The sequence below is a fragment of the Methyloprofundus sedimenti genome, from assembly GCF_002072955.1.
Classification (GTDB): domain Bacteria; phylum Pseudomonadota; class Gammaproteobacteria; order Methylococcales; family Methylomonadaceae; genus Methyloprofundus; species Methyloprofundus sedimenti.
In genome coordinates this window covers 345256-460598 of record NZ_LPUF01000003.1, presented here as the reverse complement: position 1 = coordinate 460598, position 115343 = coordinate 345256, and the positions used below count along the sequence as shown (strand labels likewise).

General features: G+C 40.8%; 96 protein-coding genes, 3 tRNA genes, 1 other RNA gene and 6 pseudogenes (1 of these 106 running past the window's edge). 63 read left to right on the top strand and 43 right to left on the bottom strand.

What is annotated here, in order from left to right; all coding sequences use genetic code 11:
- Positions 1-96, bottom strand: the start of a protein-coding gene (locus AU255_RS16970; RefSeq protein ID WP_080524075.1) for a Gfo/Idh/MocA family protein. The gene continues 921 nt to the left of window position 1, outside the view; only the first 96 of its 1017 coding nucleotides appear in the window; the start codon lies at positions 94-96; its stop codon lies off the left edge, out of view.
- A gap of 257 nt (positions 97-353) precedes the next feature.
- Positions 354-617 carry a 30S ribosomal protein S20 gene (rpsT, locus tag AU255_RS16965; RefSeq protein ID WP_080524074.1) on the bottom strand — a complete coding sequence of 88 codons (264 nt, stop codon included), beginning with the start codon at positions 615-617 and terminating at the stop codon, positions 354-356.
- A gap of 92 nt (positions 618-709) precedes the next feature.
- Between rpsT and murJ the strand changes: the two genes are divergently transcribed.
- The 5 genes from murJ to AU255_RS16940 all read left to right on the top strand — a co-directional run bounded on the left by murJ (position 710) and on the right by AU255_RS16940 (position 7372).
- Positions 710-2233, top strand: coding sequence for a murein biosynthesis integral membrane protein MurJ (gene murJ / locus AU255_RS16960; RefSeq protein WP_198942675.1), 1524 nt, complete (start codon positions 710-712; stop codon positions 2231-2233).
- 358 nt (positions 2234-2591) lie between these two features.
- Positions 2592-2990 carry a peptide-methionine (R)-S-oxide reductase MsrB gene (msrB, locus tag AU255_RS16955; RefSeq protein ID WP_080524073.1) on the top strand — a complete coding sequence of 133 codons (399 nt, stop codon included), beginning with the start codon at positions 2592-2594 and terminating at the stop codon, positions 2988-2990.
- Positions 2987-4288: a M18 family aminopeptidase gene (locus AU255_RS16950; RefSeq protein ID WP_080524072.1), complete on the top strand. Its 1302-nt coding sequence runs from the start codon at positions 2987-2989 to the stop codon at positions 4286-4288. The genes msrB and AU255_RS16950 overlap by 4 nt, the downstream gene beginning before the upstream one ends.
- A gap of 101 nt (positions 4289-4389) precedes the next feature.
- Positions 4390-4956 carry a c-type cytochrome gene (locus AU255_RS16945; RefSeq protein ID WP_080524071.1) on the top strand — a complete coding sequence of 189 codons (567 nt, stop codon included), beginning with the start codon at positions 4390-4392 and terminating at the stop codon, positions 4954-4956.
- A gap of 178 nt (positions 4957-5134) precedes the next feature.
- Complete coding sequence (locus tag AU255_RS16940) at positions 5135-7372, top strand: spermidine synthase (RefSeq protein ID WP_080524070.1); 2238 nt, start codon at positions 5135-5137, stop codon at positions 7370-7372.
- 148 nt (positions 7373-7520) lie between these two features.
- On the opposite strand, the gene AU255_RS16935 is transcribed toward AU255_RS16940, so the two are convergent.
- The 11 genes from AU255_RS16935 to AU255_RS16885 form a co-directional block, all read right to left on the bottom strand.
- A complete protein-coding gene (locus AU255_RS16935; RefSeq protein ID WP_080524069.1) occupies positions 7521-8288 on the bottom strand; it encodes a DUF4422 domain-containing protein in 768 nt (255 codons plus the stop codon).
- Entirely contained in the window at positions 8281-9228 is a 948-nt protein-coding gene (locus AU255_RS16930; protein WP_158083161.1) for a glycosyltransferase, read from the bottom strand. The genes AU255_RS16935 and AU255_RS16930 overlap by 8 nt, the downstream gene beginning before the upstream one ends.
- A 124-nt stretch (positions 9229-9352) precedes the next feature.
- On the bottom strand, positions 9353-11209 hold the full coding sequence (locus tag AU255_RS16925) for a glycosyltransferase (protein WP_080524067.1): 1857 nt from the start codon (positions 11207-11209) through the stop codon (positions 9353-9355).
- A gap of 123 nt (positions 11210-11332) precedes the next feature.
- The gene (locus AU255_RS16920) at positions 11333-12700 is read right to left on the bottom strand and encodes a capsular polysaccharide export protein, LipB/KpsS family (RefSeq protein ID WP_080524066.1); all 1368 of its coding nucleotides are present in this window, start codon (positions 12698-12700) and stop codon (positions 11333-11335) included.
- 694 nt (positions 12701-13394) lie between these two features.
- A complete protein-coding gene (locus AU255_RS16915; protein WP_080524065.1) occupies positions 13395-14597 on the bottom strand; it encodes an ABC transporter ATP-binding protein in 1203 nt (400 codons plus the stop codon).
- Between the two features lie 3 nt (positions 14598-14600).
- Complete coding sequence (locus AU255_RS16910) at positions 14601-15449, bottom strand: ABC transporter permease (protein ID WP_080524064.1); 849 nt, start codon at positions 15447-15449, stop codon at positions 14601-14603.
- A gap of 442 nt (positions 15450-15891) precedes the next feature.
- On the bottom strand, positions 15892-16863 hold the full coding sequence (locus tag AU255_RS16905; RefSeq protein ID WP_080524063.1) for an IS1595 family transposase: 972 nt from the start codon (positions 16861-16863) through the stop codon (positions 15892-15894).
- A 174-nt stretch (positions 16864-17037) separates the two neighbouring features.
- Positions 17038-17535: a hypothetical protein gene (locus AU255_RS16900; protein ID WP_080524062.1), complete on the bottom strand. Its 498-nt coding sequence runs from the start codon at positions 17533-17535 to the stop codon at positions 17038-17040.
- Positions 17532-17831 carry a nucleotidyltransferase domain-containing protein gene (locus tag AU255_RS16895; RefSeq protein ID WP_080524061.1) on the bottom strand — a complete coding sequence of 100 codons (300 nt, stop codon included), beginning with the start codon at positions 17829-17831 and terminating at the stop codon, positions 17532-17534. Before AU255_RS16895 ends, AU255_RS16900 begins: the two co-directional genes overlap by 4 nt.
- Before the next feature lie 94 nt (positions 17832-17925).
- A complete protein-coding gene (locus tag AU255_RS16890) occupies positions 17926-18759 on the bottom strand; it encodes an ABC transporter permease (RefSeq protein ID WP_080524060.1) in 834 nt (277 codons plus the stop codon).
- 420 nt (positions 18760-19179) lie between these two features.
- Entirely contained in the window at positions 19180-20586 is a 1407-nt protein-coding gene (locus tag AU255_RS16885) for an undecaprenyl-phosphate glucose phosphotransferase (protein WP_080524059.1), read from the bottom strand.
- A 146-nt stretch (positions 20587-20732) separates the two neighbouring features.
- Here AU255_RS16885 and AU255_RS16880 point away from each other — a divergent pair, with 146 nt between their 5' ends.
- The 8 genes and pseudogenes from AU255_RS16880 (at position 20733) to AU255_RS16850 (ending at position 29894) form a co-directional block, all read left to right on the top strand.
- The gene (locus tag AU255_RS16880) at positions 20733-21332 is read left to right on the top strand and encodes a TetR/AcrR family transcriptional regulator (RefSeq protein ID WP_080524058.1); all 600 of its coding nucleotides are present in this window, start codon (positions 20733-20735) and stop codon (positions 21330-21332) included.
- Between the two features lie 117 nt (positions 21333-21449).
- Positions 21450-21539, top strand: a pseudogene (locus AU255_RS21495) (DUF4242 domain-containing protein); the annotation flags it as partial.
- Positions 21540-21634: 95 nt separating this feature from the next.
- Positions 21635-21721 (top strand): hypothetical protein, encoded by an 87-nt coding sequence (locus AU255_RS21490; RefSeq protein WP_408606497.1) that lies wholly within the window; start codon positions 21635-21637, stop codon positions 21719-21721.
- Positions 21722-21778: 57 nt separating this feature from the next.
- Positions 21779-23161 (top strand): methanethiol oxidase, encoded by a 1383-nt coding sequence (mtoX, locus tag AU255_RS16870; RefSeq protein WP_080524057.1) that lies wholly within the window; start codon positions 21779-21781, stop codon positions 23159-23161.
- Between the two features lie 244 nt (positions 23162-23405).
- Entirely contained in the window at positions 23406-25286 is a 1881-nt protein-coding gene (locus tag AU255_RS16865) for a cytochrome c peroxidase (protein ID WP_233144720.1), read from the top strand.
- A 261-nt stretch (positions 25287-25547) separates the two neighbouring features.
- Entirely contained in the window at positions 25548-27062 is a 1515-nt protein-coding gene (locus AU255_RS16860; protein ID WP_080524055.1) for a hypothetical protein, read from the top strand.
- Positions 27063-27659: 597 nt separating this feature from the next.
- Positions 27660-27803 carry a hypothetical protein gene (locus AU255_RS20185; protein ID WP_158083160.1) on the top strand — a complete coding sequence of 48 codons (144 nt, stop codon included), beginning with the start codon at positions 27660-27662 and terminating at the stop codon, positions 27801-27803.
- Positions 27804-29381: 1578 nt separating this feature from the next.
- Positions 29382-29894 carry a GreA/GreB family elongation factor gene (locus AU255_RS16850; protein WP_080524053.1) on the top strand — a complete coding sequence of 171 codons (513 nt, stop codon included), beginning with the start codon at positions 29382-29384 and terminating at the stop codon, positions 29892-29894.
- A gap of 251 nt (positions 29895-30145) precedes the next feature.
- Here the strand turns inward: AU255_RS16850 and trxB are convergent, their stop codons facing one another.
- From trxB to AU255_RS16825, 5 genes are all read right to left on the bottom strand, one after another.
- The gene (gene trxB, locus AU255_RS16845; RefSeq protein ID WP_080524052.1) at positions 30146-31105 is read right to left on the bottom strand and encodes a thioredoxin-disulfide reductase; all 960 of its coding nucleotides are present in this window, start codon (positions 31103-31105) and stop codon (positions 30146-30148) included.
- 345 nt (positions 31106-31450) lie between these two features.
- Positions 31451-34573 carry an efflux RND transporter permease subunit gene (locus AU255_RS16840; RefSeq protein ID WP_080524051.1) on the bottom strand — a complete coding sequence of 1041 codons (3123 nt, stop codon included), beginning with the start codon at positions 34571-34573 and terminating at the stop codon, positions 31451-31453.
- A 5-nt stretch (positions 34574-34578) separates the two neighbouring features.
- Positions 34579-35766: an efflux RND transporter periplasmic adaptor subunit gene (locus AU255_RS16835; protein ID WP_080524050.1), complete on the bottom strand. Its 1188-nt coding sequence runs from the start codon at positions 35764-35766 to the stop codon at positions 34579-34581.
- Positions 35759-37153, bottom strand: a complete 1395-nt coding sequence (locus AU255_RS16830) for an efflux transporter outer membrane subunit (protein WP_080524049.1) — start codon at positions 37151-37153, stop codon at positions 35759-35761. Before AU255_RS16830 ends, AU255_RS16835 begins: the two co-directional genes overlap by 8 nt.
- 644 nt (positions 37154-37797) lie before the next feature.
- On the bottom strand, positions 37798-39354 hold the full coding sequence (locus AU255_RS16825; protein WP_080524048.1) for a lytic transglycosylase: 1557 nt from the start codon (positions 39352-39354) through the stop codon (positions 37798-37800).
- Positions 39355-39587: 233 nt separating this feature from the next.
- Between AU255_RS16825 and AU255_RS16820 the strand changes: the two genes are divergently transcribed.
- From AU255_RS16820 to AU255_RS20915, 13 genes are all read left to right on the top strand, one after another.
- Entirely contained in the window at positions 39588-40187 is a 600-nt protein-coding gene (locus AU255_RS16820) for an SRPBCC family protein (protein ID WP_080524047.1), read from the top strand.
- A 150-nt stretch (positions 40188-40337) separates the two neighbouring features.
- On the top strand, positions 40338-41297 hold the full coding sequence (locus AU255_RS16815; protein WP_233144719.1) for a YncE family protein: 960 nt from the start codon (positions 40338-40340) through the stop codon (positions 41295-41297).
- A gap of 221 nt (positions 41298-41518) precedes the next feature.
- Complete coding sequence (gene ssb, locus AU255_RS16810; protein WP_080524045.1) at positions 41519-41992, top strand: single-stranded DNA-binding protein; 474 nt, start codon at positions 41519-41521, stop codon at positions 41990-41992.
- Positions 41993-42560: 568 nt separating this feature from the next.
- Positions 42561-42932 carry a helix-turn-helix domain-containing protein gene (locus AU255_RS16805; protein WP_158083035.1) on the top strand — a complete coding sequence of 124 codons (372 nt, stop codon included), beginning with the start codon at positions 42561-42563 and terminating at the stop codon, positions 42930-42932.
- Positions 42895-43512, top strand: a complete 618-nt coding sequence (locus tag AU255_RS16800) for an IS630 family transposase (protein ID WP_332889048.1) — start codon at positions 42895-42897, stop codon at positions 43510-43512. Before AU255_RS16805 ends, AU255_RS16800 begins: the two co-directional genes overlap by 38 nt.
- A 101-nt stretch (positions 43513-43613) precedes the next feature.
- On the top strand, positions 43614-46046 hold the full coding sequence (gene hsdR / locus AU255_RS16795; RefSeq protein ID WP_080524044.1) for an EcoAI/FtnUII family type I restriction enzme subunit R: 2433 nt from the start codon (positions 43614-43616) through the stop codon (positions 46044-46046).
- A gap of 134 nt (positions 46047-46180) precedes the next feature.
- Entirely contained in the window at positions 46181-46561 is a 381-nt protein-coding gene (locus tag AU255_RS16790; RefSeq protein ID WP_080524043.1) for a GxxExxY protein, read from the top strand.
- A 63-nt stretch (positions 46562-46624) separates the two neighbouring features.
- Positions 46625-47098 (top strand): hypothetical protein, encoded by a 474-nt coding sequence (locus AU255_RS16785; RefSeq protein WP_080524042.1) that lies wholly within the window; start codon positions 46625-46627, stop codon positions 47096-47098.
- 46 nt (positions 47099-47144) lie between these two features.
- Positions 47145-48605, top strand: coding sequence for an N-6 DNA methylase (locus AU255_RS16780; protein WP_080524041.1), 1461 nt, complete (start codon positions 47145-47147; stop codon positions 48603-48605).
- Positions 48606-48616: 11 nt separating this feature from the next.
- On the top strand, positions 48617-49609 hold the full coding sequence (gene rhuM, locus AU255_RS16775; RefSeq protein WP_080524040.1) for a RhuM family protein: 993 nt from the start codon (positions 48617-48619) through the stop codon (positions 49607-49609).
- A 109-nt stretch (positions 49610-49718) separates the two neighbouring features.
- A complete protein-coding gene (locus tag AU255_RS20920; protein WP_233144718.1) occupies positions 49719-49883 on the top strand; it encodes a hypothetical protein in 165 nt (54 codons plus the stop codon).
- The gene (locus tag AU255_RS16770) at positions 49883-51592 is read left to right on the top strand and encodes a restriction endonuclease subunit S (protein ID WP_080524039.1); all 1710 of its coding nucleotides are present in this window, start codon (positions 49883-49885) and stop codon (positions 51590-51592) included. The genes AU255_RS20920 and AU255_RS16770 overlap by 1 nt, the downstream gene beginning before the upstream one ends.
- A gap of 24 nt (positions 51593-51616) precedes the next feature.
- Positions 51617-51916, top strand: a complete 300-nt coding sequence (locus AU255_RS20915) for a hypothetical protein (RefSeq protein WP_233144717.1) — start codon at positions 51617-51619, stop codon at positions 51914-51916.
- A 152-nt stretch (positions 51917-52068) separates the two neighbouring features.
- On the opposite strand, the pseudogene AU255_RS21485 reads toward AU255_RS20915, so the two are convergent.
- Positions 52069-52170 (bottom strand): annotated as a pseudogene (locus AU255_RS21485) (DUF1653 domain-containing protein); the annotation flags it as partial.
- 338 nt (positions 52171-52508) lie between these two features.
- Between AU255_RS21485 and AU255_RS16755 the strand changes: the two are divergent.
- Genes AU255_RS16755 through AU255_RS20510 form a run of 3 tightly spaced genes read left to right on the top strand, consistent with a single transcriptional unit; the run spans position 52509 to position 53760 of the window.
- Positions 52509-52871 carry a DUF1214 domain-containing protein gene (locus AU255_RS16755; protein WP_080524037.1) on the top strand — a complete coding sequence of 121 codons (363 nt, stop codon included), beginning with the start codon at positions 52509-52511 and terminating at the stop codon, positions 52869-52871.
- A 41-nt stretch (positions 52872-52912) separates the two neighbouring features.
- The gene (locus AU255_RS16750) at positions 52913-53458 is read left to right on the top strand and encodes a DUF4136 domain-containing protein (protein WP_080524036.1); all 546 of its coding nucleotides are present in this window, start codon (positions 52913-52915) and stop codon (positions 53456-53458) included.
- Positions 53455-53760: a hypothetical protein gene (locus tag AU255_RS20510; protein ID WP_198942674.1), complete on the top strand. Its 306-nt coding sequence runs from the start codon at positions 53455-53457 to the stop codon at positions 53758-53760. Before AU255_RS16750 ends, AU255_RS20510 begins: the two co-directional genes overlap by 4 nt.
- Before the next feature lie 860 nt (positions 53761-54620).
- Here AU255_RS20510 and AU255_RS21155 read toward each other — a convergent pair.
- The 7 genes and pseudogenes from AU255_RS21155 to AU255_RS16715 all read right to left on the bottom strand — a co-directional run bounded on the left by AU255_RS21155 (position 54621) and on the right by AU255_RS16715 (position 65521).
- Entirely contained in the window at positions 54621-55514 is an 894-nt protein-coding gene (locus tag AU255_RS21155; RefSeq protein WP_269844831.1) for a sulfatase-like hydrolase/transferase, read from the bottom strand.
- Positions 55515-55717: 203 nt separating this feature from the next.
- Positions 55718-56179: pseudogene (locus AU255_RS21150) on the bottom strand (sulfatase-like hydrolase/transferase); the annotation flags it as partial.
- 105 nt (positions 56180-56284) lie between these two features.
- Positions 56285-57307, bottom strand: coding sequence for an HAD family hydrolase (locus AU255_RS16735; RefSeq protein WP_080524035.1), 1023 nt, complete (start codon positions 57305-57307; stop codon positions 56285-56287).
- Positions 57308-57453: 146 nt separating this feature from the next.
- Positions 57454-59160, bottom strand: coding sequence for an arylsulfatase (locus AU255_RS16730; RefSeq protein ID WP_080524034.1), 1707 nt, complete (start codon positions 59158-59160; stop codon positions 57454-57456).
- A 544-nt stretch (positions 59161-59704) separates the two neighbouring features.
- Positions 59705-62986, bottom strand: coding sequence for an efflux RND transporter permease subunit (locus AU255_RS16725; RefSeq protein WP_080524033.1), 3282 nt, complete (start codon positions 62984-62986; stop codon positions 59705-59707).
- 12 nt (positions 62987-62998) lie between these two features.
- Entirely contained in the window at positions 62999-64048 is a 1050-nt protein-coding gene (locus tag AU255_RS16720; RefSeq protein WP_080524032.1) for an efflux RND transporter periplasmic adaptor subunit, read from the bottom strand.
- 54 nt (positions 64049-64102) lie between these two features.
- A complete protein-coding gene (locus AU255_RS16715) occupies positions 64103-65521 on the bottom strand; it encodes a TolC family protein (RefSeq protein ID WP_080524031.1) in 1419 nt (472 codons plus the stop codon).
- Positions 65522-65845: 324 nt separating this feature from the next.
- On the opposite strand from AU255_RS16715, the gene AU255_RS16710 reads away from it, so the two are divergent.
- The 7 genes from AU255_RS16710 to AU255_RS16680 all read left to right on the top strand — a co-directional run bounded on the left by AU255_RS16710 (position 65846) and on the right by AU255_RS16680 (position 70593).
- Positions 65846-67120 (top strand): NAD(P)/FAD-dependent oxidoreductase, encoded by a 1275-nt coding sequence (locus tag AU255_RS16710; protein WP_080524030.1) that lies wholly within the window; start codon positions 65846-65848, stop codon positions 67118-67120.
- Positions 67121-67128: 8 nt separating this feature from the next.
- Positions 67129-67329, top strand: a complete 201-nt coding sequence (locus AU255_RS16705) for a YgaP family membrane protein (protein WP_080524029.1) — start codon at positions 67129-67131, stop codon at positions 67327-67329.
- A gap of 223 nt (positions 67330-67552) precedes the next feature.
- Positions 67553-67649, top strand: an RNA gene (ffs, locus tag AU255_RS16700) — signal recognition particle sRNA small type.
- A 34-nt stretch (positions 67650-67683) separates the two neighbouring features.
- Positions 67684-69297 (top strand): DNA polymerase III subunit gamma/tau, encoded by a 1614-nt coding sequence (dnaX, locus tag AU255_RS16695; protein WP_080524028.1) that lies wholly within the window; start codon positions 67684-67686, stop codon positions 69295-69297.
- A 22-nt stretch (positions 69298-69319) separates the two neighbouring features.
- A complete protein-coding gene (locus tag AU255_RS16690; RefSeq protein ID WP_080524027.1) occupies positions 69320-69643 on the top strand; it encodes a YbaB/EbfC family nucleoid-associated protein in 324 nt (107 codons plus the stop codon).
- Positions 69644-69645: 2 nt separating this feature from the next.
- Positions 69646-70245 carry a recombination mediator RecR gene (gene recR / locus AU255_RS16685; RefSeq protein WP_080524026.1) on the top strand — a complete coding sequence of 200 codons (600 nt, stop codon included), beginning with the start codon at positions 69646-69648 and terminating at the stop codon, positions 70243-70245.
- A gap of 9 nt (positions 70246-70254) precedes the next feature.
- Positions 70255-70593, top strand: a complete 339-nt coding sequence (locus AU255_RS16680; RefSeq protein WP_080524025.1) for a histidine triad nucleotide-binding protein — start codon at positions 70255-70257, stop codon at positions 70591-70593.
- Between the two features lie 94 nt (positions 70594-70687).
- On the opposite strand, the gene rsgA is transcribed toward AU255_RS16680, so the two are convergent.
- Together rsgA and AU255_RS16670 are read right to left on the bottom strand one after the other, a co-directional pair.
- Positions 70688-71569 carry a ribosome small subunit-dependent GTPase A gene (gene rsgA / locus AU255_RS16675; RefSeq protein ID WP_080524024.1) on the bottom strand — a complete coding sequence of 294 codons (882 nt, stop codon included), beginning with the start codon at positions 71567-71569 and terminating at the stop codon, positions 70688-70690.
- A gap of 279 nt (positions 71570-71848) precedes the next feature.
- On the bottom strand, positions 71849-73090 hold the full coding sequence (locus tag AU255_RS16670; protein WP_080524023.1) for a M48 family metallopeptidase: 1242 nt from the start codon (positions 73088-73090) through the stop codon (positions 71849-71851).
- A gap of 222 nt (positions 73091-73312) precedes the next feature.
- On the opposite strand from AU255_RS16670, the gene orn reads away from it, so the two are divergent.
- The 4 genes and pseudogenes from orn (at position 73313) to serS (ending at position 76205) form a co-directional block, all read left to right on the top strand.
- A complete protein-coding gene (gene orn / locus AU255_RS16665; RefSeq protein WP_080524022.1) occupies positions 73313-73858 on the top strand; it encodes an oligoribonuclease in 546 nt (181 codons plus the stop codon).
- A 12-nt stretch (positions 73859-73870) separates the two neighbouring features.
- The gene (crcB, locus tag AU255_RS16660) at positions 73871-74578 is read left to right on the top strand and encodes a fluoride efflux transporter CrcB (protein ID WP_080524021.1); all 708 of its coding nucleotides are present in this window, start codon (positions 73871-73873) and stop codon (positions 74576-74578) included.
- Entirely contained in the window at positions 74575-74877 is a 303-nt protein-coding gene (locus AU255_RS16655) for a DUF190 domain-containing protein (RefSeq protein WP_080524020.1), read from the top strand. Before crcB ends, AU255_RS16655 begins: the two co-directional genes overlap by 4 nt.
- Positions 74878-74925: 48 nt before the next feature.
- Positions 74926-76205 (top strand): annotated as a pseudogene (serS, locus tag AU255_RS16650) (serine--tRNA ligase).
- Positions 76206-76698: 493 nt separating this feature from the next.
- On the opposite strand, the gene AU255_RS16645 reads toward serS, so the two are convergent.
- Positions 76699-77874 (bottom strand): OmpA family protein, encoded by a 1176-nt coding sequence (locus AU255_RS16645; RefSeq protein WP_080524019.1) that lies wholly within the window; start codon positions 77872-77874, stop codon positions 76699-76701.
- A 116-nt stretch (positions 77875-77990) separates the two neighbouring features.
- Here AU255_RS16645 and AU255_RS16640 point away from each other — a divergent pair, with 116 nt between their 5' ends.
- The 5 genes from AU255_RS16640 (at position 77991) to AU255_RS16620 (ending at position 80252) form a co-directional block, all read left to right on the top strand.
- On the top strand, positions 77991-78449 hold the full coding sequence (locus tag AU255_RS16640; protein ID WP_233144715.1) for a tetratricopeptide repeat protein: 459 nt from the start codon (positions 77991-77993) through the stop codon (positions 78447-78449).
- A gap of 4 nt (positions 78450-78453) precedes the next feature.
- Complete coding sequence (gltX, locus tag AU255_RS16635; RefSeq protein WP_080524018.1) at positions 78454-79863, top strand: glutamate--tRNA ligase; 1410 nt, start codon at positions 78454-78456, stop codon at positions 79861-79863.
- 41 nt (positions 79864-79904) lie between these two features.
- Positions 79905-79980, top strand: a tRNA-Ala gene (locus tag AU255_RS16630).
- A gap of 24 nt (positions 79981-80004) precedes the next feature.
- Positions 80005-80080, top strand: a tRNA-Glu gene (locus tag AU255_RS16625).
- Positions 80081-80176: 96 nt separating this feature from the next.
- Positions 80177-80252 (top strand) — tRNA-Glu (locus AU255_RS16620).
- A gap of 124 nt (positions 80253-80376) precedes the next feature.
- Here the strand turns inward: AU255_RS16620 and AU255_RS16615 are convergent.
- The 5 genes from AU255_RS16615 to AU255_RS16595 are packed head-to-tail and all read right to left on the bottom strand — an operon-like array spanning position 80377 to position 85724.
- A complete protein-coding gene (locus AU255_RS16615) occupies positions 80377-80676 on the bottom strand; it encodes a DUF2288 domain-containing protein (protein ID WP_080524017.1) in 300 nt (99 codons plus the stop codon).
- A 33-nt stretch (positions 80677-80709) separates the two neighbouring features.
- Positions 80710-81525 (bottom strand): bifunctional DNA-formamidopyrimidine glycosylase/DNA-(apurinic or apyrimidinic site) lyase, encoded by an 816-nt coding sequence (gene mutM, locus AU255_RS16610; RefSeq protein WP_080524016.1) that lies wholly within the window; start codon positions 81523-81525, stop codon positions 80710-80712.
- A 17-nt stretch (positions 81526-81542) separates the two neighbouring features.
- Entirely contained in the window at positions 81543-82058 is a 516-nt protein-coding gene (locus tag AU255_RS16605; protein WP_080524015.1) for an adenine phosphoribosyltransferase, read from the bottom strand.
- Positions 82058-83434 carry an FAD-dependent monooxygenase gene (locus AU255_RS16600; RefSeq protein ID WP_080524014.1) on the bottom strand — a complete coding sequence of 459 codons (1377 nt, stop codon included), beginning with the start codon at positions 83432-83434 and terminating at the stop codon, positions 82058-82060. Before AU255_RS16600 ends, AU255_RS16605 begins: the two co-directional genes overlap by 1 nt.
- Before the next feature lie 55 nt (positions 83435-83489).
- Entirely contained in the window at positions 83490-85724 is a 2235-nt protein-coding gene (locus tag AU255_RS16595; protein WP_080524013.1) for a terpene cyclase/mutase family protein, read from the bottom strand.
- Between the two features lie 316 nt (positions 85725-86040).
- Between AU255_RS16595 and AU255_RS16590 the strand changes: the two genes are divergently transcribed.
- Both AU255_RS16590 and AU255_RS16585 read left to right on the top strand, forming a co-directional pair.
- On the top strand, positions 86041-86598 hold the full coding sequence (locus AU255_RS16590; protein ID WP_158083159.1) for a tetratricopeptide repeat protein: 558 nt from the start codon (positions 86041-86043) through the stop codon (positions 86596-86598).
- Positions 86599-86744: 146 nt separating this feature from the next.
- Positions 86745-87878, top strand: a complete 1134-nt coding sequence (locus AU255_RS16585; RefSeq protein WP_080524011.1) for a sulfotransferase — start codon at positions 86745-86747, stop codon at positions 87876-87878.
- Positions 87879-88086: 208 nt separating this feature from the next.
- On the opposite strand, the gene AU255_RS16580 is transcribed toward AU255_RS16585, so the two are convergent.
- On the bottom strand, positions 88087-89088 hold the full coding sequence (locus AU255_RS16580; RefSeq protein ID WP_080524010.1) for an IS110 family RNA-guided transposase: 1002 nt from the start codon (positions 89086-89088) through the stop codon (positions 88087-88089).
- Between the two features lie 633 nt (positions 89089-89721).
- On the opposite strand from AU255_RS16580, the gene AU255_RS16575 reads away from it, so the two are divergent.
- From AU255_RS16575 to AU255_RS16550, 6 genes are all read left to right on the top strand, one after another.
- Positions 89722-92346 (top strand): MMPL family transporter, encoded by a 2625-nt coding sequence (locus AU255_RS16575; protein ID WP_080524009.1) that lies wholly within the window; start codon positions 89722-89724, stop codon positions 92344-92346.
- A 110-nt stretch (positions 92347-92456) separates the two neighbouring features.
- Entirely contained in the window at positions 92457-93581 is a 1125-nt protein-coding gene (locus AU255_RS16570; RefSeq protein ID WP_158083158.1) for a glycosyltransferase, read from the top strand.
- Between the two features lie 298 nt (positions 93582-93879).
- The gene (locus tag AU255_RS16565) at positions 93880-95607 is read left to right on the top strand and encodes a response regulator (protein WP_080524007.1); all 1728 of its coding nucleotides are present in this window, start codon (positions 93880-93882) and stop codon (positions 95605-95607) included.
- A 417-nt stretch (positions 95608-96024) separates the two neighbouring features.
- On the top strand, positions 96025-96396 hold the full coding sequence (locus tag AU255_RS16560; protein ID WP_158083035.1) for a helix-turn-helix domain-containing protein: 372 nt from the start codon (positions 96025-96027) through the stop codon (positions 96394-96396).
- Positions 96359-96976 (top strand): IS630 family transposase, encoded by a 618-nt coding sequence (locus AU255_RS16555; RefSeq protein WP_332889073.1) that lies wholly within the window; start codon positions 96359-96361, stop codon positions 96974-96976. Before AU255_RS16560 ends, AU255_RS16555 begins: the two co-directional genes overlap by 38 nt.
- Positions 96977-97014: 38 nt before the next feature.
- The gene (locus AU255_RS16550) at positions 97015-97659 is read left to right on the top strand and encodes a c-type cytochrome (protein WP_080524006.1); all 645 of its coding nucleotides are present in this window, start codon (positions 97015-97017) and stop codon (positions 97657-97659) included.
- 931 nt (positions 97660-98590) lie between these two features.
- Here AU255_RS16550 and AU255_RS16545 read toward each other — a convergent pair.
- From AU255_RS16545 to AU255_RS16540, 3 genes and pseudogenes are all read right to left on the bottom strand, one after another.
- Positions 98591-99088: pseudogene (locus tag AU255_RS16545) on the bottom strand (IS1595 family transposase); the annotation flags it as partial.
- A 15-nt stretch (positions 99089-99103) separates the two neighbouring features.
- Positions 99104-99445, bottom strand: a complete 342-nt coding sequence (locus AU255_RS20495) for an IS66 family transposase (RefSeq protein ID WP_269844824.1) — start codon at positions 99443-99445, stop codon at positions 99104-99106.
- Positions 99446-99529: 84 nt separating this feature from the next.
- Positions 99530-100684: a transposase gene (locus AU255_RS16540; RefSeq protein WP_198942657.1), complete on the bottom strand. Its 1155-nt coding sequence runs from the start codon at positions 100682-100684 to the stop codon at positions 99530-99532.
- A gap of 65 nt (positions 100685-100749) precedes the next feature.
- Here AU255_RS16540 and AU255_RS16535 point away from each other — a divergent pair, with 65 nt between their 5' ends.
- From AU255_RS16535 to AU255_RS16525, 3 genes are all read left to right on the top strand, one after another.
- Positions 100750-101616, top strand: coding sequence for an ISL3 family transposase (locus AU255_RS16535; RefSeq protein WP_143736003.1), 867 nt, complete (start codon positions 100750-100752; stop codon positions 101614-101616).
- Positions 101617-101798: 182 nt separating this feature from the next.
- Positions 101799-102449, top strand: coding sequence for a potassium channel family protein (locus tag AU255_RS16530; protein ID WP_080524004.1), 651 nt, complete (start codon positions 101799-101801; stop codon positions 102447-102449).
- Positions 102450-102612: 163 nt separating this feature from the next.
- Positions 102613-103128, top strand: coding sequence for a potassium transporter TrkG (locus tag AU255_RS16525; protein ID WP_080524003.1), 516 nt, complete (start codon positions 102613-102615; stop codon positions 103126-103128).
- Here AU255_RS16525 and AU255_RS16520 read toward each other — a convergent pair.
- Positions 103093-104234, bottom strand: a protein-coding gene (locus AU255_RS16520) for an IS3 family transposase (RefSeq protein ID WP_143735875.1) whose coding sequence is annotated in 2 segments (ribosomal slippage) — positions 103093-103979 and positions 103979-104234 — 1143 coding nt in all. Because the reading frame shifts where the segments join, the coding sequence is not laid out codon by codon here. The two genes, AU255_RS16525 and AU255_RS16520, sit on opposite strands and share 36 nt — an antisense overlap.
- 362 nt (positions 104235-104596) lie before the next feature.
- On the opposite strand from AU255_RS16520, the pseudogene AU255_RS16515 reads away from it, so the two are divergent.
- Together AU255_RS16515 and AU255_RS16510 are read left to right on the top strand one after the other, a co-directional pair.
- A pseudogene (locus tag AU255_RS16515) lies at positions 104597-105069 on the top strand (potassium transporter TrkG).
- A 698-nt stretch (positions 105070-105767) separates the two neighbouring features.
- Positions 105768-106220 carry a beta/gamma crystallin domain-containing protein gene (locus AU255_RS16510; RefSeq protein WP_080524001.1) on the top strand — a complete coding sequence of 151 codons (453 nt, stop codon included), beginning with the start codon at positions 105768-105770 and terminating at the stop codon, positions 106218-106220.
- Positions 106221-106646: 426 nt separating this feature from the next.
- Here AU255_RS16510 and AU255_RS16505 read toward each other — a convergent pair whose 3' ends face one another.
- The 4 genes from AU255_RS16505 to AU255_RS16490 form a co-directional block, all read right to left on the bottom strand.
- Positions 106647-110351, bottom strand: a complete 3705-nt coding sequence (locus AU255_RS16505; RefSeq protein WP_080524000.1) for a pyridine nucleotide-disulfide oxidoreductase — start codon at positions 110349-110351, stop codon at positions 106647-106649.
- 69 nt (positions 110352-110420) lie between these two features.
- Positions 110421-110651 (bottom strand): DUF2789 domain-containing protein, encoded by a 231-nt coding sequence (locus AU255_RS16500; protein WP_080523999.1) that lies wholly within the window; start codon positions 110649-110651, stop codon positions 110421-110423.
- Between the two features lie 401 nt (positions 110652-111052).
- Entirely contained in the window at positions 111053-111418 is a 366-nt protein-coding gene (locus tag AU255_RS16495; RefSeq protein WP_080523998.1) for a hypothetical protein, read from the bottom strand.
- Positions 111419-111723: 305 nt separating this feature from the next.
- Positions 111724-112719, bottom strand: a complete 996-nt coding sequence (locus AU255_RS16490) for an IS30 family transposase (protein WP_143736002.1) — start codon at positions 112717-112719, stop codon at positions 111724-111726.
- Between the two features lie 178 nt (positions 112720-112897).
- Between AU255_RS16490 and AU255_RS16485 the strand changes: the two genes are divergently transcribed.
- From AU255_RS16485 to AU255_RS16470, 5 genes are all read left to right on the top strand, one after another.
- Positions 112898-113269: a thiol-disulfide oxidoreductase DCC family protein gene (locus AU255_RS16485; RefSeq protein ID WP_080523997.1), complete on the top strand. Its 372-nt coding sequence runs from the start codon at positions 112898-112900 to the stop codon at positions 113267-113269.
- Positions 113270-113434: 165 nt separating this feature from the next.
- The gene (locus tag AU255_RS16480; RefSeq protein ID WP_080523996.1) at positions 113435-113878 is read left to right on the top strand and encodes a ferritin-like domain-containing protein; all 444 of its coding nucleotides are present in this window, start codon (positions 113435-113437) and stop codon (positions 113876-113878) included.
- A gap of 225 nt (positions 113879-114103) precedes the next feature.
- Positions 114104-114310, top strand: a complete 207-nt coding sequence (locus AU255_RS16475; RefSeq protein WP_080523995.1) for a DUF6494 family protein — start codon at positions 114104-114106, stop codon at positions 114308-114310.
- Positions 114311-114412: 102 nt separating this feature from the next.
- Complete coding sequence (locus AU255_RS21480; RefSeq protein WP_143736013.1) at positions 114413-114538, top strand: hypothetical protein; 126 nt, start codon at positions 114413-114415, stop codon at positions 114536-114538.
- A 190-nt stretch (positions 114539-114728) separates the two neighbouring features.
- Positions 114729-115157, top strand: coding sequence for a hypothetical protein (locus tag AU255_RS16470; protein ID WP_080523994.1), 429 nt, complete (start codon positions 114729-114731; stop codon positions 115155-115157).
- Positions 115158-115343: the final 186 nt, after the last annotated feature.

The window sequence follows — 115343 nt, the reverse complement described above, 5'->3', positions numbered from 1 at the left end:
TTCACTATTTTCAGCCCCAACAATCGCAGGCATGAGTTGTTGATTGATACGTGCTGCACCGAGTATTCCCCAGCGTATTTTGTGTAGTGTTGGCATGGTTTATATCTACTTATTGTTGGACGGATAAGCAGAGTATATCAAAAAACAGGGGGAGGGCGTGGCATCAGCCCGCTTTTAATATACTTTTTGATATGGGTGGTGGGTTGAAGTCACGCCTTTCAGGGAGCGAGTTTTATCTATTTCGTGAATGAGGTGTGTGTGACGCTGTCGGAACTGGATAGTTTTCAGGCAAAAAAATACCAGACTCAGTTGGATGCTGGTCTGGTATTTTTGGATAATCCGTTGCGGGATTACTAAGCCATTGAGCGGACTCTTGCATTAAGTCTGCTTTTATTTCTTGCGGCTTTGTTTTTGTGAAGAATTCCTTTATTCACTGCTGAGTCGATAACTGGAACGACTGTTGCATAAGCTGTTTTTGCTTGTTCTACGTCACCAGATTCAACTGCAGCAATAACTTTTTTGATGAACGTACGTAGTTTGCTACGTTGTCCAGAATTGCGAACGCGATTGTTTTCTGATTGACGCGCACGTTTTCTTGCTTGAGCTGTATTAGCCATGATGCCTCGGTTATTGCGTTGTGTATTTTAAAACCCTGTATTTTCCTTTTAAATGATATGATTGTCAATCTTTTAATACCAGGAAACCAGTCTTGAGCCGTAAACTTTTTAAATCGACTGTAATAGTCAGTAGCATGACCATGATTTCACGTATGCTGGGCTTTGTCCGGGATATGATGTTTGCGCGTATTTTCGGTGCAGACTCGGGTACCGATGCCTTTTTTGTTGCTTTTAAAATTCCTAATTTCTTACGTCGCCTATTTGCCGAAGGTGCTTTTGCACAGGCATTTGTGCCAGTGTTATCAGATTACAAAGAACAGGGCGGTAAGGCAGCGTTGCAACATTTTATAGATCGCACCGCTGGAACGCTAGCATTGGTTTTAATGATAACTACGATTGCAGGTATGCTAGCTGCACCCTATTTGATTATGGCATTTGCGCCTGGTTTCGCCTGGGAGGGGGGACAGTATGATTTAGCTGTGCAAATGTTACGTATCACTTTTCCGTATTTATTCTTTATTTCATCAGTTGCTTTTGCCGGAGGCATTTTAAATACCTATGGTAAATTTGCAGTGCCTGCCTTTACACCGGTATTCCTTAATATAAGTCTGATAGCTGCGGCAATCTGGTTAGCCCCCTTAATGCCGCAACCCATTGTTGCTCTGGCCTGGGGGGTATTTGTTGCGGGTGCAGTACAGTTAGCGTTTCAGCTCCCAGCATTATGGCGCTTAGGTCTTGTTCCGCGGTTACGTTTTGGCTTTAATGATCCCGGGGTAAAGCATATTATGAAATTAATGATACCCGCATTATTTGGGGTGTCGGTGACTCAAATTAATTTATTACTGGATACCTTACTGGCTTCATTTCTGGCAGTAGGAAGTATTTCCTGGCTTTACTATTCCGATCGCCTAGTGGAATTTCCTCTGGGTATATTTGGTATAGCCCTGGCTACGGTCATTCTGCCTAGTCTTTCAAAAAATCATGCTGCTGAAGATACGGAGTCTTTTTCGAAATCATTAGACTGGGGACTAAAGCTCGTTGTTTTGGTTGGCGCGCCTGCCTCTTTAGGTCTGATAATGCTCGCAGAACCGATGGTATCAACCTTATTTCAATATAACCAATTCAGTGCCCATGATGTCGCCATGACCGGGCGCAGTCTTATGGCATATTCCCTTGGTTTATTAGGGTTTATTCTGGTTAAAGTGCTGGTGCCTGGCTTTACCTCGCGTAAGGATATGAAAACACCAGTACGGTTCGGTATTTATGCCATGGTAGCGAATATGCTGTTAAATATCGCCCTGGTCTTTCCGCTGGCGCATGCCGGCCTGGCATTGGCAACATCCCTGGGTGCATTTTTTAATGCCAGTTTATTGTTGTCTACGCTGTTAAAAACAAAAGTATATCTGCCTTCAGCAGGATGGCGGATATTTATATTGCGTATAATTCTAGGATGTTCAGCAATGGCGGCTTTGATCTATCATTGTGTCGATATTAGTCTTTGGCATAATTGGAGAATGCTTGATCGTGCATGGAATCTGGCAATGTGGATCGCGATAGCCGCATCATTATATGCTGCAGTGTTGCTGTTATCAGGTTTAAGACTCAGGCATTTGTAAGCTTTCCTGATTACTCATGACTCTCAGCTATATTCGTCATTCCTGCACGCTTTTAGCAGGAATCTCGTGGGGTAAGCAAAGATTCCCGATAAAGCTTGTGCCCACGCTTGACTGGGTAGACTTCGGGAATGACGAGACTATTAACATACTAATATTTAAAATTTTTTTAATATGGCTGTGAGTTGCACGTAATCCAGGTAAGCTTTTAAGAAGTAGGGCGGTGCTTTGCTTTAGCCTACAGATTATATAACTACCTGCGGGCTAAAGCACCGCCCTACAATATGTTAAAGGTGGGCAGTTGTTAAGTTTGGCACTAGACGCGTTATAATTATCCAGAAAATATAAAGGAAAAATTAAAATGACCCAAAAAAAGATCAGGCTCAGCGATGAACAATGGCGTGAAAAACTAAGCCCTGAGCAGTTTAGTATTTGCCGTAACAGCGCAACTGAGCCAGCCTTTACCGGTAAATATGTCGATTGTAAAACAGAAGGGATTTACCATTGTAGTTGCTGTGGTCAGGCTTTATTTGATTCTGCAAGCAAATATGATTCTGGCTCAGGCTGGCCTAGTTTCTGGGATACTCTATCTGCGCAGGCAGTTAAAGAAATAGTCGATACTTCGCATGGTATGCGCCGGGTTGAAGTGACATGTAGTGTCTGTGATGCGCATTTAGGTCATGTGTTTGAAGATGGACCTGAGCCAACAGGTTTGCGTTATTGCATAAATTCAGCTTCTTTAGAATTAAAAGCAAAATGAACGATACACAACGAGTTCAACACTTATTAGATTTTATTGATACCAGTCCCAGTCCCTGGCATGCTGTAGCTGCGATGGAGCAGGTTTTACAGACGGCATCGTTTACGCGTTTGTCTGAACAACAGCAGTGGCAATTAGAGCCAGGTGGTCGGTACTATGTTATCCGTGATGATTCCTCTATTATTGCTTTTGTAGTCGGGCATAAAGCACTGGCTGAAAACGGTTATAAAATAATAGGTGCACATACTGATTCGCCAGGATTAAGGATTAAACCCCATGCCTTACATAAATCTGACGAAATGCTGCGCATGGGCGTTGATGTTTATGGTGGTCCAATTCTGACGACTTTCACTGATCGGGATTTAAGTTTTGCTGGACGGCTAAGTTATCGTAGCGGGCAGGGCGACATTAAAACGCAGTTAATACGTTTTGAGCAACCCTTATTACGCCTGCCTAATCTTGCTATTCATATGAATAGAACGGTTAATGAAGAAGGTTTGAAGCTGCATAAGCAAACGGAATTACCACTGCTATTTGCCATGAGTACGAAAGAGCAAATCCCGGATCAGGTGTTTAACGATCTGCTGGTTGATCATTGCAACATACCAGCGGAGCAAATTCTATCCTGGGAGTTGAATGTTTACGACACCCAGAAAGGTGCATTCTGGGGAGCTGAGCAAGCGTTTTATACGGATAGCCAGCTGGATAATCTGGCTTCCTGTCATGCTGGTTTGACCGCTTTACTTGATGATACAGTCTTAAATGCGGGTAATACCCTTGTGTGTGCCTTTTTTGATCATGAAGAAGTAGGTAGTGAAAGCGCCAAGGGGGCGGACGGAAGTTTTCTACCTGATATTTTAGAGCGTATTGCGATTACACGATCAGTAAGCACAGAAAATTATAAACGCGCGCTGGCCGGCAGTTTTATGCTGAGTGTTGATATGGCACATGCTTATCAGCCTAATTTTCCGGCGGCTTATGAAACTGAACACAAGGTCTATGTGAATAAAGGTCCGGTCATAAAACTGAATGCCAATCAACGTTACAGTTCCGAAAGTGTTTCTGAAGCGATGTTTATCAGCTGGTGCCAGTCTGCAAACATACCGTATCAAAAATATGCACATAGAACGGATATCCCTTGTGGCAGTACCATCGGCCCTATGACCTCGGCTAAATTAGGTGTTCGTAGCGTTGACGTGGGAAATGCCATGTGGGCGATGCACAGTATTCGGGAAAGTGCCGGTGTGCAGGATCACAGTTATATGATCGATGTGATGCGCTGTTTTTTTAAAGATTAATGGCTGCTTTGATCTTATTTTCTGTAGCGCAAAAAGTTTGAACAATTATTGTCTTCAGCGTAAGATAAATCGCGTGTTGACTAACCATAGGAGAGGCTAATATGAGATTAAAAAAACGAGTTCAAGCACTTTTTCTAGGCTTGTGTTTTTCTGGTGTAGTAAGTGCCGCACCTGACATTGCTGTAGGTAAAGAAAAGGCAGGGATGTGTTTTAGTTGCCATGGCGTTGACGGAAATAGCAAAAATTCTAACTTCCCGATTTTAGCAGGGCAGAAGCCAGCCTACCTGGTAAACCAGTTGCGTGCCTTTCGAGATGGCACACGTGAAAATGCCATGATGCAAAATATGGCTGCTAATTTAACAGATCAGGAAATTAATAACCTGGCTGCTTTTTTTGCATCTGTAAAAAGTAAAAGTGCCGGTGGCGATAGTGAGTTAGCGGAAAAAGGTAAATCCAAAGCACCGATGTGTTTTGGTTGTCATGGGGATAAAGCAATAGGCATGGGTTTAACACCTAAACTTGCAGGGCAATATCCTGCCTATTTGCAACGCCAGTTGCAGGCATTTAAAGAGGGCACACGTAAAAACGGCCCAATGAGCGGTATTGCTAAAATGCTATCTGATGAAGACATGAAAGCTGTTGCTGAATATATGGGGAGCTTAAAATAAGATCTTAACTGATTCCCGCGCTCTGCGCGGGAATTCATACTGGAACGTTCAGCGTTCCGTGACGCGGAGCGTCAACCACTGCATTCCCACGCAGAGCATGGGAACGAGAAAAATGTAGGGCGCGGCTTTAGCCCGCCATCAGTTACTGACACATTAAATGTCAACGTCAAAATCCATTATGTCCAATACTCCCTCAAGCTCTGATCGCAGTCTATCTTTGATTATATTATTTGCCGGTACGCTGTTTGTCAGTGCGACGCTGATGTTTATTTTACAGCCCCTGTACGGCAAGCTAATGTTACCTTTACTGGGTGGCTCTCCGGCGGTCTGGAATACCTGTATGGTGTTTTATCAGATGTTGCTGTTTTTTGGCTATTTATATGCCCATCTTTTATCCACTCGCTTTGCGCATACACGTCAAATTCAGATACATGCTGCGATTATCTTGATCAGTTTAATCGCGCTTCCCGTTGCTCTACCAGACAGTATGTCACCACCTACTGATAGCAATCCTACCTTATGGCTAGTCTGGACACTGTTTATTTCTATAGGGTTACCTTTTTTTGTACTTTCAACTACGTCGACTTTACTTCAAAAGTGGTTCTCGCATGTTGGCCATCATACCAGTCATGATCCCTATTATCTTTATGTAGCAAGTAATAGCGGGAGTTTATTAGCTTTATTAAGTTATCCTTTTATTATTGAGCCCAATATCGGATTAAACGCGCAGAAATCAATCTGGAGTATCGGCTATATTGCGCTAATAGTATTAATTGCCGCCTGTGGCTGGTATTTTGTACGTAATTATCTGCAAGACAAGGTGTCTGACGAGCCCGAAAAAGTAGTGGAAGCACCTTCAACATTGGCCAAATTACATTGGTTGGCACTAGCATTTGTGCCCTCTAGTTTGTTATTGGGTCTCACTAATTTTGTGAGTACCGATATTGCTGCCGTGCCTTTACTGTGGATTATTCCGCTAACACTTTATTTATTATCATTTACGTTAGTATTTTCACGTTGGGCAAAGCCGATTCAGAGAGTTTCGGTATTTTTACAGCCTATCGTATTGCTACCCTTTATAGCCTATTCATTTATCAATCCGGCGATATTACCGTACTGGCTGGATTTAACTCTGCATTTAAGTGCATTTTTTCTTGCTGTCATGGTGTGTCATGGTGAACTAGCCAAGCATCGCCCGCATACCGCTTATCTGACCTTGTTTTATTTAATTATGTCCTTTGCGGGCATGTTGGGAGGCATGTTTAATACCTTTATTGCGCCGTTCATCTTTAATGGTATTTATGAATACCCACTGATGATTGTTGCAGCATTATTATTGCGTCCGGCAGCTCAACGGCAGAGTAATGAGCAATGGAAGATATGGGGCATGCAGGCTATTTTTCCTGCCCTGATATTGCTTCTCGGCGGGCTGATTTATTATGGTGTCTCTGATTTAGGTGCGTATATGGATAATATCGGCACCGCATTGATATTATTCGCCGGCTTAAGCTACGCATTTCGTAAGCAGGTAGTAAGCCTAGCTTTATTAACCGGTGTGATAATTTTCTTTATCGTTGGCTTACGTGTCACGATGTCAAATACCATTTATAAAGAGCGTACTTTTTTTGGCGTATTATCAGTACGCGATAGTGTTTTATTAAATGAACAAGGCAAACCTGAGAAATACAAAGAGCTATTCCATGGTACGACCAAACATGGAGCACAACGCCTGGCAAGCCATGTACAAGAACCATTGACCTATTACAGTCGCCCTGGTCCTATGGGACAATTATTTAAAGCTTATGATGCCGTTGATGAAAAATGGCAAGTAGGCGTAGTTGGCTTGGGGGCAGGGGCCCTGGCCTGTTATGCCAAGCCACAGCAAGCCTGGACATTTTTTGAAATTGACCCTGTTGTGGTCGAGATCGCCAAAAATCCAGAATATTTTAGCTACCTGCAGCGCTGCACTCCTAAAGCAGCCATGGTGATAGGTGATGCACGATTATCCCTGGAATCAGAGCCTGCAGAAAAATTTGATTTATTAGTGATCGATGCCTTTAGTTCAGATTCAGTCCCTACACATTTGTTAACTCAGGAAGCATTGCAGCTTTATTTCAGTAAAATATCAAGCAATGGCCTATTGGCTTTCCATATAACTAATCGACATCTGGAGCTGAAAAAAGTACTTTCTGATCATGCAAAACAATTGCACTATGCAGCATTAATTCAGGAATTTAAGCCTAAACAGGAAATTCCGTTAGTGGTGGCAACAGACTGGTTTGTCCTGGCGAAAAACGAGGAGGATCTAAAACCTCTATACAAAAATGGATTAGGTCGCTGGCAAAAGCCCGGTTTATATTTTGATATGAAGCCCTGGACGGATGACTTTACCAATATCGTCGGGATCTGGAAGTAGGAGCGTAATATTTAAGCGTACTATTTGAAGACTAGAAAACTGGAGACGATGATGTATTGTCTGTAGATTATAAAATTCAGCATAAAACTATGTAAAATTGGGTCTGAAGAAGGTGATTCTCTTATTGATTACCAGGCTACCATGAAAATTATAATTTCTTCCCGGCAATTTTTCTTTTAATCAGTCCCCATGCTTTTAACAGGAGATTCTCACCCTCAAGGTTTTGAATAGCTAACTCTTTAACACGTAAATTGTTTTTTAAAATCCATACATTGAAAAGCCGTTCTGAAATATAACCGAAAACCCTTATTTGGTGATTATCATAACCTTGAATATCTATGTTATCTTCAACAGTAAATAAAAGCGGGAACAACCAATCCATATAAGCATTAAAATGCTTTGGCGACATCACAAACATATTAAAAAGATAGAGACTCCGCTTAGACATTAACGCATCAAAAGTGTTTAAATAATCACTCTCTTGCAGTGCAATAATCCTTCGAGTCATTAACATATCTTTTTGATAGTGAGCATGCGCATAATGACTTGCTACAGTCTCTATATAATAATGCCTTTTTTTGGGCATTAGAACATCATACTCTTCAAGATACTTTAAAATATCACCTTCTGATAATATCTGCTTTCCATTCAGAGTCTCACCCGAGCCTTTAAAATAACGCCGGTAATGTACTAAACCACAAAATTCACACCCTTTAAAAAAGCCATTTTTCCATGCCCAATACAAAGCCGTTAACTCACAAAAAGTATTATTTTTTGAGGAAATATTGGTACCCGTATCATCCCCAGTAGCATCGAAATATTCTGAACTGTTTAGCTTTCCTACCTGTATAGGGGTATAGATAGCACTTTTTGGAAATGTATAGTTTTTATGTGTAGAGATTAGAATGTTATTCATACTTATCTACGATAGAGAGTATTTCCGGATGAGTTTTTGAAAAATCATGCACTAAGGCATCTTTAATGGCCAGGGTCAGTAGTTTTAAGAAAAGTCTTTTGTTTTCGTAGTATTTGATTTTCATTATCCATGGGACTATTTGTAAGAACGTGACAGGTAAATAAAGCCATCTTGAACTCACTCTGTACATCTCAATTCTATTGCGGTAAGTGTAATACACTTTCCACATAGGGTGATATACATCCATATTATTGATTAAAGTATGACAATCATGAAAAAACTTCACAGACGGAACAAATAGGAGTTTATAACCCAATGATGTTAAATTGAGGGTATAAATAAGATCATCGGCACAAATAAATAATTCCTTTCTGGGTAAACCTATCTTTTGAATAAGCTCTGTCCTGATAAAGAACCCCACAAATGTCGAAGCATCTATAATCGTATTATCAGACCCCTTATAAAATTCATTACTAATATATAGTGACTCTTTTTTTGTTAGTACCCTAAGTAATGTTTTTAGGCTTTTGAACGGGTTATTTCTAACGCGATTCATAACACTAATACTATTGTCTGGGAGAAACACAGCGGCAGCAACCGCACATGTTTCATTATCTAATTCCAGTTGCTTAAACTTTTTAATCGCGCCTGACTGTGGATATGCATCATCATCAAAACAAACTATCCAATCAGATTGAGTATTTTTTAAAGCGACTTCAAAACCAATATTAAAACCACCCGCACCACCAATATTATTATTTAAATGTTTAACGATAAGATTATTATTATCGAATGTATTTAAATACTCTTGCGAGCCATCGTTAGAGTTATTATTTATAATAATAATACAATTAAATTCTTCAGATAATGACTTTTCAATCGTTAATTTTAGTTTATCTAGTCGATTGAAAGTAACTATGATTGCGGTAATATTACACATCATTCTTCTTTGAAAATAAGGGGCGATAAAAACAATATCCTTCTCAACTGCTGTGCCTTTATATTCGTACCTGTTTTATCAGCAACACTTAACTAGGTCATTCGATAGGCATAGGCTCTCCTTATCATAATAACTCTTGATCAAAATATATTTTTCGCCAAAAACCTTCATTAGTCATATCTGGTATAGCTTGCTTGTATTCACTCCGTAATGCTTTGAAGCGTAATGTAAAAGTATACATTTGATTCATCAAAGAAAATAATTCTCTAAAAAATTCTTTCTTATCATGAATAGCTATGTAACCTAACCCAGTTGGAACATACTCATATAGAACTTTTTCGTATAAGAAAATATCCTTATAAAATGCTCTGTAGGTCTTATGCTGAAAAACCATTTTCTTTTTAAGCAGGAAAGATGGTAGTAAAAAACCATTAAGTGTCAAAATTCTAATTGCCTTCCGGAAAAACTGTTCTTCTTTTCCTGGGTATCCATCTAGTGGATGTTCAATTTCAATATATTTCTGGTTATTGGCTCTATCAGGCCTTTTCTTTAGTGTTGGGTAATCTAGTAGTAAATCTGATAAGTTAATAGGTAATAACTTTTCGGATGTTGAGAATTCGGATATTTGTATTCGGGGAGCACTCATATCCATATTATCTAACCAAAATTTTGGACCAATCATAAAATGATCTAGGGCAAGCCTCACGCCTTTAGCTGATGAATAATTGTAAGATAAGGCGGAGGACATAAAAAAACTAAATATATTTTTTAATACATCCAAAACACTTAAATCTTCATATGCTATCATCAGCACTAAACTTGCCCTTACAACAAAATATTTTGTTAAAGGAGATTCTTTATACCAAAAATCTTCAGCCCAACATCCAATGCCATTAATTGTTTTGATTTTAAAGTTGTTTTGCAAAGAAAATTGAACGTCATCACCTCGTATAAAAAAGGGAAAAGCAAAATTCTTAACATCAGAGATTTTAAATGCGAAAAACCACCAAGCGCCAAAATTTATTTTTACATCAGCTCTATCTGCGTACAGTAAATCGTCAATATCTGTTAAATTTAATTCGGACTTAAAAGGAGAACAATATCCCTTACGAAATTCTACACCTTTCTCATGAAGAATGGAGGGCTTTACATCTCTCATTAAACAACCAGAAACTGCAAATCCCTGTTCTGAACTAAATTCAAGCAAGTGATAGGATCTTCTGATCGACTCTACTTCACAAGAAGCATCATCATCCATAAACAAACAATGAGTGAACGAACCTTGATCTTTTAGATGCAGTAATCCACGAGTAAATCCACCAGAACCACCAAAATTTTTATTAGGAATTAACGTTGTTCCTTCTGCCTCTTCAGGAAGAATACTTTTTGAATTATCAACTACAACCAAATTAATCTTATCTTTGTAATTTGGATCATTTAATAAATCATCTCTGATACGTTTAATAGCTGGCAGAACATACTGCTTACGGTTGAAGTGGGTAATGACTATACCAAGTTTTACTTGATTCCTAGGAGGAGTATAGGTTACAAAACATCCCTCAGTTAATTCACTCTCTCCTAATGACTCAAGATAAAAATAAAGCATACCCTCTTCAAGTGATTGCCAGAAAGATATATCAATAATTTTTTCGAGACCATCCTTTAATTCAATAACACTCTCATCAAGCCACTTTTGTGCATGGCCGATACGGTGTACCCCGAAACGCAAAATAAACCGACCCTCCCCTTTTAATCTCAGTTGCAAATCGTTAAATGTACAGTTTTTCTTCCAGGTAGCAATAGTTAATCCATTGAAGAAAGTATCAAAAGTAGCAGTGCTACCCTTATCAAACAACAGCTTTTTATTATGAAAAAAAACACGGACATTAGAAGTTCGCACATACATTTCTTGTGGAGCACCAAAGGCGCTATTTGGCATTACAAGATGCTGGATAATACGGTGTTTTTTAGTAGCTTTCATATTAAGTAGTTTTTCTAAATCTAATGCTTGATGTCGACTTACGTTCTCATTCTTAGTTTCTAGTGATAACTATAATGCAGATATTTAAACTACAAATTATCATACTATTACAACAAATAATAATTATGGATAAGTAGAAAAAAATCTTCTCTGTAATTGTCTATCTAACAACGCGGTAACCAAGATTTGTGCATGACGCTTAATGCAATAATTTGAAAAATAGATGTTAAAAAAAGTATCTACTACTTTTTTATTCGACAAAGATACCCCTGAATATAAAATAGCATCCAGACATGAGTCAATAACACTAAGATGAGGAATATTCCAAGTGCAACCCAACTGGTCATAGAAAGCTTGGTTTAAAAGGACAACTTCTTTACCAAGTGCTAAAGCCTCAAGGCCCGCCTGAGAGTTAATCGTTATAACCACATCTGCCCCCTGGATTAACTGAGTTGTTGAATATTGATTAATATAGTCAAGTGTTACATTATCACAATCAGATAATGCAATACCAGATTCACATATTTTTTTGTATGTCAGTTGGTCATACGACTTTAGTAAAGGATTTAAACCATTAAATTCTTTTGGATGAAATTTTATAAATAAATGGCAATCTTTAGACATTGCATATTGTTTGAGAGAGCTAAATATTTCAACGGTAGAATAATTTCTATCCCATCCAAACAACAAAGAAGAGTCAGTAAAACATTGCCCTAAAAAAAGGAGTCGTTTTTTACCTGCCAGCCACTGATATTTTTCTGTTGGTGATTGATGTGTTATGTGTTTTTTTTTTGTAATATTAGAAACCCAGCTCTCTGCTGTAATATGTGATTTATTAATATTTTTGAATGATAATTTATAAAACCATGACATTATACTTGTCTTATTAACTGAAATTTCAGATAGTGGTTCACAAATAATACGTTCATAATTAAATGTATTTTCTAAAGTAAAAACTTGAAAGTAAAAAATATCAGAAAGTTGTCTTACAATTGCTGTTTCAATAAAATAACCTTGCATTATGACAACTGAGCTAGGTTTTGTTTTTTTTAAAAAATCCAAAATATTATCAACTATCATCCTTGCTAATCTTAGCCACTTAATAATCTCGTTGTAATGAACATCATTGTTTATATCAAATTCATGCTTCGCTATTTCTAAAGATACATAAACAGAATACTCGACGACAGAAAATAAATTAACATCACGATAAATAAACATTTCCGTTGAGTTTAGGGTAAACACATTACCTTCAGAGTCAGTTGGTATATTACGTGGCACTCTGTATGAAATAATAGGTCTTATTTTTTTTATCCCTTCAAAATAAATATCTTGTCTCGGTATATCAAGCCAATCTAACTCACCAATATCTGAATCTATAAATACAATTGGCCGAACTCCTAAAAAAATTAAAAAATTAATTAATTTATCATTGTGGGGTATTAATAATTTTCTGATATTTTTTTTTATGTTTTTAGTTATTTTTATCATATTAGGTTCAGCTCCATGGCCAATTCAATTCTTTAATATCACCATTAAATCCCTCACTTAAGCTATGAGGTAGAAATTCACGAAGTTCATTAAAATCGCCTGAATCATAACTTAATACAGGTAATATAATTGTTTTTTAAACAGATATATTATAACCATAGCATTTTAAATGAACATTCTTACAACTAAAGCCAGCTAGAATAAAGTTGTATATTAACAATCCAGCATTCTATAGACTTACATGTCCGCACACTATTTCATGTTTTGAGAAGATACTGTAATTGCCAAAGCTCCCCCTCCTTTAAATATGAGTGAATTTTTTTAAGAAAAATGTTTGAATTTAATTGGTGCTCAAGAACATGCGAAGCCCACATGCAATCATTTTTTTTCATTTTTTAAAATCCAGGTAATCACTGATAATTTCTACATGGGTATTACCTTTCATTTGATAATATATTGGCGAACCAAAATCTATTGATGTTACGTTTTTATTATAAATATTTATATGCTTACCCGAGCCACTCCTAATATCTAACACAGTATAAAATATAAAATTATCTATTAGGCATTGTAGTGCAAAATTAGAGAATATTTCTTAAATTTTTCCAGAACATAATCAGAATAAATTTGTCTATTCATATTCGGTGGCGGAGTAGTTCGATAATTTTTTATCCACATTAAGTAACTAATAAAATTATTCACCAATTTTCTCATTATTTATTTGTATTTTTGGCAAATATATTGCACTACCATAAGGAGGGGAGCCATTCACTGTGATCGTTTTAATATGCGTACCCCAATAAATGTGTTCGTTATTTTCTCTATTGAGAATAGCAATACTTAATGAATAGTTTCCTGATTTTAAAAAAACAGGACCAACTCTAGCCCTTAAACGGTTTGAACCATGAATTAATTGAGTTGAGCTGTTATGTGCACGAGTGTGACAATCAAATGCAGTCGTTTGATCATTTGCATACACAGTTATTCTAGCATCAATATACTGAGATGAATTAACAGCATTAATGTTTATGATTACATCAAGAAATTCACCATAATAAAGATCTTTATTAATTTCTATACTTGCATCTTGTGCACTATTACCTAGACTTACTGCTTTGTCATTGGAACTAATTTTTTTTACATTATTTTCTACGTTATATTCAGAAACTCCTAAACAAACATCATCATATGTGGAGCTTTTTCCAGATTGTAATAATAAGACCTTTGAAGCTACTTGTCCTATTTGACTCATATCATGACTCACCATAATAACAGATGCATTTTTAAATAGATCAGAAAGACGCTGATAACATTTCGCACGAAATGCTACATCTCCAACAGCCAGCACTTCATCTAAAATTAGAACATCAGGCTTACTCTGTACTGCGATCGCAAACCCCAATCGCACATACATCCCACTAGAATAATGCTTAACCGGCATATCAATAAATTCATCTAGCTCCGCAAATGCAACAATCTCATCAAATTTACTGTCAATTTCCTGTTTACTCATTCCCAGAATAGAGCCATTGACATAGATATTTTCTCTTCCTGTCAGCATAGGATGAAACCCTGCCCCTACTTCAATTAGCGCGCCAACTTTACCTTTAATGGTTATTTTTCCTTTGTCGGGCATGAAAATGCCATTAAGCATTTTTAATAAAGTACTTTTTCCTGCTCCATTACGCCCAATAATCCCTAGACATTCACCTCGTTTTACTTCAAAAGAAACGTCATCAACCGCCCAAAACTCGTCTTTCCTTAAAATCTCAGAGGTAGTTTTTAAATTTAACGTATCTCTGGTAATATCTTCTATACCGTAAAGCATAGACTGTTTTAATGACTTGCAAAATTTTTTACTTACATTCTCGACTTTAATAAGAACTTCATCACTCATCGCTTAAGCTCTCTCTGCAATTCTAGGCATGGTGATATGAAACATTCGCCAACCAAAAAGAAAAACACAGTTACTTACTGCAAACATCACTGCTAACAATTCCGGTTGCATCAGTTCTTGCCCTGCTAGCAAATTTTGTGTGGCAATTAATAATGGACTAAAAGGATTGATATAGTTAACCATATTAAAAGGTTCTGTAACTGGTGGTGGGTATAAGATAGGCGCTAAAAACATGCCAAAGGTTAATACCATACTAATCATATTTCCCATATCGCGTAAAACCAGATTAATAATCGCCATGATAAAGCCTATGCCTAAAGCCAAAAGTATAATGCTAATTAAGATAAAAGGAATAAGAAAGCTATGCCATGAGGGAATGAAGCCATACCATATAAAGACGATAGTTACTGGTAGCAACCGAATAATAAAATCTAATACGGCCTGTCCAATGGAAGAAAATACCAATGCTTCCTTAGGAAAATTAATTTTAGTCACTAGAGATCCTGCATTGACAAGGCTATTAGTACAGCCAATTAGGCACCCTGAAAATAATTGCCAGACAGAGACACTCCATAATGCGTGAATCACATAGGGCATGGCAGTTGCCCCCATATCAAAGACACGATGTTTTGCTAAAAAAGTAAAGATTGCTACTGTAACAAGTTGTGGTAAGACAGCCCATACATAACCGAGTATAGATTGACGATAGCGCACAGAGTAGTCTCTAATAACTAGTCGCCAGATTAATTCTCTGCTGTCCAATAGCTCTTGTATCATTTCTAGCCATATTTTTTTATTATTCCCTTTTTGACGCGCTGAATATATTTTTATGTTTTCAGTTTTATTTTTCATTTAAAAATAATGGGTAATCTCTTTTACATTCGATATGGAGATGGAAGAGTATTTTTTATGTTTATAATTTAAGTGGGGTGGACGATTAGCTCCACCAGTGTCAACATGTTGTATCGAGCAGGCCGTATCTAACCATCCGGTCACTGAAACTGACCTTACGAGCGGAGATGCGTGGTGGTAATTACTACAGGTTGTGGTAGGTGGAGTTAACTGTCCACCCCGTTAATTAAATAACTTTCTGTTGCCTTGTATTAAGTTATCGCTAAAGGTTTCAGCGCTCCCTGTTTGTTTCTCATGGCGGATAATATATTTTTACTGAGGTTTTCTACTTTTATGGCTACTGTCATTTTTTCAATTCACTATGCCTTGCCTTGGTATATCAAAGCCTTTGTTACACCAGATATTATCAATTATCCTCATGCATGGGTACATTAATATTTGGCTATGTCACCGTTAAGTATTGAAAATCACCCAGAGCAGAATGTAACAATTGCTCAGGGGTTAGATTGTGGTTCCGATCCATAATTCTGCACCAAGCCAAATAATTAGGTAAATACTTGGTGGCTACACCATGAAAGCGGTCTAGCCATGATTTAAAACGGTGGTGGTATGCATTGACATTTTGTATATGATAGGCCCCTTTAGTCACCCGCTGCCCTTGACTCATGTTAACGATTTCATGAGATACTTTTTCAGCTTTACAAAATGCACCATAAGTTGGATTGCCATCACTCACAAGGAGGGCATCCTGGTCTAGTATTGGCTTTAAATGCGTATCAAGAACAATTTTGCTTGTTGGGCCATTACCTGTCACAAAATCTACGGTTTGTTTTGAGCGATCACGAGCAATTAAAATGCAAATTTGCTCATCAGAAATCCCTCGCTTAGTCGCACAGCCCCCTCGTTTCCTTGGTTGACGATTGAGATGGCGTTCTCCTTTATGTGACTCAAGTAAGTAGGTTTCATCAGCTTCTGTAATGCCATGAAGAGCACTGGGACGATCCTGCTGAATCCAGCTTAAAAAACGGTGCCGCCATCGAAAGGTTGTATTTCGATGCACATTAATTTCTTTAGCTGCCTGCCGGACAGTCAATGATTCTGCGATAGCTCCTAAGTAATCAAGCCACTTTGACTTGAGGCGTAGATGAGCAAGAGGCGTTCCTGTCAAAGCATTAAATGTCTTTTTGCAGGCTTTACAGCGGTAGCGCTGAAGGCCATCTTTTATTCCATGCCTGTGGCTTTCGGTATGGGAGCAATGAGGGCATTTACCTTTGCTATCAAATATTGTTTCAATTAAATCAAAAACCTTAGGTTCGTCCTCTAGTTGATCCAGTGCTTTCGTTAGAACAGTGCGTTGATGGTGGTCAAGTTGATTTATTTCGGAAATGAACTCTAAAAACTCTGGGGCTTTCATAACTATCTCCTTAATTTACATGGGCTTTATTTACTTATACGCTCTTGTTATATGAAATTCCATACTTTACGGTGACATAGCCTAATATTTAGATCCATAGGGTGAGCTGGATAAATTAATGCACATTATTCGCGATTGGTGCGGCGTTACTTCATCATATCTTACGAGCTGGTATCAAAGCTTCTCAATCATGGACCTACTTACTAGATCCGTGATTATCGACTCTGCAACATCCACTATAAATCCAAGATGTTGATAAGCTGTTTGCAAGGCATCCGCTAGTATGGCCAGGTCTTCGATATACTCGTGGATCATTTGGTTTCTTAATTGTCGCAATTCCAGCCACTGTTCCACGGATGGCAAGACACCAATTCTTTCGGCTTTATCCAGGTTATCAATAGTGACACTGTTTTTTTCGCCGAGCATTTCTAGCCATGCAGGTAGAAGTTTATCGCCAATAGTGTCTTGTAACCGACAAAAGCGACTTGTGAATGCTTCAATCTGTTCGGCAAACTCTTCATCATTGGCTATTTGACTTGCACGTTCTTCGGTAAAATCTTCTTTAAAGACTTTTCCCGCAGAATATTGTAGATGTTGAATTTCTTTTTTTACGACTCGACATAAAAAACGAAGTCTTTCACGTTTATCTTGATGGTCGATAAACTGCCTCATAGCGTAATTCCTTTTTGCTGTGCAATGGCATGGATAGGTAGGGTCTGTAAATTTGGTGCTGATAATAAAACATCAACCTTTCTACCGTAAAACGGCCTTATCAGTTGCGCACTTATTTTAGCTGCCAATTGAGCGGGATGCTCTACTCGTTCTGAGAGCATTATCAGCAAATCAATATCTCCGCCTTTTTTTGTATCATCCACTCTGGAGCCAAACAAGATAACCTGAGCGTCACCACTAACTAATGCTGCTACAACCTGCTTGATTTTTTGTTTTTGTTGTTCTGTTATGCGCATTTTATTTACTCCAGTGGAGTTCTTTTTGAAATGAGGTTGTAAATTCTGTTTTTGCCCCTTCTCCTTGCTTTATTTGGGCTAATAAATCATTCATTTAGATCACGTCCGCAAAAGTTTTTTCGGTTTTCCTAAAGTGAATCACACCCACTAGACACAGGATGATTACGATACCGATTGAGATGCCTATTTCAGTTGTATTTAATGCGGTTTTGCCACCGCTAATCACCCAACGAAAGCCATCTATGATCCCAACCATTGGGTTGAGATAATAAAATAGACGGTATTGTTCGGGCACGATGGTTGAGCTAAAACCGACTGGAGAGATATATAATCCCAGTTGTACAATAAAAGGAATGACAAATCTGAAGTCCCGGTATTTCACATTGAGTGATGCAACAAATAAGCCTGTTCCTAACGCAGCAAAAAAACCTAGTAGTAGAAATAAAGGTAAGGATACTATTTGCCAGTCCGGCCAGTAGCTATACCAAACCATTAGTGCGACTAATATGCTAAAGGAAATCATAAAATCAACCGCTGCGACGATCACCGATGCCGCTGGAATAATCAATCTGGGGAAATAGACTTTGGAAATCAGGTTAGCATTTCCAATCAGGCTGATACTGGCATCAGCGAAGGCGGTGGCAAAAAAAGTCCAGGGCAACATGGCAGCAAAAACAAAGATAGGGTAGGGCACTCCTTCGCTGGGTAGCTTCGCTATTTTTCCAAACACGACAACGAAAATTATCATGGTTAATAGTGGCCGTATGACTGCCCATAATACGCCGATGATAGTTTGTTTGTAGCGTACGGCTATATCACGCCATGCCAGGATATAGAATAGCTCACGATAGCGCCATATGTCCTTCCAGTAATGACGTTCAGTTTTTCCTGCTTCTATTGTAAATTGGAAGTGTTCTTGATTTGCCATATATGTAAAGTCTGTCTTTTGGGGTGTTCATCGTACATCAGCCTGCGAGTTATTTTAATCTCGAGTTTGGAATCTTATTGCATTCAATGCACTGTATCCTCATGGGCGAAGGGTGTTATCTGAAATTAAAATACATAATATTTCACTAAGGAACGTGCACGAAATAATATGAGCAACTTGTAGGATGGGCAAAGGTCTTTTTCGTGCCCATCTTTACATAGTACAGCCATCAGTCTATCTGGGGTAGCTTGATGGGCACGCTATTGCTTTGCCCATCCTACAGATTTTTAACTTGTTTAAGTTATTTCATGCTCGTTCCTAAGTTATATATGCTGATTGTCAGGTAATTTAAGACACCTGAATTCGTATAATTAATCCTATTGCTTTGATTAATTAAACCACAGTCTCTGGCCTGTATAATTAGATTGTTTCCTCATGACTAAAGCCTTTAAATAAAGTCATAAAAATAATCTTTAAATCAAACCATAGTGACCAGTTTTCTATATAGAATAAATCATAATCAATACGTGTTTTCAGGCAGGTATCACCACGCCAACCATTAACTTGTGCCCAGCCGGTAATGCCTGCCTGCACCAAATGTTTTTGCATATAACCATCAATTTCGTGTTTAAATTGTTCTACGAAGACAGTGCGTTCGGGACGTGGGCCGACTATCGACATATCCCCTTTTAAAACATTAATAAACTGAGGTAGTTCGTCAAGACTGGTACTACGAAAAAATTGACCGACTCGGGTCGTTGTTTTTTTTGCTGCATTGCCCCAAACAGGGCCGTTCATATGTTTATCGCTATCCATGGGCATGGAACGGAATTTTAGCATATTAAAACTTTGACCATTCCAGCTAATACGTTCCTGTGTGTAAAACACCGGACCTGGTGAACTTAGCTTAATCACTATCGCAATGGCCAGCATTATCGGGCTGATTAATATCAGTATCAGACTGGCCAGGATTTTGTCTTCCAGCCATTTGAGCACTATGTTGCTGTTAGACATAGGTGAAACTGATATATTGATCATCGCCAGGCCATCCAGGTGAGTAACCGAGTAATTCATCAGACGCAGACTGGCTATATCAGGGATTAACATCACATCGACTGCTACCGAATGTAGCTGCCTGCTGAGAGCTTCAATTTTATCCATTTCGGTCAGGGGCAGGGTAATCCATACTTGATCGACATCATGTTGCTCTACATACTGGGCAACTGTATTGAAATCGCCCAGATATGCTATATTTTGGTCGTCATCATTAGCGTAAAAATATCCTGCAACTTTTAATCCCATCCAGCTGGATGATTCAAGCTTTTTGGTGATTTGCTGGTTTAATGCGCCAGTGCCAACCAATACTATATGTCTTTGATTGAAGCCTTTATTGCGTAGGGTGTGTAATAGTGCCCTCAAAGTAATTCTGGAAAAAATCAGGCCTAGATATGCGCTGCCAAACCACAGCAAAAACCAGTGTCTGGAAAACTCAGTCGCTGTTTTGGTAAAGAATATAAATGCCATTAATCCCAGGATAGCGCAGGTCCAGCTGAACAGTAGTGTTAATATCTCTTCAGCAATTCCAGAGCCACGCCAGCTTTTATAAACATTAAAGATAGGAAACAACCAGGCGCTAAATAAGAAGCCGAGCACTAATGCCGTTAAATAATTTTCAGGCATTAATCCCTGATAAGCGGGAAAGTGTTTAATGGGTTCTAATATATAAAAACTTGCGACACCAGAGCCAACAATCATTAACCAATCAAATAGCTTGATAGCAGCAAGTAATAGATTAGCTTTTTCTTTGGCCTGACCGGTAAATTTCATAGAGTGAGTCGTTGTTCACTTAATCTTGATGCGGTTAATCATACATAAAATATGCCATAATTAGAATAATACTCTTTAGTTTAAGCTTTGAGTCCTCTATATAAATAAAATTTGCATCTTAAGACGACCGGTCGCATAATTAAACCATGACAATAATCGCAAAAAAACAAATCAAACGTGAAAAGTTACTGGATCAGGGAGTACAAATGCTAATGAATCAGGGCTATCACGGTACCGGTATAAAAGATATTCTGGATGTCGTGGGTATCCCGAAAGGTTCTTTTTATAATTATTTTGCGAGTAAAGAGATCTTCGCGGCAGAAGTCATAAGCCATTATATTGAGCCCTATATACAGCGTTTAGACGCTCATTTGCAGAATCCTGGGCTGGATGGATTGACTGCATTAGCATCTTATTATGCTGAATTAATTAATGAGATTGAGCGAACAGAATACAAGGGCGGCTGTTTACTAGGTAATTTAATGGGTGAGTTAGGTGATACCAGTGAGATTTGCAGGCGTTCATTAAAGTTAGCCCTGGAACGCTATAGAAATTTGCAAAAATCTGCATTATTGCGAGCGCAACAGGAAGGCACAGTTCGTGAAGACCTTAAAGCAGAAATGATGGCTGATTTGCTCGTTGATAATTGGCAGGGCGCTTTACTGAGAATGAAAATTGAACAATCAGTGCATCCTTTGCAGCAATTTGTTGAGACATTATTGGCGGATTATTTTTTAAAAAAGTAATGTGAGCCATTTGCTTTATCTCTTTGGCCGGATAGGTCAATAAGATAATTTTTTGTAGTGATCAGTAGATCTTGCTGATCACTTGGTTTAAGACGACTGGTCATACAAGAGGCTAATATGCCTGAATATATAATTGAACGCGAAATTCCAGGGGCAGGGCAATTAACCGGGAATGAATTACAGCTAATATCACACAAATCCTGCTGCGCTTTGCAGGATATGGAGCCAAAAATAGAATGGCTGGAAAGCTTCGTTACAGCTGATAACCTTATTTTGTCTATATTGCTCCGGATGCAGAAACGGTGCGTACACACGCCGAACGAGGCGGGTTTCCAGCAAATTCTATTGCTGAAATAACAACCATCATAGATCCCACGACAGGAGAATAATCACCAATAACGAATAATATAATAATAATTAAGAAAAATACTCAATGAGGAATAACGATGAATAATTATAGTAAAGCTACTTATACCTGGCCTAAGGTTTTGCAGGCCTTTGTGTTAACTACTGCTACGCTGTTTATCTCAGCAGCGCCTGCATATGCTGATGAAACTTGTCAGTCTCCCTATATGGCTAAAATTGTTGGTCAGGAAGACTTTGTTTATGTCTGGACATTAGGTATGCAAGGCGTGGGGGATGAGCAGGATAAATTAGTGACAGTTGATGTGAATCCAAAATCAGCTAAATACGGCAAAGTTATTAATAGTCTCTCTGTGGGAGGGCGGAATGAGGCGCACCACTCAGGTTTTACTGATGATCGTAAGTATCTTTGGGCTGGTGGACTGGATACTAATAAAATTTTTATTTTTGATGTACATACAGACCCTGCCAAACCAAAATTACATCAGGTGATTACCGATTTTGTCAGTAAAAGTGGCGGAGTTGTAGGGCCTCACACTACCTATGCCTTGCCTGGCAGAATGTTAATTACGGGGCTTTCTAATAATAAAGATCATGGTGGACGTACTGCATTGGTGGAATACAGCAACAGCGGCAAGTATATTACTACGCATTGGACTCCGACCGATAGCGACTTGCGCGGAGCTGTTAAAACAGGTAAATATGCTGATGGCTATGGCTACGATGTACGTGTATTGCCCAGGCGTAATGCGATGATTAGCTCGTCGTTTACGGGTTGGAATAATTATATGATGGACTTCGGTAAAATGCTGGCTGATCCAGAAGCCATGAAACAATTTGGTAGCACGGTAGTGCAATGGGATTTACATGCACGTCAGCCGAGAAAAATATTTGATGTACCGGGTGCTCCACTTGAAATCCGTTGTGCCTGGGATCCAAATCACAATTATTGCTTTACCACGACAGCATTGACTTCAAAGATCTGGTTGATTTACGAAGATAAACAAGGCGAGTGGCAAGCGAAAGAAGTCGCTGATATTGGAGACCCTAGTAAAATCCCACTTCCTGTGGATATTTCCATTCAAAGTGATGATAACATGCTGTGGGTAAATACCTTTATGGACGGCAAAACTCGTGGCTTTGATATTTCTGATCCGTTTAACCCCAAGCAGGTTCTTGAACAAAAAATCGGCTCGCAAGTCAATATGGTATCATCTAGCTGGGATGGTAAACGACTCTATTACACCTCTTCTTTATTAGCGAACTGGGATAAAAAAGGCGTAGATAATGAGCAATATCTGAAGTTATATAGTTGGGATGGAAAAAAATTGACCGAGCAATTTACTATCGACTTTGTTAAAGAAAAACTAGGACGTGCTCATCAGATGCGTTTCGGTGCTTATTCACTGTATGCTACGAAACCCGTTGCACAAACTGTGGATTTATTAACCAGCTTAAATCCTTAAAGGAGAGTGGTTCCCGGGAGTAGGCTTTTTAGTCTATAGATATCGAAAAGAGGCTATAAAGCTACTTCCCGGTCATTCACTAGTCATGCAGAAATGTACATTTTATAAGCTTGATATAAGCAATAAAACGTTTTTAGTCTGATCGAGTTTTATCGAATCAAAATCTCGTTTCCTGGCTGGAATTAAAAGGTATATTTCAAACATGTTTCCAGACGGAATAAAGCTGTATCCATTGAAGATTATCATGATGAAGATATTGATTACTACGATTTTTATAGGCTTGTTATCCAGTCAAAATCTGTTGGCCGATACCATAGACTCTCAAAGACTGGCACCTGGGTATCGCCCTTTGGCGTTTAAAATTCCCCAGACGGGGAGCTATAATTTGCCGGTTATTGATATGGCGGGTGATGGCGAAGTTTTAACCACAAATCATCAAGTACGCCATTTGCATGAGTTAATGGGCGATAAAATTACATTACTGAGCTTTATTTATTCTACCTGTAGTGATGTTAATGGCTGCCCATTAGCCACACAGGTGTTTCACAAGATCAATCGACGTTTACTCAAGGAGCCAGAGTTAGCGGGAAAATTACGTTTATTGACTTTAAGTTTTAATCCACAGCACGATACACCCGAAGCGATGAGCCAATATGCGGCGAGTTTTACTAATGATAAGGTGGATTGGCAATTTTTAACTACTCAGTCAGAGCAACAGTTACAGCCTATTCTGGACGAATATCGGCAAGCGATACAGAAAATTTATGATCAGCAGGGACAATTTACCGGCACATTTTCGCATATATTGCGTGTATATCTGATTGATAAGGATAAACAAATACGCAATATATATAGTGTTGCCTTTTTACATGCGGATACTTTGATTAATGATGTCAAGACCCTGCTTGATGAAGCCAGTATGCACAAATCAAATGTCACTGGCGACTCCAATACACGCTTGCAAACAAGTGATACCAGGCAAAACTATTCCGCAAAGAATTATCAAACTCAATCTATCGCTTTGACAGATCGTCAGGGGCAGCAGGCTGATTTGCTCAAAAATATTAATAATCCTCCTCTAGGCTTACCCGCTGTTTCCATTCCGGCCGATAACCCTGTTAGTGCAGCAAAAATAGCTTTGGGGAGAAAGCTCTTTTACGATCGCCGTTTGTCACTGAACAATACTATTTCCTGTGCTATATGCCATATACCGGAGCAGGGTTTTAGTAGCAATGAAATGGCGACAGCAGTCGGGATAGAAGGTCGCAGCGTGCGCCGCAATAGTCCGACTATTTATAATGTTGCGTACGCGACGCTGTTGTTTCATGATGGTCGGGAAAATACTCTGGAACAACAAGTATGGGGGCCATTACTGGCAGATAACGAAATGGGGAATCCGTCAATAGGCTATGTGATTGATAAAATAAAAGCATTAAGCGATTATCAAGGTTTATTTGAACAGAGTTTTAACACGACAGCCAATATGCTTACGGTAGGTCAGGCGCTTGCCAGTTATCAGCGCAGCTTGAATTCGGCCGATTCGCCTTTTGACCGTTGGTATTTTGGTAAACAGGCTGATGCAGTTAATGATTCTGTTAAACGCGGTTTTGCCTTATTTAAAGGGAAGGGTGCTTGCAGTGGATGCCATCTTATTGAGAAAAACTTTGCGCTATTTACTGATAATCAGACTCATAATACAGGTATAGGTTATCGGGAATCCATGCAAAAAACACCTGAAAAACAAAAGATACAAGTTGCACCAGGTGTTTTTATCGAAGTTGACCAGCAGGATATAAGTGCTGTAGCAGCCGTAAAAGCGAGTGATATTGGTCGATACGAAATTACGCTAGACCCGCAGGACAGGTGGAAATACAAAACGCCTGGTCTACGAAATATCGCATTAACTGCACCTTATATGCATAATGGATCATTAAGCACATTGAGTGAAGTTATTCAGTTCTATAATCAGGGGGGAGTGAGTAATGAAATACTCGACCCGGTTATCAAGCCGTTGCATTTAAGTGACACTGAAAAAAGTGATTTACTGGCATTTTTACAGTCGCTCACCGGGAGTAATGTTGAGGAATTGCTTGCAGATGCGTATGTTGCACCCGTGGGAAATTAGTCAGAGGATTGGTGAGGTGAGAAACTTTAACAGATCGATATGTGGGATAATATTTACTATTGTAAAAATAACCTACAGAGGGGCCCGGTTTTCGTATGCAGAATAATCAACTTTCTATTGGCAATTGAGACCTGGATTGATAGTATAATGAAACCAACAATGAGATGAGTGTAGAACGTTGATAGTCCGCGTTTTCTACAATTTTTGAACACTGATATTCTTAGATCAAAGCGAATATCCATTACTTGAGAAATTAAGCTTATGCCAACAAACTTACCTGAAATAGAACAACTTCTTGCTGACTGGTATTCGCTTACTTTAGATAATCCAGTATTTGTCGGAGTATTAGTTTTAGTCGTCTGGTTATTTGTAGCCTTAATATACAATTTTAAAATTCTATTTTTAAATAAGAAACAAAAAGCTGCGGAAAAATTGAATCTTGAATTACAAGGTAAAGTAACAGCCGCAGAGCAACAATTACAGCAACAGAAAGAAAAGCAGGCGACTGATGCTGAACAAATGGAAAAAGATCAGCATTTAATCGCAGAAATTCAGGATAAACTCGCGCAGCGCAATCATAAAATAGTCGAAAATCTTAAATTCATAGCCGGAAAATTTGATTTAAGTGAGCAACTTGTTGATTCAGATAAGGACATGAAAGATGAATTTATCTGGCAACAACAAGATAATATTATTCAGCAATTAAGTGACCGTTTGAGTGTAGCGCAACAAGAGAATGCTAAAGCGAATGAAAAAGATACCTTAATTAGTAATCTGCAAAATTCATTGGATAAGCAAATTAAACAGTTTGCTCAGTTAGAGCAGGCAATAGAAGTGCAAAAGCATGTCCTGCAGGAGCAGCAAAAAGAAGTTCAGCAACAGTTAAGCAATACTCTGGAAAAACATCAACTGGATTTCACTCAGCTCATTGAGACTGTGCAAAATCGTTCAGCAGCGCTTGACGTGGAATCGCAATCTCAACCTGCACCAGAACAAAGTGTTCCGCAGGAAGATCAAAAGCCAGAAAATATTGCTCAGCAACAGATTGTTGAATTTAGCGCCATTGATCAACTGAACTCCAAAAATTTTGAACCAGAGCCAGCTACTGAACCAGAAGATTTGATTGAGCAAAAAGAAAAGAATGAGCAGGATGTTGCTCATTTAACTAAGCCGCTGGCTGAAGCAGAAATAGAGCCTGTAAGCCAACAGGATCCTATGATACAAGACTTGTTGAATATAGCTGAGCCTACTTTTAGTACAGTTAAAGAAAATGTGACTCAGCAAGCTGAAATTAATCAGTCGGCTGATGCTAAAACAAGCTCTAATGTGACAGGAAAATTTAAAAGTTTACTGGGCAAAGTTAAAAAGTCAGATACCAAAACTAAACCAGAGAACATCAGTGAGGCATTGGCGGCAAACTCTTTAAAGGCGCCTGACGCAAATACAACTCAAGCAGCATCAGCAAGTGTATCTGGAAAATTTAAGAGCCTACTGGGAAAAGCTAAAAAGTCAGGTGCTAAAACTGAACCGGAGCAAAAGACTAAAGTAAATATTGCCGAAGATCATAGAGCTCCAGAGCCAGAGCAAAAGATTGAAGTATTTACTGCTGAAGCCTTTAAAGTGCCTGAGGCAGAACAACAACAAATTGAAACTTTTATTGCTGACGATTTTAAAGCGCCTGAGGTAGAAGAAGTTCATGTTGATCCCGACTATGGGTCATCTAATTTTAAAATGCCCGGTACATTTAAAAAACTGTTTGGTAAGAAAAAAAAATAAGTTTTATATATCACAAAAAGCTTAGGTGGGTTGATGTAGCTAATTGCAAATGCTGTAGTGAACGTTAATGGTCAATGCATCTCCTTTAAATTATTGTAAATATATTTGTTCAAGCTTAATCAGACTAATTAACAAATTAATTTTAATTTGATCTGACAACTTACGATTATTTTGACGGACTCAACACAGCTAATAGGTAAGCATTGAACAAGTAGCTTGAGGGGCACGCTATTGCTTTGCCCATCCTACAGATTTTTAATTTGTTTAAGTTATTTTATGCACGTTTCTAAGTTTAGTAACTAAATAATTTAAGGAATATGCACGAAATAATATGAGCAACTTGTAGGATGGGCAAAGATTTTTTTCGTGCCCATCTTTATATAGTACAGCCATCAGTCTATCTGGGGTAGCTTGATGGGCGCTACAGATTTTTAACTTGTTTAAGTTATTTCATGCACGTTTCTAAGTTTACTTTGCCTTCCAGTTACTTACTTCCAGGATAAAATTTCTTAGATCAAATTGACTGAACGCCGAGCGATTATGAAAAACGCTCGGCGTTGTTTCTTGTATATTACCTAAAAATCAGGATCCTGCGGCATGACTACTGTATTAGGAAGGCAGCCCAAAACCGGATTCAGCGGTGGCGTAACTGGATCCCATCCAGGAGGGCATCCTCCCTCCGGTCCTTTGGCAGGCAATGAATCGGCGATTCTCTTAGGCAAACAGATAAGAGCCTCTTGATTGTCTCGTTTGGTAACGGGAACCCAGGCATTTGGACACATGGAGTGACGACGGTTAGGCCACCACCAACGATCTCCGTCCTGAAGCCCTTCTGGGGTTGTCGGTGGTGCAAGCTCACCCGGTAGACAAATAAGTATCGGATTGAGCGGAGGAGTTACCGGCAGCCAACCTTCTGGGCAGTCTCCATCGGGTATATCAGGTAACCTACCATTAGGGTCTGGCTCAATATAGAAATTGTTTGGTAGGCATCCAAGTGCCGGATTTAATGGTTGTGTTGCTGGCCTGAAGCCCGGTGGGCAATCACCCGGCGGGAGAGCTCTATTGTTCGCGATTTCCTTCCAAAAGTTCCCATTCTTCGAATTTATTGTTTCCGAGAGTAGCGGCATGCTGATGATGTAGACGCAAAAAAATAAAAATGCGCCCAGTTTTGTATTAATAAACATAATATTCCCCATTAATTTGCGAAACCATCCGCACTAGCAGTGCGGTGTTAGTCCGCTATGACAAGTTTGAGCGGTCGCTGTTAAGGAATATACCTCCTTGCTTACATTCTACTACTTCTGTTGTATAGTTTACTTACGCCTACTATCGCGTCTTGAATAAAATATACTGCAAGCAGGTAGATTCTTTTCCAATAATCGCAATTCGCCTTAAAATACATTGGCGATGATTAGGTAGACAGCGCGTGCTACAATCAAAACAAGCCTTTACCGATAACGTCCATCATATTGGGCAATATATGCAACTACGCCAAAATGTAATCTCCCAATCGAAATTAAAACTACATCTTTATTTATTGAAAGTCAATAAATAAATGTATTCATGTTTTTACAATGCAGCTAAATACTAAATGCCCCCACCTCGATTTATCCACAAGACCGTGAAGTGGAGCATAGTCACTCAACTGGTGGCAAGCACTTACGATTATTATATTTTATATTCAGTCACTTATAATGTTTCCTGATTACCCATAACTCTCAGCTATATTTGTCATTCCTGCACGCTTTTAGCAGGAATCTAGTGGGGTAAGCAAAGATTTCCGATAAAGCTTGTGCCCACGCTTGACTGGGTAGACTTCGGGAATGACGAGACTATTAACATACTGATATTTAAAATTTTTTTAATATGGTTGTGAGTTGTACGTAATCAGGTAATGTTTTATAGCGGTCAACTGCGGTTTCTAGATTGAAGAGTCCTAAACTTGTTATGGGCAAAAATTCATCTGTGATGAAAACTTTGTGTCTAAAATGTAAAATAGAATCGAGAAGAAGAACGAATATGATTGGAGTATTCCCAAGAAGTAACAAACGTTCAATGGCAAAGACTCTGTCACAAATAGAAAAGCAGAGTATGGACAGAATACAGCGATTGTTACGGCCTATATTAAGAGCATATAGTCAAAGAAAAATTGCGGATCATTTTAAATTACATCCTGGCACTGTAGGTGTTATAGTGATCAAGTACGAAAATTCACAATTCGTGACCTAACCCAAGTTACCTTCTAGTTACCTAGTTACGGGGCTAGTTACTTTCTCTCAATTTGTTTGATACACATTTCTAAGCTATTTAATCTCCTATATGTCCCGCTGGAAAGCCCCCCGACCTAAATCATCGCCATATATTACACCCGCTGGCTACCAGCGTTTAGAGCATGAATTAAAAGATTTATGGTTGAAGCGTAAAGGCGTTGTTTCTGCCTTATCAGCTGCAGCAGCCGAAGGCGATCGATCTGAAAATGCTGAGTATATCTACCGTAAAAAAGAGCTGCGAGGTATCGATGGGCGTATTCATTTTTTACAAAAACGTATGTCCTCTTTGAATATTATTTCCGCTATGCCAGCCGATCAGGAGCGAATCTTTTTTTCTGCCTGGGTGCTGCTGGAAAATGATAAGGAGGAAGAGGTACTATATCGCATAGTCGGTGCCGATGAGTTTGAAATGGATAAGCGTTATATCAGTCTCGACTCCCCATTAGCACAAGCCTTGTTAAAAAAAACTTTTGATGATCACGTGCTTATTCGTAATGAGTTTCAGGAGACCCGTTATACAGTTATTGATATTCAATATGGCGCTGAATTTATTGCTGATTGAGGCATTTATAGGTGCTTGCTTAAAATTTTATTCACACTTTAACTTGTTCTAACGCTCGGCGTCATGGAACGCTGAGCCTTCCCACGAGGTCATTAAGTTAAGACACAAGTTTTTATAGGATGTGCTGAGGCACGAAGCGCATCTTTTGAGGCTTGATGCGCTTCCTATCGTCAGCACAACCTATGTCAACATTCTTAACTTAATGGCAGTCGCGGAGCGCGGTCTATCAAAATGCGAGCCAATATCACAATTTAAGCGTCTAAATCATCCAGGTACTTTTCTACATCCAGTGCTGACATACAGCCTGCACCGGCAGAAGTAACGGCTTGTTTATACACCGAATCCATGACATCACCTGCGGCAAATATTCCGGGTATGCTGGTTGCTGTGGCGTTACCTTCTATGCCGCTTTTTACGCGGATATAGCCATGATCATCCATATCCAGCTGGCCTTTGAATATCTCGGTATTCGGACGGTGGCCGATGGCGATAAATACGCCGTGTAAATCGACATCTTTGCTACTGCCATCTAGTGTACTTTTGATGCGCATACCGGTTACGCCCATATCATCGCCCAGAACTTCTTCCAGGGTGTGGTTCCATTCGATCTCGACATTGCCTGTTTTTGCTTTTTCTATCAGTTTGTCGGAAAGAATTTTTTCTGAACGGAATTTGTCGCGGCGATGGATAACCGTCACTTTAGAGGCAATATTGGCTAGGTATAAGGCTTCTTCTACGGCGGTATTTCCACCGCCAATAACGGCAACAGGCTTGTTTCTGTAAAAGAATCCATCGCAAGTGGCGCAGGCTGAAACGCCTTTGCCTGCATAGGCTGTTTCTGAATCCAATCCCAGGTACATCGCAGATGCACCGGTTGCGATAATTAAAGCATCGCAAGTATAACTACCTGCATCACCGGTTAATTTCAAAGGACGCTGGGATAATTCAGCGGTATGGATATGGTCAAAAATAATTTCTGTATCAAAGCGTTCAGCATGCTTACGCATTCTTTCCATAAGCTCCGGGCCTTGCACACCTTCATCATCACCGGGCCAGTTGTCTACGTCAGTGGTGGTGGTTAATTGTCCGCCTTGTTGCAGACCTGTTACCATTACCGGCTTAAGATTTGCTCTTGCTGCATAAACGGCTGCCGTGTAGCCGGCAGGGCCAGATCCTAGAATTAGTAGGCGGCAGTGTTTTGAGTCACTCATTTGTTGTTTCCTTGTTAATAGTAGGTAGTAAATTGTTATGCATTATGCTTGGAATTAAGTGGGGCGTAAAGGCTGATATTGGATTTGAAGCAGGCCTGGTTAAACCTGGAAACCTCAGTTGAGTACGGATTTTGTGGAAAATCTGCGTGTGAAAGATAAGGCACTGCTCGCAGGCAATGGCCGTAGCCCTTGGCAAGAGCTGTAACGCAGTATTTCGTGCTTAGATTTATCCATAAAATTGTGAAGCGGGGTATAGTCACCCAACAGGTGGCAAGCATTTATGATCATTATATTTTATATTCAGTCACTTATAATGTTTTATAGCGGTCAACTGCGGTTTCTAGGTTAAAGGGCATTAATTTGGGCAAATAATGATTTCCAGTAGCGTTTGCAGTCATTGACCACTAAGTATAAGGAAGGAATAAGTATTAAAGTAATCAAAGTTGCAAATAAAATTCCAAAACCGATAGAGACAGCCATTGGGATTAGCATGCGTGCCTGGCGCGATGTTTCTAATATCATTGGCGCTAAACCAAAAAAGGTAGTCAGAGTGGTTAATATAATGGGTCGAAAACGCTGAATGCCCGCGGTTTTAATTATCTCTTGAGGCGTAAGGTCGGTTTCGTGTTCAAGATGTACGGCCTGGCTGATTAATACTAATGAATCATTTACCACGATGCCTGACAGGGCAACGATTCCGAGCAGGCTTATTATACTCAAGTTATAGCCCATAATGATATGGCCGTATATTGCGCCAATGATACCAAAAGGAATGCTGGTAATCACGATTATAGGCAAGATATAGCTCTTGAAAGGAATTGCCAGCAGGGCATAGATGGCGAGCACGGAAAATATAAAGCTTAATTTTAAACTACCGATGCTATCCGCCATATCTGCTTGCCGACCTTGAAAACTATATTGTAATCCCGGGTATTGCTCTGTGAGTGCAGGCAATACGTTGGCTTTTAAGTCATTAATAATTTCTACCGATTGGCTTCTGGGGGATACATTTGCCGTGACTTGCACATTACGTCGGCCGTTACGTCGTTTAATTTCGGTAAAAGCATGTCCTTTTTGTATCTGGACAATTTCATTTAAAGGTATAGCAACCCCTTTGTCAGTCCAGACTAAAAAGTCATACATGCTCTGGATTGATACCCGTTCATTTTCAGGCAGGCGTAGCATAACTTTTATTTCATTGCGCCCGCGTTGCTGGCGTAATACTTCAGCACCATAAAAAGCGTTACGTACTTGTCTGGCAACTGAAAGTGGTGTTAATCCGAGGCTTTCTCCATCTTCGAGCAAAGTAAAGTCTAATTGCTGTTTGCCCAGGCTCATGCTATTAGCAATATCTTTTGCCATAGGATACGCACCTAATGCGTTTGCTAAATCAATGCTTGCCTGCTCTAAAACAGCAACATCACGGTGGGTTAATTCTATGGTAATGGCTGAGCCCGATCCGGGTCCGCCTGAGTCTGATTCAAAGATAAGACTTTCTATGCCCGCTATTTCGCCCGATGTTGCGCGCCATTGCTCACTAAATTGATCCGTGCTCATTATTTTATCGCGAATCTCTGGTTCTGCGAGATAAGTGCGTACAATAGCCTTGTGACTACCGTCTTTACCTACTTCGGCAAATATTCCCCGGATTAATTGCTCGCCATGGTCTACATGACTGATACTGGCGTGTGCTGACTTGATTAAGTGATCTACGACAGCCTGAGTTTTTTCAACGGGTGAGCCAAAAGGTAAGCTTATTTGCGCCTGAGCGTAATCAGATTCCGCTTTAGGAAACATGGAGAGTCCCATGCGTCCACTGGAAGCATAAGAGAGCGTTGCAATAAGAATAGAAAAAGCTGTAATCACCGTTAAATAGCGATGATTTAAGGTGAAATCAAGAAAACCGCCGTAGCGATACTTTACCCAGTTACGAAAAGCATGGCTAAATATTTGCTGTTTTTCATGTAACCAGAGTTGCAAGCCGATACGTGGTTTATCGCTTAAATGTGCTAAGTGATTGGGTAAAATAAACAAGCTTTCCACTAATGAGAGTAAAAATACCAGAATCACCACAGTGGGAATCATGACAAAAATTTTACCCATCACCCCGGGCATAAAAAACAAAGGCATAAAGGTCGCAATATTGGTCAGGATACTGAAAGTGACTGGCACAGCCATCTCCTGAGCACCTTTAATCGCAGCCGCCAGACGCGGGTAGCCTTCCTGGCGATAATGATAGACATTTTCACCAATAATAATGGCATCATCGACGACTATCCCCAGGGCAATAATAAAAGCAAACAGGGAGATCATGTTCAGCGAAACCCCAAGCGCGGGCAGGAGTATAAAAGATCCCATAAAGGCAATGGGAATACCGGCCATTACCCAAAATGCCAGACGGATTTCCAGAAACAAAGCCAGGGTAATAAACACCAGTGTCAAGCCTAAAGCACTATTACGCAATAATAAATCTACCCGTTGTGAGTAGGCTTCGGAAGCATCATAGCGTATATCAGCATAGATACCCGTCGGCAGTGTGCTTTTGCTAATTTCAATTTGTTGTTTAACGGTATCGGCAATACTTATCGGTGTTTGATTGCCCACTCGATAGACTTGCAACATAATGGCGGGATAGCCGTTATATCGGGCAGAATAGTCCGTATCTTCATAGCCATCAGTGATAGTTGCAATGTCGCCTAACAGGATGTTAGTACCTGATTCAGTGGTAATAATAGGTATTTGTGCAAAATCCTGCCCGGTGTTCCTGCGTTCTTGCATACGGATTAAAATTTCGCCTGCATCGGTTTTAACGCTGCCTCCCGGTAAATCAAGGCTGGTGTTCCGGATACGTTGCGCAATATCGGACAGGGAAAGATTATAGCGTTGTAAATTTTCCTGAGAAACTTCAATATTGATTTCTAATGGCCGAACACCCTCGAGTTCAATCTGAGTAATATTATCCGCTTGTAAAAGTTGGTCACGGAAATTTTCAGCTAATTCATGTAAAACCTGTTCTTTAGTCTCGCCATAGATAACCAGAGATACGGTTTTTCGCTTACTCGCCATGACATTAATTTGCGGCTCTTCCGCCTCCTCTGGAAAGGTAGTAATACGGTCTACTTCCTTTTGTATTTCCTGCGCCAGCAGATATATGTCTGCATCACTCAGGGCTTCAACAATGACCGAGCCAATACCTTCTTTTGCTGAGGAACTGATTTCATCTATGCCCTCTACTCCAGAGATAGCATCTTCAATCACCAGAATAATACTACGTTCTATTTCCTCTGGATCCGCGCCGGTATAGACAACATTAATGCTGACACTATCGGTGATAAAGTCAGGAAAGACTTCCTGCTTCATGGTGTTTAGAAATAAAAATCCACCGAGCAGAAATCCAAGCATTACCAGGTTAGCTGCAACAGCGTGCGTTGCCATCCAGCTAATGGGGCCTTGTCTGTTAATATCCATTGTGTTTACTCCTGCTCGCTGGTCTGGATGCGCAAGTTCATGTTTTGCACAGGCGTACTGAGACTGCTGGATATTATTCTGGCATTTTCCGGGAGCTGGTCAGCATGAATAAAAACCTGCCCCTGCTCCTGCCAGACAGGTGTGATTTTTTTGATGTCTAGCGTGTTCTTGTCAGTGACTAACCATATATTCTCGCCACTATGAATGACCGTTTCGGGGATTGCTAAAACATTTTTAAGTGTATGGCCGGCAATCTCCAGATGCACGAATGCACCTAAAATTAAAGTTGGCTGCCCCTTATTTTCTTCAAGTAGAGATAGCGGGTCTTGTATTTCGATAATTAATTCAGCCATCCGGCCTGAGGCTTCTAGCTCAACCTTTAGTCGCTTTATTGTACCTGTTCGATAGGTTTGTTTTCCCCAGGCGGAAGGAAAGTATATTTTAACTTCTGAACCAGTTTCGGCATTAATATTAGGAATATTGATTTTGTTTAGTTTATCTACAGACAGCGTTGCTAATATCCAGAAATTATCAGAACCCGCTAGCTTGATGAGTGGCGTACCTGTGGAAAAGGTAGAAACCCAGGAACCAATATGAGCATTAGTTTCCAGTACAACAGCATTAAAAGGACTGACGGTTTTAGTGCGCTGTAAATCCAGGCGTGATTGTGTCAAAGCTGCTTCTGCGGCAGTGATGGCTGTTTTTGCCAGAGCCAGATGGGGTTTACGCAAGACCAGGTTCTGGCTTTGTTGATCTAAATCAGCATTAAGCAATTTATATTCGCGTTTGGCAATTGCCTGTTGCCCGAGTTCCAGTGTCAAATTAAATTGGGCTTTTGCCAGTTCATTTTCCTTTAGTTTAATGGCTAGTTCGTAATCGGTTGGATCTAACTGAACAATTTGTTCTCCTTTGGCTAAAAAGCCGCCAGGGACAAAATTTGGGCTGACTGAGATGACCATACCATTAATACGCGATGTTAAATTTACTGTTTGTGCTGGAATAACACTGCCCGTTGCAGAGATTGTGGTGGGGTAATCAATTTTATTGACTTGTAGAGTGTTAACGAGAGGCGCTACCAGCTGTGCTGTGCTACGTTTAGCTTTGGGTTTGTTACTTAGCCAGTAATAAGACAAGCCTAGTGCAAGGCCAAGAATTAATATTGCAGACATCCAGCGTAAAAGGCGTTTAGCCATCTTTTTCTTCCCTATTATTTATTACCGTATCCTGATAATCAGGCAATGGCCAGCTCCCTGCCAACGAGCGGTATAGCTGGATGCGGTATTCTATCAGTTGGCGCTGGGCAGATATACGACTACGCTCTAATGTTTGCAGATTAACTTGAGTGGTTAATACACGTAAAAAATCCATGGCTCCATACATATAACGCAAACGTATCTGTTCGTTTGCTTTTGTCGCAAAACTGTATTGTATATTCAGACTTTCAATCAGTTGATGCTGCTGGTACTCTAAAGCCAAGGAGTCTTCGACTTCTTTAATGGCTTGTAGGATGGTTGTGGCATAAATATTCAGAGACTCAGCGGCTGCGGCCTTATTTCTCTCTACTTCTGCAACACGTCGACCACCATCTACAATAGGTAATATCAGGTTGCCTGCCAAAGTTGCAATCCAGTTATTAAATAAAGACTGTAAATTAGGCGCTGTCGTATCAATACTGGCGGATAGACTTAACTTAGGGAAACGGTCGGCAATGGCCGATGCTATACGCTGATCAGCTGCTTGTACACGATAATAGGCCTGGCGTAAGTCAGGACGGCGTTGAATAAGTTCGCTGCCTAGTCCCGTCAGGGGTTGTGGAGGTAAATCAGGAAATTTCTGATTATCACTGATAGTAAACATACCAGGGGTATTACCCGTTAAAATTGCTAATTGATTTTCCAGTACTTGAATCGTAGCCAGTACATCATTTTGGTCGCCAATGGTCGCCTGTAATGTTTGTTGCTGTTGAAACAGGTCAGCGGCAGTCGCCTGTCCACCTGCAAAACGGGATTTTGTGATGTCCACATTATCCTGATTGGTTTTGATCTGTTGTTTGAGTAGATGTAACTGGCTACGCTGCCCAATTAATCGATACCAGGCAATGGCCACTTCTGATGATAAGGAAATCGCGGCAGTATTCAAATTTTCTTGTGCCACACGGACATCCAGCTCTGCAGCATGTTTATTGGCACGTAAACGGCCCCATAAATCGACTTCATAACTGGTATTCAGGCCCAATGCAAAATGGCTATTATCACTGACGCTGGAATAGGTCTGAGTGCCTCCGAAGGCAGCACTGATGCTGGGAATAAGATCGGCACTGCTTTTGATAGCGATAGCTTCGGCTTGTTCAAGGCGATTAAAGGTGGATATTAAATTAAAATTATTATTTAGTGCCAGCTCGATAAGCTGGTTGAGCTGAGGGTCGTTAAACCCCAGCCACCAATGTTGCTGTAAGGAAGCAATACCAGCTTGCGAGAACTTTTCAGGCACAGCTACCGGGGTAGGAATTTCTTCAATCGGTACTGCGCAAGCTTGAACAAGAATTAATATACTACAAGTCAGGAAGTATTTTATATTCATCAATGGAGAGTATGGCTATATTGATTGTAAGGGTTAAAAAACGATAAAGATGAATCAGTAGCAGAGAACCTGATCTCAAGGAGAATATTGTGATACCAGGGCATGTTTTATTCGTACCCTCTTTTGCCCAGCCTACAAAAAATGAGTCTCATGATAAAATTATAACTAAACAGGTAACTCACTGAATATAAATAATGGGATCAGGTGTTCTGAATTTAATGTAGTTTAATTTAATAAAGCAACAATCATTGCTGCCTTGATTGAAATTATGCATGAAACGACTGTAACGTTGGGTCAGAACTGGGTAAAGATTTGTAAAGATTTGTAAAGACATCAGAATAATGAATGTATCTATACCAAAATTCAGTTATAAAAATTACACATTACAGGCTTATGACGTACATGCTTATAATTGACGATGATTTCGAACTATCCTCCATGTCAGGTGACTACCTGTTAGCTGAAGGCTTGAGTATTGATTCTGCTTTTGATGGGCTAAGCAAGGGATTATAAAAGGTCCTTGCTGTACAATATGACACGGTCAACGAGTCAATCCAGTAAAATATGGATTTTACGATGCTGTGCCACACATTTTTTTTATAAAGAAGATACTGGATTTAACGGGGAGTTACGTAGATGGCTGGTTAGCCATCAAATTTTATAGTCAGCGTTTGTCCGGGCTTTAAATATTTGCCTAGTGCAGTAGTATTCCATTTGCGTAATTCTGCCACACTTACTTTAAATTTCTCGGAGATAGCATATAAAGAATCACCACTGCGAACAGTGTACTTCACTGCAGTATTGTGTGTAGAATGCCGTGCATTGTTCGTGGGTTGTTTGATAACTAAACTTTGTCCTAAGGACAAGGTATTATCAAGTTCAATATGGTTCCATTGTGCAATGTCTTTGCTAAGTAGTCCCAGTTTTTTGGCAATACCCCATAGGCTGTCGCCTGCTTTTACTGTATAGACAGACTTTTTATAAGTACCTGTTTTTTGCTTGACTTGCGTAAACGGGTTTTGAGCAGTTTGCTTGCGTGAGACTGGAATAAGCAGATGGTTACCCGCAAGGATATTATTATTATCCAATTGATTGACTTCGCGAATAGCTGTTACCTGTGTATTATAGTGTCGCGCAATCGCAGCCAGATTTTCACCAGCTTTAACCTTATGTCTTTGCCAGTGTACCCGCTCATTTACAGGTAGTGCAGCCAAATTCTTTTTAAACAGCTCGACATTTTCAACGGGAATCAATAAACGGTGTGGTCCCTGCGGAGGTGTGTAACCTCGGCTAAGACCCGGGTTTAAATGAAATAACTCCTCTACTGTCGTATTAGATAACTGAGCGGCTTTTGACAGTTCAAGTTGAGAGCCTATATTGACTGCCATAAAGGCCGGTTTATGCGTTTGAGTTTTTAAGTTAACGCCATAATATTCAGCATTTGCGAAGATTTTAGCCAGTGCCAGTAGACGGGGGACGTAATTTTTAGTTTCTCTGGGTAAGTCTAATGACCAGAAGTCAGTTTCTTCATTCTTTGCGGCATTTCGTTTGACCGATCTGCTTACAGTTCCTACTCCGGCATTGTAGGAAGCGAGGGCAAGTAGCCAATCATTATCAAAAGTTTCGCCTAGTTCTTGTAAATAAGTTGTTGCAGCGTCTGTGGAAGCATAGACATCGCGACGGCCATCGTACCACCAGTTTTGATCCAGACCATAAAACTTGCCTGTAGCCGGCATAAACTGCCATAAACCTGAAGCGCTTGCCCGTGAATAAGCATGCGCTTTAAAGCCACTTTCAACAGCTGGTAGTAAGGCAATTTCACCGGGTAAGCCTTTTTCTTCTACCTGTTTAATAATATTGTATATATAGGGTTCTGCCCGTTTTTGAATGGTTTCAATATATTTGGGGTGAGCTAAATACCAGTCTACTTGCTTTTCGATCAGGGCATCATCAACGTCTGGAATGGCAAACATTGATATCAGATATTGCCAGCTGTCATTAGACTGGGCAAAGTTCTTTTTTGCTTTTTTTGCTTTTTTTGATACGGAGGGTCTTTTAACCCCGGATTTACGTGCTAGCTCATTAATAGGCTCATTTTGTTCAATATTTTCTACCCGATGTGAATTTTTAACACTACAACCCTGCACAAAAACCAGGGTTGAAAAAAACACAACGGAGAATCGTCTATTAAATTTTTGCATAATAAAATTGATAGTCAGACTTTAATTTATAATCAGCTCGGATTGTACTGTATTCTATAGAATTTTCATACAAAGAATGCATGCAAAAAAAATCATAAGGGTGCTTTAAAGTGGTTCAAAACAGTTATTTTCTATTAGTTAATGAAGTGAGTAGCTATTTTTAATTTTAGCATTCAATAAATTACCTTATAATAAGCGTCTTGTTTTTACGTTATTACAAATTAGGATTAAATATGAAAAAAATTTCTATACTCGCATTTTTCTTGTTTTTATTTAGCGCAGTTTCTTATGCTCATGGCCCTGTTAGAGGAAAAATGACGGCTACAGTGGAAATTGATGCACCAGCAGATAAAGTATGGGACGTAATCAAAAATTTTGATGATATGTCATGGCACCCTGGCATTAAAAGTACCGAAGGAACTGGAGGCAATGAAAAAGGTGCGACACGTATTCTAACATTGGCAGATGGTGGCACAATTACAGAATTTTTAAAAAATTATGATGCAAAGAAAATGTCATACACTTATAAAATTACTGATATGAGTGTTGTGAAGACGATTCAGCACGCTGGTCAGGAAGAAGATGTACCGGTACTTGCAGTTGATAACTATCAGGGAAAACTGACAGTCAGCAGCAAAGGTAGCGGATCAGTCGTAACATGGGTAGCGACTTATTACCGTGGTTATATGAACAATAACCCACCTGAAGAATTAAATGAAGAAACTGCGGATGAGCAAGTGACAGCTGTATTAAAAGCAGGTTTAACTAGCTTGTTACATACGTTTGAGCCAAATACATTGCCTACTGAAATTACATTTGAAATGAAAAGATAATTCTTTATTGTCTTGAAAGCAGAGTAAGGTCACTGTAGGGCCTAGCTTTAACCTGCCAATATATTCGCAATATGCTATAAGCGTGTTAAAGTCACACCCTACATTTCCTTAGCCTGTAAATATTTACTAATCATTAGTCAGTATTAAAATATGCTATTCAAACGAATGACTCGAGCTTCATTTCTTATCTTATTGCTTGTTAATAGCAACGGTCTTTTAGCACAGCCTTATGCCTTTATCACTAACCAGTTAGACAATAACGTAGCGGTTATTGAATTAAAATCCAATCAAGTCATTAAATCTATTACTGTTCAGGGTAAACCTGTCGGTGTAGCAGTGAATCACCAAACTGATCAGGTTTATATTAGTACTCCGGAAGGTAATGGCTTTGTTGTACTGGATGCCAAAAGCCTGCAACAAACAAGTCACGTCCAGGTGGGCGGTGCATCAGTAGGTATCGCAGTTAGTCCAGATGGGCAACGTATTTTTGTTGCCAACTGGTATGAAAATAGTGTTTCAATATTTAATAGCGCCAGTCTGAAATTAGTCAAAAAACTAAAGGTCGGTAAATCGCCATCAGGTCTGGTTATCAGCCCTGATAGTCGTTGGCTATATGTTGCTAATCGTATGGATGACACATTATCGCAAATTGATTTAGTGACATTAAGAACGAGAAATACCACTAAAGTTGGTACCCATCCTTTTGGTGTCAGCCTGGATAAAAAGGGCGAGCGTCTATATAGTGCAAATGTAGAAAGCAATGATGTCTCGGTACTGAATGCAAAAAATCTAAAGCGCATAGCTCGCGTTAAAGTAGGTGGAAGACCCTATGCTTTGGCATTAGCCTCGAATGAAAAACTATTGTTTGTCACCAATCAGGATGACAATAGTGTTTCGGTTATTGATACAACGACACTCAAAGAAATTAAACAAATTAAAGTAGGCGAGAAACCTGAAGGCATCAGTACACATGTCGATGACCGTCATGTTTATGTGGCAAACTGGTTTGATGGCACTGTTTCTGTTATTGACGCACAAACATTAAACGTAGTCGAAACCATCACTACAGGCGATGGGAGTCGCGCATTTGGTGATTTTATTAGTCATTAATACGCGTCATTATTTGAGTTCTAACCAATTAACCCGCACAGAAGCAGGGCGCGACTTTAGCCCGCCGGTAGCGCACATTATTCAAAAAATGCGCCACCTCACTGTTATATAAAATATATCTTATTTTATCGATGTTTCAATTTTGCTAATCCAGTCAGTCAATCAGGAATCAATTTATTAATGATAAACTATTCAATTATTCAATTTTTGTGGAGTAATCAATGCTTAATAAAGTAACTTTAATAGGAAATTTAGGCGCTGACCCAGAGGTGCGTTATATGCCTACTGGGGGCGCAGTGGCTAATATTACTTTAGCAACGACCTTTCGCTGGAAAGACAAACAATCAGGTGAGCGAAAAGAAAATACTGAATGGCATCGCGTGGTTTTCTTTAATCGTCTGGCTGAAATCGTTGGTGAATATTTACGCAAAGGCAGTCAGGTCTATATAGAAGGGCGTTTGCAAACACGTAAATGGACTGATAAAGAGGGACATGACAGATATACAACAGAAATCATTGCGACAGAAATGAATATGCTGGGTAGCCGTTCGGGTGGTACAGCGCCGTTAGCAAATTCTGCTCCGAGTAATGCTAAAGCGCCGGCTCACAAGCCTGCACCTGCGCAGCCGCAATCCACACCTAATTCACCACCACCTGCGGCCTATGAAGACTTTGATGATGATATTCCGTTTTGATTAATGCATAAATAGAAAGTGTTGAATATATAACTTAAAAGCTCTGTTTTTGCAGGGCTTTTTTATGGTTACATGAAAATATTCAGTTGAGCAAGCGAACGGGGACGCTTTGGGAAGGTCGGTTTAAATCCTGCCTGGTGCAAGAAGAAAATTACCGTGAATTTTTTTAATATCCAATCGAAAGACAATTATTGGAAGAGATTCGAATTGAGACAAACCAATGTATGGTGACCAGAGATGAACGGTTTATAGCAGAAATTGAGAGCTTAACAGAGCGGAGGATGACAGCAAAAAAATGTGGAGACCTGTTGGTTGGCGGAAGGAAAAAGTAAATAATTTAAGTTTACTCTGTCCTCCCCCAGTTATTCCAAAGTTTGTTTATAACTAATCTTAAAATCGTCAGATCGAGTTTGAGTCAATACAAAAAATAGACCGAATTTTTACGGAAGGAAATTGAGTTTTCTCAAACGGCTACCGTATATTTCCTTTTTATTACATTTCCCGTATTAATGAATTGAATTTTAATGTACTATAGCTTTCCCAGTTCTCCGTTATCAATCATATTTTTGTGCCAGCCCCTTACTCAGTCGATATTCGAAAAAAAGTGCTCAATGCTATTGAGATAGACAAACAAAGTAAACCTGATATAGCTAAACGTTTCGCTGTTTCTTATTCTTTTGTTTATACCTTATGGCAACATTACCAGGAAACTGGCATGATTGCAGCCAAAAAAGTAGGCGGGCATGTTGCACCAAAAGTAGATGAAGCGGGTGCTCTTGAGATAAAAGAATGGCTAATAAAAAAGCCTGATTTGACACTAAATGATCTTTGTGACCGATATGCTGAACACTTTGGTATTAGCATGGGGAAAAGTTCAATGGATAGAGCTCTTAAGCGTATGAATATTCGATATAAAAAAAAGTCCGTACGATCCAGCTAAATATTGTGACCGAACTAAAAAGCTAAAAATAGACTATTGCACTGAAATCGCCGATATATCGCTCGATAAGCTCATTTTTCTTGATGAAATGGGCGCAGGACTGAATCTCTCACCTCTTTATGGGCGAGCACCGTCAGATCAGCGTGTTTATGATGAAGCGCCGGTTGCTAAAGGGCAGCGTATAAGTATGGTCGGGGCAATGACATCAGCCGGTATGAAAACCGCCTTAAATTTTGAAGGAACCATGACAGGACTTGTATTCCTCTACTTTTTGAAGCATTTTCTTTGCCCCTTACTCGCTGAAGGTGACTATGTTGTGATGGATAATGCCTCAGTTCATAAAGTAGATGAAATTAAGGATCTTATTCAAAAGACAGGAGCAAAGCTTATTTACCTACCGCCTTACTCACCTGACCTTAACCCGATTGAATTAGCATGGAATAAAATTAAACAGTACTTACGCAAACAAAGACCACGAACCGTTGAAGCGTTATATCAAGCTTATGCCGAAGGGTTGAAATGCATCAGTACAGATAATGCTCAAAGCTTTGTTAATCACTCAATGAAGTTCGCTATTTAAGTGGGATATGTAATATTTTAAATATCTGTCATAATTTAGCAGCACAACCCGCGAGTTATTTTTATAAACAACAAAACCCATCAAAGTAAAGGAATACCCACATGGACAAAAAAAAGCTTAGCGAAACGGACATCATCAGTAAATTCATCATGCCGGCAATTCAAAAAGCAGGCTGGGATTTGATGACGCAGATCCGCCAGGAGGTTAAATTGCGTGATGGTAAAGTTATCGTACGCGGGCAGCTGGGCATACGTAAAACAGTAAAGTCGGCGGATATTGTCCTCTACCATAAACCTAACCTACCGCTGGCGGTGATTGAAGCGAAAGCCAATAAACATGAGATTGGCAAAGGCATGCAGCAAGGCATGGATTATGCGCGCTTACTGGAAGTTCCTTTTATCTTCGCCTCCAACGGTGATGGTTTCATTTTTCATGATAAAACCAATACCACGCAACTCGAAACAGAAATTCAACTCGCCGACTTTCCTACCCCCGAACAGCTCTGGTTAAAGTATTGCGCTTATCGTGGCTACACCGCCGCTCAGCTGCCATTAATCACTCAATCCTATCATGATGATGGCAGTGGCAAAACACCGCGCTATTATCAATTAAAAGCTATTAATAAAACCATTGAAGCGGTCTCGGAAGGTAAAAACCGCATGCTCTTGGTGATGGCGACCGGCACGGGAAAAACCTACACCGCGTTTCAAATTATTTGGCGTTTATGGAAAGCGCATCAGAAAAAACGCATTTTATTTTTAGCCGATAGAAATATATTAGTCGATCAAACCCGTATTAATGACTTTGAACCCTTCGGCACAGCAATGACCAAAGTCACGGGTCGCACGGTCGATCCCGCTTTCGAGATACATCTTGCACTATATCAAGCCTTAACCGGTCCTGAAGAGAATCAGAAAGCCTATAAACAAGTCGATAAAAACTTCTTTGATTTAATTATTATTGACGAGTGTCATCGCGGCAGTGCGGCTGAAGACAGTGCCTGGCGTGAAATTCTGGAATACTTTAGTGCTGCCACGCAAATAGGTTTAACGGCTACGCCAAAAGAAACCAAAGACATATCGAATACGGATTATTTTGGCGACCCCATTTACACCTATTCCTTAAAGGAAGGCATTGAAGATGGTTTCTTAGCGCCATATAAAGTGATTCGAGTCGATATTGATATTGATCTACAAGGCTGGCGGCCTACCAAAGGTCAGAGGGATAAAAACGGCGAGTTGATTAATGACCGTATCTTTAACCAAAAAGATTTTGATCGTAACTTAGTAATCGATGAGCGCACCCAATTGGTCGCACAAACTATTACCAGTTATTTAAAACGGACCGATCCGATGGCTAAAACCATTGTCTTTTGTAACGACATCAACCATGCAGACCGTATGCGTCGCGCACTGATTAACTTAAATCCTGAGCAAGTCGCCAAAAATGATAAATATGTGATGAAAATCACGGGCGATGATGAAATCGGCAAAGCCCAGCTGGATAACTTTATTAATCCTAAAAAAGCCTATCCCGTCATTGTCACCACCTCTGAGTTAATGAGCACCGGCGTGGATGCTAAAACCTGCAAACTCGTGGTGCTGGATCAAAATATTCAATCCATGACCAAGTTTAAACAAATTATTGGTCGAGGTACACGCATAGACGATAGATATAATAAATTATGGTTTACCATTTTAGATTTTAAAAAAGCCACCGAATTATTCGCGGATAAAAACTTTGACGGTATCCCTGAAAAAATCCTCGTGACCAAGCCAGAAGTTATTATTGATGAAGACAATTCCGACTTTATCGATGAGCTTAACGGTACTAATGAGAAAAGCTCAGAAGAAGATCAGCCCAAAATCAATGACCCAGAGTCTGACTATAAACCGGCTGACGGCACGGACTTTGGCTCGGGCGAATCAGCTGAAAAATGGGGTGAAGACGAATCAACCCCTTATATTAAATTCCATGTGGCCGGTGTGACGGTCAAGAAAATAGCCGAACGCGTGCAATATTACGATACCGACGGCAAACTGGTTACCGAATCCTTTAAAGATTACACCCGCAATACCATTAAAAAACAATTTGCCTCACTCGACGATTTCACCCGCAAATGGCAAGAGGCCGACCGCAAACAAGTGATCATTGATGAACTCGCGGCGGAAGGCGTTATCTGGGAAGCCCTAGAACAAGATGTAAGTAAAGATTTAGACCCTTTTGATTTAATTTGTCATATTGTCTTTGATCAACCGCCCTTAACCCGACAAGAACGTGCCAATAATGTTAAAAAAAGACATTACTTTAGCCACTATTCAGAAATCGCCCAGAAAGTCTTAAACGCTTTATTAGACGGCTATGCGGATGAAGGCGTCAAAGCCATTGAAGGCAAAGATGCCTTAAAAGCCAATATCATTATTCCTTTTGGCCGTCCCTTAGAAATAGCTAAAAAAGCCTTTGGCGGCGCACAAAAATATAATGCCGCCATTAGTGAGCTAGAAACTGAACTTTATTCAGATAAAGCCAGCTAATAAATTGTTTTATCACCATGAAGGACATGAAGATAATGAAGTGAAAGGCGATAAGATTTTTTTAACTTCAAGTCCGTCATGCACTTCATGGTAAAAACAAGCCTTTTTTCTATCACCACAAGGATATGAGAGTAATGACGGGAAGAGAGTTTAGCGATTTATCAAATAAGGTGATTGGTTGTGCAATTGAAGTTCATAAAACACTTGGTCCAGGCCTACTGGAATCGACTTACCAGCAATGTCTTGCCCACGAATTAAGCATTAATCATATTAAGTTTAAAATCGAGTACCCTTTACCCGTAAACTATAAAGGAATTCAATTAGATTGTGGTTATAGATTAGATTTATTAGTTGAAGATAAAATAATTTTGGAATTAAAAAGTGTAGAACAATTAAAGGGAATACACGAAGCACAGCTTTTGACCTATATGAAATTAATGAACATCAAACAAGGGTTCTTAATCAATTTTAATGTGAAGCTATTAAAGCAAGGGTTAAAAAGCTTTATTTTATGACATCATCCATAATGAAGGGAAAGACAATAAGATTTTTTTAACTTCAAGTACTTCATTATCTTCATGGTAAAACCGAATTATTGTCACCATGAAGATAATGAAGGAAAAGACGTAATATTTTTTAACTTCATGTCCTTCATGCACTTCATGGTAAAACCGAATTATTGTCACCATGAAGGCCATGAAGATAATGAAGGAAAAGACGTAATATTTTTTAACTTCATGTCCTTCATGCACTTCATGGTAAAACCGAATTATTGTCACCATGAAGGCCATGAAGATAATGAAGGAAAAGACGTAATATTTTTTAACTTCATGTCCTTCATGCACTTCATGGTAAAACCGAATTATTGTCACCATGAAGATAATGAAGATACTGAAGGAAAAGACGTAAGATTTTTTAACTTCAAGCCCTTCATGTACTTTATGGTAAAACTGAATTATTGTCACCATGAAGGACATGAAGGACATGAAGATAATGAAGGGAAAGACAATAAGATTTTTTTAACTTCAAGTACTTCATGCGCTTCATGGTAAAAATAAAACAACACAACACAACACAACACAACACTAAAGAGAAAACATGTCAGTCAGCTCCGTTATAAAATCCATTCAAGATATCATGCGTAAAGATGCAGGTGTAGATGGCGATGCACAACGTTTAGGTCAAATGTCTTGGTTGCTGTTTTTAAAGATATTTGATGCCCAGGAAGAAGAGCTAGAATTTGAACAAGATAATTACCGCGAACCACTGCCCACACAATACTTATGGCGCAACTGGGCAGCAGACAACGAAGGCATAACCGGTGAAGAATTACTCGGTTTTGTCAACGACCAACTGTTTCCTGATCTTAAAAACTTAACCGCACCGATTACGCTTAATCCGCGTGGTTTTGTCGTTAAAGAAGCGTTTAGCGATGCCTTTAACTACATGAAAAACGGCACACTGTTACGCCAAGTCATTAACAAGCTCAACGAAATTGACTTTACCGACTCGCAAGAACGGCATTTGTTTGGTGATCTCTACGAACAAATCTTAAAAGACCTACAGAGTGCGGGCAACGCGGGCGAGTTTTACACCCCCCGAGCCGTGACCAGCTTTATGGTCAACCGCATAGACCCCAAGCTGGGTGAAAGCATTATGGATCCAGCTTGCGGTACCGGTGGCTTTTTAGCCTGCTCCTTTGAGCATGTTAAACAACATTATATTAAAAATACCAGCACCGATTTACCGATCCTGCAAAAGCAAATTCATGGCGTAGAGAAAAAACAATTACCGCACTTACTCTGCACCACCAATATGCTCTTGCACGGTATCGAAGTCCCCGTACAAATCAAACACGGCAATACCTTAAGCAAGCCGCTGTCCAGTTGGGATGATCAGCTCGATGTTATCGTTACTAATCCACCGTTTGGCGGCACCGAAGAAGACGGCATAGAAAACAACTTTCCCGCTGAATTTCGTACCCGTGAAACCGCTGATTTATTCTTACAGCTGATTATTGAAGTGTTAAAAGACGGTGGCCGTGCAGCGGTGGTCTTACCTGACGGTACTTTATTTGGTGAAGGCGTCAAAACCAAAATCAAAAAGTTACTCACTGAAGAATGTAATTTACACACCATCGTGCGTTTACCCAATGGCGTGTTTGCGCCTTACACGGGCATTAAAACCAATATTTTATTTTTTACCAAAGGCAAACCCACCGAAAACATCTGGTATTACGAACACCCGTATCCAGAGGGCGTAAAAAATTATAATAAAACCAAACCGATGAAATTTGAAGAATTTCAAACCGAAATAGACTGGTGGGGCGAGGAAGCCGATGGTTTTGCCAAACGGGTAGAGACTGAACAGGCCTGGCAAGTCAGCATTCAAGATATTATCGAGCGTAATTTTAATTTAGATATTAAAAATCCGCATATTGGTGAGGTCATCAGTCATGACCCAGAAGAATTACTCAGCCATTACAGCCAGCAACAAGCGGATATTCAGGCTTTGCGCGAGCAGTTGAAAACTATTTTAAATAATGCACTTAATGCATAAGGTCATAAATAATGAATGAAATAGTTATTTTTGAAAGTCCAAACGGAGAGATTCAGGTTCAACTAGAGCAAGATACGGTTTGGCTTAACCTTGAACAAATGACACAGTTATTTGGACGGGATAAATCTGTTATTTCTCGTCATATACGAAATATTTTTAAAGATGAAGAGCTTATACGTTCTTCAGTTGTTGCAAAAAATGCAACAACTGCGCGTGACGGTAAAACCTACCAAGTAGAATCTTTTAATTTAGACGTTATTATCTCTGTAGGCTACAGAGTAAAGTCTCAACAAGGTGTACGCTTTCGCCAATGGGCAAGCAAACTATTAAAACAACACCTCACCCAAGGTTACACGCTCAATCAGCAACGCTTTGAAGAAAATGCACAGGCACTGGAAGCCGCATTAAAGTTAGTCCAGAAAGTCGCTTTATCACCTGAGCTAAATAGCGACACAGGCAGAGGTTTGATCGAAATAGTCAGCCGTTATACGCAAACTTTTTTGTGGTTACAGCGTTATGACGAAGGCTTATTAACAGAACCCAATGGAACCGCAGGCGGAAAATTACCCAGCTTTGCGCAAGCCAGTCACTCATTGGCTGAATTAAAACAAAGCTTAATAAAGCGCGGTGAAGCCACTCACTTATTCGCACAACCACGCGGTGAGGGTTTAGCTGCCTTATTAGGTAATTTAGAACAAACGGTGTTCGGTGAACCTGCTTATCCAACGATAGAAAGCAAAGCCGCGCATCTGCTTTATTTCATCGTAAAAAACCATCCTTTTGCCGATGGTAATAAACGCAGTGGTGCCTTTTTGTTTGTAGATTTTTTACACCGCAACCAACATTTATTTAATCAACACGGCGAGCCTATTATCAATGACACAGGCTTGGCGGCTTTAACCTTACTGGTTGCAGAATCAGACCCTAAACAAAAAGAAACCTTAATCCGACTGATTATGACTATGTTGTCGGTAAACAATAAAACAGTAGAAGAGTCCGCATGACCGCTATCAACACATTAATAACCGCCTCGTACCCATGCTCCAGACCGTGGGAACTATCTATTATGAATATGCTATCCGTTAACAAGACTCAAAAAAATAAGAGGCAGAGATGACAGTAAAGCTTTTCTTTTTTCCACAGAATAATGCTCACCATGAAGGGCAGGAAGATAATGAAGTGAAAGGCATCCGTTTTTTTAACTTCAAGTCCTTCATGCGCTTCATGGTAAAACCAAATTTCTTTTTTCCATGTGTTAGCGGTGGAGCTTATCAATAATGGCTGATACTCACACATTAATAACAGAATATATTGATATTTGGACATCCGCCATCAAAAAACGCTCATCACAAGGACGTGGCAGTAATAAAAAAATAGAACTGACCGGCATTAAAAAACTGCGTGAGTTGATTTTGGAACTGGCAGTGCGCGGACAATTAGTACCGCAAGATCCCAATGATGAACCTGCATCGGTATTGCTGAAAAGAATTGCAGCTGAAAAAGAGCAATTAATTAAAGATAAAAAGATTAAACCGTCTAAAGCCCTGCCTGAGATTGGTGAGGATGAAAAGCCGTTTGAATTGCCTGATGGATGGGAGTGGAGTAAAAATATTGATTTATTTACTTTAACAAAAGGGAAAAAACCAAAAAATTTATCCGAAAATAATATTGGTTCCCCTTACCTAGATATTGAAGCATTAGATAGAGGCAATATACTTAGATATACGGACGATGAAAAATGTCCTAGATCAACCAATAAGGATATTTTAGTTGTATGCGATGGCTCTCGTAGCGGCTTAGTTCTTGATGGAAAAGATGGCGTAATTGGATCTACACTTGCAATCATAGAAACGCCAACGTATATACAAGTGTATGTTAAGCTTTTTTTCAGACAAGCTTTTCAGCGGCTCAATAGCTCAATGAAAGGAGCAGCAATACCACATTTAGACACGAAATCATTAAGAGAAGGACTATTTGCAGTTCCTCCGTTTAAAGAACAATACCGCATCGTCGCCAAAGTCGATGAACTTATGGCTTTGTGTGATCAGTTAGAGCAACAAACCGAAAACAGCATCACCGCCCATCAAACCTTAGTGGAAACCCTGCTGGCCACACTGACCAGCAGCGAAAATACAGCAGCCTTTAATCAAAGCTGGACAAGAATCGCCGCACACTTCGATACCCTGTTCACCACAGAGCACAGCATCGACCAGCTAAAACAAACCGTCTTACAACTCGCGGTTATAGGCAAACTCGTCCCACAAAACCCCAACGACGAACCCGCGTCCGTATTACTGAAAAAAATAGCCGCTGAAAAAGAGCAGTTAATTAAAGATAAGAAAATCAAGAAGAGCCTCTCCGTAGATAATATAATCAGAGAAAATTGTGATTGGTCATACCCCAAACAATGGTCAAAAATTGAACTCCAAGATTTATTTAAATTCATTGACTATAGAGGAAAAAACCCTGCGAAGTCAGATAAAGGAAAGCGAATTATAACGGCAAAAAACATTAGAATGGGTTTTATTAAGAATGACCCAATAGAATATATAAGTGAAGAACTATATAAAAGTTGGATGGTCAGAGGCTTTCCTCAAATTGGTGACATTTTATTTGTCACGGAAGGACATACAATGGGTTTTGTGAGCCTTGTAGAACTAGAATATGAATTTGCGTTAGCTCAAAGAACTATTTGTTTTCAGCCCTTTATGAAATTTGATACAACGTTTTTTTTGTATGTACTTATGTCACAACAGTTTCAAGATATTATTAAAGACAATCAGACAGGCTCAGCAGCAGGAGGGATAAAAGCAAGTAAGCTTAAAAAAGTACCTGTGCCTTTTCCACCACTAGCCGAACAACACCGCATAGTAAAAAAAGCCGATGAACTAATGACTCTATGCGACCAACTAAAAACCCGCCTCAGCCAAGCCCAAACCACCCAACTCCACCTCGCCGATACCATCGTCGAACAGGCAATAAATTAAGCATTATTGATAAGGAGATTAAAGATGGGATTGTTAGATAAAAAATATACGGAATTAAAACCAAAGAATGCACAATACAAGACCTCCCCCCTTGGTTGCACGCGTGGTTTTGTCGTTAAAGAAGCGTTTAGCGATGCCTTTAACTACATGAAAAATGGCACGCTGTTACGCCAGGTGATTAACAAACTCAATGAAATTGACTTTACCGACTCACAAGAGCGGCATTTGTTTGGCGATTTATACGAACAAATCTTAAAAGACTTACAGAGTGCAGGCAACGCGGGCGAGTTCTACATAATGCCCTCTACAAATTTATGGTCTTAATGCCACCTAGAAATAGCGGCATAAACTGTTACTTATTTTTAGGTAAGAAATTCTGGGTAAGAACTTCAAGGGGACAGCCAACTTGATTTATAAACTAAGTTTACGCCGCCATTCTTTATGGTGACGTGCGTCGTTTATAGCAATCCAATATCTCATTCAATATCAGCGATAGAATCCCCTAAAAATTCAAATCGCTGAAACCGTTTCTCATCACGTTCAACCACATCAAGAAACATACTCGCTGGCCTTACCCATAGATCTGACTCCGTACTTCCCTTGACTCCGTACTTCCCTCATTTAAGGCGGAACATTAGTTATACTTGTAGTGCGTGGCTTCAGCTCGCCTTTAGCGCAGGTGATTGTCATTAGCGGGCTAAAGTCACGCCCTATAGATTTTTAATCTGTCTCGTTTTAAGTGGATAGCCGTATTAATTATAGGTGTTCTTTTGTTTATTATGGCTGGAAACAATGTATTCTTATGGGCATATTTTTAGGGTATGAACTCAGCGTGTATCCAGCTGATAATTTTTAATGTAGTTAGTAGATAATAGAAAAAACTTATGTACAAAGTATTTAGCCCAGTGGGAGTGGGATTGCTGCACATGATTCGGCAGGTCATTATCTTGAAGGAGGTAAGACTTATAGCGTGACTTTACCAGGGCCCGTTCCGGCAAATAATTTCTGGTCATTTATGGTTTATGATGGTCAAACGCGCTCCATGCTTGAAACCGATCAGAAGTTAGCAGGTCTGGATAGTAATAACCCATCTGTGCAGCCAAATGCCGATGGTCCTTATATTATGTGGTTTGGGCCTAAAGCGCCCAAAGGTCATGAGGGTAATTGGATTCAAAAGATGCCGAGTAAAAGCTACAATGTTCTGCTGTGCCTTTATAGGCGAGAGCAGGCTTGGTTTGATCAGACCTGGAAGCCAAGTGATTTTGAATTGGTAAAATAGTATTTTACTTTGTTATTTATTTAATATTTTAGGAGAAATTTATGCAAAAATTTTTAACCCTTTTTGGGGTACTGGTATTTAGTTTATTAACGGCTTGTAGCACTGTTTCAACACAGGATATCAAAGTCGAAACAGAATCTGATTCTAAAGTTAACCTGGCGGCCTATCATTCTTATGTCTGGATCGGTGCTTCGAGCGTTTTGAATGATCCGGAAGAAAAATGGCAGCCTACAGAGGTTGACTTGGCGGGTGATATTAAATATTTAATCGATCGTGAATTACGTAAAAATAATATTTTTGGCGTAAAGGACGATGCTGATTTGGGTGTTGCTTATTTTCTGGGTGTAGATATGGATGCCATGCAGTTAAAGGTAAATCCAGAAACAGAAACTATTGTTTTGGAGAATGTACCTAAAGGCGCATTAGTTGTGGCACTCGTTGATATGCAAACAGGTTATGTGGTTTGGTTGGGCAGTGCACGGGCAGATATTGCCAAAACATTTCAGGCTGATATTGCGCGTGAGCGTTTAGATTATGCCATTAGTAAAATGTTCAAAAATTTAACAAGTAAAGGTATCTTCAAATGATAAAAAAAATGCATTTAATCTCATTTTTAACTTCAGGTGCTTTATTGTATGGCATGGCAGCGAGTATACAAGCCGCTGAACCTTTTATTTATCCGTCGAAAGGGCAAACAGCTCAGCAACAGGAAAAAGATAAATATGATTGCTATGTTTGGGCTAAAGGGCAAGCGGGTTATGACCCGATGAATCCGCCACAAGCATCGAGTGGATCAACAGCAGGCCAACCTCGTGCAATTCGTGGAGCGGCAAGAGGTGCAGCAGCTGGTGCCGCGATTGGGGCGATGCGGGTAAAGGTGCGGCTATAGGTGCGGCTACGGGTGGTATCGGGCGAGCAGCAAGAAACTCTAATGTTCGCCAACAGCAACAGGCTCAAGCTCAGCAACAGCAAGCTTCAATAGCACAATTAAGTGATGGTTATAGCCGAGCTTATTCGGCGTGCCTTGAAGGGCGTGGTTACCAAGTAAAATAATCGTGCAAGTGTATTCTCTACTTGGATAATGGACTTATTTTGTGGGAGCGGCTAATACTTGCTTCCACAAAACCATTTCCACGGAATATAACTGGGGTCAGCGTAAACTTAAAGTTTCTATTATACTCTCTCAAATTATTCAACTTAGACAAAGCAAGAGCTTATCAGGGCGGAGGATGGCAACAAAAAAATGGGCAGACCTGTTGGTTGGCGGAAGGAAAAAGTAAATAAATAATTTAAGTTTACGCTGGCACCAGTTATTCTATCTAAAACAATGAGGTTATTATTCATGTCGGACTCCTCTGTATTCCGTTATTACTCTTTGGTGCATTATGACACCGAAGGAGGGAGAGGAGTCCATATCATCATTTGTGGTAGTACTGCGAAGCCAGTGCCGAGCTTGCGATAGTATGGCAAAGCGGCACGGAAGCAGGCCGCCGCAGGCATAGACGCCACGTAGTTTTTCGCTGCGGTGACGGGACGGTCCTCGTCGCAGCTTTCGCGAAAAATAGTGGCGCGCTTATGTTGCAACGTTTTGCTCTCGACTCAAATCAACTTGTTATACAACCGTATCCATGACCGCACGAAGTATAACAATGGTGACATTTCCTAGAGGATCATTCCGTGTGGTCTTGAGAAAAGTCCACTCGACTCTCTGTTTTTTTTCTGTTTGTTACTTCCGTTTCTATAAGCGCGTCACTTACCTGTGCCCGTTGCACCGGTCGTTACCGCCTCCATTACGCGATTGAGGTTGAAGCTGCCAGGCTTCTGCCGGGGCGGAAAGTCGCGGAAGCTCTGCAGCCACTTACCAACGTAACTTGCTGCCGGAGCGATGGTCCACATGTGCTCGAGGAACCAGCGATCATAGCCCATGGCCTCATACTCGGCGCGCTCAAATGGATCCATGCGCAGGTTGGTCACCATCGGCGCACGCAGCTCCTCGAAGGGGTGCAGCCAGACCTGCAGTCCGTGGGTGTTCTGTTTCAGGAAAGTAATCTTGAGGTTGTCGTAGCGTAGCGCCGCCACACTGCCGTCATCGGTCCAATAGAGGAACTCATGCCGTGGCCATGGCTCCTTACCCTTGAGTGCAGTCAGCAGATTGTAGCCATCGATATGCACCTTGAAGGTTCTGTCGCCAACGACCTTACCCTTCAGAAGATCCTGCTTGACCGTGGTATCACCTGCAGCGGCCAGCAGAGTCGGGAGCATGTCTTCATGCGCACCGATATCATTAATGATCGTACCGGGCTTGATGACGCCAGGCCAACGGATGACTGTCGGCACGCGGTAGCCGCCTTCCCAATTGGTATTCTTCTCGCCGCGGAACATCGTCGTGCCGCCGTCGGGCCAGGTGAACGCCTCGGCACCGTTGTCGGTGGAATACATGACTATCGTATTATTTTCGATGCCCAGCTCCTTGAGCTTGTCGAGCAACTGACCGACATGACCGTCGTGTTCGACCATGCCGTCGGCATAGATTCCAAGTCCGGTCTTACCATCGGACGCTGGTTTGAGGTGGGTAAAGATGTGCATGCGGGTAGCGTTCCACCACAAGAAAAAGGGCTTTCCGTCCTTATGAGCCTTGTCCATGAAGCCAAGCGCCGCCTTGGTGATTTCATCGTCCACCGTCTCCATGCGCTTTTGGTCAGCGGCCCAGTGTCTTCAATCTTGCCGCCAGCGTAACTATGAATGACACCGCGCGGGCCGAATTTCTTCTTGAACTCCGGGTCTTTCGGATAGTCGGCATACTCTGGCTCCTCCTCGGCGTTCAGGTGATAGAGGTTACCGTAAAACTCATCGAAACCGTGATTAGTCGGCAGCATATCGTCGAGGTCGCCCAAATGATTCTTACCAAACTGGCCGGTCACATAACCTTGTGCTTTAAGCAGTTCGGCGATAGTGGGGTCTTCTTTTTGCATGCCTTCCGGTGCACCCGGCAGACCGACCTTGGTCAGACCGGTACGGATGGGAGACTGGCCGGTGATAAAGGCGGCGCGACCGGCAGTACAACTCTGCTGAGCATACCAGTCGGTGAACAGTGCGCCTTCATGAGCGATACGGTCGATGTTAGGCGTTTTGTAACCCATCATGCCCTGGTTGTAGGCGCTGATGTTGAAGCCCCCGATGTCGTCACCCCAGATGATGAGAATATTCGGTTTCTTTTCTGCCGCCAGAGACGGACCAGTCGCAAAAATCAGGGCGGTAAAAGTAGTCAGCAGAGTGGGGATATATCTCGCCAGTTTTTTGTGTTGCATTGTTTGTCTCCATTAACTTAATTTAGGTATAGCTGCGGTAAACACCGCGAGATATGGTAGGTAAACATCATCCTGTTCGGAGTACCCAACAGAGATCTCGAGGCGTCACGGCTCAAATGCGAAAATCCGCTTCCAGTCCTTTTTCATGCTGATAACGACCCAGCCCTGTTTCTGCGCCTCGTCGTATAATGTCTGAGTGAGGGCGCCGACGTGAGTATTGGGTAACCCCTGGGCCGGTCCGTAAGCATACTCGCGTTTGGCGTCATCGTGCAACACCAACATCGATAGCCGCGTACCTTCGCCCGCTTTGGTGTATTCCAGCATCTGTTGATCGCCGGTGGAATTGCCGAATGCAGCATGCGGGCGGCGCCCTATCATCAGGTGAATGCCCTCGGGCTTGCCGGCATTATTGTCGTTGAGCAGCAGCTTGGGTTCCTTGGTCAGAAATGGCTTGCCTTCTTTATCATAACCGTACTTTGTGCCACCGGCAGTACCGACGACCTGCTCAGGCGGAATGCCGTAGGTTCGTTCCGAGTACAGACGCACAAAGTCCTGGCCGCCACCGGTGACAATATAAGTCTTGTAGCCGTTGGCGCGCAGGTACTGCAGCACTTCCTGCATGGGCTGATAGGTGAGTTCGGTATGCAGTCGCTTCCAGCGTGAGTCTTTGGCGGTGTCGAGCCACTGTTGAGCCTGGGCTTTAAACTCATCGACACTTATGCCAGTGAGGGTGGCGGCGAGAATCTTGAAAAGATCGTCCATCGAGAGCTTGGCAATCGCCTCGTGATCGCCCGACAACACCGTCTTGAACGGCTCCACCTTAGCGAGTTCGGGCTTCGCTTTCACGACCACGGGTACACGATCGAAACAGTACATCACCTGAGCATACATCGGGTGCTCGACCCATAGCGTGCCGTCCTGGTCGAAGGTAGCGATACGCTCGGCTGGTGCCACGAACTCTGGGCTGTCTTGCCTGGTGGTCGTTTGCACAAAATTGACGATCGCCTGTTTGGCGGCGCCATCGTTCCACGAAGGCAGTGCATCGGCCTGCGCTTGCGCACCGAATGCAAGCAGCATTCCCAGCGCCAGGCCCCGCGAGAATCTGGAAAAAAATCGGAATATCAACATGGCTGTTCTCCTGTTCAATAGAATACAGAGTGGTCTAATAGAAATTCAGACACGCGGCTATACCGCGTTAATCACCAAAAAAAAGCGGGCGACCTTTTCAGGCGCCCGTTCTATTACTGCTAAATCACATCCTTTAAGCGGACTGGTTAGTCACCCGCGTGGCTGATGTGTCTCGTATCCTGCATCGACTTGATTATATTATCCAGGTTGTAGCTCGCCGGAGTCTGTAGCGCCGGGTATTCCCGATACGTCTCGAGTTCCTTCAGCCACAGCAGTTGCCCGATGGGGAGCATATTCCAGTCATAGATAAACGCGGTGCTCGGGGCGGCCAGTGCACCGCCGTAGGCCAGCAGGCTACCTTCAGCCGACGCCACAGTCCTCTCAAAGGGATCACGTTTGAGGTTGTTGATCTGGGTCCAGTGATAGGTGCTTGCGTCATCGAACGCATCCAGCGCATTGGAAGACACCATCGTGTAGTAGAACTTCCAGTTTTTGTACCGCACCGCCGAAGGTTGTGCGCCGGTGTAGTAGAAGAACGTGTCGCGTGCTGAATCGGCCTTGCCTTCCAGATAAGCCCGCTGGTCGACACCGTCTAGCGTGGTTTTGATGATGCCGGGGTACTTGCCGGCCTCAATCTCCTTCTTCAGCCCATCGCCCGAAGGCCCGCCGGCGATATTAACCAGGGTGGGCACCCAGTCCAGAGAGGAAAATATCTGGTCAGGATGCGTGCCGGCCTTGATGTGCTCCGGCCAGCGCACGAGCATCGGCGCGCGCATGCCGCCTTCCCAGGTGGTCAGCTTGCCGCCCCTGAAAGGCGTGACACCGCCGTCCGGGTAGGTGATCGTCTCGGCGCCGTTGTCGGTGGTGAAGACGATGATAGTATTGTCGAGCTGGCCCATGTCCTCCAGCTTTTTAAACACGTAGCCGATGTTGTCATCCATCTGCTTCATGCCGACTTCGTTGATACCCCAGTCTTTGCCGCCCTTCACGCCCAGCATGTCCATGTACTTGTCTGAGAACATGGTAGTAATGTGCATGCGCGCCGGGTTATACCAGACGAAGAATGGCTTGTTGGTTTTCTTGGGGTCATTGCGGTCGAGGAAGTCAATGACCTGAGAGGAAATTTCCTCGTCCACGATCTTGGAACGTTCCAGTGTCAGCGGCCCTTCGTCCTTACAGCTCTGGTTTTTCTCAGTGCCATCCTTGGACGTGCAATGGATAACCGGCCGTGGCGGTGTCATGCAAAGCGCGGTCTTCGGGTTCACAGCACCGGGAACCGACTTGAGACCTTTAACCGGCGTGTTCTCACAGGGCGGAACAACGGTCTGAGCGGTCGGGGAGCTGTTGATATCCGGGAAGCTCACCCCCTGCATGGCATCGAGGTGATACAGGTAGCCCCAGAATTCCTGAAAGCCGTGAGCGGTTGGCAGCGATGCCGATTTATCACCGAGGTGGTTTTTGCCGAATTCGCCGGTGTTGTAGCCCAGGTCTAGCAGGAATTTCGCCAGTGCCGGGGTGCCCGGCAATAGCGAACTGGTGGCACCTGGCAGCTGCGGCATGACCATGCCCGCCCGTAACGGATGCATCCCGGTAAAAAAAGCGGTACGCCCAGCCGTACAGCTCTGTTCGGCATAATAGGTCATGAACTTCGCGCCTTCTTTGGCAAGGCGGTCGATATTAGGCGTCTCGCCTACCATTAAGCCCTGATGGTAGGCACCCACATTCATAATACCAATATCATCACCCATGATGAACAGGATGTTGGGCTTTTCGACGGCAATGACTGGAGCGGAAATCAACCCCCCAGAAACCATCAGACAGCTTGTTAAAACTGCACTAAACTTATTTCGCATTTCATTCTCCCTGATTTTTATTAATTTGAGTTAAAAACTCGCAAATTCACCATGATTTTTTTCGTGACTCGAAATTTTACAATTAAACTTAGTACCACCCAGCGAGGCGTTGCAACAACACTTTTACTAGATAACCAGATAGTCAGATAGCCAGATAGCCAGGTTTTTGAGTCTACGCCGCTTCTCTGGTTTTTTCAAGAAATAACATGGGTTGTGCACGGCGAAATTTCATCAATGAAATCAAAGCACAATAAAAGGGGTTTGCGGCCGAGCAAGGTCAATAATTCAAGTGGGTAAAAGTCTCACTCTGGCAAGGTAAGTCAACCACCAGATAGTAAACATCGGACAGGCGGAGGTAACTCCAAATGTTAAGCACGATGTGCGCAATCCAGCAGGCCGTAAGCGAAAGTTGAAATGATTTTACGTAAGCAGGACGACAGAGTTTACTCGTCATGATCATTAAGTAATTTAAATTGCGGGAAGCGCGGACGGCCCGTCCGCAATATGCAGGCAAGCCAGCTTGCACTTCCAGATAATACAAGTTTTATACTGTCGGTTTATCTAACGGCTTATTTCTGTTGATTAAATAATAAGCCACTGGAATGACAAATAATGAGAATCCAGTTGAAGCAAAAATCCCGAAAATAAAACTCCACGCCAGGCCAGAAAATACCGGATCAAGAATAATCACCACTGCACCAAACATTGCCGCCGCTGCAGTGAGTAGAATAGGGCGCAGACGCGTTGCCCCTGCCTCTATTAGCGCATCTTCTATACTTGGGTGATCTTCTCGGTGGCGTGTTTTTTCAATAAAATCGATCAGGATAATCCCGTTTCGCACTACAATCCCAGCCAGGGCAATCATGCCGATCATGGCGGTTGCGGTAAAAAAGATCTGATCCGGGTAACCGTCTACCGGCGTGGCAAATAAAACATTAAGCAGCCAGAACCCTGGCATAATGCCGATTACCGTCAGTGGAATGGCAATCATCATGATTGCAGGTAAGCTTAATGAACCTGTTTGTATGACTAACAAGACATAAATCATTAACAAAGCAGCTGCAAAAGCGATACCCAGATCACGAAACACATCGATGGTAATTTTCCATTCACCTTCGCCTCCTAATTCAGCGCTGTAACCATCCGCCAAAGGCTGATCGCTAAAATCACTGAGTAAGTCGATAATGGCTTCAACCGGGCTACGTCCTGCAGTATCACCAATCACATAGGCCACTCTGCGCATATTTTTATGATACAGGGTTTGCTCATTGTCTAACTCTTCAAGCTGGCCTAATTCAGCAAGCGGAACTAATTCGCCGGTTCGACTTTTAATCCGTAGCGTCAATAGTTCATCTATATAAGTGCGATGTTCGCGCGGTAATTGCAAGACAATCTGCAAAGGCTGACGTTCACTGGCTATATGTAAAGTGCCTAGTAGTTGGCCGCTTAACGCCGTTTTTAAGGTTTGCGCAATTTGTAAACTATCCACATTAGTCAAGGCCGCTTTTTGCCTATCGATATGGAACAGCAGGCGCTGGTAGGGTGCAAATGAATAATCATCTACATCGACTACGCCTTCAGTGCGATTGAAGCGTGTGCGCACATCTCTTGCGACATTTATTAACTCATCATAACTGGCATCTTCAGGCCCATAGACTTCAGCAACCAAGGTATCCAGTACCGGTGGGCCAGGTGGTGATTCGACCATTTTTACGTTGGCATTATATTTTTTGGCAATCGCTTCTATCTGTTTACGCATACGCAGGGCGATCTGATGCGATTGTTGTTTGCGCAGTTCTTTTGCGACTAGATTGATACGAATTTCTCCGAGATTACTGCCTTCACGCAGATAATAATGACGTACCATGCCATTAAAATCCATCGGTGAAGCCTGGCCGATATAGGTCTGGTAATCAGTTACTTCATCGACGGTAGCCAAATACTGCCCTAATGCACGGGCAACCTGATCGGTGTGCTCCAGTGTACTGTTTTTCGGCATATCAATAACCAGCTGCAATTCGTTCTTATTATCAAACGGGAGTAGCTTTAAAGGTACCGCGCGGGTAACTGCGAGCATGGCAGAACCCAGGAAGGCGATAAAAATGATGAGAACAAATAATCTGGAACGGTTAGGTGATGCTATCAAGGCTCCTAGCGTTTTATGATAAAAACGGTAGACTCCGGATTGTTTTAAATCAAAGCCTTCTTCCTCGTCATGGCCTTCATGTCTTTTTAGCAGTAAATAACTTGCCCACGGCGTAATGGTAAGTGAAACGATTAATGAAACCAGCATAGCCACGGGTACGTTAAATGCCATCGGTGCCATATAAGGGCCCATCATGCCAGTAATAAAAAACATCGGTAAGAATGTCAGGATTACCGCAAAAGTCGCCACAATTGTTGGTGGTAATACTTCCTGAATCGCTGATAATAAGGCTTGTAGCGGTGGTTCTTTGCGCAGTAAATAATGTCGGTGAATATTTTCGACATTGACGATAGGGTCATCGACCAGTAAGCCCAGTGATAAAATCAAGGCGAACAAGGTAACTCGATTAATGGTATAGCCAAAAATTAAGTCACAGAGCAGGGTAAACGCAAACGTTACCGGTACGGCTATCGAGACAATCAGAGATTCTCGACTCCCCAGAGAGAAAACCATCAGGATAACGATAATCAGAATGGCAAGCATTAAATGCTCTACCAGTTCATTGACTTTGTGATTAGCTGTTGTGCCATAGTCGCGGCTAACCGATATGACAATATCATCAGGTATGATAGTGCCCTGAAAGCTTTGTGCCATCGCAATAACATCTTCTGCAACTTGTACCGCATTACTGCCTTTGCGTTTGGCAATGGCGAGTGTAACAGTCGGCCATTCATTACCCGCCTCATTAACAACAGGTTTTTCCTGTCCGAGTAAACGCATTTTTTCCGAGGCAGGTCCGAAACCAATACGGGTGTAGGTGTTATTGTCTTCACCGGCATCTAAAATACGTGCAACATCACGTAAGTACACCAGACGACCGTCCGCGTTTTTAATCACAGTAGCGCCGACTTCTTCCGACGAACTAAAATTCGGTCCAGCTTCTAAGAAAACTTGCTGATTGTTACTGGCAAAATTGCCAGTATCGACATTAATATTGGCATTACCGACCGCCTGAATGATTTCCATGATAGACGTGCCATGCGCAACCAGTGCTGCTGGATCCGGATACACTGTAATCTGTCGTTTTGCACCGCCGACTACCCAGCTTTTGGCAACATTTTCCACATCCCGTAGTCGTGGGAGTAATTCATCGGCAGTACGGCGCAAAGAGACTTCGCTTTGATTTTTTGATTTAGACGATAAGCTGAGCAAAACAATGGGCACATCATCAATATTAACCGGTTTAACAATCCAGCGTGCAATGCCTGGGGCCATGCTGTCCTGATTCGACATAATCTGACTCCAGGTTTTGATCAGGCTGTCTTCCAGATTTTCGCCGACATAATAGCGCACCGTGACGATAGCCATGCCTGGGCTTGCCGCCGAATAGACATATTCCACCCCTTCAATTTGCTTTAATAAGGACTCTAAAGGCGTGGTGACTAATTTTTCTACTTCTTCAGCACTGGCCCCTGGAAATTCCACCATCACATCCATCACGGGGACGATTATTTGTGGATCTTCTTCTCGTGGGGTGAGCATTAATGCAGCTGCGCCTGCCAACAAAGCGGCAATAATGAGCATCGGAGAAAGTGAGCCGATGGTAAATGACTTGACGATTCGGGTTATCCAGCTAGTTTGGCCGGGATTGTTTGCTTCTGTGTGTTGCAGGTCATTCATAATGGACTCCGATTATTGCACGACTACGGTTTCGCCTGGATTCAGGCCGGATTGAATTTCTACATCGTGGCCATAATGTTTGCCAATGCGTACTTGACGTGTCTGGAGTTGCTTATCGATAACGACTTTGACCACTTCCAGCTGTCCAATTTTACGTACTGCCGTTATGGGGACCAATAAACCTTGGTGTTGGTCGCAAACCTGATCTAACCAGCCAAATAAACCTGGTTGTAAGGGTGCGTCCAAAGGTAAGGCTGCTTTAATTAGAATCGTCCGGGTTTGTGGATCAACTTCAGGAACAATTTCATCAATTTCCGCAGTAAATTGTTGGTCTACCGTTTCAATTCTTACGGGTACTTGATCGCCTAATTTAATGTGACGCGCGCAGCTGGTTGGTACGGCTGCTTCAAGACGTAATGCTGCAGAATTATGCATGGCTACAATTGGAGCGCCAGCAAGTCCCATATCTCCCGGTTGTTTCAGGCGTTGAATAATGATGCCATCGAAAGGTGCTTTAAGTATCGTATCTGCTAAACCAATACTGGTTTCTTTTAAGGCGCTGGCGGCTGCTTCAACCTGGGCTTGAGCGATTTGATACTGGGCGATGGTGTTGTCGTACATTTCTTTGGTTGCCGCTTCTTTGGAGTACAGGCTTTTTATTCGCTGTGCATCCGCTGCGGTACGTTTGGCATTCGCCCTGGCTGCGCTGAGTGCTGCCTGTGCGCTACGTTCATGACTACGCTGTGCTTCAGGGTCAAGTGTAGCGATTACTTCGCCTTTGGATACCTTATCACCGGCGTTTACTTTGATATCCAGAATACGTGCGGTAATGCGGGGAGAAATGTTGATTTCAGAACGTGATTTAACTGTACCAGGCCAGGAAAAACTGTCATCCAGCAATTGTTTTTGCACTACAGCTGTTTTAGTGTTGTTATTCAGGGTGTTTGCGGATACTGGTGTCGTACCCGGCGTTATTTTTTCAGCGCCGATGATGCCTAACATATACAGTAATATCAGTATTAAGCCAATAACAGTAAGGGAGAGATATATAAATTTTTTCATGGCAATAGTCGATTTAGTCGAGGGTGATTTTTATAGTCAGCTTATTGGTCTGAATTATTCAGGTGTTCCCGTGACCCGCTGTAGAGCAGCATAAGCGCGAAAAGTGTCAAAGCGTGCAGAAATAGTTCGGGCATTAGCCTGATCCTGGGCAACTTCTGCTTCAATATAACGTGTGACCGAGGCTGTGCCTGCTTGAAATTGAGCCGTAACCAAACGGAATGCTTCATCCGCTGCTGTCACCGAGGTTGTGGCAACTTTATAGCGCTGTATCGCATCTGCTAGTGCCAGATAAGTGTTGGTCACTTCCTGATTGATTTGTAATGTGACTTTACGGGCTTGCTGCTGTGCTTCTTTTAGTCGACTTTCTGCTTGCTTAACGCGCTGTTGTGTACCAAAACCTGAAAACAGATCCATTTCCAGTGCGATACCTGTCGTTACATTATCCTGATTTGACGCTATAGAGCCATTTTCGCTATTGCCCCCATAACTCACATAAGCACCGACTCGCGGCAGGTATTCACCCTGTGCAATTTTTACTTGTTGTGTGCGAGTTGCGACTAGCTTCTCGGCCATTTGAATTTCAGGTCGATTGACTGTGGCAGTCATTAGTGCGTCTTGGATTGAGCTAGGCGGGGCTGGTAGCTCTTTAATATCCGGATTAATTGTCTCAACCGGACTAAAAGTATCTAAATCCAGCAACGTGCGTAATCCGGTTTTAGCCATTTCTATACCATTTGTTGCCTTTATTAACCATTCTTCTGTATTTGCCAGGCGAACTTGTAAGGAAAGTACATCAGATTTAAGTGTTGTACCTTCCTGATAGCGTATTTGCGCATTCTTAAGCTCATGCTCAACAGCATCTTTGGCGCGCTGGGCGATAGATTGATTTTCTTTGGCAACGGATAGCACGTAAAAATTATCGGTGACCATTTGCACTAGATTATTATGCAAAGAGGTGCGTTCCAGTTCTGATATTTCAACACCTAACTCCGCTACTTTATAGCGATAATAGTCTTGTCCGCCATTAAAAAGTGAAAGATTGGCAATAATTTCGGGGCGGAAATTGGTCCGACCTCCCGGATTATTGATATTGGCAAAATCTTCTTGCTGGAAATCACTTTGTGCCACAATCATGCCAAAGACTTGCGCGGGGTTGTTACTATATTCATAACCTACACGCCCTTTAAGTTGCGGATAAAAAGCGGCGAGGCTTTCGCCTACTTGAGCTTGAGCAATGGCAATGCGTTGTTGAGTAATATGCATATCCGGGTTTCTTGCTAAAGCCAGATTGATAGTCTGAGATAAATCTAACGGAGCGTCTAAGGTGAGAGCGTTGTTATTGCTAAGTTCTTTTTGAGTTAACTCGCTTTGGAGGGGGGAGTCATTATTTCCTGTTGCAAAGCTACAGATAGTAAACGTAGAAAGCGCAAAACATAAGCTTGTGCTTATGAGGTGTTTTGTTTTGTGTTTCATGTATTATCCTTGAAGAGAGCGGTATAGAATAGATAGTCCTGATTTACAATATATAAGGCATTGTTATTAATTAAAAAATGTCTAAACTTTTGTGTACTGTTATTATTCAGACTTTTCGGCACAAGTAAAAATAAAGCGGTAAATAGGTTGCTTGGTATTTTAGGGAATGCTAATATAATAGCAAGTGATATTTATCATGGCAATCATTTGATGAGTGTGTCACGGAGTTTTAATTCTGAATCACAGTTTGAGTCTATAGCCAAAGCAAAATAAAACCAATATATTTGTTATGGCTGTTTTTTACAATCATACGAGGAGAATATAATGGCTAGAATAGTTATCCTGGGTGCTGGAATTGGCGGTGTGCCAATGGCATTTGAAATGAAAGAAAATATCAGTAATGATCATCAGGTGACGGTGATTTCTGATTCACCCACCTTTCATTTTGTCCCATCTAACCCCTGGGTTCCGCCAAAATGGCGTACACCTGAAGAACTTAAAATTGAACTCGCGCCTGTTTTTAAGAAAAAAGGTGTCGAGTTTATTCAGAAAGCTGCAACTCTGGTAGATCCTGAAAATAATAAAATTGAATTAAACGATGGCTCTGCTGTTGAATACGATTATCTGATTATTGCCACCGGACCACGCCTCGCTTTTGATGAAGTGCCTGGTCTGGGTCCTGATGGGTTTACTTCTTCAGTCTGTCATGTGGATCATGCAGCGATAGCCGCGCAAGACTGGGAGAAGTTCATGGAAAACCCTGGGCCAATTGTTGTTGGAGCCGTTCAGGGGGCATCTTGTTTTGGTCCTGCTTATGAATACCTCATGATTCTGGAAGCAGAATTGCGTAAACGTAAAATCCGTGATCAGGTGCCGATGACATTTGTCACTTCAGAGCCTTATATCGGTCATTTAGGTTTGGGGGGTGTCGGAGATACTAAAGGAATGCTGGAAAGTGCTTTACGGGATAAAACCATTAACTGGATAACCAATGCTAAAGTCGATAAAATCGAAGACGGCATGATGTTTGTGACTGAAGTGGATGAAAATGCGCAGGACAAGAAAAAATATGAATTGCCTTTCAAACATTCAATGATGTTGCCTGCATTTACAGGTATTGACGCGGTACGCCACACTAAAGCAGAAGGCTTGATTAACCCACGCGGTTTTATTATTGTTGATGAGCATCAACGTAACCCAACCTTTAAGAATATTTATTCTGTGGGTGTTTGTATTGCATTACCACCAGTAGAAAAAACACCATTACCTGTTGGTGCGCCTAAAACTGGTTATATGATTGAGTCGATGGTAACCGCAACAGCGCATAATATTAGAGATGAGCTGGCGGGTAAAGAGCCGACTGATATACCGAGTTTAAATGCCTTATGTCTTGCTGATATGGGAGATACCGGTATTGCATTTTTAGCTGTACCGCAAATTCCACCGCGTAACACCACCTGGTCACAAGAAGGTAGATGGGTGCATTTAGCAAAAATAGGTTTTGAAAAATACTTTATGCGTAAAATTCGTAAAGGAATTAGTGAGCCGTATTACGAAAAGATGATTTTAAAATTTATGGGTGTTGTGCGTTTAAAATAGGTAAAAAAATGACTATAGATCGTATTGTTTTTGCTGTTGCTGGTGCGTTTATTTTAATTAGTCTGGTGTTGTCACAATATCATTCAATTAACTGGCTCTGGTTTACAGCTTTTGTCGGTGCTAATTTATTTCAATCTGCTTTTACAGGCTTTTGCCCTATGGCAATTATTTTGAAAAAACTTGGCGTTAAACCAGGGTGTGCATTTTAATATTTAGTTTTACTCAAGTCATAGTTAATATAAAAAGGGTTTTTACTTAGTGTAAAAGCCCTTTTTTTGTTCTGTTGTATACGGGGAGGGAGTGCACTATTTCGCTAAGCGGTTGTAAACATACAAGTATATAATAAATTACGATTTACGCTTGAACTGCGGTTATAAATAACGCATAATACTCGCTCTTCAACGCTAGTGGTTGTCGACATTATGGTTACCATGTCGGTCCTCTCGCAACGATATTCTGTCAACCCCGCCAGGCCCGGAAGGGAGCAACGGTAGCAGAAGATTCGTGTGCCGAGATGTGGCTGGCATGGTATCCGCCCAATCTCTACATTCTACCACTCTGTCATGAATCATCAGGTTCTCGCCAGAAAATGGCGTCCGCATAATTTCACTGAAATTGTTGGTCAAGAGCATGTTAGCCAGTCGCTAATTAATGCACTGCAACATAACCGCTTGCACCATGCCTATTTATTTACTGGCACTCGAGGTGTAGGTAAAACAACCATCGCCAGAATCCTGGCAAAAGCAATCAACTGCGAAAATCTTCAAGATTATAATCCCTGTGGGCAATGTGCTGTTTGTCAGGCGCTGGATGAAGGGCGCTTTCTTGATTTGATCGAAGTGGATGCAGCCTCACGTACCAAAGTCGAAGATACCCGTGATCTATTAGATAATGCACAATATGCACCTAATAGCGGTAAATACAAGGTTTACCTGATCGATGAAGTGCATATGTTATCAGGTCATAGTTTTAATGCATTACTTAAAACGCTGGAAGAACCCCCTGAACATGTTAAATTTCTATTAGCGACCACTGATCCACAAAAAATACCTGTTACGGTTTTATCACGCTGCCTGCAATATAATTTAAAGCGTCTGACCCCAAGTCAGATAAGTGAGCAAATGGCCTATATTTTAGGCGAAGAAAACATCAAATTTGAGCAACAGGCATTACGCCTTATTGCACGTGCCGCTGACGGCAGTATGCGTGATGGTCTGAGCTTATTAGACCAGGCAATTGTTTTTGGTAATGATGTGGTCAGTATCGAGACGGTGAGTCAGATGCTGGGTACAATTGCTCAGCAACCGGTAGAAGATTTGTTACGTTGTTTAGCACAAAAGGATGCGCAAAAGGTATTGTACACAATTCAGGAAATGGCTGAATTATCGCCGGACTTTGCCGATATAATCCAGCAAATACTGCATGTCTTACACCGCCTGGCATTAATACAGCTTGTACCTTCTGTCGCAGAAACTGAAGAAGATGCTGAGATGCTGCGCGAACTAAGTTTGCTATTTTCTGCTGAAGAAGTGCAATTGTATTATCAAATTGCATTAATGGGCCAAAAAGATTTGAGCTTAGCGCCTGAGCCAAGAGCAGGGTTTGAAATGATTTTGCTCAGAATGTTGGCTTTTAGTCCGCAAAAAAATGATGTTGTTCAGCAGGGTAGAGTGTCTAATAGAGTACCAATTCAAAATTCACAACCTGTTATAGAAAAGCCCCCGGTCATTAAAGTTGCCAAACAAACAAAACCTGAGCCCGATATAAAAACTGTTGCGATTACTCCAATGGTACCATCAGGCGGAGATTTAGCATGGCATGATATGATAGATGCCATGAATTTAACTGGCTTACCACGTGAATTAGCGAATAATTGTATTTTAGAGTCAGTAGATGAGCAGCAATGCCGATTGATTTTAGACCCGAAATTTCAAATTAAAGGCACGCGTTCTGAAGAAAAATTACAGGAAGCGGTACAAAAATATTATGCTAAAGCGCTGAAGCTAGTTATTAAAACGGGGTCTGTCTTCAGTGACACACCGGCAGTAAAAAATCATAAAGATAAACTAAATCGACAGCAAGAAGCGGTCGATGCAATAGATAGCGATAAAAACATACAGGCATTAAAAGCAACTTTTGATGCTCGAGTCATTCCTGGTTCAATCGAGCCAGTGTAAAAACTAACGGGGAGAAATAATTATGAAGGGTGCGCTTGGTAATATCATGCAGCAGGCTCAAAAAATGCAGGAAGACATGCAAAAAGCACAGGCTGAACTTGAGGCATTAGAGGTCACAGGTGAAGCGGGCGGTGGCTTGGTCAGTATTCTGATGACTGGAAAAAGAGAAGTGCGCAAGGTGTCTATTGATGATACTTTAGTGGGTGATGATAAGGAAATGCTGGAAGATTTGGTAGCCGCTGCTATTAATGATGCGGTACATAAAGTGGCTAAGCTTAAAAAGGAAAAAATGGGTGATGTCACTGCCGGTATTCCTCTGCCTCCCGGGTTTAAAATGCCATTTTAAACATGCCAAAACAAGAATTGCTCGCAGAAGTTATTGATGCCTTATGTTGTATGCCTGGTGTGGGGCCAAAGTCTGCACAACGCATAGCCTTACATTTATTTCAACGCGACAGAGGCGGTGCTGAAAATCTGGCTAAAGCATTGCAAATGGCGGTTGATAGGCTAGGTTTGTGCAAAAAATGTCGCACCCTGTGCGAGCATGAATTATGCGATCTCTGCGCAAGTTCAAAGCGCGATCCGCAGGTAATATGTGTGGTGGAAAGTCCTGCCGATGTCTGGCTGATTAATCAGGCAACAAACTATACAGGTGTTTTCTTTGTTTTAAATGGACGTTTATCGCCATTAGATGGCATAGGACCAGATGAAATAGGCCTCGATAAATTAGAGCAGCAATTAGAAAGTAGTCAAATAACGGAACTTATTCTCGCGACAAACTCCACCGTTGAAGGTGAGGCGACAGCACATTACATTGCGCAATTAGCGTTACCTTATAAGGTTAAGGTAAGTCGCATTGCTCATGGTGTGCCGGTTGGTGGTGAGTTAGAATTTATTGATAGCACTACTCTGGCCCATGCGTTCAGTGGGCGACGCAATATTGAATAGGAGAGAATCATGAGTGATTGTTTATTTTGTAAAATGGTGGCAAAAGAAATTCAACCGGATATTGTCTATGAGGATGAGCAGATACTCGCTTTCAGAGATATACACCCGAAAGCGCCAACGCATATTTTAGTGATTCCCAAACAACATGTCGCAACCTTAAATGATTTACATGATAAGCAGCTGGCAGGACATTTATTACAAAGCGTAGCGCAGATTGCTGATGCGGAGGGTATTGCGGAAACTGGCTATAGGACGGTTATTAATTGTAATAGTGCCGGTGGGCAGGAGGTATATCACTTACACCTGCATTTATTAGGTGGCAGGCAAATGAGCTGGCCAGCGGGTTAATATCTGTAAAGTGGACTTTAGTTCGCGAGCATCTCCTCGTTGCAAGCGTATTCAATACTAACCGGGCAGGCACTAAATAGAGAAAGGAACTATCTTAATCAGTGGGCATTTTCTCGCGCAATTTTACAAATCGCTGATAGCGAGACTGTGAGATGAAACCATCTTTCACCGCTTTTTGTATAGCACAGCCTTTGTCTTTTAAGTGCCTGCAATCGTTGAATTGGCATTTGTCTATATAAGGCTGAAATTCTCGATAGCCATGAGCCAGTTGATTTTCTGAGAGTCCAGCCAGGCCAAAAATAGCAACTCCCGGGCTGTCTATTAAATCTCCGCCTGCGGGCAAGTGATAAAGCGTAGCTGCCGTTGTCGTGTGTCTGCCGTGCTTGGTTATTGCAGAGACAGTATTGGTTTTTAGTTCTTTATCTGGAATCAGGGCATTGGTTAAAGACGATTTACCAACGCCTGATTGTCCGGTAAAAATACTGATTTTATGACTTAACGCCTGTTTAAGTTCGTCAATCCCACTATTTTTCTTTGCACTCACTCGAAACAGGGTATAGCCAAGACTTTGATAGGTTTCAAGCTCCTGCTCAATATTACAAGCAGTTGCTAAATCCGATTTATTGTAGATTAAAAGTGCATTGATGTTGCGATTTTCACAAATAGCAAGGTATTGATCTATTAGTAAAAAATCACAAAATGGTTCGGTGGCAAAGACCACAAAAATCTGATCAATATTAGCGGCTACCGGACGTGTTTTTGCGCCTTTACTGGGTCGCTCCAGCAATGAATGGCGTGGTAGAAGTTCTTCAATACATCCCTGGTCTTGTGCAACAATCCTTATTTTGACTTTATCACCGGCAGCAACTGTTGCTATTTTACGTCTGGTCTGGCAAAGGATAATATGACCATCAACTTCAACAGCAATACCTTTACCGAGGTGGGAGATAACGAGTCCATCATGCAGGTCAGTCATAAATTATATAAGAATTTTTGGTTTTTTCCACTGCGCATAGATGCAGCTGGGTGTGAGATACTAAGAAATATGCATGAAATAATTATTTCCTCTTAAAGGAGTCGCGTCAGCATGCCTGCATACTGCAGGTGTCCAGTGAGTGCTCAAAAAAACGGGTTGCCAAAGCTATTTGATGCATATCCCTAAGTAAACAAGTATAAAAGATTTAGCCATTTAATTATTTAGCACTGAACACTCAAGTCTTTTTTCGTGAAAACTCAGTATGCCCAGTGCTTAATTTTATAGTTTAGGTTCCAGGTGCGCTATACGTATAGCAGCAGGGGGGTGACTATAATGGAAGGCAGAAAATAAAGGATCAGGGGTTAAGGTGCTGGCATTTTCTTTATAAAGTTTTACCAGTCCGCTGATTAATTTACTGGCCTGCGCATGTTCAGCAGCAAAATCGTCAGCTTCGAATTCAAACTTACGTTGAAAATAAGCACTGATAGGCGTCATAAAAGTCGTGAATACAGGTGAAACTAACATAAACAGCAATAAGGCAGCTGCATTAGAAGGTACATCAACGCCCAATCCAGTAAAGAACCAGCTTTCGGTGATCAGCCAGCCTAAAATGCCCAGGCTTATCAGGCTCATGATAGAGCTGGCGACTAACATTTTAATGACATGTTTGCGTTTAAAATGACCTAGTTCATGTGCTAATACAGCTTCCATTTCATCATCATCAAGAGATTCAGCTAAAGTATCAAAGAATACGATACGTTTATTGCTACCCATGCCTGTGAAGTAAGCATTGCCGTGGCCAGAGCGCTTTGATCCATCCATAATAAAAATACCATTACTACTAAAACCACAGCGGTCTAATAGTTGATTAATACGGTCTTTTAAAGCCCCATCTTCCAGAGGTGTGAATTTATTGAATAAAGGCGCTATAAGTGTAGGGTACAGCCAGCTTAAAAGTAATGAAAAACTGATTAAAATCGCCCAGGTCCAGATCCACCATGTGTTTCCTAGTGCTTGCATAACCCAGAGAATAAGTGCCAGCAAAGGTAGCCCAATAATAGCAACCAGTACAAATTGCATAAGCTGATCTTTAACAAACTGGCTAACAGTACTTTTGTTAAAACCATACTTTTCTTCAATAACAAAAGTTAGATAAAGAGTCGTTGGCAGCTCAAATAAGGACATGATTAAGAAAATCGAGCCTAATGAGGCGATGCCTGCCATGATAGGCGAAAGCTGGAAGTCAGCCCAGAATTCAAATACCAGATTTATGCCTCCGCCTAGCGTTAATAACAAGAGAAAGATAATACCTACAACACTGTCTATATCACCAAGCTTGCCTTTTTCAACAGTGTAATCTGCTGCTTTTTGATGTGCTTCCAGAGTAATTGACTCAGTAAAAGCAGCAGGAACTTGTGTGCGATGTTTAAGTACATAGGTTGATTGACGTCTGGATAGCCAGAATTGCACTGAGTAAGACAAGACCAGTGCGATTAAGAAGATATAAGTAAAAGTATTCATTGCTAGTATGCTTGTATAAATTAGGTGGTTTAATTAAGAATGCTCTTCAGCTTGCTGAAAAAATCTATTTTATATTTTAAATTAATAAGGATAATTTTGTTAAAATTCCTGATCTCTGGCGTAATGTGGGCCGGGAGTGAGTCCCACTATCCTGTACTATGGCTATACAGATTAGCCAATGCTACAATTTAGCACATATTTCTATTTTTTATGGATAAATAAATGGCACAGCAACAAGAAAACCTGATCTGGCTCGATCTGGAAATGACGGGTCTGGATCCGGATAATGATTTGATTATTGAGATAGCTACGGTAGTCACAGATAAATATTTAAACGTTTTGGCAACAGGACCTGTTCTAGCAGTGCACCAGAGTGATAAGGCACTTGCCGCAATGGATGACTGGAATCAGGAGCATCATGGTAAATCCGGATTGATCGAGCGAGTAAAAGCCTCATGCGTGAGTGAAGCCGAAGCGATGCAGCAGACACTAGAATTTATACAGCAATGGGTCGGTGCGGGTGAATCACCGATGTGTGGTAATAGTATTGGTCAGGACAGACGGTTTTTGTATCGCTATATGACTGAACTGGAGCGGTACTTTCATTATCGCAATATAGATGTTTCTACTATTAAAGAATTAGCGCGGCGTTGGGCGCCTGCTATTTTTGATGGTGTGCAGAAAAAAGAAACTCACCAGGCACTAGACGATGTGCTTGAGTCGATTGACGAATTAAAGTATTACCGTGAACATTTTATTAAAATTTAAAACCATTTCAATATGAACTCACTTATTGCAGTTGCTTTGGGTGGTGCAGGTGGTGCTGTCCTTCGTTTCCTGGTCTCTTCCGGTGTATATCAGTGGATGGGGAGGGGATTTCCTTATGGCACTCTGGCTGTGAATATTATTGGCTCATTTTTTATCGGTCTTCTGACTGAAGCCTTGATTTTACAGCGTATTGCAGTGAGTCTCGAATATCGGGCTGCGATTTTAGTTGGTTTTTTAGGTGCATTTACCACGTTTTCAACTTTTTCACTGGAAACAATTTATTTGCTTGAGCAAGGTAATATAACCAAGGCTCTGTTAAATATAATGGTCAGCGTTTGTGCCTGCCTATTTGCTGTCTGGATTGGACTGCTACTCGCTAGAACGCTGCTTATGTATTCAGGTGGCGTTGCACGGGGAGTAGGATGGGCACTGCCTTATGCATTAATGGTGGTGAATGCGATAGGTGTTTTTATGGTTGGCCTGATTGCGACCGCGTTGATGCAGAAAGTAGATATCATCGAAGAATATAAAGTTGCTTTGGCGGTAATTTTAGTCGGTATATTTATTACTTTGTCAGGTTTGTATTTAATTCTATATCTGATTGAAAGTGGTTTCTCTATAAAAACCCATTTAAATTTGATGCTAGGTGTATTTTTAATTAATACCTTGGTTTGTTTATTATCTTTATGGGTAAGTTTATTAGTAGGTAAGCAATTATGAGTCAAAGACCGGTCACTATCGCTCGTGTTTATACTCTGGAAGGTCATGATCATTTAAATCATACACTAGAAATATTACACCAAGAGAAAATTGTTGGTGTCAGCGTGATTCGTGGCATTGCAGGTATTGGTTCGACAGGAGAATTACATACCTCGACAATACTTAGTTTGTCGTTAGAATTGCCCATTATAATAGAATTCCATGATCAGCCAGAAAAGGTAGAAAAAGCCATTACAGTGCTTAAAGCCAAGTTAGACCTTAAACATATTATTAGCTGGTCTGCTATGGCTCATATTTAAAGTACTATAAACAATCTCAACTACATTACTTAAAGGTATATTGTTAACATGTTAGACCCTCATTTATTTAGATCAGATCTTGAATTTGTACAAACACAATTAAAACGACGTGCAATAGATTTTGATGCGGATTTTTATTCTGATTTAGAAAATAGACGAAAAGCGATACAGGTAAAAACCCAGGAATTACAAAATGAGCGTAATTTAAGTTCCAAATCAATAGGCAAGGCAAAAGCAAAAGGTGAAGATGTTCAACCACTTTTAGATCAAGTACAAGGTCTAGGTGATCAACTGAAAGCAGCAGAAACAGAGCTTTCTGGTATCCAGTTGCAAATGCAGAATCTGATGGAAAGTTTACCTAATATACTGGATGCATCTGTCCCGGCAGGTAATGATGAAGACGATAATGTAGAGATTAGCCGGTGGGGAATTGTGCCTGAATTTGACTTTGAGGTTAAAGATCACGTTGACCTGGGGCTTTACATAAAGGAATGGATTTTGAGGTAGGTGCAAAAATTACCAGCGCTCGTTTTGTTGCATTAAAGGGCAATATTGCCCGCTTACAAAGAGCGATTATTCAATTTATGCTTGATACGCATTCGGATGAGCATGGTTATTCTGAAACCTATGTGCCCTATATTGTTAATGCCGATAGTCTATATGGTACAGGGCAGTTGCCAAAATTTGCCGATGATTTGTTTAAAGTCAGTGAAAACCCTGATTTATATTTAATCCCGACAGCAGAAGTGCCTGTTACCAATATTGTGCGTAATGAAATTGTTGATAATGCTGACATGCCAGTCAGAATGGTCTGTCATACGCCATGTTTCCGCAGTGAGGCAGGTGCGTATGGCAAAGATGTACGTGGCTTGATTCGTCAGCATCAATTTGAAAAAGTTGAATTAGTACAGATTGTAAAAGCGAGTGAATCAGAAAAGGCGCATGAAGAATTGACTAGTCATGCTGAAAATATCCTAAAAAAATTAAATTTAGCTTATCGTAAGGTTTTATTATGTTCAGGTGATACCGGCTTTTCATCGGCTAAAACCTATGATTTGGAAGTCTGGTTGCCTGGGCAGGAGACTTATAGAGAAATTTCATCATGTAGTAATTTTAAGGATTTCCAGGCGCGTCGTCTAAAAGCGCGCTGGCGTAACCCTGAAGCTGCTAAGCCTGAATTAGTTCACACGATCAATGGTTCGGGTTTGGCTGCTGGGCGTACACTAGTGGCTATTATGGAAAATTATCAAACAGCAGAAGGAAATATTATTATTCCTGAAGTACTACAGCCCTATATGGGCGGTGTTAAGGTTATAAGTGTGAATTAGTAGTTAACGATGGTAGAAAGAAAACCGGTGTAATAAGGTAGTAGCCTGATCGTTACAAGTGTTTCATATCTGATCGGCGATGATGATAGCCTCGATCCTGAGAAAAATGAAAATGCGAGTGATGCTTTTGTTACTAAAGATTTGCAGGCAGTAGATCTGGATAGTGATTTGAAAAAGGAAGTTAAAGAAGTAAGGCTGAGTTTTGGATAGATCGGGCTTAATAGTTATCTAATGTTCGAGCCACAGATACACATGAATTTTTATGAGGTAGTTTGTGTCAGGAGAGGATAGCTTCTAATATTGAATTAGAGGCTCACTTTGAAATGCCTGAATATGGCAGCTGATGGCCTTGGAGTGCATTTTAAAATAGGTTTTTAAAGTTTGTTTTTGTGTTGTGGACTTAGTTTAATTGCTAAACCCACAACACAACATTCAGAACGCGTCCCCCCCCCCATCAATACTTTAAGCAAGTGGTGTTGGGGGGGATTTTGTTTTATCGAGCAGTAATCTTGAAATCTACGCGACGGTTTTCTGCGCGGCCAGCTTCAGTATTATTTGATGCGATAGGGTTTGATTTACCAAAACCTTTAATAGTTAAACGTCTAGCAGCTATACCCTTTGCTATTAAGTGACTTTTAACTGCTTGAGCTCTGCGTACTGAAAGACCCATATTATAGGCTTGAGTACCTATACTATCCGTATGGCCATCAAGCCGTACAGTCATGCTTGGGTTTCTTTTTAAAACGACAACTGCATTGTCAAGTATATGTTCAGAAGCAGAAGTAATTTTTGATGAGTCAAATCCGAAATTTATATTATTATAAGACCAACAGCCTTGCGAATTAACTTTTACTCCGGCTGGTGTGTCTGGACATTTGTCATTTGGATCGCAAACGCCATCGCCATCAATATCGCTACAACCAGCCGCTACTTTTGTATATAACATGTCTTCTACAAATCTAGCCATAGATGTACTAGAAGATATGTCAGCTACATTGACGCTCTTGCCACAGTTAGACATATTGGATAAATTTTGTAGTACAACCTGTCCAGATGTGTTGTCGCTGTTACCTACCCAAACTGTGTAGATACATAGGCGCTCGCCAAGTTTACTTTTTAGTGCTTGAGCTTCTGCTATCGTATCAGAAGGGGCTTGTTGTCCGTCACTGAGAATTAATAGGGCAATGTTACCTTGCGCTTTGTCAAGTTCAATCGCTGAATCAGCTATGCCTTTATCCAGTGGAGTACCCCCGCTGGCACACTCTACTTGATCTAAACCGGCTTGAAATTTTTTGTCTGAATGTCTGGTGATGTCCTGGTCAAGTTTGGTAAAACCCCAATCTAGACAATGGCCAGAGCCAAAGCTTTCTAGTCCGGTAGTAAGTGGAATATTTGCTGGGATGGTTTTATTAAATCGGTACAGTGTTTGTTTTTCAACATCCAGTTTTGATGCGCCTGAGTCATTGCCATCATAAGTGGTATTAGTTGATGAGGACGCATCTAATACAACAAAAATGGTATCCGTTTTTTGTTTAAACTGCGTTGTTGAAGTGCTTTGAGCAACAGGCGCAGCAGTAAAATTTGGATACGATGTTGGTGTATTGGCACAGCCCGATAACAGGACAAGGCCTGAAATTGAAACTGCGGGAATGATTATCTTCTTTAGCATGTTTTCTCTCCGGAAAAAGTAGGTGTAATGGGTGTAAATAATATTTTAACACTTTCAATGTATAAGTTAAGCATGAAATAATAGATATGCAAGAAATTTTACTAAAAGAGGCGTAAATGAAAGTAATACAAACAATGATTTTGAGCTATTTTATGATGTTTAGTATGAATAGTTTCGCGAATACATTTGCAGAAATTCAACAACAAGCGGAGCTGGGCAATGCTTTAGCGCAAGCCCAGATGGGTGCTATATATCAACTAGGTCGAAATGGGGTGACGAAAGATCCGCAGAAATCGGCAAATTGGATGTTAAAAGCAGCAAATCAAGGCCTGGTGGAAGCTGAAGTGTTTATGGCTGCACTTTATGACCGTGGTTTGGGAGTAAAGCGAGACGTTAACACGGCAACTCAGTGGTATGAAAAGGCTGCAGCTCAACAGCATGGTACGGCGTTAGCTATTCTAGGCAGAAATAATGTAGCCAAAGGCGGTATCGCATTTAATTATAAATCCATGCGTATAAGAGCTTCAAAACAAATTCCGGTAGAATATTCAAAACGATTTTTAAAACAGAAATAAACCCATGACAATAAAAACACGATTTGCCCCCAGTCCAACAGGTTATCTACATTTAGGTGGAGCGCGCACAGCTCTCTTTTCCTGGTTACATGCAAAACAAAATAATGGCACCTTTGTTCTGCGTATCGAAGATACCGATTTAGAGCGTTCCACACAGGAGTCAGTTGATGCCATTCTTGAGGGAATGCAATGGCTAGGACTCGATTATGATGAGGGGCCTTACTACCAGACTAAGCGGTTTGATCGTTATGGGGAAATTATCCAGCAGTTACTGGATCAGGGGGACGCTTACTACTGTTATTGTTCAAGGGAAGAGTTAGATGGGCTGCGTGAACAGCAAATGGTGAATAAAGAAAAACCACGTTATAACGGTAAATGTCGTGAAAATACTGAAGGTCGGGAGGGGATGAATCGGGTTATTCGCTTTCGTAATCCTGACGAAGGTGACGTTGTTTTTGATGATTTGGTTAAAGGTAAAATTACTGTTGCCAATAAAGAATTAGATGACTTGATTATTGCACGAACTGATGGAAGCCCAACTTATAATTTAACAGTTGTTGTCGACGACATGGATATGGGGATTACCCATGTGATTCGAGGTGACGACCATGTTAATAATACACCTAGGCAAATTAATATTTTAAAGGCTCTAAGTGCTGATTTACCTTATTATGCACATCTTCCTATGATTTTAGGTGATGATGGCGCCAGGTTATCAAAACGTCACGGTGCAGTCGGTGTTATGCAATATCGAGATGATGGTTTTTTACCTGAAGCCTTATTGAACTATTTAGTCAGACTAGGCTGGTCATATGGTGATCAGGAGATATTTACTCGCGAACAAATGATCAAATTATTTGATATAAGCAAGGTTAATGTTTCAGCTTCAGCTTTTAATACTGAAAAACTGATATGGCTTAATCATCAATATATCATGAACTCAGAACCTGAATTAATTGCCAGGCACCTTGAATGGCATATGCAGCAACGTGGCATTGATGTTCCTTCACAAGGTCCAGCCTTGATTGATATTGTTAAAGCACAGCGTGAACGATGCAAAACATTGGTCGAAATGGCCAATGCCAGCATATATTTTTATCAGGATTTTAGCGAATACGATGAGAAGGCTGCCAAGAAAAATTTCAAGCAAGGAACGGACAAGATTCTGCAGGATTTACTTGATGCTTTTATGGCAGTGACAGAATGGCAGGGCGACATTTTGCATGATATTGTTTTGCAGATTGCTGAAAAATTAGAATTAAAGTTGGGCAAAATTGCACAGCCTTTACGTGTTGCAGTTTGTGGTACAGGTATGTCACCCTCTATTGATGTTACTTTAAGTTTATTAGGTAGAGATAAAACCTTGAGGCGTTTGGAAAATGCAATTAATTACATCAAAGAAAATAAAAGCTAGACAGAAAATTATTATGATGTATAATTATTGGACTCAACTAAGGGGCCATAGCTCAATTGGGAGAGCGCAACACTGGCAGTGTTGAGGTCGGCGGTTCGATCCCGCCTGGCTCCACCATAACTTGGTATGAAAAAGTTCTTAGTCCCCATCGTCTAGAGGCCTAGGACACCGCCCTTTCACGGCGGTAACGGGGGTTCGAACCCCCCTGGGGACGCCAATACAAAACTCACAGGAATTGAGTTTCAGGCTTGTAAAAGCTATTTTATGTAATTCGGGAAGAGTGCGCGTTATATGTGCTTTCAATAAAGTCTTAGTCCCCATCGTCTAGAGGCCTAGGACACCGCCCTTTCACGGCGGTAACGGGGGTTCGAACCCCCCTGGGGACGCCAAACAAAAGAAAGGGTCTTCTATTTAATAGATGACCCTTTTCTGTTTCTGGCAGGCCAGTTTCCAGCTTTGTTCTTATGGAATCTACTCTTGCCTTCCAAATTCAGGTCTTTCAATTTATGGACATTAGTCTTCAATTGCCTGAACAAGTACCCAGGGTTTTATCACAACGGCCCACATCATTGCATCATTCTTAATCCATAATGCGGCTTGTTGGTCAGTTACAAGGTGTACTTGCTGATTTTTCATCCAGTTTTCAACCAGTAATTTATTGTCTTTGGAAAAAGCATCGGCTACATCTATCAGATCCAGTTCTGGAGCGATATTAACAGCCAAGCCACTGGCAAAAACGCGCTGTAATTCAATCCAGGCAATTTTTGAGGTTTCCAGGTTTACTTTTTCTTTACTTAAATCTTCTTCAGTCATGATGTTAGGGGAGGGAGGTGTGTTTGCCGTGAATTACGTCTGGCAGTGAGTGCAATACACTGTCGTTCGTTGGGCTTGTTTTATGTCGGTCAGAGTTTGTTGACAGTATTTACATGGCAAGCCGGAACGGCCATAGGCGCTAAGTTCTTGTTTGAAATAACCGGGCTTGCCATCGCTTCCAACAAAATCACGTAGTGTCGTGCCACCTTGCTCGATAGCCAGACTAAGTGTCTTTTTTATCTGGGTAACAAGGGTAATATAGCGCCTTAAGGAAATATTGCCTGCTGCGCGAACAGGGCTTATTCCAGTGTAAAACAGCACTTCTGTACAATAAATATTACCAATACCGGTGACAATGTTTTGGTTCATTAGAAATTGTTTGATACTGACTTTTTTATGTCTTGATTGTTCGTAGAGATAGAGTCCCGTTAATTGATCACTTAATGGTTCGGGTCCCAGTTTTCTTAGCAAGCCATGCTGATAGGGGTCTTTTCCTAGCCATAAGACAGTACCAAAACGTCGTGGATCTGTTAGACGAATACTTGTATTATGCTCGAAGACGATTTCGAAATGGTCATGTTTAGCGGGTGGTTCATTTTCAGTCATAACCCGAAGGCTACCTGACATGCCCAGGTGGATTAACAAAGTGCCTGCGTCAAAGTCGAATAACAGGTATTTTGCTCTGCGGCTAAGGTTTAATAGTGTTTGTTGCTCAATTAACTGTGGCAGTTCTTTGGGAATGGGCCAGCGTAATTTAGGCTGGCGTATAATCACTTTGCGTACTATTTGATTTTTAATATGTGGGCTGATACCACGTAAGGTCGTCTCAACTTCAGGTAATTCAGGCATTAATTATTGTGCTTTGTTTAGTAATGCAGTAATGCATGTATTTCGTAATCTTCCAGCTGTTTTCTACCATTGATAAAATCTAATTCGATAACAAAACCAAGCGCTTCTACTGTAGCACCTAGCTGTTCTATCAATTCGCAGCTGGCTTTAGCAGTGCCACCTGTTGCCAGTAAATCATCTATTAACAGTACTCGATCATTTGCATTTAGGGCGTCAGTATGAATTTCTAAGCTTGCTGAGCCGTATTCCAGATCATAGGAAATGCTTTGCGCATCATATGGCAGTTTTCCGGGTTTTCTTAACGGAATAAACGGGAGATTAAGTTCCCATGCAACCAGAGAGCCGAAAATAAAGCCTCTCGCTTCCATGCCTGCAACCGCTGTAATATCTCTGCCAAGAAATGGCTGTACAAGATAGTGTACTGCCAGCCGTAAGGCGGCAGGATCTTTTGCTAGTGGGGTTATGTCTTTAAATATAATTCCTGGTTTGGGGAAGTCAGGAATATCGCGAATTTTATCTTTTAGTCGTTGCATTAGAGTTGGATATTCTTTTTATAAAATGAGCTAGGGCGTAATTCATTAACAGCAAGTGGTTTAATAATACAAAAAGCATCTTTCATTACACGAAAAACATTCGTAAAATTCATTTTGTTATTCCCTGATAGATTACAGATACACAGAAATGCGACACTAAAAAAGTGCTTGATTAGTAACGTCGGGTTTCTGTTAAGGCCGGCTAATAGAGTGATAGGGCCACCTGAGTTGTCGCCACCTTTACGCAAATACTCAAATACACCCTGTTTAAGCAGGTCATTAGACATGACGCCATATAGTGCATTTGCCATGATATTGACATTGGTATTTGCGTGATAACGATCCTGATAATAAAGCTCCAGTTTTTCGTGTAACAATTTTGGGTCGTTAAAATCAGGCATTGCGAGCAAATGAGTGCTGAGTAAGTAGACGTCATTAAACACTGCGGTTAAACCGCCGCCTGTCAGAGGATGACGCATGTTAAGTGCATCACCTAAGAGCACAGCGCCTTCTTTTAGCACCGGTTTAGCGGGCATGTAGTGGTTAGGCATGACTTTAAAGTCATCATCTTCCATAGCATTGGCAAAGCACTCTTTGAACTCTTCAGGTAAAAATGGAGCAACTTTATTTAAAATATGTTCTCGAATTTCGTCTTTTTTAGGTGCTTTGTCCCCAGGGTAGTCAATCAGCAGTCGAGTTTCAGTGCTAGAAATCGGATAGCAAATAAAGGGTGTAGGTGCAGATAAAAAGACATGGCCATGGTTAGGGAACGGAAGATTGCAGTCGTTTAAAACCAGGCCAATAAAAAACGAAGTAACTGTTTTGACATTATTGCTTAAATCTTTACGGAAATTGGAGAAAAAACCGTCGCTAGTGACTGTAAGTTTTGCCTTGACTGTTTTGTATTCTCTAGTGTGCTTTTCACGGTATGTTACCCCCTTAACCACGCCTTTTTTGTCTTCAATAAGCTCGGATACAGTGCCATGAATCTGGGTGACAGTTTCATTCTTGAATACATCTTCACGGATTTTTTGTAAAAAGCGCCCGTTATGTAACCCAACTCCATGATATTCAGTGGAATCATCGGAGTTATAAGATATAGAGAACTCCTTGTCATTATTAAATAAGGCGTATCCGTAAATCGGCTGCGCATCAAAACCTTCGAGTAAGTGTTCTAATCCCATTTTTTTTAGAGTTTGTACTGCACCAGGCTGTAATAGTTCGCCTACAATACGCCTTTTTTCCGTATACTCTCTATCAATAAGCGCAATTTTGAGGCCTCTAGGGGCGAGATAGGCTGCAATTGTCGCGCCAGCCATGCCGACACCGACTATGCAAATATCAAATAAATCATTATGTTCAGGAGATGTATTCATATGGAATCTCTTTAATGGGCTTTAACTATTTAATTTTAATACGAACAACTAAACTTTAATAGCCTTTATGTTGATAGAAGCGGTTTAAGGCCCATATAGGGAAAATGTTTCGGTATGAGCTATAGGTAATCATGCAGTTATAGTTAAAAACACCCGATATATTTTCCTGTGCCCAATCGCCGTTGTCTAATTGTCTCTGTAATAGTAAGTTAATGCCGCGTTGAATAACTTCTTTTTCCTCTGAGTTTGCGACCTGTAATGCCAGTAATGCCCAGGCTGTATTTATAACTTGTGATGTTTTTGCTTGTGTATAAACCTTATTCGCGCACGACTCATAAGTTTCTCCCCATCCGCCGTCAGGCATTTGTTTGCTGATCAAAAAATCACAGGCCTTATTGATGCGTTCTGATCTTAGATCGGTGTCGATATAGTCTTTGCCCTGCACCAGAGCTTCTAATGCAAACCAGGTAGCATAGGTGAAACATACTGCCCAGCCGCCATACCAGGAGCCATCCTGTTTTTGTTGTTTAACAACAAACTGTAAACCTCTCGTAATTGCCTTGCGTATTTCCTGGCTCTTATAATCCGGATAGCACTCTAGAATTTCAAGTAGTGCAATGATGCAGGCTGAGCTACATTCAGTCCATGAATAATCAATCATAATGTCAGCAAAAACTTCAGATGGATTCAGTTTTTCTAGCCATTTGGGCGCGCGACTTAATTCGTAAGTAGGCCAGCCACCGTCTTTATTTTGAAAAGACAAGATAATATCGACAGCTTGTTTTATGCGTGCATCGCTAATACCTTGTTTAAGTATCCCAGTTTTATGAATAGCCAAGGTGGCACTTAAACCTTCAGCAGTGCAATCAGAGACTGGCCAGGCTTGTTCGGCAGTGGAAAATGGCCAGCTACCTATCATAGGATGACGGAAAAACTCTTTATGTGTCTCGTGCTCCTTTTTAACCTGCATATCATCAATAAATTGATAGCTTTTCTTGATGGTCTCAGGAAATAATTGGCCTAAGTCACTTTCCAGCATCGCGCGTGTTGTAAAAGCAACATCCCATAATTGTGAACCATTATAGCCGCTCATTTTCATGCCATCTTCAGCGATCCATAAATAGTCATACCAACGGGCAACATGTTTTTTAAATTTTTCAGAATCTTTGCCATAAGCATGCCAGACACAGATCGAGTTAATGGCTTTACTAACGGGACCTATATTCAGATATTCTGTCTGTGCATCTTCTGCATTAATATATTTTATAAGGTAGTCACTTGCTTTTGTTCTTAACCACTGAGGCCTGAATTTTTCATAGCCGTTAGTGAAAAGATTCATCCATTTTAAAACAGGCGATTGAATTGTGTAGCAATCCTTGTCACAAACTCTGTTTCTCTGTTTTGCCCAGTCGATTGATTTAAAATCTTCATTGTAGATTTCTTTTCTTAAGGACAGTATTAAATCATTCTCTGGTACTTGTATATGATGAGCCTGGCAATAAGCCATCGGTAAATAGACCATGCGGGTATGACACCAGTATCGTGAAGGATGCACTGGTAACCACTTGGGAAATAACCACATTTCCGGGAATAAACTATTAAAGCCATTCCAGTCATATAAATTTAGCAGGGCCAGATAAAACTTCCCCCATGAAGGAATACCAGTTGCCCCACCATTTGCTTTAATCCATGTGCTGGCATTAATTAACCTTGTATCGTCTTTATCGACACCCAGTAAGCGCAGTGAAACATATTGCATCACCGTTCCAAACATAGTGGGTTGTCCTTCAATATGCATACCCCATCCGCCATCTGTATGCTGATGGTTAAATAGGTATATTTTCATCATTTCCTGATGGGGCTTAGGGAAGGGCGTTGCTGAAATATAAGAGGCTATTAACAAGCCAGGTAGCAAAAATAGAGGGCCACCATAGTCGCCAGGCCAGTGCCCATCCTCGCTTTGCAATTGACTAAAGTAGTGCATTCCTTTAATCAGGCTATCTATTAATTCTTGTTCTTCAGGGGATTCTGCTGGTGGTTTCTGTGCAGAAAAGGTAGCGGCATTGTCACGTATTGCCTGTTGCCTAAAAACTTGATCAGCTGATGACGGGTTATGCTGGCGATCGAACGCGAAGTCTTTGCAAAAATTGTGTGATTCCTGCTCAGAATAGTTATCTGCATTCTTTAAATGATCGTCAATATTTTGCGAATCACTTTTAAATGCCCACACTTGGCGGCCATGTTTAGTTAAAAGTTTCCAGAGGTTCCAGCTTGATTTATTTTGCGACATGTTGGCTTGGTTTAGCGCCCCGATTTTATTAGAGAATATATAGTTACATTATTAGTCGTTGTAATTATACAACAAGCGCAACAAAATGTGATGTAATTAGCACATATAAACAATTTTATGGTTGTGGTATATGTATTAATGTATATATTTATCAGTAGGATATGTGTTTTTTTATGATAACATTTTACCATTATAAACGATTAAACTTGAATTTTTTGGCTCTGACTACTATACTTCAAACATGAAAAAATTAATTTTTGTTGTTTTTTTGCTACTTTTTACACAGGGTGTTTACGCTGACACTATGCAGGATAGTGTGTCAAAAATTGAAGCGAACTGGATTAATACTAGTGAAGCAGAGTCTACACCTGAAAAGCAAAATATGTTTTTGCAACTAGCAGAAGATATTAGCGATGTGGTCGTTGCCTTTCCTAGTCAGGCTGATCCACTTATCTTGAAGTCAGCTATTTTATTGACTATGGCTGAAGATGCCTCCAGTTTTGTAGCACTTGGTTTAGTGAAACAGGCAAAAGAATTATTAGCCAGGGCAATAGATATTGACCCGGAGGCGCGTGAAGGTTCGGCTCTAGTTACGATGGGAATTCTGTACTATAAAGTCCCAGGGTGGCCGGTCGCATTTGGGGATAATGACGCAGCTGAAACCTATCTTTTGAAAGCTTTAAAAGTCAACCCTGATGGAGTTACAAGCAATTACTTTTATGCAGAATTCTTGTTAGAGCAGGGTAAGGGCGATCAGGCCGTAAGTTATCTTAATAAGGCCATAGGCGCAACATTAGATCCTAAAAATACGTCATTTAAAATTAAAGCTAAGCATAAAGCTAAAGCAAAAGCAGCTTTAGCTAATTTATCGTAAAATTTTTGCTAACAGGCTTTTGTGCTATTTTCATTACCACGAAAGTGGTCTGTTTCAGTCACATAACTTCTTGCTACACTAACCTGAAAAGCAATTCAATCATTGACAGTCAGAAGAAGTAAATATTCACAAGAGGTGCTACTCCGATGTATTTTCTTTATTGGCCCATTTTCCTGAAGTTAATGATGCGTATGTTTACTCCGCGGTATTTTAGACCAAAATTTGTATTTTTTGTTGGTTTCATCATTATCCCCGCAATTTTGTGTTTTCGCTTAATCGTAGTATTTTTTCAGATACTGGACTTTTTTCTTTTTCCCGGATTTTGGCGTATAGAGATTAAGCAGCCTTTATTTATCTTAAGTAATCCTCGTAGTGGTTCGACATTTTTACATCGAATGCTAGAAAAAGATAAACAATACACCTACTTGTCCTTATGGCAATCGCTATTAAATTCAATAACTTTGTATAAGTTAGTAGGGTTTATCAGTGCATTAGATAAAAAAATAGGGGCCCCCATTTCACAAATAGTTGATGCAGTTGACAGGCATTTTTTCAAAGGCTGGGATGGTTTGCACAAGGCAGGACTGCGTTTTTCTGAAGAAGATGAGTTTTTATTTGTCAGTTCGTTTTTAGCACCCGGTCTTATTCTTTTTTTTCCTTACCTGCATGAGGTAGATGATGTTTTTTCGCTGGATAATCTGCCTGTTAAAGCGAGAAAATGCCTGATTAAAAACTTTCGCTTATCTGTTCAACGTCATGTCTATGCAACGGGTGGTAACACCTTTCTTGCTAAAAATGCGGTTGCAGGTGGCAGGCTAGGTATCTATCAGGAAGCTTTTCCTGATATGCGTGTTATTCATATTCAAAGTGACATACTCAGGTCCGTTGCATCCTCTTTGAGTGTGTTTTCTAAACCCTGGTCATTCCATTCACCAGCTTGCTACCAAAGAAAATACGAAAGTATGAGTGTGATAGAGATGGTGAGAACTAATCATCAGGGAATAATCAATAACAGGCAAAATTTTACGCCTGAAAATTCGATTGATATTGAATACGATGATCTGGTGATTAATCCCGAAAAAACTGTGGTATCTATTTATCAGCATTTTGGCATGCCACTAAATGCTGAATATAAGGCAAGATTAGTGCTTGATTGTATCGCAGCAAAGTCATATCAGAGTGTACATGAGTATACAATTGAAGATTACGGGTATACAAATGAAGAAATCATTCAGCACCTTGCCGATAAATCTATACAGAATCTGCTATGTGTAGCATAACTAGCGGATCTTTGGCATCATTTATTTTTACCTGAAAGTAGCTTTCACTTGCCCCTGTTTATTTAAATCAAAGGTAAAAAACTTCAGTTTTGTATGGAGTTAGCAATAGCTAAAGAGACTATGAAAGTATTCAATAACATACCTAAAAGGACAGGTTCCGTAGATACTCTATTAAAACGCAAGCGTGAATGCATAAAAATTTATATTTTTATGCATTTATAGTGATAGGTAACGTATAAAAACGAGCCCCATCGAATTTTTTGTTAGTACGTAACATGCCATGGATGGCGTGTAATAATTTACGCATCACAGCACAGACCGCTTGTACTTTCTTTAAGCCATTATCCTCAATCAAGTGATGATAATAGCCTTGAATATTCGGCTCGAATCGGCTGGCAACCAAAGCTGGCATATACAAGGCCTGACGAATATATTTATTACCCACTTTGCTAATGCGTGGCTTTTTAGATACGCTACTACCTGAATCAAATATCCTTGGATCCAACCCTGCATGAGCAACCCACTGCCGCGCAGTCATATCCTTAGGCAAGATCATCAGTTCACTCAGTATTTGTACCGCTGAGGCTTGTGCAATCCCTTTGATGCCGGTGATTAATGAATGAGCCTGCTTCAGATCTTCATTTTGATGAATGATATTAAGTGCACTGTCGCGCAAGGTTTTAATTTGTGCGTCTAAAATATCAATCAACTGCTCTGTCTGTTCAATCACCAGCACGGGTGTTTCCACTGTTGATTCCAAAGCATGAAGCTGGTTTTTAGTTTGTGTTTTTTGCTTACTTAAGGCGGCAATACGACGCGCAGTCGCTCTTAAGCTAATACATTCATCGGCTGGACGCTCCCAGGCTTCAAAAGGCATTCTTTCAGCATAAATCGCTAAATTCTCTACATCAATCGCATCGGTTTTGCTGCGCGTCATTAAGGCTTTAGCAAAGTTGTGTGCGGCTTTGGGGTTAATCACCATCACTTTAATACCGTCTGCTCGACTAAGAGCGACAGCTAAATCAAAATGATAGATGCCTGTTGCCTCGATGCAAACCTTTGTTTCTCCTTTAAGTTTTGTTAAAGACTGAATAATTGATTGATGACCTAAAGGGGTATTATCAAAGGATTTCGCTTTACGTGCCTTACCATTAACCATGACGACAACAACTAATTCCTTGCAACTCACATCAATTCCGACAGTATTCATTTTTTATCCCATATTAAGTATTATAATGATCACTGGTTTCCCAACCCTGACACTTCACCTACCGTCCTTGTGAATGCAGACTCAGAAGCATAGCTTACAGGTATCAGATACTCCACGGCATGGATGACGAGGGTGGGGAGCCAATCTACGAGCAAGCTCAAAGCTTAAGGTTGGGCCGGCTTCCCCAGAAAATCAGTTATTACTATAATTGTTTTGTGTTAAATAATCTTGTGTTTAAGAGATATGTTTAATATACAAGGTTGGGGTGAGATTGCGACCTCTAACAATCAATAGCTTATCTAGCATCAGTGTTGGGGTTCATGCTTCACCCCAACCTACGCATAATACTTTCACAGTCTCTAAAGTTATTGCACTCGAGAAATTGTGAAAACTATAAAATGAAGGATAGAAAAATCTATAAAGATTTCGAATACCCTGATTAAGACTGACTCATTAATGTCTATGTATGACATTAGTTGATGCAGTTATTAGAATTTCACTTCTCTTGCCCAAATTATCACAAGAATATGCCTGGTTATTTTATTTGTGCTGCGCAGATAAATATTTTTAGCCGTATAATATTGCTCAATCAATGAGTAATTGTAATTTCAGGCTACCCTAGTAAAAACGTATATGAGTAATCGTTCTGCATTCCTGATGGATAAATTTTTTTACTGGTGGAGTACTCGTGTGCTTCGCTTTGCATGGCTGTTTATTGTATTTTTTGTCTTTTTATGTACGGCCAGTCTGTATTACACCATCAATAATTTGGGCGTCAATACTGATACATCAACCTTATTATCTCAGGATTTACCTTTTCAGAAAAATCGAATTCGCTGGGAAAATGCCTTCCCGCAGGATGCTGCGACCATCGTATTTGTCGTGGAAGCACCCACAGCGGAACAGACGAGCATAGCTGCAAATATATTGGCAAAACGTATAACTGCAAATAAAGAGCTTTTTGAATATGTTTATATTCCTGATGATAATGCTTTCTTAGAGCAACAGGGTTTGCTCTATCTGTCACCCGAAAAACTTGGAGACTTATCAGCTAAATTAATCGATGCACAGCCTTTTATAGGATATTTATCACAAAACTATCATCTTCAGGGTTTACTCGAAATATTGGGTAAGGCATTAGACAATACAAATAATGATTTGCCGATGAATCTAAACCCTCTGCTGGAAGGTATAGACGAGTCTTTAGTTGCATTGCCGCTAGATAAACCTTATTCGCTTTCATGGCAGAAGCTACTGGCATTGAATCAAGCTAGCGATAGAAATGCATTACGCAGTATAGTCAGCGCAAGACCTATCGCTGATTTTAATAGTATGAAGCCAGTTGAACAGTCATTGAATTTTGCGCGTGAAATAGCGCGAGAGATCCAGGCACAAGACCCGCAAGTCAGTATTCGCATTACGGGGAAAAAAGCGCTGGAAGAAGATGAAATGCGAGTCCTTGCAGAAGATACTGTTTACTCTGGCCTGTTGGCATTAGCGTTAGTGATAGTTGTGCTATTCATTGCCTTACGATCAGTTAAACTGGTGCTTAGTACATTGATAGTCTTGATTATGGGGCTTATTCTGACAGCGGGGTTTGCAACAGTTGCAGTCGGCCATCTTAATGTATTATCTGTCGCATTTGCGATACTCTATATAGGCTTGGGGGTCGATTTTGCCATTCATATCTGTTTAGCCTTCCGTGAATGCTGGGAACACCACATGTCTAGCGAGGATGCGATAGAAAAGAGCGTTATCAATCTTGGTTTTTCCCTGTTCTTATGTGCTCTTACTACATCAATTGGCTTTTTTGCCTTTATTCCTACTGATTATGCAGGGGTTTCCGAGTTAGGTCTAATATCTGGCGGCGGCATGTTTATAGGCTTGTTCGTTTCTTTAACGTTACTGCCCGCTTTACTGAAAGTATTTTCCATAAAAAAACTACCGCAGCAACAGGTAACTCGTCTCCCCAACTGGATATGTACTTTTCCGTTTCGCTATGCGAGAGCTATTCGCTATACCTCCATTTTGCTTGCTATTGCAGCTTCATTTTCACTGCATTATGTTTATCTCGACTCAAATCCGGTTAACCTTAGGGATCCTAATAGTGAATCTGTAGTTGCGTTCAAAGACTTGTTACAGTCGAAAACCCGGTCTCCATTTGTGCTTATAGGCTTAAGTGATTCCCTGGAAAATGCAGAAAAATTAGCCAGTGAAATGCAGGGTTTGGAGACAGTCAATAAAACTATAACCTTAGAAAGTTTTGTCGCAAAAGATCAAGATGAAAAACTGGCCATCATCGAGGACTTAAGTCTGGTTATGGGGACAGACTTAAATAGCTTTGATCGCCCATTAGAAGCGGCAGATTCTCGTAAAGCTTTGCTAAAATTACAGACGAAAATCAATATCGCCTTAGCGAACCCTACAAGCAAGGCTACGCCAGAGTTATTAGAAAAATTGCACCAGCACATTACTGACTTTATAGTTTTTGCTGATGCCTCGGAATTATCTGCAACTAAATATCAGCAGTTTGATAATAGTGTTTTAGGATTATTTCCTTATACCATGCAGCAATTAAATATAGGTTTACAGGCATATCAGTTTGGTTTGGCTGATATTCCAGACTATATAAGTAATAACTGGGTTAGTCCATCGGGTATTTATAAAATTATCATTGACCCTAGATACGATCTTAATAAGGCTGAAAACCTGAAAGCTTTTGCTACCGAAGTACAGAGTGTAGACGACTCTGTAACCGGGCTACCTGTTTCTGATTTGGCTGCGGGTGATGTGATAGCCGAAGTCTTTATTCAGTCATTTACCACAGCAATACTGGTTATTTTTCTAGTTTTATTCATTATTTTGAAAAGTTTGCGTAATACATTGCTAGTGATTTGGCCTTTATTGCTTGCTGGACTGCTGACTGTAGCAACTAATGTGCTGTTACAAAACCCCTTCAATTTTGCCAATATTATTGCTCTGCCTTTATTAATGGGCATGGGTGTGGATAGTGGTATTCATATTATGCATCGTCTGCATGAAGGCCTGGGGGCTAATCAACACTTACTACAAACCAGTACCGCACGAGGGGTGTTTTTTAGTTCTTTAACAACACTGTTAAGTTTTACCAGCCTGGCATTTACCAATCATCAGGGAATTGCCAGTATGGGGCTTTTATTGGCTATAGGGATCACTTTTACATTAATTTGTACCTTAATAGTTTTGCCTGCATTTAGTGTAAAGCGGGTGACTCTTTAATTATTGTTGTTGAAAATACCGAGGTAATAATACATTCCGTTGGTAAGTTATAAAAACCTATTTTTAGGTAAATTTTAAAATCAATTCTATATGCATACCCGGAGAGCATGGTGAAAATCGTTTTTGTAGCAGACAATGTGGATGGTGAAAAATCAGGAGGCGTTGTCTCGACACGACGGTTTATTGATTATTTCAAAAAAACAGATGATTTAACCATTGTGAGTACAGGAGAGGCAGAAGAAAATAAAATTGTATTTCCGGATTTTTATCTGCCGTTTGCGAAAAAACAAATGCAGGAAATGGATTTTTTATTTGCCTGGCCAAATAAAAAAGTATTAAGAGCCGTGATTAAAGATGCTGATTTAGTGCATATACAGTTTCCATTCTTTTTAGGCTATCAGGCTTTAAAAATCGCCCGTAAAATGAATAAGCCGGTGGTTTTTGGTTTTCATGTGCAGCCTGAAAATCTTATGTGGAATATAGGCCTGAACTACGAATGGTTAAATGCCTTTTTATATCGTTTTTTTATTACTGTTTTTTATAATAAAGCAGATTTGATTATGTCACCCAGTATTTTTGGTAGACAAATGCTGGAGAAATTTTCTATTCAGGTTCCGGTAGAAATAATATCGAATGGTTTACCCGAACAGTTTCGGCCTAAGCATTGTGTTAAAGATCCGGAATTTGCAGATAAGTTTGTTATCTTAATGGTTGGCCGACTGGCAAAGGAAAAGCGCCATGACCTGGTTATGCAGGCGATCAAGCAATCTAAATTTAAAGAAAAAATTCAACTGGTTGTTACCGGACAAGGAGCATTACGTGCCGAGTTAATTGATCTGGGTAATACCTTGCCCAATCCTGCTTTTTTTGAATACGTCAGCCAGGAAAAATTAATTTCCCTGTTTAATACCGCAGATTTATTTATTCATGCTTCAGAAATTGAGTTAGAAGGCATGGCTGTTTTAGAAGCGATAGGCTGTGGCCTGCCAGCCTTAATCTCTGATGCTGAACACAGTGCTTCAGCGCAGTTTGCTTTAAATGATGACTTTTTATTTTCTGCAGGTGACAGTGCAAGTCTAGTCTGTAAATTAGACTACTGGATTGAGCACGAAGCTGAGTTGAAAGCATCAAAATCAGCGTATGTTGAAAAGGCCCAGACCTATGCCTTTGATGCCAGTGTGCAACATGCAAGGTTGCTATATCAGGGGCTGGTGGACAGCAAAGCAAACAAATGATTTTTTAATAAGCATAGCTTCCTCCCTCTTGTTTGATAATATGAATTCATAATTCGTAACCTAGGTATCCTGCTTAAATTTTCATGTTTTATTTTTAAATCAGCAAATGAATTTGACTTGATTATCTCCCTCAGTAGTGAAACCAGAGAAAAATTAGCATATAAAAATCGATATTGACGATGAATATAAAAGAATCAAGCAAGGCTGCGGTCATAGACGAGCTAATTGTTCCTCTCCGCGAGTAAGTCCCTATGTCAACATATCTGTCGACTATAAAATTTAATATGAGGAGACAGAAATGGCTACATTTAGCATCAGCAACTTGAAACCTCTGTCCATAGAGACGAAGCAGGAAAATGACAATCTCCGGCCTTTCTTTACCCAGTCGCTCGATCTGCTCTGCATTGCCGGTTTTGATGGCTACTTCAAGCACTTAAATCCAATATGGACAACCCGTTTGGGATGGACTGTGGAGGAGTTAGTGTCCAGGCCCTTCCTTGATTTTGTGCATCCTGATGATCGCGAGGCCACGTTGGCTGAAATTGACCGGCTCATCAAGGGCGAGAAATCGATCTGCTTCAAGAATCGCTACCGTCATCAGAATGGCTCTTACTGCTGGTTAAGATGGAGTGGGTGGTTCGCGCAGGAAAGCCAACGGTACTACGCTATAGCTCAGGACGTCACTCGGCAAAATCGGCTGGAACGGGAGATCATCGAAATTGCCGACCGAGAAAAAGAGCGATTGAGCCTAGAGCTGCACGACGGTTTGTGCCAGAGCCTGGCCGGTATTGCCGCCCTAAGTTCGACGCTTTCCAGGCAGCTGGCGGCGCATGCCGACACCACCGAGTTTGTCGCAGCTGCCGAGATCAATCAACTACTCAACGAAACCATCCGTCAGGCCCGCGACCTGACTCATGGTCTAAGTCCGATTGGACTGAACATCGTCGGTCTTCAGAGGATGCTGGAAACCTTGTCACTCAATGCTCAGCAATGGATTAACATTACTTGCACACTCACCTGCGATGACTCTTTTCCCAGACTTGATCACGAGGCCGAAGGACACCTGTTTCGCATTGCCCAGGAAGCTGTGAACAACGCAGTTAAACACGGACAAGCTGATCGAGTTGAAATCAGTCTATGCGTAAAGGGGAAGGAAGGTAAACTGAGTATCCTGGACAATGGCCTGGGTATGTCCGAGAATTCAGGCGATTCAAATGGGATTGGGCTGCACATCATGTCTTATCGGGCGCGACTGATCGGTGGCCGCTTGAGTGTGCGACAGCACAGGCGATCTGGCATGGCAGTTATCTGTGCTTTTGCGCTAACTGAAACACTCGAACCCGGCGATCAGGCCAAAAGGACGGTTCTTATCGTCGATGATCACCCCGTGCTGCGCCGTGGGCTCACCGCGTTGATCGATTTCGAGTCTGATCTTATCGTCTGTGGGGAGGCCGCAACCTATCCAGCTGCGCTTGAAGCCATACAGGCACATCAACCCCACCTGGTTATTGTCGATCTTGAACTCGGGAATAGAGACGGCCTGGATCTGGTAAAGGACATCAAGATTCGTCATCCGTTAATCCCGTTGTTGGTGCTGACGATGCACGATGAATCAATGTATGCCGAGCGTTCCCTGCGAGCTGGCGCTGCTGGCTATGTCACCAAACAGCAGCTCGATGATACGTTGTTGATTGCTATCCGTTGTGTGTTGACCGGTAAAATCTATATGAGCGATCAGTTTCAGGGTAAACTCGCTATAAAATACCTGGAGCGGCAAAATCTCACCCCCAACTCGCCTCTGGTTAACTTCACTAACCGCGAACTGCAAGTGTTTAGACTGATCGGTGAAGGCCGCGCTACTCGCCAAATCGCAGAATACTTATCCCTGAGCATTAAGACTATTGAATCCCACCGTGAGCACATTAAAAGCAAGCTGAATTTAGATTCTGCCTCGCAGCTGGCCCACCGCGCCACCCAATGGGTTGACAACGGCGGCATGGGTTGCCCCTCCGCTTTTCTCTTTTAGTTTTGACGCATAGGGAAATCCCCCATAGAAAAATCAGGGTTCCCCCGATGCGCATGGCCAGCCGGTAGCGTATTCTAAAGGTGGGTAACAGTTTCTCTCTCCATTGGCTTGCACAGAAATTCTGACTGGCGAATGTTGCGTAGCCGGACAAGTTTAAAAGCCACGTTGAAGGTGACTCAGATATGATTTGCAAATCTATCGACTCTAACCCTATTGTTTTTATTGATTCTGGAAAAACAACGTTTTTTTAAAATAACTATCGAATTCTCAATTGCTTGCCCGACGGACATTAGGTTCACAAAATAATAAATTAAATCAAAAAAAGGAATAACTAATGCTTATTACATTTCCCGTATTAATGAACTGAATTTTAATGTACTATAGCTTTCCCAGTTCTCCGTTATCAATCATATTTTTGTGCCAGCCCCTTACTCAGTCGATATTCGAAAAAAAGTGCTCAATGCTATTGAGATAGACAAACAAAGTAAACCTGATATAGCTAAACGTTTCGCTGTTTCTTATTCTTTTGTTTATACCTTATGGCAACATTACCAGGAAACTGGCATGATTGCAGCCAAAAAAGTAGGCGGGCATGTTGCACCAAAAGTAGATGAAGCGGGTGCTCTTGAGATAAAAGAATGGCTAATAAAAAAGCCTGATTTGACACTAAATGATCTTTGTGACCGATATGCTGAACACTTTGGTATTAGCATGGGGAAAAGTTCAATGGATAGAGCTCTTAAGCGTATGAATATTCGATATAAAAAAAAGTCCGTACGATCCAGCTAAATATTGTGACCGAACTAAAAAGCTAAAAATAGACTATTGCACTGAAATCGCCGATATATCGCTCGATAAGCTCATTTTTCTTGATGAAATGGGCGCAGGACTGAATCTCTCACCTCTTTATGGGCGAGCACCGTCAGATCAGCGTGTTTATGATGAAGCGCCGGTTGCTAGAGGGCAGCGTATAAGTATGGTCGGGGCAATGACATCAGCCGGTATGAAAACCGCCTTAAATTTTGAAGGAACCATGACAGGACTTGTATTCCTCTACTTTTTGAAGCATTTTCTTTGCCCCTTACTCGCTGAAGGTGACTATGTTGTGATGGATAATGCCTCAGTTCATAAAGTAGATGAGATTAAGGATCTTATTCAAAAGACAGGAGCAAAGCTTATTTATCTACCGCCTTACTCACCTGACCTTAACCCGATTGAATTAGCATGGAATAAAATTAAACAGTACTTACGCAAACAAAGACCACGAACCGTTGAAGCGTTATATCAAGCTTATGCCGAAGGGTTGAAATGCATCAGTACAGATAATGCTCTAAGCTTTGTTAATCACTCAATGAAGTTCGCTATTTAAGTGGGATATGTAATAAACTAAAAGCACTAATACTTTCAATGGCACTTACATTTTTTAATGTAGGTGTTATGGCAACTTCTGTTGTTAATGCTCCTGGAGCAGATACGGAAACTAAAGTTTCTACGAAAACATTACAAATTGACATACCTAGTTTGATCTTTGGTGCTGATAAATATAAGGCAAAATTAGGTTTTCGCGGTCGTGTTAATAATGAATATACGTTTGGCTTAGAGGAGTTAATTCGTATACCAGATACTGAAGTCAAAGGTAAGGTCTTGTATGAAAAAACATGCGCATTATGTCATACGATTGGTGGTTCTAGTAGTACAAAATCAATCAGTTCTACAGACATATTTTCTGCCATGTTGCAAAATTTAGGTGGTATGGGGCAATTGGATTTGACAGATGAAGAAATAGAAGAGATAGCAGCTTATCTGAATAGCATAACCAGCACACCTACTCCGGTTACAACGGTACAAATTGGCCAGAATCTCTATGATAAAAATTGTTTAGCTTGCCATGCAATTAATTCTAGTGCCTTTTTAGCATCTAAAAATAGTTCTTCAATTTTCTCTGCTATTTTAAATGATCTGGGCGGTATGGGAAAACTAAATAAGCTATCACCGAGTGACGAAGATGCTATTGCAGATTATGTTTCGGATTATATTCTTAATAATCCATAAGTGATTGAAAAATAAGTAATAGAAGCTTGCAAAGTGGTAAAGGTCAATATCTTCGTTTTTAGCGCGTGGATATTGAACTTTCAGGGCAGGCCTAGCCTGTGTTTATCGAATAGAGATCTTCATTCCAGTGCGAAGAAAATCAGGGTCATAGTTGCTCTGCTTTGTATTGCGAATTCAAAAGCAAAAAAAAATGGTATTAGGGCTAGGCCTAATTCTTGCCAAAATTATCAATGTAGAGCAGCCAGTCACCCAACAGCCCCCTGTGAGCTGTTGGGTCTTAATCGTTCAACGCTATATTAGCAGCCAATGCCTATGTCAGATGAGGATATACAGGTGTTGCACCTGGACCATATACTAGGAGGCTGTCCGAGAATAGGTAACTTAAGGAAATACCTAAATTAAAAATGTTTAATGTTGCCTCTTTTCTTCGCAGTTACCTCTGTATGTTGATTTTTTACATCTATTCCTTCTGTTTCAACCTATTTCACCGGATTTAATTTCATTTTTATTAATTTTGAACGGATGACTCTTCTAAATATCGCTTGTGTTATTTTTTTGAGATTATGAGTTCTCAGCTGATGTTACTCTTTGACGTTTGAATTAATTGCCCCTGCTTTCCTCTATATCCGTGATACTTTTTATAAATACATAAGCGCCGGCAATGGCTACTACAAAAAATGAGCTAAGAATAATTTCTAATAACATGATGATGCTCCACTTAAAGATGAATATGATCTCCATAGGATTTATGAAGTATATGGTCAATTAAAGCCATTATCATGCCAATTCTTTTTTATCTAATTTTTAATTATAAAATCAAATAGATAACGCCATTAAGGTTGAAAAAAATTAAATGGTAACACCAAACAGTGGTTGAAATTAACCATTAGAATGGTTTATTTCAACCTGTATAGCATTGTATAATTTAAGGCTATGTCACCGTTAAGTATTGAAAATCACCCAGAGCAGAATGTAACAATTGCTCAGGGGTTAGATTGTGGTTCCGATCCATAATTCTGCACCAAGCCAAATAATTAGGTAAATACTTGGTGGCTACACCATGAAAGCGGTCTAGCCATGATTTAAAACGGTGGTGGTATGCATTGACATTTTGTATATGATAGGCCCCTTTAGTCACCCGCTGCCCTTGACTCATGTTAACGATTTCATGAGATACTTTTTCAGCTTTACAAAATGCACCATAAGTTGGATTGCCATCACTCACAAGGAGGGCATCCTGGTCTAGTATTGGCTTTAAATGCGTATCAAGAACAATTTTGCTTATTGGGCCATTACCTGTCACAAAATCTACGGTTTGTTTTGAGCGATCACGAGCAATTAAAATGCAAATTTGCTCATCAGAAATCCCTCGCTTAGTCGCACAGCCCCCTCGTTTCCTTGGTTGACGATTGAGATGGCGTTCTCCTTTATGTGTAACTTCTCATTATCCACTGGCAGCGGCCGCACGAATGACTTCCGATAACGGAGGAATCCCTTCTAACTTCAGTAAGCGACTTTTTAAATAACCCCAAAATGACATGCCGTGCTTTCGGCAGGTCTTCTTGAGACTGGCAAAAGTATCACGGGCTTTCCGCCCTGCATCACTTCGTGTACTCCCGCTGATTTTTCGTTTCTTGACGTAATCCCTTATATCCCGTTCGCTTAAATTGTTATGAAGTGGGAGGTAGGGTTTGTCGAGTACACGGAGGAGTTCATGTTGATTTTTCCCCATTCGCCCGAGGGCCTGGTTAAGCGTTTCGTAACAGGTTTTGGTACTGCATAGGATTTGAAAGCGCTGCCTGATACTGCTCGCCTGTTCGGTAACAGGATTAAGTTTATAAGCTTTCAGGTCATGGTAAATCGACCAAAGCTAGTCGCGTGCGTCATCGACTGCCTTGGTATGGCTGTCATTTAAAGGAATCAGGCGATTAATTACTCGTTCGGCATGGATCCAGCACAAGGCATGATCAAAGACGTTAAACTGCCCTGCATCATCACTGATAATTGAAAAGTCAGAGGAAATGCCTTGGTCTAGCAGCCCTCCCATCAAAGCACCTTCCGTGACTATTTTTCTGTGCCGAGGTTTAACGATGCCTTGCTGATCCAGCCATTCGCACCAGTCAGGTGCCGTGTTAATGCAGACACTGATATTTTCCAGTGTCGCCAAGATTACAACAGACAGCTTATTTTGTGCCATGTATTCAATGGCACCTGTGTTCAATGTATAAAGCGTTGTTTTGCCTTGTGATAGACAGTTTAAAAAATTGATTCTGCTTTTACTTTCTGTACTACTGAACCAGGCAAAAAAATCATTGCCAATATGTGTGCAATAGCCATTTTGCCCTTTATGCCGTGCGCCAGTATCATCTGTATGAATATATTTAGAAACGGATAATCCCGTCTTCAGTAATTCATCTTTTTCGGCATGAAAATCGTCCAGATCTTCTGTTAGTATATAACTGAGCTTACCGCTCGAAATATCGACGCCTAAATCACGAATTTGTTCCAGTAGTAATGGCTGTGTGACATGTTGGTGATGGTATTGATAGAGAATAAAGGCAATAAGGCTTTTACCAAAGCTACCTCCCTGAATGTCTTCGGGAAGCTGACCTAAAATCGTAAGACCCTCTGGCGTTATATATTCTGCTAAACGATAACGAATGTTATGAGTTTGAAAGGTAATATCCTGAATAACACGATCCTGATACCCTTTAAAGCGTAAACCCTCCGGGATTTCATCCGGCTGAATAATTTGGGTTTCATCTATTTTGAGGTTGCCTTTTTTACTGCGCCTTGGGCCTTTTTTCCTTTTTGATGAGGAGTCATCACTTCCTGGGGCACCCTCCTTATCCATTGTACTCGGTTTGATTTTAGGCTTTGTGGTTTCACCTTTAAGCTTGAGTATCTCTTGTGCTAACTCATCAATCTGCTTTTGTTGCCAGGCAAGCATTTCCAATAACACATCGACTAGCGGTGTGCGATCTTCTTTGTTTATCTCTGGTAATTCAGGTTTAGGCGAGTTCATAGAATATATTGTAAAGCAACTTTTTAATATTTTCCCGTGGATAATGAGAAGTTACCAAACGTGGCATTAATGAAGCGGCTGTTGAAGGCATTATTAATCGTTATATTCGTCAAGAAGTGGATTGGGAGACAATAAAAAGCCTGCCATTACTTGGACTTGATGAGATTGCGTTAAAAAAAGGACATAAAGATTTTGTTGTTATCATTTCAGGGATCAATGAAGGCGGAGAAAAATGCATTTTGGCCGTATTGCCAAATCGCAAAAAGGAAACAGTAAAAATATTTCTACAAAGCATTCCCGTGGAAATTAAAAGAACAATACAACGTGCCTGCGTTGATATGTATGACGGCTACAGTAATGCAGTGTATGAGGAACTTCATGGCGTTGAGGTTGTGGTTGATCGATTCCATGTGACCAAAAGCTATCGAGCCTGTGCAGACAACGCAAGAATAAAAGAGATGAAAACACTGAAAAAGACGCTTTCTAGTGAGGATTATGCCCAACTGAAAGGCGTGATGTGGTTATTCCGAAAATCACTCTGGGACTTGAATGAAGAGCAACAAATTAAATTAATACAGCTCTTTAATTATGCGCCAGAGCTTAAGCAAATTTATATTTATCGGGAAGCATTGACGGGTATTTTTAACCGACCTTTAAGTAAAAGTCAGGCAGAAGCTGAGCTAAATTCATGGGTCGAGCAGGTTAGAAATCTGAAGTTGGACTGTTTCAGCTCATTTATAGTGACCTTACAAAACTGGCAGCATGAAATCACTAATTATTTTCTTCGCCGTGAAACCAGTGGTTTTGTAGAAGGACTGAATAACAAAATTAAGGTGATCAAAAGACGTTGCTATGGCATTTATGATATAGGGCGTTTATTTCAGCATATTTGGCTTGATGTCGAAGGCCGACGTTTATTCGGATATGCTTAACACTATATGTTGTGGTCACCCCGCGAAATCGGGAAGAGCCTAGTTTAGAAAAACTATATCTGGGCTAAGTTATAAGCAAAAATGTGCTTAAGCACGTTTAAAATTTAACAATAACTTGTGTATAAATAATCAGGTACTGTTTTACAACTATTTTATTTAGCTATTAATTTTTCGGGATAAATATGGCGCAATTCGCAGTAATAGGTCTTGGCACATTTGGCGCGGCTGCATCAATGCAGTTAATTAGTTTTGGCCATTCAGTGATGGGTGTGGATATTAATCCAATTTTAGTCAATAAACTGGCTGATACTCTGACTTATGCGGCAATTACCGATGCATCGGATGAACAAGCATTACAAGAGTTGAATATCCAGTCTTGTGATGCTGTGCTCGTTGCGATTGGCAGTGATTTAGAAGCCAGCATCTTATGTGTATTGCATTTGAAAAATATGGGCATCAAAGAAATTTGGGCCAAAGCAACCTCAAAATCTCATCATGCGATCTTGTTCAGATTAGGCGTGACACGTATTATTCACCCTGAAGAGGAAATGGGTATAAAAGTGGCTCATTCACTGAATTACCCAATGATAAAAGAATTCATGCATATAGGAGGTAATTTTTATATTATTGAAATTGAAATTGTAGGCAAGATTAGTGGTATTTCGTTAAATGAGCTATTAGGTGAAGAGAAAGACTTACTAAAAGTACTACTACTGCGGCGACAAAAAGAACTGCTATATACGATTGAATCGGATTTTGTGTTAGCAACGAATGATTCATTAATTTTAGCGGGCTCTCTAAAAACGCTGCAAAACATTGCTCCCAGACTCTAGGAACCATTTATGAAAAAATGGGATCCCCATATCTCTTTTTATCGAAATCTAGTAGGCCAGAGAGATAAGCTGATTAATTTTAGCCCTCCAGTAGTTTTGTCACTGGGTTTTTTAATTCTTATTTGTTTAGGAACTATACTGCTAAAACTGCCAATCGCCTCACATACTGCAACAGGCATTATTTACTGCAACGTCTGCAGTAACAGTCACAGGGCTTGTGGTTTTAGATACTGGAATGCATTTTACCCTGTTTGGACAAGTCGTCATTGCCTTTCTCATACAAACGGGTGGGCTTGGATTTATAACTTTTGCGGTAGTTGCCGCCATAAGCCTAGGTACTAAAATTGGTATTGGACAACAATTAGTTGCGATGGAGGCTTTTAATCAAACCAGTTTAAAAAAAACATTACTAATCGCAAAATACGTATTGCTTTACTCTCTATTCTTTGAAGTGTTAGGTATTGTGTTGTTAACTCTGTTATGGATAGAGAAAGAGGGTTTATTTCAAGCCTTATATGAAGCCTGTTTTTATTCTATTTCAGCTTTTAATAATGCTGGTTTTGCCCTGGATACTTACAATTTATCGCTCTATGCTAATGATGTATGTAGTGGTCAAGTAAATTCGTACATAACGATCGGTTTTTTAAGCGGCTTCTTTCTCCGCTTGGATTGGGGTTAAATAATTGTTATAACTATGTACACGGAAACTATTGTAATACTTGATGTATTGCATAATATCTTTCTCTGCCTGTTCATAAGATGAATAAAAAGTCTTAGGCATCCATTCAGATTTAAAGCTTCTAAAACAACGCTCCATCGGTGCATTATCCCAACAGTTACCACGCCGACTCATGCTTTGCTTGATCTCATATTCCGACAATTGCTGCTGGAATACCTTACTGGTGTAATGGCACCCCTGATCAGAATGAAACATCAAGTTCTTGGGCTCTCCTCTAGCCGCATAAGCTAATTTTAACGCTCGTGTAGTCAATACTGAGTCAGGACTAGTTGAGCAAGCCCACCCCACGATACGGCGCGCATTTAAATCAATCACCAATGCTAAATATATCCAGCCTGTACCCGACCAAATATAGGTGACATCACCACACCAAACTTGATTAGCCAGTTCGGTAGAAAATTCACGGTTTAAGTGGTTATCCGCTATGTTTGATGGCTTTTCAGCCACCTTGTAACGATGTGCGCCTGGCTGTTTACTTGTCAGCTCCGCTTCTTGCATTAAACTCCGTGTTTTGAAGCGTCCAACAGATTCACCTTGCTGTTTTAATTGAGCAGAAAGGGTACGACTCCCCGCTGAACTGCGGCTCGCTTCATGTAACGCAATAACCTTGGATTTTAACCTGTCTCGCTCAGGATCTGCCTTGTTTGCATGCTTACGGTGGTAGTTGTAACTACTACGACTCATCTCAAATGTTTGCAATAATTCGCATTGTTTGTATTGCTCTCTTAACTCATCAATTAGCATTAAAATTGATACACGTCCGATATTAAGAGAGCTGAAGCCTTTTTTAAAATCTCTTTCTCCCTCTTTAGTTTCTTTATCTGACTTTCCAAATCTTGAATCTTTTGCTGATCAGAAGTAATCGCTCGGCTTCCTTTTGGCGTAACACCATGACGCTCTTCTTTTAATTGAGTGACCCAACGGCGCATTGCTGTAGTACCAACGCCCATAGCTTCGCAAGCATCATTTATGGAATATGCCTGATCTAATACCAGACTGGCCGCTTCATGTTTAAATTCTGTTGTATAACTTTTTCGTTTACTCATTGGTCTGCATCTTTGATTAAGGGGTTATTATAAACTCCTATCGTTTAGTACAGGATTATTAGACCACTACAGTACTTGTAATTCTTATTATTACAGCATTATTGATTATAGGCGGCATAGGTTTTGTCGTGCCACTGGATATGCGTCAACAAAAAAGATGGTCTAAGTTAAGCGCTAATACCAAAATGGTTCTTTTGACGACTTTACTTCTAAATGTCCTTAGTTTTTTTCTTATCTGGGTCTTGGAAGTAGATAACCCCAATACACTCGGTTCTTTGTCTACACAGCAACAAGCCCTTTCTGCCTGACTTCAAGCGGTTAGCCCGAGAACAGCAGGGTTCAATACCTTACAAATAGAGCAATTGACCGATTCAACAACGCTACTAATGATTATGTTAATGTTTATTGGCGGGGGATCATTAAGTACTGCGGGGGGATTAAAGTAGGCACCTTCATCGTGTTAATTTTAGCGACGTATTCTTTTTTAAGGCGCAGGGATGAAGTTATCTTAATGTATAGAACCATTGCCGCTAAGCAAATTATGAAAGCGTTAGCCCTGACATTTATTTCTATGATTTTGATATTTTTAGGTGTCTTTATACTGACTGTTACTGAAAAAGCAGAATTTATTGATATTATTTTTGAAGTGGTTTCAGCGCTCAGTACAGTTGGTTTATCTCGTGGCTTAACAGCTGAATTAAGTTCATCAGGTGAGTTAGTTGTTATTTTTCTTATGATAGTTGGTCGACTTGGACCTTTAACTTTAGCATATATATTAGCCACGCCTTATCCTAAAAATGTCCGTTATGCCAATGCAAATATTCAGGTCGGGTAAATTATTATTCGGCAAGCAATTCTTGGCTTTAGGGTATTTTCCAATCACGTTAGCTGTGTTATTAAACCCTATGGTTTCGAGAGATACCAAAAAAATAATGGGCTTTTTTTGGATTCCCTAATGCCATGTACACGAGCAGGAACTGCAATTTGTTATATACTTCTGCAGGATTTTAAAAAAGGATTCTGTTAGTCTAAGCATGAAATCATAAAATAATGTCAGTTAATTACAGCTAGAAACCGCAGTTGAGCACGGATTTTGTGGGAAATCTGAGTGTAAAAGACAAGATACTGCTCGCAGGCAATGGCAGTAGCCCTCGGAAAGAGCTGTAACGCAGTATTTGGTCCTCAGATTTATCCACAAAACCGTGAAGCGGAGTAAAGTCATCCAACAGGTGACAAGCATTTACGATCATTATGTTTTATACTCAGTCACTTATAGTGTTTTATAGCGGTCAACAGAGGTTTTTAGGTTAAAGGCTAGCATCCCTTTGTTTAACAACATTTATGCTACATACAGTTAAACTTTTTTCAATGAGATATAAAGAAAGCTTTGCTAAAACCTGATTTTAGTGAGATAAAGAAGACACGAGGTTAATTGAAATTGCGCAAGTGTTTGATCCTTGTTTATATAACAATTTAATCTATAAAGATAAAACCATTTTTTTTGCTTGTCAGACTATACTAAGGGGAAGAGAGATGAGAAAAAATCAAATAGCATTGTATGGCGTTAAAACAATATTTTTTATTGTTGTTTTTTTTGGCGTGAACTCAAACGTTTATGCCAGAAACGATGACTGTTGGGTCGATTTATATGATGCTACGCAATTTGAAGGAAAGCACATTCGACTTAAAGGCCCTGTTAATTTAGCAAACTTACTTAAAGTTCAAGGGGAAAACTGGGATAAAAAAATTGAAAGTATTGTGGTCGGCCCTAAAGCAACATTGACGGTATTCGAAAATAAAAACTTTAAATTGACACTATCAGAAATGGCTAATAATCCAACTTTAATGAAATCATTAGGCATTACAGAGCAGGATATTCTTGAAGATTCTGAACTGATTTTTCACGCAAATTCTAAGGTACATGGCTTTGGAGAATTTGAGTTCTACCATAAAATTAGATCTTTGAAGGTTAACTGTATTAATTGAAGTGTAATTTTGGAAGAGATGTCAGCAGGGGTGATTTATTTCAAAATAGAGTGAGTTTAAAATGTTAAACAGAGGCACAACCTTGTGGTTTATGTTGTAACGATCTATTTGTTTCGGCTTCAAGTATAGTAATAAAGCTATTATTGCCACAAGGTAAGCCTTGCTCTCCACTAAACTAAAATCAACTCGCTATAAATTCCGCATCCGTGACCGCACGAAGTATAGTTATGCTGACGAATATTCTTGATCAATATCGCATATTGATCAGTGAATGATGCTAGTAACAAATCCTGTTTTAATCCACAATATCATACAGCACGGTGCAAGTGATAAGCTTGTGTATATTCAATTATATCTGACTGAACAAGATTTTTTCATTGAATAATATGGTGTGGAGTATTTGAAAAGTATGTCTCTGGTGGACACTTATTCGATATCATCTATCAAGTGTTGTAACCACAGGGAGGATAGCTTTTCCTGTACTGAATTTTGCCGCAGACGGTCATGAAGATTGTTGAAATCTACTCGATCAAGTTCCTGGTCCTGGTTGTAACAGGAATAGACAAAGTATTCTTCTCCGGTTTCTGGATCAATATGTTTGCACAAGCATTGGGCGCATACACCTTTCATCATGCATTGCATGGGTGAATTGATGGAACCAATAGCTTTATGATGTTTTTTCAAATAAGGCGCGAGTACTCCATGTCGAGCCTCTTTAACGGCGGCCATCATTCGGTCCGATCCGATGACGATTAGGTGATCAGCATCATCAATATGAATCGATGTTGCACCTAATTCTCCACGGGCATAAGCGAGCATGGCCTCGATTATGTTGCCAATAAAACTTTTATCCTGAGGCCGGGTAAGTGGAATGGCGTCATTTTCAGGCTGCTTATCGACAGCCCAGATAACAATGTCAGAGGCCGCCTCTATATCTTTCACTTTAAACACATCACTACTATTTCGGTAAGCAGCAAAATAGATCACCTGGTTGCCGGCTGCACGCATAGCTTTACCGATGGAAAACAGTACAGCGTTTCCGAGACCACCACCCAGCAGTAAGACCGTTTGCCCAGAAGGTATATCTGTCGCGGCTCCGGTAACCCCCATAACTACAATAGGGTCACCAGTTTTCCAGGTAGCGCAGAGTCGAGTTGAACTCCCCATTTCGAGTGTAATCAGAGAAATCAGGCCTTTATCCCTGTCTACTGAGGCACCGGTTAATGCTATACCTTCAGCAGCCAGAATCGTTCCCTCTTTAGCCGGGGCAAAGGTTTCATAATTTTGTACACGATAAAACTGTCCAGGACAAAATTTTCTGGCAGCCAGAGGTGCCCGGACTACTACTTCAATAATGGTCGGTGTCAATCGGTTTACTGCTACAATCTGTGCATTAAAGGCATTGTCTAGGTGCTGTTGTATTATATGCAGCTTCTTATTACGCCGGACTTGCATAGCGGGATCCAGAGTTGAGAGGTGTTTTTTAAACAAGTTGACTATGTAAGGGTAGCCATCCTTGGCACTGGCCATAGCTTTAACAACATTACCTGCATAGACAGGATGATTGTCGCCATAAAAAGAGATAAATTTTCCATTACGATGATAAGAAGTCAACGGTGCTGGTTTACCTACTTTTGGAATCAAATTATCATGCTGAGCAACTAAGTCAGGCTGATCAGTTTTACCTTCAGGTTCATAGCGTTGATAGAATTTACCATCCATTTCAAAACTGTCAGGATGTTCTGATTCATAGATAGTATTGGGTGAAGTCCCTGCAGCAATAAACAAGCTGCGTAAGTTGATTTGTAAGTCGGTCAGCTTTTGCCATTTACCATCACGATTTTCTAACCGTTCAAAGGTCATGGTTTGTAAATGGCCATATTGGTCAGCGATGGCTTCGGCTGGGCTCATGCCTTCCGCTAACTGAATGCCTTCTGCTAAAGCCTGGTATATTTCCTCATGATTTTGCCGATAGGCAGGGGAGTCTGTAATGCCTTTCCGGTAGAATAGTGTGACACCTCCCCACTCCTGTAATAACGGCAAGAAATATGGGGCTTCATTAGCAAGCTTAGCTCGGTCACGCTCTTTTTGTATAATCCGTCCATGTGCCAGAAACTCATCCAGAATTTGTAATTCTTCTTCATCATAAGCCTGGCGCACTGTCTCTTCACCATAAACATCCAGTAGTTTGTTATAACGATGCAAAATTTTGCTGACCTGGACGGGGTAGTATGCTAAAAGCTCTGTTGCGGTATCAATGGCTGTTAAGCCGCCACCAATGACACCCGCAGGTAAACGGACCTGAAGATTGGCCAGCGAGGATTCCTTGGCTGCCCCCGATAATTGCAGCGCCATTAGAAAATCGGAAGCTTTACGGATGCCGCGAATTAGATTGTTTCTAATGTCAATAACAGTTGGCTTTCCGGCACCGCTGGCGATAGCTATATGATCAAAGCCAAGATCCCAGGCTTCGTTAATCGTCAGCGTACCACCAAACCGGACACCACCGTAACAACGGAATGCCTGATTGCGCAGTAGATTAAGGTATATGACTTTAAGGAAGTTTTTATCCCAGCGTACGGTAATTCCATATTCAGCAACACCGCCAAAACCTAACATAACCCGCTTATCCAGATCATCGTAAAGCGTATTGAAATCCCGGATTGGTAAAGGTGCAGTTTCGTTGTCGCCGGTCAGGGCTATAGGTAGTGGTTCAACTTTTAAGCCATCGATACCCACCACTGCGAAACCTTCATTTAACAGATAATGTGACAGTGTATAACCGGAGGGCCCCATACCAGCCACCAGTATATTTTTCCCATTATAGGGCAGGGCATGGGGCTGTTTAATATTTAACGGATTCCAGCGTGACAACAGGCTATATATTTCGAATCCCCAGGGCATAAACAGCACATCGGTTAATACATTGGTTTCGATTTGTGGTATGTCAACCGGTTCGGTTTTCTGATAAATGCAGCCTTTCATACAGTCATTGCAAATTCGGTGACCAGTGCCAGGGCACATTGGGTTATCGAGCATGATGATAGCCAGAGCGCCAATATTGTCACCTTGGCGTTTGAGAATATGCATTTCTGAAATTTTCTCTTCCAGCGGGCAACCAGTAATTGTGACTCCCAGTGGATTAACCTTGAAGCTACTGTCCTTTTTGTTTGTCATTCCCTTAGAGCAAGAATCCGTGTCACGGTCGTGACAGTAGATGCAGTGATCAACTTCATACAGCACCTGGCGTTGATTAAATCGTTTATCGGTTAAGGTAAAACCATCGCGGCGACGTAGGTGGTTTTTGTGTGCAGCCCAAACCGGATATTGATTCTCTACATGGATTACATGTTCAACCAGATTGTTAAAATCTTTTTTAGTGGGTGTCTTAAAACTGACCCAATCGACTACCTGAACCTGTAGCTTCGGGATATGCTGTGCAGCAAAACTCCAGCGCCGGACTATGTTTAATAAAGATTCTATAAAGTCGACAGAATTTGGTATTGCCAACTGTTCTGTCAATAAAGACCTAATCTGTTGATTTTTACTTAATTGATTTTTAATCAATAGTGCTTTTGATTGGAGTCCATCGGCGTTACGCTGATTTTCGGGGCGATCATTTGATACCTGCCATAATTCGCTGCCCAGTTCACTGATGGCCATTTCCGGATCTTGAAGCAATAAGTCGGATCGTCCAGTACCTGTTAATAGTGCTTCAAGCTGCAATTGTAATTTCTGGATATCCCAGCTGGTGATGCTTTCCAGTTTAAAATGCTTATTTAGTTTACTGATAATTTCATTGCGATATACAAATATGTGGTCAAATTCATGCTGAATTCTGTTGATCTGTTTTATTCTGCTTTTTTCAATGTTAAACAATTTAGCAATAAATGAACCGACCAGCGGTGCCATTCTGATCAGTAGTTCAGAAATCTGTACCGCGCTCATGTCTTTACCCTGACTGTTCCGGTAGTTAATGAATTCTGTGTACAGCACTGAATCAACTGTTTTTAATGAATGTTCAAATTCCTTAAGGAGTTCAGATAATTTTTCAGGTTTATGCAGGTCGGCATAATGATATCCAGATATGCCAAGTATTAAAGGTTTGAAACTTTCAGCTTGATTATTCATGAAATTAGCATTACTCGCTTGTTACTTGAAGAAGGTCTCTTGAATATCTATCGTACTTCAAGTATCAGTTCAGTGTAGCATCGCATTCAGTTGATCAACTATTTCAGCCCAATCAGCATCTTCTTCTTTTGCCTGTTTTAAAAAAATAGCTTGTGAGTTGTTCCAGAAATCTGCCTGGTACAAGTCGATATTTTCTGGCAAGTATCTATTGCTATTGATGAAATCCTCAATTGCCTGGGCTGAGCTGTCTAGCCCCAGCTGATCAAAAAGTGAGGCTAGAGAATGAGTAGGTGTTTCCATTATTTCTCCTTATTAACTATGTATTTAAGTGAGAATGACGGTAATTTAGTGCATTACAAATTACTATTTTTAACTAGATAACTTCTACTCGCTTTACCGTCAGATGACAAGAACATATTTCCATAATATTTTTTCTAAGTTCGATAAAAGAAATTAACGGTATAAGTATTAATGGTTAAAGTGAGTATACGATGATGTTGCTTTGCAGCGAAATAGATTGTATTAGTCAGGAAAGCTAAACCTATGTTTTTAGAGGCTTGGGAACAGTTATTTGTTATAAATTTGTGCTATAAACCTCAAAATTTTTTTTCATTAAGGAATCATTAGAGTTGAGTGCATCCGGGCATTAACTAAGTGTGTTGCATCCTTGTAACACACTGATTAAAATTAATATATTGATCCTACATTCCAGTAGAGTCACCTGCCATTTTAGAATGATTTGCTGCATCATTAGCGGCTTTATGAGCAGAAGTCCAGGATTTTCTAGCCATTTCAGCATGCTTTTCCCCTTCTTTCTTATCGCCTTTGGTAAATGCCTTAGCTGCAGCTTGGTGATGTTTAGCAGCTTCTTTGTTTTCTTTAGCTGCCGTTTTATGAGATTCAATGGCCATTTCATGGTGCATCGCTGCATTATCATGATGTTTTGCCATCATCTCGTGCTGTGCAGCATCGACATTTTCTGCCGCCACTACTACAGGCATTTGACCTGCAGATAAAGCAGTTACCGAAGAAATCAACAGCGCTCTTAATAAAATAGACCTGTTCATAATTAATTCCTCATTATCAGATGATTTAACCTAAGTGTTCTTAGTCCATGTGCAAATATTGATATGTAGTAATTATTTACCTCCCCTTGTTCGCCTATATGAATAAAGCTTTATTGACTAGCCTAAACTCTCTTGCGTTACAAAGTTTGTGTTGACTTAAACTTATAATAGTACTGTTTGGATGTTTTTTAAAGCCTATTGCCAATAATACTGTTGTGCGGGTAGCCGCTAAATAGACTTTTTTAGCCTATAGTGCTTGACATCATTGCTTTGTTAGGTGCTTTACTTTTGCAATTCTCGCGAATTCAAGCAATTAATGCAACACCCTGTGATTTATTTATATCAACCCCCGTTATTTGGCAAAATACTTCCCATGGAGTTCTGTAATTTAACCCTTTTCTTGGACGATGATTAAGTGCTGTAATTGCACTATCAACCTCATCTTGAGTTACCTTATCCAAAGGTTCTTTTTTAGGGAAGTATTGCCTTAATAAGCCATTGTGGTTTTCATTTAAACCTCGTTGCCACGAATGATACGGTTTGGCAAAATAAGTGCCGCAGTCGAGTGTTTTTGCAATGGCTTCATGCCCACAAAACTCACGTCCATTATCAAAGGTAATCGTGTGAACCCAACGTTTAAAAGGCTCAAGAGCATTGATAATCGCCTCTTTCGTTAATTCAGATTCTTTACGCTCAATTGAGATGGCGAAGTTGAGCCTTGAGACCCGTTCAGTCAGCGTCACCAATACGCCTTTATGTCCTTTACCGATAACAGTATCTGCTTCCCAATCACCTAAACGCGTTTTATCATCAACCACTTTTGGTCGCTCATCAATATCAACACGGCTGGGTATCGTTCCGCGATAATCATTTTTTCCATATCGCTTACGATAAGGTTTGGCTTGATGCCTCAAATAAGTATACAAATCGCCACCGGCTGCTTTGTTAGCTAAAATATAACGGTAAATAGTCTCATGACTGACGGAGTCCTTACCTTGTTGTTTTAAGCGTCCTGAAATACAGTCAGGACTCCATTTCTCTTTGATTAAAGGCGTTATTATCTGTTGTAACTCAGCCGTCATCTTGATGTTTTTGGGCTTATCAATATGGCGTTGTTTAGCTATTCTCTCAGCTTGCTTGTAACGATAACCACACTGACCTGTATTACGCGTAATTTCACGTCCAATAGTCGATTTATGACGCCCCAATGTGATGGCTATTTGATTCTTAGAAACGCCTTGTTTTAGTTGCGTATAAATGTAAAATCTTTCCTCTTGGGTTAGATGGTTAAACGTGTTCATTGAGCACCTCTTTTTAGTTTCAGGTTTTAGTCGACGGAAACTATACCATCTAACCCTTTAAAGAGGTGTTGCAGTTATTATATGAATTCGGGTCTTATAGCAAGTTTGTAAATATAAATGTGGGATGATTCATGTAGAAAATATAGTTAAATGTTTAATTTAGTGGGGAAGCAATAATATGAGCCAAAATAACAGTAAAATTTGTGTTTATTATGATGGTGCCTGTCCAAAATGTATCAGGGATAGGAAAACTTACGAAAAGCTAGCGGGTAAAATGGGTGAAAATGTTTGCTGGATAGATATTACGGGCCAAGATCAGCATCTGCGTGACTTAGGCATCGATCCAGTAAAAGCTTTAAAGGAACTTCATATTAAAGATGAACATGGTAAGGTTCTTTCTGAGTTGGATGCCTATAGTTTGTTAATGAGTAAAGTACCTGTATTACGACCTTTGTCATGGCTGATTGCATTGCCTTTGATTCGCCCTGTACTTGCCAGACTGTATCATAGGCTGGTAAATCGCCGGCTTCGAAAGAGCGGGCGAATATAAAGGATAATTAAAGATAGTATAAACTAGCTATCTTTTATCGGCTTTAGGCAATGAAGCAGCAGATTTTTTATGTGGCCAATATATCTTTCCTAACAAAGTTTTATTTTCAAATCAAGAAAAAACAGTTATAGTCAAACTTCAATCATTTTGATCTGGGAGGCTATCATGTCAAACAAAGGAATTGATAAAACTGCAGTAATAGACGTACTCAATGAAATTATGGAAACCGAATTAGCGGGAGTCGTCCGCTATACTCACTATTCGCTAATGGTTTTTGGTTACAATCGTATCCCTATCGTATCGTGGATGCGAAGCCAGGCAACAGAATCGCTGAGTCATGCAACTGAAGCTGGGGAATTGATTACTTACTTAAATGCTCATCCATCTTTAGGTATTGGGGCATTATTAGAAACACACCGGCATGATATTGGCGATATTATGAAAGAATCGCTGGAGCATGAGGCCCTTGCCATAATTGCGTATAACAAGTTATTAATGCTGGTTAATAATAAGCATATCATGCTCGAAGAATATGCACGGCGCATGATAGCGCTTGAGGAATTGCACCTGGGTGAAGTGAAAAAGATGTTACGTAAGCCTGGAGAGTAAGTGTCGGATATGAGCGATTAAGATAGGGCGGGAGAAGAAATAGTGTAAAGACTGTATAGCAAGACTATTTTTACCATGAAGAGAATGAAGAGAATGAAGGGGGTGAAGCCCTAACTCTTTTCTCTTCATATTCTTCATGGTAAAGACCCATTCCGTTCTATGTTAGTCACTCAGATACACACCTTATAGCAAGTATAATACAGCTACATTTTGAGGAAAATAAATATGAATGAAGATACCTTAAATATGGAAGTAAGAAAGTTTCTTAAGCAAGTCGGCGTTACGTCACAGCGAGAAATAGAACACGCTATTCTTAAAGCAGTAGAAGAAGGGCGATTACAAGGAACGGAAAATCTGGATGTGAAAATGACTCTGGAATTACCTCAACTCGATTTAAAACATTGTATTGATGGGAAGCTAGCACTGGAATAACCTGGTTTAAATAGTTATTCTTTATATTCTGAAGAGATAATAGTTATTATTGTCATGCCTGAAAAGCCAGGCTTTCAACACGGATAGGCTTTTGGGGCGTTTATCGCCTTCTATGCATTTATCGGTTTTGAAGGTATGGTCAATGCAGCTGAAGAAGTCATAGAACCGGAGAAAAATTTGCCAAGGGGCATTATCATAGCCTTACTAATCTCTATTAAAAAAAATTAATTTTTCTATCACTGAAACAGAATTAATTCGTAATTCCGGACCGATCCCTTTGCTTTCCTGGCTACATATATCTTGTGTTCTTTATGTAAAAGGAGTAGTGTCAAAACTGATATGGAACTGTGTTATACAGATCTTTTTATCATGCTTTAACCCCGTGTTATCCATAAGACTTTAGATTTAGGAGATTGAAATGAGTTCATTAATATTAATCAACAGAGTAAAAATCAGCACACTGGTTATTATACTATTAGGCTTCTTTGCAATGCCAAGTTTTGCCGCTTCATTCACTTTGAATTTAGTACGTACTAGCACTTTGACTAACGTTGATGATGCAGAAGGTCGTTGGCAATTTGAAGGCGGGGAAGTTTACTTAGGTAAAACTTTAATTGGTTACTTCGTGAGTAAAAAAAGGGTTAGCTTTGGCGCACTATTGAATAAAGCAGCACTGGAAACAACAATTATATTGTCATCTGGCGACAACAATATTACTTTTCAAGGAGAACATAGTTTTACTACAGGAAATCAAGAAGGCGCTGTTAGCGCTGCTTCAGCCGGGTTATCAGGTTTTCGAAATGCCACCGTCAGTGGGACAAGTTCAGAACTCACATTTACATATTAACGATCAAGAGGTGCACCTCGCGTGCGGGTAAATAAAAAATTTTAGCACGCCACATTTTAGCGATAGTTGTTGCGGGGTTCGTCTGGTCTCCGCAGCGAAAAATAGTGGCGTGATTATTGTTTTTTTGCATTGTGAATACCGTCCTGCAGCTCTAAAAAAGACTTTTTAAACGGGCTTTCCACCTTC

Excerpts from the sequence above, each read along its gene's own strand:
- AU255_RS16575 (WP_080524009.1), top strand. The coding sequence starts at position 89,722 with ATGAGTAATCGTTCTGCATTCCTGATGGATAAATTTTTTTACTGGTGG.
- AU255_RS16945 (WP_080524071.1), top strand. The coding sequence starts at position 4,390 with ATGAGATTAAAAAAACGAGTTCAAGCACTTTTTCTAGGCTTGTGTTTT.
- AU255_RS16485 (WP_080523997.1), top strand. The coding sequence starts at position 112,898 with ATGAGCCAAAATAACAGTAAAATTTGTGTTTATTATGATGGTGCCTGT.
- AU255_RS16825 (WP_080524048.1), bottom strand. The coding sequence starts at position 39,354 with ATGCAAAAATTTAATAGACGATTCTCCGTTGTGTTTTTTTCAACCCTG.
- AU255_RS16785 (WP_080524042.1), top strand. The coding sequence starts at position 46,625 with ATGGTAAAACCGAATTATTGTCACCATGAAGATAATGAAGGAAAAGAC.
- AU255_RS20920 (WP_233144718.1), top strand. The coding sequence starts at position 49,719 with ATGACAGTAAAGCTTTTCTTTTTTCCACAGAATAATGCTCACCATGAA.
- mutM (WP_080524016.1), bottom strand. The coding sequence starts at position 81,525 with ATGCCTGAATTACCTGAAGTTGAGACGACCTTACGTGGTATCAGCCCA.
- AU255_RS16780 (WP_080524041.1), top strand. The coding sequence starts at position 47,145 with ATGTCAGTCAGCTCCGTTATAAAATCCATTCAAGATATCATGCGTAAA.
- rsgA (WP_080524024.1), bottom strand. The coding sequence starts at position 71,569 with ATGACTGACCTGCATGATGGACTCGTTATCTCCCACCTCGGTAAAGGT.
- AU255_RS16500 (WP_080523999.1), bottom strand. The coding sequence starts at position 110,651 with ATGGAAACACCTACTCATTCTCTAGCCTCACTTTTTGATCAGCTGGGG.
- AU255_RS20915 (WP_233144717.1), top strand. The coding sequence starts at position 51,617 with ATGGGATTGTTAGATAAAAAATATACGGAATTAAAACCAAAGAATGCA.
- recR (WP_080524026.1), top strand. The coding sequence starts at position 69,646 with ATGCCAAAACAAGAATTGCTCGCAGAAGTTATTGATGCCTTATGTTGT.
- AU255_RS21155 (WP_269844831.1), bottom strand. The coding sequence starts at position 55,514 with ATGGACAAGGCTCATAAGGACGGAAAGCCCTTTTTCTTGTGGTGGAAC.
- AU255_RS16930 (WP_158083161.1), bottom strand. The coding sequence starts at position 9,228 with ATGTGTAATATTACCGCAATCATAGTTACTTTCAATCGACTAGATAAA.
- AU255_RS16920 (WP_080524066.1), bottom strand. The coding sequence starts at position 12,700 with ATGATAAAAATAACTAAAAACATAAAAAAAAATATCAGAAAATTATTA.
- AU255_RS16655 (WP_080524020.1), top strand. The coding sequence starts at position 74,575 with ATGAGTCAAAGACCGGTCACTATCGCTCGTGTTTATACTCTGGAAGGT.
- AU255_RS16790 (WP_080524043.1), top strand. The coding sequence starts at position 46,181 with ATGACGGGAAGAGAGTTTAGCGATTTATCAAATAAGGTGATTGGTTGT.
- AU255_RS16915 (WP_080524065.1), bottom strand. The coding sequence starts at position 14,597 with ATGAGTGATGAAGTTCTTATTAAAGTCGAGAATGTAAGTAAAAAATTT.
- AU255_RS16840 (WP_080524051.1), bottom strand. The coding sequence starts at position 34,573 with ATGGATATTAACAGACAAGGCCCCATTAGCTGGATGGCAACGCACGCT.
- AU255_RS16645 (WP_080524019.1), bottom strand. The coding sequence starts at position 77,874 with ATGCTAAAGAAGATAATCATTCCCGCAGTTTCAATTTCAGGCCTTGTC.
- AU255_RS16820 (WP_080524047.1), top strand. The coding sequence starts at position 39,588 with ATGAAAAAAATTTCTATACTCGCATTTTTCTTGTTTTTATTTAGCGCA.
- AU255_RS16565 (WP_080524007.1), top strand. The coding sequence starts at position 93,880 with ATGGCTACATTTAGCATCAGCAACTTGAAACCTCTGTCCATAGAGACG.
- AU255_RS16680 (WP_080524025.1), top strand. The coding sequence starts at position 70,255 with ATGAGTGATTGTTTATTTTGTAAAATGGTGGCAAAAGAAATTCAACCG.
- AU255_RS16905 (WP_080524063.1), bottom strand. The coding sequence starts at position 16,863 with ATGAAAGCCCCAGAGTTTTTAGAGTTCATTTCCGAAATAAATCAACTT.
- AU255_RS16770 (WP_080524039.1), top strand. The coding sequence starts at position 49,883 with ATGGCTGATACTCACACATTAATAACAGAATATATTGATATTTGGACA.
- ssb (WP_080524045.1), top strand. The coding sequence starts at position 41,519 with ATGCTTAATAAAGTAACTTTAATAGGAAATTTAGGCGCTGACCCAGAG.
- AU255_RS16605 (WP_080524015.1), bottom strand. The coding sequence starts at position 82,058 with ATGCAACGACTAAAAGATAAAATTCGCGATATTCCTGACTTCCCCAAA.
- AU255_RS16815 (WP_233144719.1), top strand. The coding sequence starts at position 40,338 with ATGCTATTCAAACGAATGACTCGAGCTTCATTTCTTATCTTATTGCTT.
- AU255_RS16830 (WP_080524049.1), bottom strand. The coding sequence starts at position 37,153 with ATGAATATAAAATACTTCCTGACTTGTAGTATATTAATTCTTGTTCAA.
- AU255_RS16510 (WP_080524001.1), top strand. The coding sequence starts at position 105,768 with ATGAGAAAAAATCAAATAGCATTGTATGGCGTTAAAACAATATTTTTT.
- AU255_RS16725 (WP_080524033.1), bottom strand. The coding sequence starts at position 62,986 with ATGAATGACCTGCAACACACAGAAGCAAACAATCCCGGCCAAACTAGC.
- AU255_RS16640 (WP_233144715.1), top strand. The coding sequence starts at position 77,991 with ATGAAAGTAATACAAACAATGATTTTGAGCTATTTTATGATGTTTAGT.
- AU255_RS16940 (WP_080524070.1), top strand. The coding sequence starts at position 5,135 with ATGTCCAATACTCCCTCAAGCTCTGATCGCAGTCTATCTTTGATTATA.
- AU255_RS16885 (WP_080524059.1), bottom strand. The coding sequence starts at position 20,586 with ATGAAATTTACCGGTCAGGCCAAAGAAAAAGCTAATCTATTACTTGCT.
- msrB (WP_080524073.1), top strand. The coding sequence starts at position 2,592 with ATGACCCAAAAAAAGATCAGGCTCAGCGATGAACAATGGCGTGAAAAA.
- AU255_RS20510 (WP_198942674.1), top strand. The coding sequence starts at position 53,455 with ATGATAAAAAAAATGCATTTAATCTCATTTTTAACTTCAGGTGCTTTA.
- AU255_RS16585 (WP_080524011.1), top strand. The coding sequence starts at position 86,745 with ATGTATTTTCTTTATTGGCCCATTTTCCTGAAGTTAATGATGCGTATG.
- AU255_RS16540 (WP_198942657.1), bottom strand. The coding sequence starts at position 100,684 with ATGAACTCGCCTAAACCTGAATTACCAGAGATAAACAAAGAAGATCGC.
- AU255_RS16890 (WP_080524060.1), bottom strand. The coding sequence starts at position 18,759 with ATGGCAAATCAAGAACACTTCCAATTTACAATAGAAGCAGGAAAAACT.
- AU255_RS16600 (WP_080524014.1), bottom strand. The coding sequence starts at position 83,434 with ATGAATACATCTCCTGAACATAATGATTTATTTGATATTTGCATAGTC.
- AU255_RS16670 (WP_080524023.1), bottom strand. The coding sequence starts at position 73,090 with ATGAATACTTTTACTTATATCTTCTTAATCGCACTGGTCTTGTCTTAC.
- AU255_RS16495 (WP_080523998.1), bottom strand. The coding sequence starts at position 111,418 with ATGAACAGGTCTATTTTATTAAGAGCGCTGTTGATTTCTTCGGTAACT.
- rpsT (WP_080524074.1), bottom strand. The coding sequence starts at position 617 with ATGGCTAATACAGCTCAAGCAAGAAAACGTGCGCGTCAATCAGAAAAC.
- rhuM (WP_080524040.1), top strand. The coding sequence starts at position 48,617 with ATGAATGAAATAGTTATTTTTGAAAGTCCAAACGGAGAGATTCAGGTT.
- AU255_RS16580 (WP_080524010.1), bottom strand. The coding sequence starts at position 89,088 with ATGAATACTGTCGGAATTGATGTGAGTTGCAAGGAATTAGTTGTTGTC.
- AU255_RS16705 (WP_080524029.1), top strand. The coding sequence starts at position 67,129 with ATGACTATAGATCGTATTGTTTTTGCTGTTGCTGGTGCGTTTATTTTA.
- hsdR (WP_080524044.1), top strand. The coding sequence starts at position 43,614 with ATGGACAAAAAAAAGCTTAGCGAAACGGACATCATCAGTAAATTCATC.
- AU255_RS16595 (WP_080524013.1), bottom strand. The coding sequence starts at position 85,724 with ATGTCGCAAAATAAATCAAGCTGGAACCTCTGGAAACTTTTAACTAAA.
- crcB (WP_080524021.1), top strand. The coding sequence starts at position 73,871 with ATGAACTCACTTATTGCAGTTGCTTTGGGTGGTGCAGGTGGTGCTGTC.
- AU255_RS16860 (WP_080524055.1), top strand. The coding sequence starts at position 25,548 with ATGCCAACAAACTTACCTGAAATAGAACAACTTCTTGCTGACTGGTAT.
- AU255_RS16615 (WP_080524017.1), bottom strand. The coding sequence starts at position 80,676 with ATGACTGAAGAAGATTTAAGTAAAGAAAAAGTAAACCTGGAAACCTCA.
- AU255_RS16730 (WP_080524034.1), bottom strand. The coding sequence starts at position 59,160 with ATGCGAAATAAGTTTAGTGCAGTTTTAACAAGCTGTCTGATGGTTTCT.
- AU255_RS16880 (WP_080524058.1), top strand. The coding sequence starts at position 20,733 with ATGACAATAATCGCAAAAAAACAAATCAAACGTGAAAAGTTACTGGAT.
- AU255_RS16720 (WP_080524032.1), bottom strand. The coding sequence starts at position 64,048 with ATGAAAAAATTTATATATCTCTCCCTTACTGTTATTGGCTTAATACTG.
- dnaX (WP_080524028.1), top strand. The coding sequence starts at position 67,684 with ATGAATCATCAGGTTCTCGCCAGAAAATGGCGTCCGCATAATTTCACT.
- AU255_RS16710 (WP_080524030.1), top strand. The coding sequence starts at position 65,846 with ATGGCTAGAATAGTTATCCTGGGTGCTGGAATTGGCGGTGTGCCAATG.
- AU255_RS16850 (WP_080524053.1), top strand. The coding sequence starts at position 29,382 with ATGTCCCGCTGGAAAGCCCCCCGACCTAAATCATCGCCATATATTACA.
- AU255_RS16895 (WP_080524061.1), bottom strand. The coding sequence starts at position 17,831 with ATGCGCATAACAGAACAACAAAAACAAAAAATCAAGCAGGTTGTAGCA.
- AU255_RS16910 (WP_080524064.1), bottom strand. The coding sequence starts at position 15,449 with ATGAAAAATAAAACTGAAAACATAAAAATATATTCAGCGCGTCAAAAA.
- AU255_RS16530 (WP_080524004.1), top strand. The coding sequence starts at position 101,799 with ATGGCGCAATTCGCAGTAATAGGTCTTGGCACATTTGGCGCGGCTGCA.
- AU255_RS16690 (WP_080524027.1), top strand. The coding sequence starts at position 69,320 with ATGAAGGGTGCGCTTGGTAATATCATGCAGCAGGCTCAAAAAATGCAG.
- trxB (WP_080524052.1), bottom strand. The coding sequence starts at position 31,105 with ATGAGTGACTCAAAACACTGCCGCCTACTAATTCTAGGATCTGGCCCT.
- AU255_RS16490 (WP_143736002.1), bottom strand. The coding sequence starts at position 112,719 with ATGAACACGTTTAACCATCTAACCCAAGAGGAAAGATTTTACATTTAT.
- AU255_RS16950 (WP_080524072.1), top strand. The coding sequence starts at position 2,987 with ATGAACGATACACAACGAGTTCAACACTTATTAGATTTTATTGATACC.
- AU255_RS16935 (WP_080524069.1), bottom strand. The coding sequence starts at position 8,288 with ATGAATAACATTCTAATCTCTACACATAAAAACTATACATTTCCAAAA.
- AU255_RS16735 (WP_080524035.1), bottom strand. The coding sequence starts at position 57,307 with ATGTTGATATTCCGATTTTTTTCCAGATTCTCGCGGGGCCTGGCGCTG.
- AU255_RS16550 (WP_080524006.1), top strand. The coding sequence starts at position 97,015 with ATGGCACTTACATTTTTTAATGTAGGTGTTATGGCAACTTCTGTTGTT.
- AU255_RS16925 (WP_080524067.1), bottom strand. The coding sequence starts at position 11,209 with ATGAAAGCTACTAAAAAACACCGTATTATCCAGCATCTTGTAATGCCA.
- AU255_RS20185 (WP_158083160.1), top strand. The coding sequence starts at position 27,660 with ATGACTACTGTATTAGGAAGGCAGCCCAAAACCGGATTCAGCGGTGGC.
- AU255_RS16750 (WP_080524036.1), top strand. The coding sequence starts at position 52,913 with ATGCAAAAATTTTTAACCCTTTTTGGGGTACTGGTATTTAGTTTATTA.
- mtoX (WP_080524057.1), top strand. The coding sequence starts at position 21,779 with ATGAATAATTATAGTAAAGCTACTTATACCTGGCCTAAGGTTTTGCAG.
- AU255_RS16865 (WP_233144720.1), top strand. The coding sequence starts at position 23,406 with ATGATGAAGATATTGATTACTACGATTTTTATAGGCTTGTTATCCAGT.
- AU255_RS16505 (WP_080524000.1), bottom strand. The coding sequence starts at position 110,351 with ATGAATAATCAAGCTGAAAGTTTCAAACCTTTAATACTTGGCATATCT.
- AU255_RS16480 (WP_080523996.1), top strand. The coding sequence starts at position 113,435 with ATGTCAAACAAAGGAATTGATAAAACTGCAGTAATAGACGTACTCAAT.
- gltX (WP_080524018.1), top strand. The coding sequence starts at position 78,454 with ATGACAATAAAAACACGATTTGCCCCCAGTCCAACAGGTTATCTACAT.
- AU255_RS16900 (WP_080524062.1), bottom strand. The coding sequence starts at position 17,535 with ATGAGGCAGTTTATCGACCATCAAGATAAACGTGAAAGACTTCGTTTT.
- AU255_RS16470 (WP_080523994.1), top strand. The coding sequence starts at position 114,729 with ATGAGTTCATTAATATTAATCAACAGAGTAAAAATCAGCACACTGGTT.
- AU255_RS16715 (WP_080524031.1), bottom strand. The coding sequence starts at position 65,521 with ATGAAACACAAAACAAAACACCTCATAAGCACAAGCTTATGTTTTGCG.
- AU255_RS16475 (WP_080523995.1), top strand. The coding sequence starts at position 114,104 with ATGAATGAAGATACCTTAAATATGGAAGTAAGAAAGTTTCTTAAGCAA.
- AU255_RS16835 (WP_080524050.1), bottom strand. The coding sequence starts at position 35,766 with ATGGCTAAACGCCTTTTACGCTGGATGTCTGCAATATTAATTCTTGGC.
- orn (WP_080524022.1), top strand. The coding sequence starts at position 73,313 with ATGGCACAGCAACAAGAAAACCTGATCTGGCTCGATCTGGAAATGACG.